Annotated in this window: 93 protein-coding genes, 3 tRNA genes and 7 pseudogenes (2 of these 103 cut by a window edge); 50 read left to right on the top strand and 53 right to left on the bottom strand. The window is 70.0% G+C overall.

The window, feature by feature from the left end; translation table 11 throughout:
• On the bottom strand, positions 1–696 hold the 5' end (the start) of the coding sequence (locus BEN78_12365; protein ASR45115.1) for a murein biosynthesis integral membrane protein MurJ. Its footprint begins 819 nt before the window's first position; 696 of the gene's 1,515 nt are visible here — the first part of the coding sequence; the start codon lies at positions 694–696; its stop codon lies off the left edge, out of view.
• A 202-nt stretch (positions 697–898) separates the two neighbouring features.
• Here BEN78_12365 and BEN78_12360 point away from each other — a divergent pair, with 202 nt between their 5' ends.
• The gene (locus tag BEN78_12360; GenBank protein ASR44046.1) at positions 899–1,171 is read left to right on the top strand and encodes a 30S ribosomal protein S20; all 273 of its coding nucleotides are present in this window, start codon (positions 899–901) and stop codon (positions 1,169–1,171) included.
• 422 nt (positions 1,172–1,593) lie between these two features.
• Here the strand turns inward: BEN78_12360 and obgE are convergent, their stop codons facing one another.
• The 3 genes from obgE to BEN78_12345 all read right to left on the bottom strand — a co-directional run bounded on the left by obgE (position 1,594) and on the right by BEN78_12345 (position 3,432).
• Positions 1,594–2,634 carry a GTPase ObgE gene (gene obgE, locus BEN78_12355; protein ID ASR44045.1) on the bottom strand — a complete coding sequence of 347 codons (1,041 nt, stop codon included), beginning with the start codon at positions 2,632–2,634 and terminating at the stop codon, positions 1,594–1,596.
• A gap of 204 nt (positions 2,635–2,838) precedes the next feature.
• Positions 2,839–3,099 carry a 50S ribosomal protein L27 gene (locus tag BEN78_12350; GenBank protein ASR44044.1) on the bottom strand — a complete coding sequence of 87 codons (261 nt, stop codon included), beginning with the start codon at positions 3,097–3,099 and terminating at the stop codon, positions 2,839–2,841.
• Between the two features lie 12 nt (positions 3,100–3,111).
• Positions 3,112–3,432 carry a 50S ribosomal protein L21 gene (locus BEN78_12345; GenBank protein ID ASR44043.1) on the bottom strand — a complete coding sequence of 107 codons (321 nt, stop codon included), beginning with the start codon at positions 3,430–3,432 and terminating at the stop codon, positions 3,112–3,114.
• A gap of 313 nt (positions 3,433–3,745) precedes the next feature.
• On the opposite strand from BEN78_12345, the gene BEN78_12340 reads away from it, so the two are divergent.
• From BEN78_12340 to BEN78_12330, 3 genes are all read left to right on the top strand, one after another.
• Positions 3,746–6,796: an excinuclease ABC subunit A gene (locus tag BEN78_12340; protein ID ASR44042.1), complete on the top strand. Its 3,051-nt coding sequence runs from the start codon at positions 3,746–3,748 to the stop codon at positions 6,794–6,796.
• Positions 6,793–7,197, top strand: coding sequence for a thioesterase (locus BEN78_12335; GenBank protein ID ASR44041.1), 405 nt, complete (start codon positions 6,793–6,795; stop codon positions 7,195–7,197). The genes BEN78_12340 and BEN78_12335 overlap by 4 nt, the downstream gene beginning before the upstream one ends.
• A gap of 160 nt (positions 7,198–7,357) precedes the next feature.
• Entirely contained in the window at positions 7,358–8,113 is a 756-nt protein-coding gene (locus BEN78_12330; GenBank protein ASR44040.1) for an enoyl-CoA hydratase, read from the top strand.
• A 43-nt stretch (positions 8,114–8,156) separates the two neighbouring features.
• On the opposite strand, the pseudogene BEN78_12325 reads toward BEN78_12330, so the two are convergent.
• From BEN78_12325 to BEN78_12315, 3 genes and pseudogenes are all read right to left on the bottom strand, one after another.
• Positions 8,157–9,019: pseudogene (locus tag BEN78_12325) on the bottom strand (hypothetical protein).
• Positions 9,016–9,824: pseudogene (locus BEN78_12320) on the bottom strand (coenzyme A pyrophosphatase). Before BEN78_12320 ends, BEN78_12325 begins: the two co-directional pseudogenes overlap by 4 nt.
• A 119-nt stretch (positions 9,825–9,943) precedes the next feature.
• Entirely contained in the window at positions 9,944–10,639 is a 696-nt protein-coding gene (locus BEN78_12315; GenBank protein ID ASR44039.1) for a hypothetical protein, read from the bottom strand.
• A gap of 180 nt (positions 10,640–10,819) precedes the next feature.
• Between BEN78_12315 and BEN78_12310 the strand changes: the two genes are divergently transcribed.
• Genes BEN78_12310 through BEN78_12300 form a run of 3 tightly spaced genes read left to right on the top strand, consistent with a single transcriptional unit; the run spans position 10,820 to position 12,674 of the window.
• Positions 10,820–11,602: an enoyl-CoA hydratase gene (locus BEN78_12310; GenBank protein ASR44038.1), complete on the top strand. Its 783-nt coding sequence runs from the start codon at positions 10,820–10,822 to the stop codon at positions 11,600–11,602.
• Positions 11,602–11,985, top strand: coding sequence for a hypothetical protein (locus tag BEN78_12305; GenBank protein ASR44037.1), 384 nt, complete (start codon positions 11,602–11,604; stop codon positions 11,983–11,985). The genes BEN78_12310 and BEN78_12305 overlap by 1 nt, the downstream gene beginning before the upstream one ends.
• A complete protein-coding gene (locus BEN78_12300; protein ID ASR44036.1) occupies positions 11,982–12,674 on the top strand; it encodes an endonuclease III in 693 nt (230 codons plus the stop codon). Before BEN78_12305 ends, BEN78_12300 begins: the two co-directional genes overlap by 4 nt.
• 150 nt (positions 12,675–12,824) lie before the next feature.
• Here the strand turns inward: BEN78_12300 and BEN78_12295 are convergent.
• Together BEN78_12295 and BEN78_12290 are read right to left on the bottom strand one after the other, a co-directional pair.
• Positions 12,825–14,422 (bottom strand): annotated as a pseudogene (locus BEN78_12295) (peptidase).
• A gap of 261 nt (positions 14,423–14,683) precedes the next feature.
• Positions 14,684–15,985 carry a hypothetical protein gene (locus BEN78_12290; GenBank protein ASR44035.1) on the bottom strand — a complete coding sequence of 434 codons (1,302 nt, stop codon included), beginning with the start codon at positions 15,983–15,985 and terminating at the stop codon, positions 14,684–14,686.
• Between the two features lie 296 nt (positions 15,986–16,281).
• On the opposite strand from BEN78_12290, the gene BEN78_12285 reads away from it, so the two are divergent.
• The 7 genes from BEN78_12285 to BEN78_12255 all read left to right on the top strand — a co-directional run bounded on the left by BEN78_12285 (position 16,282) and on the right by BEN78_12255 (position 23,470).
• Complete coding sequence (locus BEN78_12285) at positions 16,282–17,316, top strand: phosphate ABC transporter substrate-binding protein PstS (GenBank protein ASR44034.1); 1,035 nt, start codon at positions 16,282–16,284, stop codon at positions 17,314–17,316.
• Between the two features lie 493 nt (positions 17,317–17,809).
• Positions 17,810–18,898: a phosphate ABC transporter substrate-binding protein PstS gene (locus BEN78_12280; protein ID ASR44033.1), complete on the top strand. Its 1,089-nt coding sequence runs from the start codon at positions 17,810–17,812 to the stop codon at positions 18,896–18,898.
• 200 nt (positions 18,899–19,098) lie between these two features.
• Positions 19,099–20,073 (top strand): phosphate ABC transporter permease subunit PstC, encoded by a 975-nt coding sequence (locus tag BEN78_12275; protein ID ASR44032.1) that lies wholly within the window; start codon positions 19,099–19,101, stop codon positions 20,071–20,073.
• Positions 20,073–20,966, top strand: coding sequence for a phosphate ABC transporter, permease protein PstA (locus tag BEN78_12270; protein ASR44031.1), 894 nt, complete (start codon positions 20,073–20,075; stop codon positions 20,964–20,966). The genes BEN78_12275 and BEN78_12270 overlap by 1 nt, the downstream gene beginning before the upstream one ends.
• 52 nt (positions 20,967–21,018) lie before the next feature.
• A complete protein-coding gene (locus BEN78_12265; GenBank protein ASR44030.1) occupies positions 21,019–21,846 on the top strand; it encodes a phosphate ABC transporter ATP-binding protein in 828 nt (275 codons plus the stop codon).
• 159 nt (positions 21,847–22,005) lie between these two features.
• Entirely contained in the window at positions 22,006–22,710 is a 705-nt protein-coding gene (locus tag BEN78_12260) for a phosphate transport system regulatory protein PhoU (protein ID ASR44029.1), read from the top strand.
• A gap of 64 nt (positions 22,711–22,774) precedes the next feature.
• Positions 22,775–23,470 (top strand): ribonuclease T, encoded by a 696-nt coding sequence (locus BEN78_12255; GenBank protein ID ASR44028.1) that lies wholly within the window; start codon positions 22,775–22,777, stop codon positions 23,468–23,470.
• On the opposite strand, the gene BEN78_12250 is transcribed toward BEN78_12255, so the two are convergent.
• The 8 genes and pseudogenes from BEN78_12250 to BEN78_12215 all read right to left on the bottom strand — a co-directional run bounded on the left by BEN78_12250 (position 23,445) and on the right by BEN78_12215 (position 31,402).
• Positions 23,445–24,575 (bottom strand): metallophosphoesterase, encoded by a 1,131-nt coding sequence (locus tag BEN78_12250; protein ASR44027.1) that lies wholly within the window; start codon positions 24,573–24,575, stop codon positions 23,445–23,447. The genes BEN78_12255 and BEN78_12250 overlap by 26 nt on opposite strands.
• Positions 24,576–25,119: 544 nt before the next feature.
• Positions 25,120–25,434, bottom strand: a complete 315-nt coding sequence (locus BEN78_12245; GenBank protein ASR44026.1) for a molecular chaperone — start codon at positions 25,432–25,434, stop codon at positions 25,120–25,122.
• A gap of 166 nt (positions 25,435–25,600) precedes the next feature.
• Entirely contained in the window at positions 25,601–25,867 is a 267-nt protein-coding gene (locus BEN78_12240) for a hypothetical protein (protein ASR44025.1), read from the bottom strand.
• A 66-nt stretch (positions 25,868–25,933) separates the two neighbouring features.
• A complete protein-coding gene (locus BEN78_12235) occupies positions 25,934–26,698 on the bottom strand; it encodes a 23S rRNA (guanosine(2251)-2'-O)-methyltransferase RlmB (GenBank protein ID ASR44024.1) in 765 nt (254 codons plus the stop codon).
• Positions 26,699–26,776: 78 nt separating this feature from the next.
• Positions 26,777–29,265: pseudogene (locus BEN78_12230) on the bottom strand (ribonuclease R).
• A 406-nt stretch (positions 29,266–29,671) separates the two neighbouring features.
• Positions 29,672–29,758: transfer RNA gene (locus BEN78_12225), tRNA-Leu, on the bottom strand.
• Between the two features lie 72 nt (positions 29,759–29,830).
• Positions 29,831–31,123, bottom strand: a complete 1,293-nt coding sequence (locus BEN78_12220) for an MFS transporter (protein ID ASR44023.1) — start codon at positions 31,121–31,123, stop codon at positions 29,831–29,833.
• Between the two features lie 192 nt (positions 31,124–31,315).
• Positions 31,316–31,402: transfer RNA gene (locus BEN78_12215), tRNA-Leu, on the bottom strand.
• Positions 31,403–31,673: 271 nt separating this feature from the next.
• Here BEN78_12215 and BEN78_12210 point away from each other — a divergent pair.
• A complete protein-coding gene (locus BEN78_12210) occupies positions 31,674–31,886 on the top strand; it encodes a hypothetical protein (GenBank protein ASR44022.1) in 213 nt (70 codons plus the stop codon).
• Between the two features lie 32 nt (positions 31,887–31,918).
• On the opposite strand, the gene BEN78_12205 is transcribed toward BEN78_12210, so the two are convergent.
• The 3 genes from BEN78_12205 to BEN78_12195 all read right to left on the bottom strand — a co-directional run bounded on the left by BEN78_12205 (position 31,919) and on the right by BEN78_12195 (position 37,239).
• The gene (locus BEN78_12205; protein ASR44021.1) at positions 31,919–32,134 is read right to left on the bottom strand and encodes a hypothetical protein; all 216 of its coding nucleotides are present in this window, start codon (positions 32,132–32,134) and stop codon (positions 31,919–31,921) included.
• A gap of 104 nt (positions 32,135–32,238) precedes the next feature.
• On the bottom strand, positions 32,239–36,348 hold the full coding sequence (locus tag BEN78_12200; protein ID ASR44020.1) for a hypothetical protein: 4,110 nt from the start codon (positions 36,346–36,348) through the stop codon (positions 32,239–32,241).
• 117 nt (positions 36,349–36,465) lie between these two features.
• On the bottom strand, positions 36,466–37,239 hold the full coding sequence (locus tag BEN78_12195; protein ASR44019.1) for a hypothetical protein: 774 nt from the start codon (positions 37,237–37,239) through the stop codon (positions 36,466–36,468).
• 129 nt (positions 37,240–37,368) lie between these two features.
• On the opposite strand from BEN78_12195, the gene BEN78_12190 reads away from it, so the two are divergent.
• Together BEN78_12190 and BEN78_12185 are read left to right on the top strand one after the other, a co-directional pair.
• Positions 37,369–39,612: a DNA topoisomerase IV subunit A gene (locus tag BEN78_12190; protein ID ASR44018.1), complete on the top strand. Its 2,244-nt coding sequence runs from the start codon at positions 37,369–37,371 to the stop codon at positions 39,610–39,612.
• Positions 39,613–39,658: 46 nt separating this feature from the next.
• Entirely contained in the window at positions 39,659–40,309 is a 651-nt protein-coding gene (locus BEN78_12185; protein ID ASR44017.1) for a thiopurine S-methyltransferase, read from the top strand.
• 28 nt (positions 40,310–40,337) lie between these two features.
• On the opposite strand, the gene BEN78_12180 is transcribed toward BEN78_12185, so the two are convergent.
• Entirely contained in the window at positions 40,338–40,835 is a 498-nt protein-coding gene (locus tag BEN78_12180) for a bacterioferritin (protein ASR44016.1), read from the bottom strand.
• Positions 40,836–40,973: 138 nt separating this feature from the next.
• On the opposite strand from BEN78_12180, the gene BEN78_12175 reads away from it, so the two are divergent.
• Both BEN78_12175 and BEN78_12170 read left to right on the top strand, forming a co-directional pair.
• Positions 40,974–42,347, top strand: a complete 1,374-nt coding sequence (locus tag BEN78_12175) for a heat-shock protein Hsp70 (protein ID ASR44015.1) — start codon at positions 40,974–40,976, stop codon at positions 42,345–42,347.
• A gap of 83 nt (positions 42,348–42,430) precedes the next feature.
• Complete coding sequence (locus tag BEN78_12170) at positions 42,431–45,022, top strand: penicillin acylase (GenBank protein ASR44014.1); 2,592 nt, start codon at positions 42,431–42,433, stop codon at positions 45,020–45,022.
• Here the strand turns inward: BEN78_12170 and BEN78_12165 are convergent.
• A complete protein-coding gene (locus tag BEN78_12165; GenBank protein ASR44013.1) occupies positions 45,019–45,645 on the bottom strand; it encodes a DNA-3-methyladenine glycosylase in 627 nt (208 codons plus the stop codon). The two genes, BEN78_12170 and BEN78_12165, sit on opposite strands and share 4 nt — an antisense overlap.
• Before the next feature lie 435 nt (positions 45,646–46,080).
• Here BEN78_12165 and BEN78_12160 point away from each other — a divergent pair, with 435 nt between their 5' ends.
• Together BEN78_12160 and BEN78_12155 are read left to right on the top strand one after the other, a co-directional pair.
• A complete protein-coding gene (locus BEN78_12160; protein ASR44012.1) occupies positions 46,081–46,674 on the top strand; it encodes a cytochrome C biogenesis protein in 594 nt (197 codons plus the stop codon).
• A 1-nt stretch (position 46,675) separates the two neighbouring features.
• Entirely contained in the window at positions 46,676–46,891 is a 216-nt protein-coding gene (locus tag BEN78_12155; protein ASR44011.1) for a hypothetical protein, read from the top strand.
• Between the two features lie 61 nt (positions 46,892–46,952).
• On the opposite strand, the gene BEN78_12150 is transcribed toward BEN78_12155, so the two are convergent.
• Positions 46,953–48,164 (bottom strand): trans-2-enoyl-CoA reductase, encoded by a 1,212-nt coding sequence (locus tag BEN78_12150; GenBank protein ASR44010.1) that lies wholly within the window; start codon positions 48,162–48,164, stop codon positions 46,953–46,955.
• Positions 48,165–48,354: 190 nt separating this feature from the next.
• Between BEN78_12150 and BEN78_12145 the strand changes: the two genes are divergently transcribed.
• A complete protein-coding gene (locus BEN78_12145; GenBank protein ID ASR44009.1) occupies positions 48,355–48,903 on the top strand; it encodes a cytochrome B in 549 nt (182 codons plus the stop codon).
• A gap of 92 nt (positions 48,904–48,995) precedes the next feature.
• Here the strand turns inward: BEN78_12145 and asnB are convergent, their stop codons facing one another.
• Positions 48,996–50,702, bottom strand: coding sequence for an asparagine synthase B (gene asnB / locus BEN78_12140; GenBank protein ID ASR44008.1), 1,707 nt, complete (start codon positions 50,700–50,702; stop codon positions 48,996–48,998).
• A 261-nt stretch (positions 50,703–50,963) separates the two neighbouring features.
• Positions 50,964–52,376: a sodium:dicarboxylate symporter gene (locus BEN78_12135; protein ASR45114.1), complete on the bottom strand. Its 1,413-nt coding sequence runs from the start codon at positions 52,374–52,376 to the stop codon at positions 50,964–50,966.
• Positions 52,377–52,581: 205 nt separating this feature from the next.
• On the opposite strand from BEN78_12135, the pseudogene BEN78_12130 reads away from it, so the two are divergent.
• Positions 52,582–52,947 (top strand): annotated as a pseudogene (locus tag BEN78_12130) (electron transporter RnfB).
• A gap of 56 nt (positions 52,948–53,003) precedes the next feature.
• On the opposite strand, the gene BEN78_12125 reads toward BEN78_12130, so the two are convergent.
• From BEN78_12125 to BEN78_12105, 5 genes are all read right to left on the bottom strand, one after another.
• Entirely contained in the window at positions 53,004–54,182 is a 1,179-nt protein-coding gene (locus BEN78_12125) for a hypothetical protein (GenBank protein ID ASR44007.1), read from the bottom strand.
• Positions 54,183–54,277: 95 nt separating this feature from the next.
• Positions 54,278–56,176 (bottom strand): DNA mismatch repair protein MutL, encoded by a 1,899-nt coding sequence (locus BEN78_12120; GenBank protein ID ASR44006.1) that lies wholly within the window; start codon positions 56,174–56,176, stop codon positions 54,278–54,280.
• Between the two features lie 89 nt (positions 56,177–56,265).
• Complete coding sequence (locus BEN78_12115) at positions 56,266–57,756, bottom strand: hypothetical protein (GenBank protein ID ASR44005.1); 1,491 nt, start codon at positions 57,754–57,756, stop codon at positions 56,266–56,268.
• A 74-nt stretch (positions 57,757–57,830) separates the two neighbouring features.
• Entirely contained in the window at positions 57,831–58,316 is a 486-nt protein-coding gene (locus BEN78_12110; GenBank protein ASR44004.1) for a tRNA (N6-adenosine(37)-N6)-threonylcarbamoyltransferase complex ATPase TsaE, read from the bottom strand.
• Positions 58,313–59,815 (bottom strand): bifunctional ADP-dependent (S)-NAD(P)H-hydrate dehydratase/NAD(P)H-hydrate epimerase, encoded by a 1,503-nt coding sequence (locus BEN78_12105; GenBank protein ASR44003.1) that lies wholly within the window; start codon positions 59,813–59,815, stop codon positions 58,313–58,315. The genes BEN78_12110 and BEN78_12105 overlap by 4 nt, the downstream gene beginning before the upstream one ends.
• A 59-nt stretch (positions 59,816–59,874) precedes the next feature.
• On the opposite strand from BEN78_12105, the gene BEN78_12100 reads away from it, so the two are divergent.
• A complete protein-coding gene (locus BEN78_12100; protein ASR44002.1) occupies positions 59,875–60,975 on the top strand; it encodes a tRNA epoxyqueuosine(34) reductase QueG in 1,101 nt (366 codons plus the stop codon).
• 431 nt (positions 60,976–61,406) lie between these two features.
• Here BEN78_12100 and BEN78_12095 read toward each other — a convergent pair whose 3' ends face one another.
• The 6 genes from BEN78_12095 to BEN78_12070 all read right to left on the bottom strand — a co-directional run bounded on the left by BEN78_12095 (position 61,407) and on the right by BEN78_12070 (position 66,998).
• Positions 61,407–62,936, bottom strand: coding sequence for a glucose-6-phosphate isomerase (locus BEN78_12095; GenBank protein ID ASR44001.1), 1,530 nt, complete (start codon positions 62,934–62,936; stop codon positions 61,407–61,409).
• Positions 62,936–63,316 (bottom strand): aspartate 1-decarboxylase, encoded by a 381-nt coding sequence (locus BEN78_12090; GenBank protein ID ASR44000.1) that lies wholly within the window; start codon positions 63,314–63,316, stop codon positions 62,936–62,938. The genes BEN78_12095 and BEN78_12090 overlap by 1 nt, the downstream gene beginning before the upstream one ends.
• A 110-nt stretch (positions 63,317–63,426) precedes the next feature.
• A complete protein-coding gene (locus tag BEN78_12085; protein ASR43999.1) occupies positions 63,427–64,293 on the bottom strand; it encodes a pantoate--beta-alanine ligase in 867 nt (288 codons plus the stop codon).
• Between the two features lie 44 nt (positions 64,294–64,337).
• A complete protein-coding gene (locus tag BEN78_12080) occupies positions 64,338–65,156 on the bottom strand; it encodes a 3-methyl-2-oxobutanoate hydroxymethyltransferase (protein ID ASR43998.1) in 819 nt (272 codons plus the stop codon).
• A 4-nt stretch (positions 65,157–65,160) separates the two neighbouring features.
• A complete protein-coding gene (locus BEN78_12075) occupies positions 65,161–65,679 on the bottom strand; it encodes a 2-amino-4-hydroxy-6-hydroxymethyldihydropteridine diphosphokinase (protein ASR43997.1) in 519 nt (172 codons plus the stop codon).
• Complete coding sequence (locus BEN78_12070; protein ASR43996.1) at positions 65,676–66,998, bottom strand: polynucleotide adenylyltransferase; 1,323 nt, start codon at positions 66,996–66,998, stop codon at positions 65,676–65,678. The genes BEN78_12075 and BEN78_12070 overlap by 4 nt, the downstream gene beginning before the upstream one ends.
• A 129-nt stretch (positions 66,999–67,127) precedes the next feature.
• On the opposite strand from BEN78_12070, the gene BEN78_12065 reads away from it, so the two are divergent.
• Both BEN78_12065 and BEN78_12060 read left to right on the top strand, forming a co-directional pair.
• Positions 67,128–67,203 (top strand) — tRNA-Glu (locus tag BEN78_12065).
• Positions 67,204–67,703: 500 nt separating this feature from the next.
• Entirely contained in the window at positions 67,704–68,027 is a 324-nt protein-coding gene (locus tag BEN78_12060; protein ASR43995.1) for a ferredoxin, read from the top strand.
• A gap of 94 nt (positions 68,028–68,121) precedes the next feature.
• On the opposite strand, the gene BEN78_12055 is transcribed toward BEN78_12060, so the two are convergent.
• Positions 68,122–68,631: a hypothetical protein gene (locus tag BEN78_12055; protein ASR43994.1), complete on the bottom strand. Its 510-nt coding sequence runs from the start codon at positions 68,629–68,631 to the stop codon at positions 68,122–68,124.
• A gap of 21 nt (positions 68,632–68,652) precedes the next feature.
• Positions 68,653–69,555 carry a 4-hydroxy-tetrahydrodipicolinate synthase gene (locus BEN78_12050; protein ID ASR43993.1) on the bottom strand — a complete coding sequence of 301 codons (903 nt, stop codon included), beginning with the start codon at positions 69,553–69,555 and terminating at the stop codon, positions 68,653–68,655.
• Between the two features lie 206 nt (positions 69,556–69,761).
• Here BEN78_12050 and BEN78_12045 point away from each other — a divergent pair, with 206 nt between their 5' ends.
• The 8 genes from BEN78_12045 (at position 69,762) to BEN78_12010 (ending at position 76,715) form a co-directional block, all read left to right on the top strand.
• Entirely contained in the window at positions 69,762–70,349 is a 588-nt protein-coding gene (locus BEN78_12045; GenBank protein ASR45113.1) for a transcriptional regulator, read from the top strand.
• Between the two features lie 85 nt (positions 70,350–70,434).
• On the top strand, positions 70,435–70,911 hold the full coding sequence (locus BEN78_12040) for a thiol peroxidase (protein ASR43992.1): 477 nt from the start codon (positions 70,435–70,437) through the stop codon (positions 70,909–70,911).
• Between the two features lie 175 nt (positions 70,912–71,086).
• Complete coding sequence (locus tag BEN78_12035) at positions 71,087–72,487, top strand: phosphate starvation-inducible protein PhoH (GenBank protein ID ASR45112.1); 1,401 nt, start codon at positions 71,087–71,089, stop codon at positions 72,485–72,487.
• A gap of 222 nt (positions 72,488–72,709) precedes the next feature.
• Complete coding sequence (locus tag BEN78_12030; GenBank protein ASR45111.1) at positions 72,710–72,961, top strand: transcriptional regulator; 252 nt, start codon at positions 72,710–72,712, stop codon at positions 72,959–72,961.
• A gap of 36 nt (positions 72,962–72,997) precedes the next feature.
• Positions 72,998–73,681 carry a hypothetical protein gene (locus BEN78_12025; protein ASR43991.1) on the top strand — a complete coding sequence of 228 codons (684 nt, stop codon included), beginning with the start codon at positions 72,998–73,000 and terminating at the stop codon, positions 73,679–73,681.
• Between the two features lie 76 nt (positions 73,682–73,757).
• Entirely contained in the window at positions 73,758–74,531 is a 774-nt protein-coding gene (locus BEN78_12020; protein ASR43990.1) for a bifunctional hydroxymethylpyrimidine kinase/phosphomethylpyrimidine kinase, read from the top strand.
• Positions 74,528–75,364: a hypothetical protein gene (locus BEN78_12015; protein ID ASR43989.1), complete on the top strand. Its 837-nt coding sequence runs from the start codon at positions 74,528–74,530 to the stop codon at positions 75,362–75,364. The genes BEN78_12020 and BEN78_12015 overlap by 4 nt, the downstream gene beginning before the upstream one ends.
• 61 nt (positions 75,365–75,425) lie before the next feature.
• A complete protein-coding gene (locus tag BEN78_12010) occupies positions 75,426–76,715 on the top strand; it encodes a Vi polysaccharide biosynthesis protein VipA/TviB (protein ID ASR43988.1) in 1,290 nt (429 codons plus the stop codon).
• 55 nt (positions 76,716–76,770) lie between these two features.
• Here BEN78_12010 and BEN78_12005 read toward each other — a convergent pair whose 3' ends face one another.
• From BEN78_12005 to BEN78_11980, 6 genes are all read right to left on the bottom strand, one after another.
• Positions 76,771–77,241, bottom strand: coding sequence for a 23S rRNA (pseudouridine(1915)-N(3))-methyltransferase RlmH (locus tag BEN78_12005; GenBank protein ID ASR43987.1), 471 nt, complete (start codon positions 77,239–77,241; stop codon positions 76,771–76,773).
• A gap of 46 nt (positions 77,242–77,287) precedes the next feature.
• Positions 77,288–77,698 carry a ribosome silencing factor gene (locus tag BEN78_12000; protein ASR43986.1) on the bottom strand — a complete coding sequence of 137 codons (411 nt, stop codon included), beginning with the start codon at positions 77,696–77,698 and terminating at the stop codon, positions 77,288–77,290.
• Positions 77,699–77,728: 30 nt separating this feature from the next.
• Positions 77,729–78,385 (bottom strand): nicotinic acid mononucleotide adenylyltransferase, encoded by a 657-nt coding sequence (locus BEN78_11995; GenBank protein ASR43985.1) that lies wholly within the window; start codon positions 78,383–78,385, stop codon positions 77,729–77,731.
• Between the two features lie 8 nt (positions 78,386–78,393).
• Positions 78,394–79,440 carry a DNA polymerase III subunit delta gene (locus BEN78_11990; GenBank protein ID ASR43984.1) on the bottom strand — a complete coding sequence of 349 codons (1,047 nt, stop codon included), beginning with the start codon at positions 79,438–79,440 and terminating at the stop codon, positions 78,394–78,396.
• Positions 79,441–79,474: 34 nt separating this feature from the next.
• Complete coding sequence (locus BEN78_11985) at positions 79,475–80,011, bottom strand: hypothetical protein (GenBank protein ASR43983.1); 537 nt, start codon at positions 80,009–80,011, stop codon at positions 79,475–79,477.
• A 65-nt stretch (positions 80,012–80,076) separates the two neighbouring features.
• Positions 80,077–82,830: a leucine--tRNA ligase gene (locus tag BEN78_11980; GenBank protein ID ASR43982.1), complete on the bottom strand. Its 2,754-nt coding sequence runs from the start codon at positions 82,828–82,830 to the stop codon at positions 80,077–80,079.
• Between the two features lie 176 nt (positions 82,831–83,006).
• Between BEN78_11980 and BEN78_11975 the strand changes: the two genes are divergently transcribed.
• Both BEN78_11975 and BEN78_11970 read left to right on the top strand, forming a co-directional pair.
• A complete protein-coding gene (locus BEN78_11975; protein ID ASR43981.1) occupies positions 83,007–84,626 on the top strand; it encodes a hypothetical protein in 1,620 nt (539 codons plus the stop codon).
• Between the two features lie 73 nt (positions 84,627–84,699).
• Positions 84,700–85,882, top strand: a pseudogene (locus BEN78_11970) (hypothetical protein).
• A gap of 1 nt (position 85,883) precedes the next feature.
• On the opposite strand, the gene BEN78_11965 reads toward BEN78_11970, so the two are convergent.
• Positions 85,884–86,486 (bottom strand): hypothetical protein, encoded by a 603-nt coding sequence (locus BEN78_11965; GenBank protein ID ASR43980.1) that lies wholly within the window; start codon positions 86,484–86,486, stop codon positions 85,884–85,886.
• Between the two features lie 153 nt (positions 86,487–86,639).
• Here BEN78_11965 and BEN78_11960 point away from each other — a divergent pair, with 153 nt between their 5' ends.
• The 5 genes from BEN78_11960 to BEN78_11940 all read left to right on the top strand — a co-directional run bounded on the left by BEN78_11960 (position 86,640) and on the right by BEN78_11940 (position 91,458).
• Complete coding sequence (locus tag BEN78_11960) at positions 86,640–87,524, top strand: thioredoxin (GenBank protein ID ASR43979.1); 885 nt, start codon at positions 86,640–86,642, stop codon at positions 87,522–87,524.
• Between the two features lie 106 nt (positions 87,525–87,630).
• Entirely contained in the window at positions 87,631–88,101 is a 471-nt protein-coding gene (locus BEN78_11955) for a tetrameric acyl-CoA thioesterase (GenBank protein ASR43978.1), read from the top strand.
• Positions 88,102–88,165: 64 nt separating this feature from the next.
• The gene (locus BEN78_11950) at positions 88,166–90,235 is read left to right on the top strand and encodes a hypothetical protein (protein ID ASR43977.1); all 2,070 of its coding nucleotides are present in this window, start codon (positions 88,166–88,168) and stop codon (positions 90,233–90,235) included.
• A gap of 44 nt (positions 90,236–90,279) precedes the next feature.
• The gene (locus BEN78_11945; GenBank protein ASR43976.1) at positions 90,280–90,957 is read left to right on the top strand and encodes a hypothetical protein; all 678 of its coding nucleotides are present in this window, start codon (positions 90,280–90,282) and stop codon (positions 90,955–90,957) included.
• A 96-nt stretch (positions 90,958–91,053) separates the two neighbouring features.
• Positions 91,054–91,458 carry a hypothetical protein gene (locus tag BEN78_11940; protein ASR43975.1) on the top strand — a complete coding sequence of 135 codons (405 nt, stop codon included), beginning with the start codon at positions 91,054–91,056 and terminating at the stop codon, positions 91,456–91,458.
• 164 nt (positions 91,459–91,622) lie between these two features.
• Here BEN78_11940 and BEN78_11935 read toward each other — a convergent pair whose 3' ends face one another.
• From BEN78_11935 to BEN78_11915, 5 genes are all read right to left on the bottom strand, one after another.
• Positions 91,623–92,933 carry a hypothetical protein gene (locus BEN78_11935; GenBank protein ASR43974.1) on the bottom strand — a complete coding sequence of 437 codons (1,311 nt, stop codon included), beginning with the start codon at positions 92,931–92,933 and terminating at the stop codon, positions 91,623–91,625.
• A 40-nt stretch (positions 92,934–92,973) separates the two neighbouring features.
• Positions 92,974–94,347, bottom strand: coding sequence for a peptidase M16 (locus BEN78_11930; GenBank protein ASR45110.1), 1,374 nt, complete (start codon positions 94,345–94,347; stop codon positions 92,974–92,976).
• A gap of 289 nt (positions 94,348–94,636) precedes the next feature.
• Positions 94,637–95,923, bottom strand: coding sequence for an amino acid:proton symporter (locus tag BEN78_11925; protein ID ASR43973.1), 1,287 nt, complete (start codon positions 95,921–95,923; stop codon positions 94,637–94,639).
• Positions 95,924–96,056: 133 nt separating this feature from the next.
• Positions 96,057–97,937, bottom strand: a complete 1,881-nt coding sequence (locus BEN78_11920; GenBank protein ASR43972.1) for a protease — start codon at positions 97,935–97,937, stop codon at positions 96,057–96,059.
• A gap of 97 nt (positions 97,938–98,034) precedes the next feature.
• Positions 98,035–101,460, bottom strand: a complete 3,426-nt coding sequence (locus BEN78_11915) for a hypothetical protein (protein ASR43971.1) — start codon at positions 101,458–101,460, stop codon at positions 98,035–98,037.
• A gap of 238 nt (positions 101,461–101,698) precedes the next feature.
• On the opposite strand from BEN78_11915, the gene BEN78_11910 reads away from it, so the two are divergent.
• Entirely contained in the window at positions 101,699–103,108 is a 1,410-nt protein-coding gene (locus BEN78_11910) for a hypothetical protein (GenBank protein ASR43970.1), read from the top strand.
• Here the strand turns inward: BEN78_11910 and BEN78_11905 are convergent.
• Entirely contained in the window at positions 103,084–103,773 is a 690-nt protein-coding gene (locus BEN78_11905; protein ID ASR43969.1) for a two-component response regulator, read from the bottom strand. The genes BEN78_11910 and BEN78_11905 overlap by 25 nt on opposite strands.
• Before the next feature lie 140 nt (positions 103,774–103,913).
• On the opposite strand from BEN78_11905, the gene BEN78_11900 reads away from it, so the two are divergent.
• The 3 genes and pseudogenes from BEN78_11900 (at position 103,914) to BEN78_11890 (ending at position 108,254) form a co-directional block, all read left to right on the top strand.
• Positions 103,914–105,602, top strand: coding sequence for an alkaline phosphatase (locus BEN78_11900; GenBank protein ASR43968.1), 1,689 nt, complete (start codon positions 103,914–103,916; stop codon positions 105,600–105,602).
• A 58-nt stretch (positions 105,603–105,660) separates the two neighbouring features.
• A pseudogene (locus tag BEN78_11895) lies at positions 105,661–106,445 on the top strand (3-hydroxybutyrate dehydrogenase).
• A gap of 135 nt (positions 106,446–106,580) precedes the next feature.
• On the top strand, positions 106,581–108,254 hold the full coding sequence (locus BEN78_11890; protein ID ASR43967.1) for a hypothetical protein: 1,674 nt from the start codon (positions 106,581–106,583) through the stop codon (positions 108,252–108,254).
• A 57-nt stretch (positions 108,255–108,311) separates the two neighbouring features.
• Here the strand turns inward: BEN78_11890 and BEN78_11885 are convergent, their stop codons facing one another.
• Positions 108,312–108,761 (bottom strand): hypothetical protein, encoded by a 450-nt coding sequence (locus BEN78_11885; protein ASR43966.1) that lies wholly within the window; start codon positions 108,759–108,761, stop codon positions 108,312–108,314.
• Positions 108,762–108,870: 109 nt separating this feature from the next.
• Here BEN78_11885 and BEN78_11880 point away from each other — a divergent pair, with 109 nt between their 5' ends.
• On the top strand, positions 108,871–109,473 hold the full coding sequence (locus BEN78_11880) for a methyltransferase (protein ASR45109.1): 603 nt from the start codon (positions 108,871–108,873) through the stop codon (positions 109,471–109,473).
• 82 nt (positions 109,474–109,555) lie between these two features.
• A complete protein-coding gene (locus BEN78_11875; GenBank protein ID ASR45108.1) occupies positions 109,556–110,872 on the top strand; it encodes an esterase in 1,317 nt (438 codons plus the stop codon).
• Between the two features lie 251 nt (positions 110,873–111,123).
• Here the strand turns inward: BEN78_11875 and BEN78_11870 are convergent, their stop codons facing one another.
• Complete coding sequence (locus BEN78_11870; GenBank protein ID ASR43965.1) at positions 111,124–112,506, bottom strand: RNA helicase; 1,383 nt, start codon at positions 112,504–112,506, stop codon at positions 111,124–111,126.
• Between the two features lie 336 nt (positions 112,507–112,842).
• On the opposite strand from BEN78_11870, the gene BEN78_11865 reads away from it, so the two are divergent.
• From BEN78_11865 to BEN78_11855, 3 genes are all read left to right on the top strand, one after another.
• The gene (locus tag BEN78_11865; GenBank protein ASR43964.1) at positions 112,843–113,244 is read left to right on the top strand and encodes a hypothetical protein; all 402 of its coding nucleotides are present in this window, start codon (positions 112,843–112,845) and stop codon (positions 113,242–113,244) included.
• Positions 113,245–113,247: 3 nt separating this feature from the next.
• Complete coding sequence (locus tag BEN78_11860) at positions 113,248–115,092, top strand: potassium transporter (GenBank protein ASR43963.1); 1,845 nt, start codon at positions 113,248–113,250, stop codon at positions 115,090–115,092.
• 157 nt (positions 115,093–115,249) lie between these two features.
• Positions 115,250–115,343, top strand: partial view of a peptidase gene (locus BEN78_11855; GenBank protein ID ASR43962.1) — the beginning only. The gene runs 2,012 nt beyond the window's last position; only the first 94 of its 2,106 coding nucleotides appear in the window; it begins with the start codon at positions 115,250–115,252; its stop codon lies beyond the right edge, outside the window.

Genomic DNA, 115,343 nt, shown 5'->3' with positions numbered 1-115,343 from the left:
CTGGGCGACCGACGAGGAGAACAGCGTCGGCAGCATCAGCCGGCCGACCTTGCGCACCTCGGCATGGCCGAAGCCCGGCCGCAGCCGCGGCCGCAGGCCCAGCCGGCCCAGCGCCGGCCACAGCAGCGCCAACTGCAGGAAACCGGCGATCAGCACGCCCCAGGCCAGCCCCTGCGGCGGGAGCGCAAAGCGCGGCGCCAGCCACAGCATCGCGGCGATCATCGTCAGGTTGTGCAGCACCGGCGTGAACGCCGGCAAGCCGAAGCGGCCGTGGCTGTTGAGGATCGACGCCGCCAGCGACATCAGCGAGATGAACAACAGGTACGGGAACGTGATCCGCAGCATCTGCGCGGTCTGCGCCAGCAGCTCGGGCTGATCGGCCCAGCCGGGCGCGAACAACCGCGCGACCAGCGGCGCCAGCAGCATGCCCACCGCGCAGACCACCAGCACCACCGCGCACAGCGCGCCAGCCATGTGGTCGACGAAGGACTTGAGCGCCGCGCGGTCGCCCCGCTCCTTGATCTCGTTGAGCACCGGCACGAAGGCCATCGCCATCGAGCCCTCGGCGAACACCCGGCGCAGGAAATTGGGGATGCGATAGGCGACAATGAAGGCGCTCATCGCCCCGCCGGTCCCGAACAGGGTCGCCTGCAGCATGTCGCGGGCGAAGCCGGCGATGCGCGACAGCAGGGTCATCGCGCTGAACACTGCGCTCGAGCGCAGCAGGCCGCCTCGGGCCTTGGGCGCAGCGGCCGCCGGATCGGGCGCGGTCACCGCCGCAGCCCGTTCAGGCCGGGCCTGTTGACGCAAGTATATGAAAGCACCATAATTTCCTGCTCAAATTTCCATTGGTCCGGCCAAGCCGGATTTTCACACGTCCAGCTTCCAGGAATCCATCGTGGCAAACATCAAGTCCGCCAAGAAGCGCGCCAAGCAGACCGTCGTGCGCAATGCGCGCAACTCCGCCCAGCGCTCGCAGCTCCGCACCGCCGTCAAGAAGGTGCTCAAGGCGCTCGACGCCAACGACGCCGCCGGCGCGCAGGAGGCATTCAATGTCGCCCAGCCGATCCTCGACCGTTTCAGCTCGCGCGGCCTGATCCACAAGAACAAGGCCGCCCGCCACAAGAGCCGCCTGTCGGCCCGCATCAAGGCGCTCAAGGCCGCTGCCTGAGCCCTGCCCGGTCGCCTCGGCGGCCGATGCGAAAAGAACCCGGCTCCGGCCGGGTTTTTTTGTTGGTCTTCGCTGAGACCAGGGACCCCCGACTCCCGTTGGCTCGATTGCAGCGCTCTTCCCCGAAGCGCGCAACGACAGCGCGCGACGCCTCCCTGCGGGCAACACCGCTTCGCCCCCAAAGCCGAACGCAACCAATGCCTGCGGCAGAGCACCGGCCGTCCGGGCCGCGTGCAGCACGCCATGGGCGAGCCCGCTCTGCTTGCTTGCTCGCAAAACCAAAACCGGGGTCAGAGCAAAACCGGGGTCAGAGTGTAATTTCGCAAGGCGAAATTGCACTCTGACCCCGGTTTTCCCTGTTAATGCACGAAGAAAAGCCCGGCCATAGGCCGGGCTTCGAAGGGGCGACTGCGGGCAGACGCCTAGACCGCGTCGGCCGCCTCGCGCGCCTGCCGATCGAGCTCGTCGAGCGCGGCCTGCACCTTGAGCATCACCTCGCGCGTGCCCTCGTGGGCCAGACCCGAGATCAGGAACCACGGGCCCGTCCACGCCAGCGCCTCGATGATCCGCGCCGCCTCGGCCTGCGCCTCTTCGGGCAGCAGCGTGTCGGCCTTGTTGATCAGCAGCCAGCGCGGCTTGTCGAGCAGCGCCGCATCGAACTTGCCGAGCTCGTGCTCGATCGCGCGCACCTGATCGACCGCATCGCTGCCATCGAGCGGCGCGATCTCCACCAGATGCAGCAACAGCCGGGTGCGCTGGATATGGCGCAGGAACAGTGCCCCCAGCCCCGCACCGTCGGCCGCACCCTCGATCAGGCCCGGGATATCGGCGATCACGAAGCTGCGCGCCGGCTCGACACTGACCACACCGAGGTTCGGATACAACGTGGTGAACGGATAGTCGGCGACCTTCGGCGTCGCCGCCGAGACCGCGCGGATCAGCGTGCTCTTGCCGGCGTTCGGAAAGCCCAGCAGCCCGACATCGGCCAGCAGCTTGAGCTCGAGCCGGAGCGTACGCTCCTCGCCGCCCTCGCCCGGGGTCGACTGGCGCGGCGAGCGGTTGGTCGAGCTCTTGAAGTGCATGTTGCCCAGGCCACCCTTGCCGCCACGTGCGACCAGCAGCCGCTGGCCATGCGCGGTCAGATCGCCGATGACCTCGTCGGTGGTGACGTTGTGCACGACGGTGCCGACCGGCACCACGATCACCAGATCGTCGCCGCCCTTGCCGTACATCTGCCGGCCCATGCCGTTCTCGCCGCGCTGCGCGCGGTACATCGTCTGGTGGCGGAAATCGACCAGGGTGTTGAGGTTTTCGTCGGCGACCAGCCAGACGCTGCCACCGTCACCGCCATCGCCCCCGTCCGGGCCGCCGAGCGGAATGAATTTCTCACGCCGGAACCCGACGCAGCCATTGCCGCCGTTGCCGGCAGTGACGGTGATTTCGACTTCGTCGACTAACTTCATGATGGGGAATTCGAAAGTGGGATTGGGAAAGCGGGACAACGGCAGTCTACCTGCCCCATCCTCGTGGACCGGCTCTGGCCATGCGGTGCGCGCATGCGACGCCCGCATCCCATTTCCGAATCCCGTCTTGCCTGCGGGCTGCCCCGCCAGAAAAGACGAAACCCCGCCGGAGCGGGGCTTCGTGCCGGACGAACGTCGCGCGGATTACTGCGCGGCGACGACGTTGACGGTGCGGCGGTTCTTCGGACCCTTGGTCGTGAACTCGACCTTGCCGTCGACCAGCGCGTACAGCGTGTGGTCGCGACCCAGGCCGACGCCGCTGCCCGGATGGAACTGGGTGCCGCGCTGACGCACGATGATGTTGCCCGCTTCGATGGCCTGGCCACCGTAGATCTTGACGCCGAGGTACTTCGGGTTGGAGTCGCGGCCGTTGCGCGAGGAACCTACGCCCTTTTTATGTGCCATGCCTGCTGCTCCTTACTTGCTGCCACCGGCGATGCCGGTGATCTCGATTTCGGTGTAGTGCTGACGGTGCCCCTGCCGCTTCATGTGGTGCTTGCGGCGGCGGAACTTGATGATGCGGATCTTCTCGGCGCGGCCGTGCGACTTGATCGTCGCGCTGACGCTGGCGCCGGCGAGCGCATCGCCGAGCTTCACGCCGTCGGCATCGCCGAGCAGCAGCACGTTGTCGAACTTGATCTCGCTGCCGACGTCGCCGTCGAGCTTCTCGACGCGCAGCGTCTCGCCCGCCATCACGCGGTACTGCTTGCCGCCCGTCACCAGGACTGCATAACTCATGACCAGACTTCCTCTGTAGTTATTGTGGTCGCTGCCGCCATCGAGGGCGGACAGAAGCGGAATTGTAATGCGATCAGCGGCTTGCGGTCAAACCACCCCAGACCGGACGACCGTGGGCGCCCTGGGCGGGCCATCCATCGGCCAGGGGCACCTGAACCGCCTCGTCTCATGGTCTGCGACCAGCCCCCGTCACACTGGCGTTCGGCCGATTTGCCCCCAAATGACCGGCTCGGTAGTCTGACCGATTGCCCGTTCCCGCGCCCCGCAAGGGCGCGCGCGTGCCTCCCCCGCCCTCCAACCGGACCTGACGTCGATGGCGATGGACACCATCCGCATTCGCGGTGCCCGTACCCACAATCTCAAGAACATCGATCTCGACCTGCCGCGCGACCAGCTGATCGTCATTACCGGCCTGTCGGGCTCGGGCAAGTCGTCGCTGGCATTCGACACGATCTACGCCGAAGGCCAGCGCCGCTACGTCGAGTCGCTGTCGTCCTACGCGCGGCAGTTCCTCAGCGTGATGGAGAAGCCCGATCTCGACCACATCGAGGGCCTGAGCCCGGCGATCTCGATCGAGCAGAAGTCGACCTCGCACAACCCGCGCTCGACCGTCGGCACGATCACCGAGATCTACGACTACCTGCGTCTGCTCTATGCGCGCGTCGGCAGCCCACGCTGCCCCGACCACGGCTACCCGCTCGAGGCGCAGACCGTCAGCCAGATGGTCGACCAGGTGCTGGGCCTGGACCCGGAGCAGCGCTGGATGCTGCTGGCGCCGGTCGTGCGCGATCGCAAGGGCGAACATGCACAGGTGTTCGAACAGCTGCGCGCCCAGGGCTATGTGCGCGTGCGCGTGGATGGCGAGCTGTACGAGATCGATGCGCTGCCGACGCTGGCGCTGCGTCAGAAGCACACCATCGAAGCGGTCATCGACCGCTTCAAGGTGCGCGAGGACATGAAGCAGCGGCTGGCCGAATCCTTCGAGACCGCGCTCAAGCTCGGTGAGGGCATGGCCTCGGTACAGGCGATCGACGATGCGTCGATCCCGCCGCAGCTGTTCTCGTCCAAGTACAGCTGCCCGGTCTGCGACTACGCGCTGCCCGAGCTCGAGCCGCGGCTGTTCTCGTTCAACGCGCCGATGGGCGCCTGCCAGACCTGCGACGGGCTGGGCATGAGCGAGTTCTTCGATCCCGACCGCGTGGTCGTGCATCCCGAATTGTCGCTGGCGGCGGGCGCGGTGCGCGGCTGGGACCGCCGCAACGCCTACTACTTCCAACTGATCCAGTCGCTGGCCCGCCATTACAAGTTCGACGTCGACGCGCCATGGCAGGACCTGCCGCAGGCCTCGCGCGATGCGGTGCTGCTGGGCAGCGGCGAAGAGACGATCACCTTCACCTACATCACCGACTCGGGCGCGCGTACCCAGCGCAAGCACCGGTTCGAGGGCATCGTGCCGAACCTGGAGCGGCGCTATCGCGAGACCGAGTCGGCCGCGGTGCGCGAGGAGCTGGCCAAGTTCATCAGCGAACGTCCATGCCCGGACTGCGGCGGCGCGCGGCTCAACCGCTCGGCGCGTAACGTGTTCGTCGCCGACCGGCCGCTGCAGTCGCTGGTGGTGCTGCCGATCGACGAGGCGCTGGCGTTCTTCGAAGGCCTGGAGCTGCCGGGCTGGCGCGGCGAGATCGCCGCCAAGATCGTCAAGGAGATCGGCGAGCGGCTGAGCTTCCTGGTCGACGTCGGCCTGGACTACCTGACCCTCGAGCGCAAGGCCGACACGCTGTCGGGCGGCGAGGCGCAGCGCATCCGGCTGGCCTCGCAGATCGGCGCCGGCCTGGTCGGGGTGATGTATGTGCTCGACGAGCCGTCGATCGGCCTGCACCAGCGCGACAACGAGCGCCTGCTCGGCACGCTGACCCGCCTGCGCGACCTGGGAAATACGGTGATCGTCGTCGAGCACGACGAGGACGCGATCCGCCTGGCCGACCACATCGTCGACATCGGCCCGGGCGCTGGTGTGCATGGCGGCGAGGTCGTCGCGCAGGGCAACTACGACGACGTGCTCAAGGCCCCGCGCTCGCTGACCGGCCAGTACCTGTCGGGCAAGCGCCGGATCGAGATCCCGGCCAAGCGCCACACGCCCAACCCGAAGATGCAGCTGCGGCTGCTGGGCGCATCGGGCAACAACCTCAAGAACGTCGACCTGACGATCCACTCGGGGCTGTTCACCGCGATCACCGGCGTCTCGGGCTCGGGCAAGTCGACGCTGATCAACGACACCCTGCACTCGCTGGCCGCCAACGAGATCAACGGCGCCTCGCACAAGGCCGCGCCCTATCGCGAGATCGAGGGCCTGGACCTGTTCGACAAGGTTGTCGATATCGACCAGTCGCCGATCGGACGCACGCCGCGGTCCAATCCGGCGACCTACACCGGCCTGTTCACGCCGCTGCGCGAGCTGTTCGCGCAGGTACCCGAGGCGCGCGCGCGCGGTTACTCGCCGGGCCGCTTCAGCTTCAACGTGCGCGGCGGTCGCTGCGAGGCCTGCCAGGGCGACGGCCTGCTGAAGGTCGAGATGCACTTCCTGCCCGACGTCTACGTACCCTGCGACGTGTGCCAGGGCAAGCGCTACAATCGCGAGACGCTGGAGATCCTCTACAAGGGCCACAGCATCCACGACGTGCTGGAGATGACGGTCGAGGACGCGCTGGCGCTGTTCGAGCACCTGCCGCCGATCGCGCGCAAGCTCGAAACGCTGGTCGATGTCGGCCTGAGCTACGTCAAGCTCGGGCAGAGCGCGACCACGCTGTCGGGCGGCGAGGCGCAGCGCGTCAAGCTGTCGAAGGAACTCTCGCGCCGCGACACCGGGCGCACGCTCTACATCCTCGACGAGCCCACGACCGGCCTGCACTTCCACGACATCGAGCATCTGCTCAGCGTGCTGCACAAGCTGCGCGATGACGGCAACACGGTGGTGGTGATCGAACACAACCTCGACGTCATCAAGACCGCCGATTGGGTCGTCGACCTCGGTCCGGAGGGCGGCCACCGCGGCGGGCAGATCATCGCCGAAGGCACGCCCGAGCAGGTCGCCGCGATGCCGCAGTCGCATACCGGCCAGTTCCTCGCGCGCCTGCTGCAGACCGTGCCGGCCGAGGCCGCCGAGCCGCGGGCGGCGCGCAAGCTGGCCCGCAAGTCGACCGCGCACCTGCCCAAGCCGCTGCCGCGCAAGGGGGCCTCGACCAAGGCCGCCGAGGCGGACGCTGCGGTCCGCGCGGAACTGCGCAAGACCGACACCAAGCCCAAGGCGAAGCCGGCGGCCAAGCGGGCCGGCAAGACGACCAAGGCCAAGGGAGCCAAGGCATGAATGAAGCGAAGGTGCTGATCCGCGTGCCGATCGAGTTGCGCTGGCGCGACCTCGACGCGTTCGACCACGTCAACAACGCCACCTTCATGACTTACCTGGAGGAAGCGCGCATCCGCTGGTTCGACTCGGTCGGTGAACCCTGGGTCACCGACGCCACTGCGCCGTTGCTGGCGGCGGTGCAGATGAACTACCGGCTGCCGATCCCCTATCCGTCGCGCATCGTCGTCGAGTTGTCGGCGCAGCGTGTGGGCACGACCAGTGTCACCGTCGGCCACCGCATCGTGTCCGAGGACGACGCCACGCTGCATGCCGATGGCCATGTGGTCGTGGTCTGGATCGACCGCGCGACCGGGCGGCCAACGGCGCTGCCCGAGTCGGTGCGGGCCAAGGCGCTGGCCTGAGTCGAAGGCTGCGCGCACTGGCGGATCGGGACCGCCGCGGTGGCGCGCCCGGCCCGGAAGGCACACGCGCGGGCTGACGTGCCGCATGCGGCCGGCCGGCCGGTCGGTCGCGCCGGCGGCATCGGCTACCATCGCCGCTCCATCTGCCGGAAGGTCCGCGATGCCGTCCCCGATCGAGATCCTCGTCCATGGGCCGATCCGCGAGCTGCGGCTCGCACGCGCGCCGGTCAATGCGCTCGACCCGACGCTGTGCCGGGCGCTGCGCGAGGCCGTCGAGGCGGCGGCTGACGACGGCGTCGCCGGTCTGGTGCTGTCGGGCCAGCCGCGGTTCTTCTCCGCGGGGCTCGACGTGCCCTACCTGCTGACGCTCGACGCGCCCGCGCTGCGCGCGGCCTGGGACAGTTTCTTCGATGCCGTACGGGCGATCGCGGCTTCGCCGGTCCCGGTCGCGGCGGCGATCACCGGACACGCACCGGCCGGCGGCTGCGTGCTCGCGCTGGCCTGCGACTACCGGGTGATGACGCGCGGCGAGTTCGGGATTGGTCTCAACGAAACCCAGGTCGGGCTGGTCGCGCCGATCGGCATCCAGCAACTGATGCGGCGCACCGTGGGCCAGCGCCAGGCCGAGCGCCTGCTCGTCGGCGGCCTGCAGGTCGATCCGGACGAGGCCTTGCGGCTCGGGCTGGTCGACGCCTTGGCCGAGCCGGAGGAGACGGTATCTATTGCCTGTGGCTGGCTGCGGTCGCTGCTGGCCCTGCCGCAGGCGCCGATGCGCGAAACGCGCCGAATCGCACGCGCCGATCTTATCGACGCGCTGCTGCCCGACCGGCTCGATCTCGACCGCCAACTCGCCGCCTGGCAGGCGCCCGACACCCAGACCGGGCTGCGTGCCCTGGTGGCGCGACTGGGGCGCTGACGCGTCGCGCACCCCCACTGTGCGCGTCGCACGAGCGCAGGGTCTACGGCCCGGTTGCCACCGGACGCGCGGGATCGTCGATCCAGCCGCTCCATGACCCGGTGTAGAGCCGCGCGCCGTCGAGCCCGGCATGCGCCATTGCCAAGAGATGATGGCAGGCGGTCACGCCCGAGCCGCACATCGCGACCAGCGCCGAGGGGGGATGGCCGTCGAGCAGCGCACCGAACTCGCGCGCCAGTGCATCGGGAGGCTTGAACCGGCCGTCGAGCAGGTTGTCCATATACGGCCGGTTGGTCGCGCCGGGCACGTGACCGGCGCGTGGATCGATCGGTTCGACCTCGCCGCGGAACCGGGGCGCCGCGCGGGCATCGACCAGCAATCCGCCACCGGCGACATGGCGCTGCACGTCATCGGCCGCGTGCAACAGCGCGCCCGGGTCGAAGGCGCCGGCGACCTCGCGCGGCACGGGCACGCGCACCGGGGCCTCGACCGGCAGCCCCAGCGCAGTCCAGCGTGCCCAACCGCCATCGAGCACCGCGACCCGGCGATGGTCGAAGCTGCGCAGCAGCCACCACAGCCGCGCGGCGAATGCGCCGTCGCCGTCGTCATAGGCCACGACCTCGGTGGCGGCATCGAGCCCCAGCGCCCCAGCACCTGCGCGAATGCGGCTGCCGTCGGCCAGGGATGACGGCCGCGGCCCGGACCGTGCGGCCCCGACAGGTCGCGATCGAGATGCGCGTACACCGCGCCGGGCACGTGCGCAGCGCGCCAAGCGCGTTCGCCGGCATCGACGGCCCCGGCCGAGGCCGCGAGCGAGAACCGGCAATCGACCACCAGCAGATTCTCGCGTCCGAGCGCTACGGCCAGCGCCTCGGCGGACACCAGCGTGCCCCAGTCCGTGCTCATGCGCGCTCCAGATGACGACGCAGGTTCAACAGGATCGATGCGGTCACGCCCCAGATGCGGTGGGTCGGCGCATCGGGCAGCGTCTCGTACTCGAGCACATGGCGCGTGCGCCCAGCGAAGACGATGTCGACCTGGCGCAGCTTCGCTGGCGACATCAGGAATTCCAACGGCACCTCGAACACCTCGGCGACCTCGCCCGGATCGGGCACGGGCGCAAAATCGGGATCGAGCATCGCCACCACCGGCACCACGCGGTAGCCGGTGACAGTTGCCAGCGGATCGAGAAAGCCCAGCGGCGCGGCCTGAGTGGGCGCAAGCCCGATTTCCTCGTTCGCCTCGCGCAATGCGGCCTGCAGCGGGCCGCCATCCTCGGGCTCGAGCCGGCCGCCGGGGAAACTGACTTGGCCGGCGTGATGGCGCAGCGTGTCGGTTCGCCGTGTCAGCAGCGCCTGCAAGCCGTGCTCGCGCTCGACCAGTCCGACCAGCACCGCGGCCTCGCGCAGGGTCGCCTGCGGCCCAAGCAGGCCCTCGAGCTCGTCGGCATTCCAGCCGCGCGCGGTCGGCGCGCCGTCGAGGGGATGCAACACCCGGCGCAGGCGTGCTGCGAGGACAGGTGGCGTCATGCGCGCGCGGCCTGGCGGGCGGGCAAGACCACCTCCATCAGGTGCCGGCGCTGGGCGTCGCTCATCTGCAGCCAGCGCCCGATCTCCTCGGTGCTGCGCAGGCAGCCGTGGCAACGGCCCTGGTCGTCGAGCGTGCACACGCCGGTGCACGGCGTCGGCACGGCGCGGTAGGAAGCATCCATCGCGCCATTCTAGCGACGCGACGCACGCTCCGTCTGCGCTTGGCGATGCGGGGCCCGGACACGACAACGCCGACGTGCGGGGCACGTCGGCGTCGTGGGACACACTTGCGAAACCGTGATCAGCGAACGCTGAGCAGCTTCACCATCACACCGACCGGCTGCTTGGCGATCTCCTGCGCGTTCTGCCCGGTGACGAACTTGCCCGGCGGCAGCACGATCTCGTAGACCGCGTTGAGCGGCATCAGCGGCAGCACTTCGCGCAGACCGGTGATCTGGGCCTCCGACACGCGGAACGGCGCAGTCTTGTCCTCGGCGCTGACGCCGATGCCGACCGGCACGATCAGCGCCTGGTAGGCGATCTCGACCTGGCTCGACGCGGTCGGCTTGGCGCCCGAACCGGCCTCGACGACGCGGTACATCACGCCGCTGGGCAGCGACACCACGCCTTCGCGCGCCTTGTACTCGGCCAGGAACGCCGAGGCCTTGCCTTCGTTCTCGGTCAGCGCCGCGCGACGCTCGGCGACGATCTTCTGCTGCATGCGCTGCTGGAAGCCGTTGTAGGCCGCGCCCATCTGCTCGGGGGTGTAGGTCGGCTGGCGCTTGCCGTGACCGTCCTGCAGGCCCTTGATGATCGTGTTGACGTCGACCGACTCACCGGTCTCGGCCAGGCGATTGCCCAGATCGAACCCCAGCGCATAGCTCAGCGTGGTCCTGTCGGTCGCCGATGCCGCGGGAGCTGCGGCCTGCTGCTGTGCGAACGCGGAACCGCTGAACGTGATGGCCGCCACGGCGGCCGCAATAAAACGCAACTTCATTCCCTGGTTCTCCGCTAGGTCAGATTTTTCGATATCGCCTGTACGAGAAAGGGCGGTCGAACCGCCCTCTTGACGCGCTAGGATAGCGGTCGCAGGGCTTAACCGCCACTGACGACCTCCCTATCCGACCGCGCGCGGTCCGGCGAGTTCCAGGCGCCGGGTTCCGCGCCAGGAGCCCGCATGTCCGACTCCCCGCTGCTGATAGACGATCGCGACGGCATCCGCGTCGTCACCGTCCACCGCCCGGAAAAACTGAATGCGCTGAACTCGGCGACGCTCGACGCCCTGTTCGAGGCCTTCGAGGCCGCCGCGCAGGCACCCGGGGTGCGTGTGGTGGTATTGACTGGCGCCGGCCCGAAGGCCTTCGTCGCGGGCGCGGACATCGCCGAAATGGCCGATCTGCGTCCGGTCGAGGGGCGCGATTTCGCGTTGCGCGGCCAGCGCACGATGCGCCGCATCGAGACGATGCCCAAGCCGGTGATCGCAATGGTCAATGGCTTCGCGCTCGGCGGCGGGCTGGAACTGGCGATGGCCTGTCACCTGCGTATCGCTGCCGATACCGCCAAACTCGGCCAGCCGGAAATCAATCTCGGCCTGATTCCGGGCTTTGGCGGCAGCCAGCGCCTGCTGCGTCTGGCCGGCCGGGCGGCGACCCTCGAACTGTGCCTGACCGGCACGCCGATCGACGCGGCGCGCGCGCAGGCGTTGGGCCTCGTCAACCGCGTGGTGCCGGCCGATGCGCTGGAGACCGAGACGATGGCGCTGGCCACACAACTGGCGCAGGCGGCGCCACTGGCGCTGCGCGGCATTCTGGACTGCGTCCTCGTCGGCGGCGAGACCGCGCTCGATGAGGGCCTGGCCTACGAGGCCGCGCAGTTCGGACTGGCGTTCTCGACGCAGGACATGCGCGAAGGGACACGCGCGTTCCTGGAGCGGCGCAAGCCCAGCTTCGGAAACCATTGATGCCCGGCCAGCCCACTGCCAGCCCTGCCCCTGCGCACCACCTGGTCGCCCTGCTGCGTCGCGACGATGTCGACGGCGCGATCGAGGCCGGCCTGATGGCCGCCTGGCCGGACACGGCGTTGGCTGCACTCGACGACGAGGCGCGCCGGCTGCTGATCGATACGCGCGCCCGTCTGCAGACGGCCTGGGACGCGCGCACGCGCTATCGCGAACGCGAGGCGCGGCGTGCACGGCGCGCGGTTGCGCGCGAGGCGGCACGCGCGCCGGCACCCGTCGCCACGCCTGCCACTGAAACGGAAGCCGCCCCGTCGCGGCCGGCGCTGCCCGCCAGCGCCGCGGCGATTCTGGCCCGCGCCAAGGCGCGCGCAGGCGGCGGCGCATGAGCGCCGACGCCCAGCCCACCCCGCCGCGGCGCCGCGGCCCGACGCTGACCCGCGCCGAGATCCACGAGCTATTCTCGCGCCTGCGCGCGCTCGATCCCGAACCGAAGACCGAGCTCGAATACACCACCCCGTTCGAGCTGCTGATCGCGGTGATCCTGTCGGCGCAGGCCACCGATGTCGGCGTCAACAAGGCCACGCGACGACTGTATCCGGTGGCCAACACGCCCCAGGCGATCCTCGACCTGGGCGAAGACGGCCTCAAGCGCCACATTGCGACGATTGGGCTGTTCAACGCCAAGGCCAAGAACGTCATCGCGGCTTGCCGGATTCTCGTCGAGCAGCACGGCAGCGAGGTCCCGCACGATCGCGCCGCACTCGAGGCCTTACCTGGCGTCGGCCGCAAGACCGCGAACGTCGTGCTCAACACCGTGTTCGGCGAGCCGGCGATTGCCGTCGACACGCACATCTTCCGCGTGTCCAACCGCACCGGACTGGCGCCGGGCAAGGACGTGCGCGCGGTCGAGGACCGGCTGCTGCGCGTGGTGCCCGAGGAATTTCTGCTCGGTGCGCACCACTGGCTGATCCTGCACGGCCGCTACACCTGCAAGGCGCGCAAGCCCGACTGTCCGAAGTGCGTGATCCGCGATCTGTGCCGGTTCAAGGACAAGACACCGGGCACACCGGACTGACCACGCCGCCGTCTCGCCCGCGCCCGCCCGCCCGAGCGCTCACGGTGTCCGCCTGGGCGGAGAAGATGGTGGGCCAAACGACGGAGAGATCGGGCGCGCGATCGACCGAAAACACGCGGGCCGGCGCATGGGCCGGCCCGCGTTGTCGCATCACTCGTCGCGTTCGACAAACGGCTTGCGCGGCAACCGCTGCTCGCGCATCGCGGCGTGATAAGCGAACGAGGCGATGATCGCCGCCGCCTGCTTCAGGTCGTCGGGCACCACGTGGTCGTAGGTATCGAGATGGGTGTGGTGGACATGGCTGAAGTAGTCGGCCGGGTCCTGCACGAACTGGAAGCCCGGCAGGCCGACGCGATCGAACGAGATGTGGTCGGTGCTGCCGGTGTTGCGCGTGGTGACGATGCTCGCGCCCAGGTCGGCGAACGGCGCCAGCCACGCCTGGAAGATCGGCACCGCAGCGTGGTTCTCCTGCGCATAGATGCCACGGATGCGACCGGTGCCGTTGTCGAAATTGAAGTACGTGGAGAAGCGGTCGTAGCCGCGCTGGCGCTGCAGCGGCCCGGTGCCACGCTGGAACGACTGCGGCAGCGCCCGCTGCTCGGGATCGGTCGGCTCGGGATAGGCTGCCAAGTGCCTGGAGACGTAGCCGGCCGAGCCATGCAGGCCCTGCTCCTCGCCCCCCACAGCGCAATGCGGATGGTGCGCTTGGGGCGCGCGTCGATCGCTTTGAGGATGCGCATCGCCTCCATCATCACGACCACGCCGGCGCCGTTGTCGGCCGCGCCGGTCCCGGTGTGCCAGGAGTCGAGATGCGCCCCAATGATCACCAGCTCATCGGTCTTCGAGCTACCGGGCAGGTCCGCGAAGGTGTTGCTGGCCGGCAGGTCGCCATCGCTGGTGAAGCGCGCATCGACATCAATCCGCAGCCGCGGCGCCTGTCCGCGCTCGACCGCACGCACCAACTGGTTGTAGTGCTCGGCAGCGACGACCAGATCCGGCACGCCGACCGGCTCACCAGCCTTGCGCGCGCCGCCGCCCATCACCCGGACGATGCCGTTGTCCCAGGAGCTGATCGACAGCGTCGCCAGCACGCCTTCCTCGGCGAAGAACGTATTGAGCGCCCGGCTGAGCGCCTGGCGCTTGCGGTACTCCTCCAGGCGCTTGTCCTGCGCGTCGCCGGCCGGGTCCTGCGGCACCGGGAAGGTCTGCAGCTCGCCGAGGTCTTCCTCGGTGTAGCGGCGGAAGTCGGGCTTGTCGGCCGGCTTGTAGGCGCGCGCCTCATCCAGCAACACGATCTTGCCGGCGAGCTTGCCGCGCTGCTTGTCGATGTCCTCGAGGGTCTTGAACGTCGCCAGCACCACCTCGCCTTCGACCGGACCATCGGTGCCCGGCGTCCAGGCCTTGGGCAGCGCATGGATCGGCAGCGCGCGCGGCGCGAGCAGTTCCACCCGCGATGCGCGGAACTCCCAGCCACGGCCGAACGCCGGGTCGTAGACCTCGTCGTGCACGTTCGACAGGCCCCAGCCTTCCAACTTGCCGCGCGCCCATTCGCTCGACCGCACATAGGCCGGCGAATTGGTGAGCCGCGGCCCGACGGTCTCGGTGAGTTCCTTGAGATTGGCGGCCGCCTGCGAGCGATGGAAGGCTTCATGGCGGATCCGGGCCACGACATCGAGGTCGACCGGCTCGACGGCTTGGGCGAATACCAGCGTCGGTAACAGGACAACGGCGGCCAGTGCCGCCTGCAACGGGCGGAAGCGGTTGAATTGCGTACTCACGAGACTCCCCGGGACTGCGGAAACGAGGCCCGCGCAGGGACGGGCCGGCGACGGCACCGCCCCCTGCGGCGCCGGACTGTCATGCTAACCGCAGCCGCGGGCCGCCGCGCATCCCGCACGCCCCCGCTCCCTGTCGCCACGCCGCGTGCATGCTGCCGATTGCAGTCGCCCGGAACGCAAGAGGCCCGCGGCGTTCGCCGCGGGCCTCTTGCATGGCGCAGCGCGCGTGGATCAGAACGCGAACTGCGTGCGCAGCGCGTACTGCCCGGTCTCATCACCGGTGAGCGTGTTGTCGCCCTTGGTGTAGTTGAACATGAAGCGCAGGTTCGGATTGACGTAGTAGTTCATGCCGACGATCCAGCTGCTGACGTCCATGTTGCGCACGTCCTTGTTCTCGATCGTGTCGTAGCGCGCGGTCAGCTCCCACAGCCCGCGGTCGGCGACCTTGGGCGAGGCGAAGATGCCGTTGCCCGGCTTGTAGGCCTTATGGCCGCCGTTGAGCAGCCAGCTGCCCTGCACATACCAGGTCGCGACGTCCTGGTCGGGGCCGACCGGCTGGCCGAACGTGGCATTGGCGTACTCGCCCTGGAAGAACAGCGGCCCGAACGAGCCTGCGGCCTCGACACCGACCGCGGTGACCTGGTTGCGGCTGGCGCCGGTGGTGGTGGCGATGGTCTGCGACGGGCCGCGACGACCGGCGTAGTTGGCCGACGCCGAGAAGTCCGCCGAGCCCTGGTTGAGATTCTCCTGGCTGACCCAGCCGCCGAAGTGCAGCGTGCTGTCGGCGGTGTTGATCGGCGCGAAGGTCACGCGCCCGGCGGCGCCCACGCCTTCGTTGCGGCTGCCCGAGGCGCTGCGCAGGTTGAACACCGACAGGCCGGCGGTGTAGTTGCCATCGGCGCGCAGATAGCCCACACCCTGCTGGAACTGACGGCCGTTGAACAGGCCGGTGGCCGAGGCGAACGGCCGCTCCATCATCAGGATCTCGTTGGAGCTGGTGAGCTCTTCCATCGAGCGGTACGGCTTGAAGTGGCCGATGGTGAACTTTCCGCCCAACGCCGACTTGGCGATGTAGACGTCGCGGAAGCCATCCAGGCCGCTGCCGGCCGCGAAGTCCTGCTCGAACTTGTAGTCCCAGCCATAGGCCTTGCCCTGCAGGGTGATGCGCGCGCGGCGGAACTCGGTGGTGCCGGTGGTCGAGGCCTGGTCGCGATCGAAGACGTAGGCGTCGAAATGCAGGCGGCCGCCAGCGGAGAACTCGAACTGTTTGTCTGCCGAGGTGACCTTCAGCCCGCCCTTGGTGTCGACGACCGGCATCGTGGTCGCCATCTTGTCCAGGCTCTCCTGGGTGCCGATGTTGATGTCCGACTGCGCGTCGGTGCGCACTTCCAGCGCGTCGACCTTGGCCTGCAGTTCGGCCAACTGCGCGCGCAGCGCGGCGACCTCCGCATCGCGCGGGGACTGTGCGGCAGCAGCGAAGGAAACGGACGCGACGGCGAGGGCGACAGACGCGGCCAGGATGGAATGACGCATTGGTGGATTCCCGTGGACAGAGTGAGAGGTGTCGAAGCGCCATTCCGTGCGTCACGCCCCGCGTGACCCGCTCCGGCGTTAAGCGCCCGTTAGCGACGCTGCGCAGACTGCGCGGGCTCGCTGACAGGCCGATGGCAACCCGATGACAGTCCGATGACAGCGCCCCCTCAGAGCGCGCCGCGCCCGCTCCCGGTCGCCGTCATCGCACGGTCACGGGATTGAAGCCGGAGCGTCATGCGGCATGCGTGAAATACGCCGCACGGCGCTGTGGGCCGTCCATCACTCCAGGGAACCTCATGTACGCACTGCTCAAGAACCGGGTCGCGACCTTCGCGCTGTCGACCACCCTGCTGGCAAGCGCATTCGCCGCGCCCGCATTGGCCAACGATGTCACCGGCGCCGGCGCCTCGTTCGTCTATCCGGCAATGACCAAGTGGTCGGCCGATTACCGCGCCGCGTCCGGCAAGCAGGTCAACTACCAGTCGATCGGCTCGGGTGGCGGCATCGCCCAGATCAAGGCGGGCACCGTGGACTTCGGCTCCTCGGACGCACCGCTCTCGCCCGAGGACCTGGCGAAGTCCGGCCTGGTGCAGTTCCCGTCGGTGATTGGCGGCGTGGTACCGATCGTCAACGTCGAAGGCATCGCCGCCGGTGCGATGAAGCTCGACGGCGACACGCTGGCCAACATCTTCCTGGGCAAGATCACCCGCTGGAACGACCCAGCGATCGTCGCGCTCAACGGCGGCCTGGCGCTGCCCGATGCGCGCATCACCGTTGTCCATCGCTCCGACGGTTCGGGCACCACCTTCAACTTCGTCAACTACCTGTCCAAGGTCAGCCCGGAGTGGAAGAACGGCGTGGGCGAAGGCACGACGGTCAAGTGGCCGGTCGGCATCGGCGGCAAGGGCAACGAGGGCGTCGCGGCGTACGTCAAGCAGATCAAGGGCGGCATCGGCTACGTCGAACTGTCGTATGCGGTGCAGAACCGCTTGGCGTATTCGCGCCTGAAGAATGCCGCGGGCAACTTCGTCAATCCGAGCGAAGAGACCTTCTCGGCCGCGGCCGCCAGCGCCGACTGGGCCTCGACCCGCGACTTCCACCTGGTCATGACCAACGCCCCGGGCGAGAACGCCTGGCCGATCACGGCGACCAACTTCATCCTGATGCACCGCGAACCGAGGAACCGTGCCGGCGCCAAGAATGCGCAGGACTTCTTCCGCTGGGTCTACGCCAACGGCGGCCCGCAAGCCCGTCAGCTCGGCTATGTGCCGCTGCCGGCCTCACTGGTGCAGCAGATTGAGCGCTACTGGACCCAGAACGCGCGGTACTGACGCCTTCGACGCATCGCGCTGGCTACACCGCGAGCCGGTTGCCCTCTCCCAGCCGGCCCGGGTGGCTCCGCGCTGCGTCCTTTCTTCCACGACGGGCCTTCGGGCCCGTTTTCCATTGTGCCGGCGAGTGCCCCCACCCAACCCTCCCCCGCATGCGGGGGAGGGCTTCCAGGACCGCAACCAACCGCTCACCTCCCCCGCGCGCGGGGAGGGCTTCAAGGGCCGCAACCAACTGCTCACCCCCCACCTGCGGCGAGGGCTTCAAGGGCCGCAACCAACTGCTCACCTCCCCCGCGCGCGGGGAGGTCGACGCGCGCAGCGCGTTGGGTGGGGGCAAACCGCGGGCGCGCCACCGCTTGGACCGACACCCGACGCGACACATCCAAGCGTGCACCCGCGTCCGCCCCGACGTCATACGCCTGTAACAAAAACATCATTTCATGAGCGCACCCCGGCGGCGCGCTGCGTCGCCTCCCTCACCTGGAGCTTGCGCATGTCCCGTCACCCGGCCCGCATCGGCGCACTCGCGCTGTCTTCCCTGCTCTTCCTCGCCGCCTGCGGCGGCAACGACACCTCGGCGGGCCAGACCGCCGATGGCGCGCCTGCCGCACAGCAGGGCGCGCGCGATCGCGTTGCCGCCGAGATCTCGGGCGCCGGCGCGTCCTTTATCTACCCGCTGGTGTCCAAGTGGTCGGCCGACTACAACGCCGCCACCGGCAACAAGGTCAACTACCAGTCGATCGGCTCGGGCGGCGGCATCGCCCAGATCAAGGCCGGCACCGTCGACTTCGGTTCGTCCGACAAGCCGCTCGACAGCGCCGAACTGCAGGCCGCGGGCCTGGGCCAGTTCCCGTCGGCGATCGGCGGCGTGGTGCCCGTGCTCAACGTCGAGGGCCTGGCCCCCGGCCAGCTCAAGCTCACCGGCGCTGTGCTCGCCGACATCTTCCTGGGCAAGGTCGCGACCTGGAACGATCCGGCGATCGCCGCGCTCAACCCCGGCGTGACACTGCCGACCGGCAAGATCAGCATCGTCCACCGCTCCGACGGCTCGGGCACGACGTTCAACTTCTCCAACTACCTGTCCAAGGTCAGCCCCGACTGGAAGAACAGCGTCGGCGAGGGCACCTCGGTGCAGTGGCCGACCGGCGTGGGCGGCAAGGGCAACGAGGGCGTGGCCTCGTACGTGCAGCAGATCAAGGGCGCGATCGGTTATGTCGAGCTGGCCTACGCGCTGCAGAACGGCATGCCCTACGCCTCGCTGCAGAACGCAGCCGGCAACTGGGTGCAGCCGAGCGAAGCGAGCTTCGCCGCGGCCGCCGCGACCGCCGACTGGGCCAGCGCGCAGGACTTCAATCTGGTGATCACCAACGCGCCCGGCGCCGACGCCTGGCCGATCACCGCGACCAACTTCATGCTGATGCACAAGCAGCCCAAGGATGCGGCGCGCAGCCAGGCGACGCGCGACTTCTTCAAGTGGGCATTCGAGTCGGGCCAGGCACAGGCCAGCGAACTGCACTACGTGCCGCTGCCGCCAGAACTGGTGCAGCAGATCGAGGCCTACTGGGCCGCCGAGTTCAAGTGATGGCCCATCCGCGCCCGTGCCAGCGGGCGCGGACACCCCGCGTCATCGTGGCGATGCGGGTTGCGCGGTGTCGATACCACCCGGGCCGGTCGCGACGATCCCCAAGTCCCTGGATGACCAGCCCTTGACGCGCGTTTCCCGCATTGCGCGGGCATGACGGCACCCGCCACCTGCGGCCCCACCTGCTTTCGGACCTCCCCATGAACGCCGCCACTGTTTCTGCCGCGCTTCCTGCTCCGAGCGACCGCGACCTGCGCGACGCGCGTGCCGATCGCCTGTTCCGCTTCGTCCTGACCACGACCGTGGTGCTGGTGATGCTCGCGCTCGCCGGCGCTGCACTGTCGATGCTCTGGGGTGGCCGCGATGCGCTCGCCTCGCAGGGCCTGTCGTTCTTCACCAGCGCCGACTGGAATCCGGTCGAGAACCGCTACGGCGCGCTCGCACCGATCGCCGGCACCATCGTCACCGCGCTGATCGCGATGATCATCGCGGTGCCGGTCAGCTTCGGCATTGCGTTCTTCCTGACCGAGGTCGCGCCGCGCTGGCTGCGCGGCCCGGTCGGCACGGCGATCGAACTGCTCGCCGGTATCCCCTCGATCATCTACGGCATGTGGGGCCTGTTCGTGCTGGTGCCGGTGATGACCACCTGGGTGACGCCCTGGCTCAACGACCACCTGGGCACGCTGCCGGGCATCGGCCTGCTGTTCCAGGGCCCGCCGCTGGGCATCGGCACGCTGACTGCCGGCTTCGTGCTCGCGATCATGGTGATCCCCTTCATCTCGGCGGTGATGCGCGAAGTCTTTCTGACCGTGCCGACACGCCTGAAGGAATCGGCCTACGCACTGGGCGCGACCAAGTGGGAGGTCAGCTGGGACATCGTGCTGCCCTACACCCGCTCGGCGGTCATCGGCGGCATCTTCCTCGGACTGGGCCGCGCGCTCGGCGAGACGATGGCGGTGGCCTTCGTGATCGGCAACTCGGTGCGGCTGACGCCGTCGCTGCTGGAACCGGGCACGACGATCGCCGCACTGATCGCCAACGACTTCGGCGAAGCCACCGAGACCTATCGCTCGGCGCTGCTGCTGCTGGGCTTCGTGCTGTTCATCGTCACCTTCGTGGTGCTCGCGATCGCCCGCCTGATGCTGATGCAACTCGCCCGCCGGGAGGGCAAGTGATGACCGCTGTCGCTACCGTCACCGAGCGCGAACGCCAGGTCGCCGACCGCCTGTATGCGCGCCGCCGCTTGCGCAACGGCATCGCGATTGTGATGGGCTGCCTGACCGCCGCGTTCGGCCTGTTCTTCCTGGGTTGGATCCTGTGGACGCTGGTCAGCAAGGCCGCCGGCGGCATCAACCTGCAGTTGTTCACGCAGATGACGCCGCCGCCGATGCAGGACGGCGGCCTGCTCAACGCGTTCTTCGGCAGCGCAGTGATGTGCGCACTGGCGATCGCGATCGGCACACCGCTGGGCGTGGCCGCCGGCACCTGGCTGTCGGAGTACGGCCGGGCACGCAAGGCCGGCGTGGTCGTGCGCTTCATCAACGACATCCTGCTCTCTGCGCCGTCGATCGTGCTCGGCCTGTTCGTCTACACGCTGTTCGTGATGCAGACCGGCGGCCGCTTCTCGGCGTTGGCCGGCGCGATCGCGCTGGCGTTCATCGTGCTGCCGGTCGTGGTGCGCACCACCGACGAGATGTTGCAGCTGGTGCCCACGCAAATGCGCGAAGCCGCGCTGTCGCTGGGTGTGCCGCACTGGAAGGTCGTGGTGCAGGTGCTCTACCGCAGCGCGTCGGCCGGCATCGTCACCGGCGTGCTGTTGGCGCTGGCGCGCATCAGCGGCGAAACCGCACCGTTGCTGTTCACCGCGTTCGGCAATCAGTACTGGAACAGCGACGTGCTGCGCCCGATGGCGAGCGTACCGGTGGTGATGTACCAGTACGCCGGCAGCCCCTACGAATCCTGGCAGCAGCTGGCCTGGGCCGGCGCGCTGGTGCTGACCTGCTTTGTGCTGCTGGTGAGCCTGGGCGCCCGCGCGATCCTGCTGCGCAACCGGGTGGCGCATGACTGACGCCGCGCCCCGCCTTCCCGACCCCACTCCCTCCTTTACACCGGATCCGGCCATGAACGACCTGCATACCGCGCCGTCGCAACGCATCCAGCTGGCGACCCATGCCCGCGAAGCGCTGGCCCCGCGGCCGGTCAAGATCGCCGCGCGCGGCCTGGACTTCCACTACGGCGACTTCCACGCGCTCAAGGGCATCGATCTTGAGATTCCCGAAAAGCGCGTGACCGCGCTGATCGGGCCTTCGGGCTGCGGCAAGTCGACCCTGCTGCGCATCTTCAACCGCATCTATGCGCTGTACCCCAAGCTGGTGGCCAGCGGCGAAGTGCTGCTCGACGGCGAGAACATCCTATCGCCGCGCTACCCGATGAACCGGCTGCGCTCCAAGGTTGGCATGGTGTTTCAGAAGCCGGTGCCGTTTCCGATGACGATCTTCGAGAACGTCGCCTATGCGATCCGCCACCACGAAAAGCTCTCCAAGGGCCAGCTTGCCGACCGCGTCGAGCAGGCCCTGACCCAGGCCGCGCTGTGGGGCGAGGTCAAGGACAAGCTCGGCCAGAACGCGCTGGGCCTGTCGGGCGGCCAGCAGCAGCGCCTGTGCATCGCACGCGCGGTGGCGCTGCGCCCCGACGTACTGCTGCTCGACGAGCCGACGTCGGCGCTCGACCCGATCTCCACCAGCCGCATCGAGCAGTTGGTCGAAGAGCTGAAGGTCGATTACACGATCGTCATCGTCACCCACAACATGCAGCAGGCCGCGCGCGTGTCCGACTACACCGCCTTCATGTACCTGGGCGATCTGATCGAACACGACACCACCGAGACGATCTTCTCCAACCCCTCCAAGCGGCAGACCGAGGACTACATCACTGGCCGGTTTGGGTGAGGGGCGCGCGTGGTCGAGGCCATCCGGCCTCGACCACGCGCCCCGAACGCCCGGCCAGGGATGGCTGGGCCGGTCGATCCGAGGTCGGCAACACCCGCCATGGATGGCGACGCCCTTCCCACGACGACGCTTCTGCGCCTTCCCTTCCAGGTAACCACCATGCCCACCCAACCGCACGACCACATCGTCAAGAGCTACGACGAAGAACGCAGCCGGCTGACCGGCGAGATCCTGCGCATGGGCGAGATGGCGGCCGCGCAGCTCGAGTCGGCGCTGGACGTCGTCGAGCGGCGCGACGACCGCGCCGCCGACCGGATCGTCGCCAACGACGATGCAATCGACATCCTCGAGCGCGAGATCAGCCAGGACGTGATGAAACTCGCACTGCGCGGGCCGATGGCGCGCGACCTGCGCGAAATCCTGGCCGCCCTGCGCATTGCCGCCGACATCGAGCGCATCGGTGACTACGCGGCAAACGTGGCCAAGCGCTCGACCGCGCTCAATCTCGCCCCGCCGCTGCCGCATACCCGCGGCCTGGCCGTGCTGGGCGAACTGGCCGTGCGCCAGGTGCGCGAAGTGCTGGCGGCGTTCCGCGACACCAATGCCGAGGCGGCGCAGCGCGTGCGCGCCCAGGACGTGGAGATCGACACGGTCTACACCAGCCTGTTCCGCGAACTGCTGACCTACATGATGGAAGATCCGCGCGCGATCACGCCGAGCACGCATCTGCTGTTCATGGCCAAGAACATCGAGCGCATCGGCGACCACGCGACCAACATCGCCGAGAACATCTGGTTCCTGGAGCACGGCGATGATGGCCTGCCGCCGCGCGAGAAGCGCGACGGGACCAACACGGTCGTCTGAACGGCGGGCGGCTCGACCGCCGCCGCGGCCGAACCGCGGGCGGCGCTCTGCTAGGCTTGCGCGCATGCTCGAGATCGATGCGCCGGCCGCTGCCGCCCCCACTGCCCTTGTGCCGATGGCCCGCCGCTTCCGTGGCTTTCTGCCCGTCGTGGTCGATGTGGAGACCGGCGGCTTCGACGCGCGTCGGCACGCGCTGCTGGAGATCGCCGCGATCCCGCTCGACCTCGATGCCGAGGGACGCCTGTTTCCGGGCGAATCGGCGCATGCGCACGTCGAGCCGGCGCCGGGCATGACGATCGATCCCAAGTCGCTGGAAGTGACCGGGATCGACATTCATCACCCATTCCGCTTTGCCAAGCCCGAACGCGATGCGCTCGAGCACGTGTTCGCCCACGTGCGTGCAGCGGTGCGACGGCACCAGTGCCAGCGCGCGATCCTGGTCGGTCACAACGCGCATTTCGATCTGGGCTTCATCAACGCTGCGGTCGAGCGCAGCGGCCACAAGCGCAACCCGTTCCATCCTTTCAGTGTGTTCGACACCGTGACCTTGGCCGGCGTTGCCTACGGCCAGACGGTGCTGGCGCGCGCGGTGCAGGCCGCCGGCCTGACCTGGGACCAGTCGCAGGCGCACTCGGCGTTGTACGACACGACACTGACCGCGCAGCTGTTCTGCCGCATCGCCAATGCCTGGCCGGCAATGGCCGCGCCCGCCGACACCGCCGCGCCGGCAGCGCTCAGTCCGCCGCCCGACGCAGCGTGATCAGCGTGATCTCGGACGGTACGCCGATCCGGGTCGCAAAGCCCGGCCACAGCCCGGCACCATTGCTGACGTACAACTGCATGCCATCGACTGGATAGAGGCCGGACACGAAGCCACCATTGGCGCGCGCGATCACACGATCCATGCCGATGATGTGGCCGCCATGCGTGTGACCAGAGAGCTGCAGCGCGACTCCGCGCGCGGCATGTGCGCGGGCCTCGCGCGGACGGTGATCGAGCAGAATCACCGGCGCATCCGGATCGACGCCAGCCAGTGCAGCCGCAGCATCGGGCTTGGGCATGCCATAGCGCTCGGCGACCGGATCGGTGACGCCGGCGATGGTCAGCGCGGCATCCCCGCGCGCGATGCGCAGGTGCGCGTTCTCGAGCACCGTCATGCCCAGCGCAGCAAACGCATCCATCCATTCGCGATACTGACCGTAGTACTCGTGATTGCCGGTGATCGCGATGACCCCGTCGGGGGCGCGCAAGTCGGCCAGCGGACGCACATCGTCCCTGCGCGCACGCACGCTGCCGTCGACCAGATCGCCGGTGATGACGATCAGGTCCGGGCGTTGCGCATTCGCACGCGCGACGACCTCGGCGACCCAGTCGCCGGTCAGCAAGCGGCTGGTGTGAATATCGGTCAGCTGCAGCAGACGATAGCCCTCGAAGGCCGGCGGCAGGTCGGCGATCGCGATCTCGACCTGGCGCACCTGCGGCACCACCATCGCCTGCCAGGTGCCGTACAGCGACAGCAGCAACGCCAGCGCCGCCGCACCCGGCCGCAGCCAGCGTGCGCGCAATGCCGACAACGCACCGCGACGGCGCAATGTCCAGCTCGCGAGCGTCGCGAGGTCGAGCAGCAGCACCAGCAGCGCGGTGAGCAGCAGCGCCACGAAACCGGTGCCGAGCGCGGCGATGACCAGCTTCGGCAGTTCGGGCGAGGCCATGCTGCCGGCGAAGCGCGCGACGATGCGGTGATGCAGCGCCAACCCGTAGATCAGCGCCGCCAATACGACGCGCAGCGGCCAAGCACAGCGCAAGGGCAGTACCAGCCGCAGAGCAAGATAGGACGCGAGCAGGAGGGCGACGACACTGAGCACGACGGATTCCAGGCAGCGGTGGGCCGGCGCGTGCGCAACGTGCCGACGTGGGGGTGGCTATGGTCTTCGATGCGCGCCGCCGGTGCCAGGGGCGCTTTAGGGTAGAACCGGGGTCAGAGTGCAATTTCGCCTTGCGAAATTGCACTCTGACCCCGGTTTTGGATGGCCTGCATGCGGTGCTGCGTCTATCCGAAGTCAAGCTGTACACGTCTGCTGCAGCGGACTGACGGCCGGTGGCTGCGTCGAGCGCGCCATGAGTGAGCCAGCTCTGCTTGCGCGGCATGCCGCGCGAGCGGGCGAACGCCCGGCGCGCTGCGCCGGGCCGGACCGATCCGCAAAGCGGAGCGGGAGCGCGCCCGAGTCAAGGCAGGGTGAGCATGGATGGCGTGCGCGGCACTGCCGCGCGTCCATGCGAACGCCACGCGTGCTTCGCGTGGCCGGACCGCGAAGCGGCCTTGACCGAGGGGAGAGCAGCTTCCGGCCGGCGGGCCGCTGCCCATCTAACGTTCGCCAGAAGAAACCGGCCCAAAATAAGCCGCGCAGATCAGCTGGCGAGCTTGAGCCCGATGATGCCGGCGACGATCAGCGCCAGGCTGATCAGGCGCCCGGGACTCGCGGCATCGCCCATCAGTACGATGCCCAGGATGACGGTGCCGACCGCGCCGATGCCGACCCAGATCGCATACGCGGTGCCGACAGGCAATGCGCGCATCGCGATGCCGAGCAGGCCGACGCTGATCACCATCGATGCCACCGTGCCGAGCGTGGGCCACAACCGAGTGAAGCCGTCGGTGTACTTCAGGCCGATCGCCCAGGCGATCTCGAACAGACCGGCCAGCACGAGAATGATCCAGGACATGACGCACCTCCATCGTGGCGATGGGGCCGTCCCCGGATGTGGATGGAGCGGCGGGGTCGTCCCCGCTTCCTGCGCAACATTCTGGCGCAGGCGCTGCCGCGACGGATGACCGCGGCCTGACCCGCCGCCGCCGCGATCGGGCGCGCCGTGATCCGACGCGTCGCCGTCAGTGCGGACCAGTCGCCCGGCTGCGGGCGCTGAGCGTGCGGACGATGCCGAACAGGCTGATTGCGATCCACGCCAGCTGCATCGCCAGCACGGTGACATCGAAGCCGCCGTAGAGCGAAAGCACCACACCGATGGCGCCGAACAGATTCAGCAGCAGATACGGCAGGCCGGCGCCCGACAGCCGCGTGACCTGCAGCAGGAAGTACGCCAGCACGATCAGCGACGCACCGACGATGCCGCACCATTGGTGCCAGAGCAGGTCCATGCCGTTCTCCTCTACGCGGAAACCGATCGCATCATCCGCCCGCCTGCCCCGGCGGGCAAGCACGGCTCAACCCAGGCGCTGACGCACCGCTTCGAACAGCACCACGCCCGAGGCGACCGACACGTTCAGGCTCTCCACGCCGCCCGCGGCATCGGCGCCGGGCATCGGAATGGTCACCAACTGGTCGCAATGCTCGCGGGTGAGCCGGCGCAGACCATCGGCCTCGCCGCCGAGTACCAACGCGACGTTGCCGCGCAGGTCCAGGCCATACAACGAGGCGCTCGCCTCACCGGCCAGACCGTAGATCCACACGCCAAGCTTCTGCAGGTCGCGCAGGCTGCGCGAGAGATTGGTCACGCGCACGACCGGAACATGGTCGGCGGCGCCGGCCGAGGTCTTGCGCACCGTCGCGTTGACCTGGACCGCCTTGTCCTTGGGGATCAGCACCGCGGTGACCCCGGCCGCCGCGGCACTGCGCAGGCAAGCGCCCAGGTTGTGCGGGTCCTGCACGCCGTCGAGCACCAGCAGCAGCGCGCGGCCTTCGGCCGCTTCCACCAGGCTCTCGAGTTCGTTCTCGTCCCAGGTCCGGGCCGCCGCATAGCGCGCGACCGCGCCCTGATGGCGCAGGCCGCCGGCGACGCCGTCGAGCGCCTGCTGCGCGACCCGGCGCACGTCGATGTCGCGCCGGCGCGCGGTGGTCTCGATCTCCACGATCCGCGGGTTCTTGGCGCCCGCCTCGAGCAGCACTTCGCGTACGTTCTCGGCGTCGTGTTCGACGGCCGCGGCGACGGCATTGATGCCGACGATCCACTGGTTCTGTTTGCTGCTCATGCGTCGGGCTTCGGGCTCAGGAGGGCTCAAACGTTTCGGGGCCGAGGCGTGGGCCCCGGCCCCGAAGGGGCGTCCATTCTACCGGTAGGGCGCCTTCTCGCGCTTCGCCGGCTTGCCGCGCGGCGGCGGCGGTTTCGGCTCGCCGGGCTGCGGCGCCCCGTCCTCGACCAGACGGAAGTCGATCTTGCGGTCTTCCAGGCTGGCCTTGAGCACGAGGATGCGCACGCGGTCGCCGAGCCGAAACTCCCGACCGGCGCGCTCGCCGATCAGCATCCGGCGGATGGGGTCGAAGCGGTAGAAATCGTTCGGCAGCTGGGTCACGTGCACCAGGCCGTTGACTTTCGACTGGTCGAGCTCGACAAACAGCCCGAAGCTGGTCACGCCGCTGATGACGCCGTCGAACTGGCCGCCGACATGCTTTTCCATCCACGCCGCGCGGTAACGCTCGTCGACCTCGCGCTCGGCCTCGTCGGCGCGGCGCTCGCGCTCGGAGCATTGCAGCGCCAGGCTTTCCATCATCCGCGGGTGTAGTCGAACTTCGCCAGCGGCTTGCCCGAGAGCACGTGCTTGATCGCGCGATGGACCAGCAGGTCCGGGTAGCGGCGGATCGGCGAGGTGAAGTGGGCGTAGGCCGCGAGCGCCAGGCCGAAGTGGCCCAGATTCTCGGTCGAGTAGACCGCCTGGCTCTGGCTGCGCAGCAGCACCGACTCGAGCAGCGTCGCATCGCTGCGATCGCGGATCTTCTTGAGCAGATTGGTGAAGTCCTTGGGCTGCACCTTTGCCCACGGCGGCATGCGCAGCGCGAACTCCTTCAGGAACTCAAGCAGGTCGGTGTACTTGGACTCCGGCGGCTTGTCGTGCACGCGATACGGCGCCGGGATGCCCGCCTCGAGCAGGAAGCGCGCGGCCTCCACGTTCGCGGCGATCATGCATTCCTCGATCAGCTTGTGCGCGTCGTTGCGCACCAGCATGCCGGCCTGGGTGACCTCGCCGCGGTTGTCGAGCACGAAGCGCACTTCCGAGCTCTCGAACTCGATCGCGCCACGCTTGGCCCGCGCCTTGGCCAGCACACGGAACAACTGATGCAGGTGCTCGATCTGCGGCAGCAGCAGCGCGCCGATCGACGCGCGCGCGTCCTCGTCCTGCTCGCCCACCGCCTTCCACACCTGGTTGTAGGTCAGGCGGGCGTGCGAGTTCATCACCGCCTCGTAGAACTTCGCGCCGCTCACCTCGCCGTCGCGACCGACCTGCATATCGCAGACGAAGCACATCCGATCGACCCGCGGCATCAGCGAGCAGATGCCGTTGGACAGGGTCTCGGGCAGCATCGGCACGACGAAACCGGGGAAGTACACGCTGGTCGCGCGCAGCTGTGCTTCATCGTCGAGCGGCGTGCCCGGCCGTACATAGTTCGAGACATCGGCGATCGCCACCACCAGACGGAAGCCGTCGCGGTTGGGCTCGCAGTACACCGCGTCGTCGAAGTCCTTGGCGTCCTCGCCGTCGATCGTCACCAGCGGCAATGCGCGCAGATCGACGCGGTCGCCAAGCATGCGTTCCTCGACGGTCAGCGGTACCTCGGCGGCTTCGTCGAGCACCGGCTGCGGGAACTCGTGCGGCAGATGGTGGCCGTGAATCGCGGCCTCGACCACCAACGACGGAGTCAGCGCATCGCCCAGCACCGCGAGCACCTTGCCGATCGGCGGTCGGCGCGCGTCGCCGGGGGCGACGATCTCGCAGACGACCAGTTGGCCGTCCTGCGCATCGAGTCGCGCGTCCTGCGGGATCTGCACGTTGCGCTGGATCCGGCGGTCGTCGGGCACCACGAAACTGATGCCCGACTCCATCGAAAACCGGCCGATCAGCCGGGTCGTGCGACGTTCAAGCACTTCGACGATAACGCCGGCGCGGCGGCCGCGCGCATCGACGTTGGTCAGGCTGGCCATCGCGCGATCGCCATGCATGACCTTGCGCATCTCGGCCGGTGGCAGGAACAGGTCGTCGCCGCTTCCGCTGTCGGGGCGCAGGAAGCCGAAGCCTTCCGGGTTGGCGATCACCGTGCCGGGGATCAGGTCCAGCCGCTTGGCCGGCACCAGCCCGCCGCGGCGGTTCTGCAGCAACTGGCCCTCGCGCAGCATCGCGGCGAGCCGCTTGCCGAGCGCGTCGAAGCGCTCCGGATCGGTCAGATCGAGCGCCTGCGCCAGTTCGGTCGCGGTCTGCGGCCCGGGGGCGTCGGCGAGCAGTTGCAGGATCGCCTCGCGGCTGGCGATCGGATTGGCGTAGCGGGCCGCTTCGCGGTTGGCGTGCGGATCGTCGATCCGGCCGTCACGCGGCGCGGGCGAGCGTGGCGCAGGCGAAGCGGATGCGGCAGGCGCGGCGGACGGGCGCGCACCGGAGCGCGCACCGGAGCGCAGCGCACGCTGCAGACCGGGATCGGGCATCCAGGGCGGCAGTGGGGCTGCCGGCTTGCCGCTGCGGGAGGAGCCGCCGGCCTCGCCGCGCTTGGCGGCCGGGGCGGGACGTTCGGAATCGCGGCGACTGCCGCGCTTGCTGGGAGGTTTTGCCATTACCGGCATGGTACACCCGGCGCTGCGAGGCCCGTGTCGAGAGCGGTTGGCGCACCCTGCAGGTCGCCGCCCTCCTATCGCAATTCAGGGCCAGGACGACGTACCGAGCCCCAAAGCGTGCCCCTTGTTCCAGCGGGCCACTGTGCCCACCCGAAGTCGGGTTGCGAAGATCCGCACAGCGGACTGACGGCCGGTGACCGCGTCGCGCGCCGCTCGCAAAACCAGGGGCAGAGTGCAATTCGCGAGGCGAAATTGCACTCTGACCCCGGTTTTGGACCCCGGTTTTGCGAGGGCTCGCGCCCGAGTCAAGCCGAGGCGAGCATGGCATTGCGCATTTGGAAAATGCGCCCACAAAAAAACCCGCGCTTGGCGGGTTCGTTGTCGCAGTCGGTAAGGCTGCGTGACCTGGTGCCCAGGAGAGGACTCGAACCTCCACGGAGTTGCCCCCGCTAGCACCTGAAGCTAGTGCGTCTACCAATTCCGCCACCTGGGCAGGTCAGACGCGCATTTTGCGGTGCGCGTGCGCGGCTGTCAACGCGCCGTGTCGACCTGTTCGCCAAGGGCATCAGGCGCGCGGTGCATCGTCGGCGTGCAACGCATCCTCTTCCTGCTGCTCGCGATCGAGTGAGGCCTGCACCATCGCCTCGCTGACCCGGAACTCGGCACCGATAGGCGAGACCTGCACCACCGGCTCGAACGGCGCGGCCGGCAGCGGTGCCGGCGACGTGCTGCGTCGCCACAGAAACACGCAGGCCAACAACAGATTGAGCACCAGGAACGACCAGAACAGCCCCTGCGCGCCGACCCGGTTCATGACCGGCGCGATGACCAGCGGGCTGAGTGCGGCGCCGACGGAGTTGACCAGCAGCAGGCCCTGGATCAGCCGCACCAACTCGTCGGACGCGGCGCGGTCGGCCGAATGGCTGACCGCGACCGGATAGATCGCAAACACCCCGCCGCCGAGCAGGAACAGCAAGGCCGCCAGCAACCAGCGCGCGTCGGGTAGCCACAGGATCGCCAGCGCCAGTACCGCGCACGCCAGGCTGAGCACCAGCAACACCACCTGCCGGTTCTGCCGGTCCGACCAGCGGCCGACCGGGTACTGCAGCACCATCGCGCCGAGGATCGTGCAGGCCATCAACTGGCCGACTTCGGCCACGTCCATGCCCACGCGCTGCAAGTAGATCGGCAGCAGGGTGTAGATCGCCGCGATCGCCACGCCCGAGCCGAAACAGCCGAGCACGCCCGAGGGCGTCACCCGCAGCAGATCGCGCGGCGTCAGTGGTTCGATCGCCCCGGTTTCGGGCGAAACCCGCGGCAGGATCACCACCGGCAACACCGACAGCGAGCCGAGCATGCCGGCGACCATGAACGGCGCCATCGCCCCCCAGCCGTCGATGATCCCCAACTGCAACTGGCCGAGCATGCCCGAGCCGTACAGCGCGATCATGTAGATCGCGAGCAGGCGCCCGCGCATGCGCGAATCGCCCGCGAGCAGCAACCAGCTCTCGACCACCAGGAAGATGCCGACGATCGCCCAGCCGTTGATCAGCCGGAACACGAACCAGGCCCAGGGATCGAACACCAGCCCCTGCAGCAGGAATGTCACCGCCGTCAGCGAGGCAAAGCTGCTGTAGGCCCGGATGTGCCCGATCCGTGCGATCAGCCGATCGCTGAACATCGCGCCCAGCGCCAGACCGACGAAGTACGACGAGGACACGATGCCGATCATCGTGTCCGACACGCCCGCTGCGTCCAGCCGCAACGCCGTCAGCGACGAGACGAAGCCGTTGCCCAAGCAGACGATGAACAGTCCCAGCAGGGGGCCCAGCACCAGCTTCAGCAAATCTCGGGACACGACGCGCGCGCTCCTGTCCGCGGGCGCCGGGACCGTGCGGACCGGTCGGCAGAACGATCGCCGTCGGACACGCCCGGCGCGTGTCGCGACGCCATTCCCGGCCATGGCCGCTGGCGCGGGTCAGGAACGGCAGGGACAAAAAAACCCGCACTTGGCGGGTTCGTTGTCGCAGTCGGTAAGGCTGCGATGACCTGGTGCCCAGGAGAGGACTCGAACCTCCACGGAGTTGCCCCCGCTAGCACCTGAAGCTAGTGCGTCTACCAATTCCGCCACCTGGGCAGGTCAGGGCGCGTATGTTGTCGATCCGCGCACGGCTTGTCAACGCGTTTGCGAGCGGCGTTCGAGCGCGATCGCGCAGCCCCGGGGCGAGGCGCACGCGGAAGGTCGGCTTGCAACGGCTTCCGGCAGTCATCGTGCACGCGAACGGCGCTGCACGCACCGGCGACATGGCCGCCGCTACACCACGGTTGTGGAGGTGCCGTCGCGCGCCGCCGGCCACGCGCCCTCCCCCCGGCCACAGGACTACCCGATGGCGCCGCGACAGCCACCGATGGATGCCCAAGCCAGGCACGCCGCCTGGCTGCACGACCTGCGCAATGCGGCCAATGGCGTCGGCATCGCGCTGGAGATGATCGAGCTGTTGCTCCAACACGACGATCGCCCGGCCGTCGTCCGCAGTCTTGCGCGCGCGCAGCGTGGCTGCGCGCACCTGCTCGCCCTGGTGCGCGCGCCGATCGAAGACGAATCAGACGCGTCGTTGTAGCCGTCGCAGCGCTGCCGGGCCGGCGTGACGGCTCAGCCGGCGTCGCGTGTGGACTTGCGCAGGCCACGTGCAGCGCCCACATCGCCCCGCGGCGGGGCGCCGTCGACCGCACCGGGCTGCACCGCCGGATCGTTGTGGTCGTCCTGGTCGCGCTTGGCGGGCGACTCGCCGGGCGCGCGCGGCCCGTCCGGCGCGCGGTCGCGCTCGAGCGGCCCGCGCCGGCCATCATTCGATTCGTCACGGCCCATGATTGGCCTCCGTCGGCAGGAGCCGCCATCGTCGGGCAGGTGGTGCGATGGCAGGTGACATACGCGCCCCCGACGCCGCCGCAGGCTGCAATTGCTGCGCAGGCTCAGGCCTGCGGTTGGCGCTTGGCGAGGACGTCGCGCATCGCCGCCGCCAGCGCATCCATCGACAGCGGCTTGCTCAGGTGCGCGTCGAACCCCGAGGCGCTCGCCTCCTGGATGTCGCTGGGTCGGGCATAGCCGCTCAGCGCCACCAGCGCGAGCCGGTCGGCGCCGGCCAGCGCGCGCGCCTTGCGGGCGAAGGCGTAGCCGTCCATGCCATCCATGCCGATGTCCGACAGCACGACATCGAAGGCCTGCGCCCCCAGCCGTTCGAGCGCCTGGGCGGCATCGTGGCAGACCACGATCGAGGCGCCCTGCAGTTCCAGCAACTGCGCTAGCCCGTCGGCTGTGCCGACATCGTCGTCGACGACCAGGATCCGCAGTCCGTCCCAGCGCATCGCATCATGTCGACCGTCCGATTCCCCCGGCCCGAACAGCGGATAGGTGAAACGCGGCAGCCACAAGGTGAACGTGGCGCCACGTCCGGGGCCGTCGGAATGGGCTTCGATCCGGCCGCCGTGCAGGTCCACGAGCTGGCGTACCAACGACAGCCCGATGCCCAGGCCGCCGCGCCGACCGACTGCGCGACCGGTACCCTGCCCGAACAGGTCGAAGATCCGCGGCAGCGACTGCGCATCGATGCCCTGCCCGGTGTCCTGCACGCACAGGCGCACGTAGTTTTCCTCGACCCCGACCACCAGCGAGATCCGCCCGCCCTGCGGGGTGAACTTGATCGCGTTGCTGAGCAGGTTCCAGACGATCTGCTCGATCCGCGACGCATCGCCGCGCACCATGATCGGCGCGTCGGGGATCTGCATCCGGAACTCGATGCCCACCGACGCCGAATCGAGCCGCGCGACCTCCACCAGTTCGGTGACGACCATGCCCACGTCGACCGGCTCGGGCTTGAGTGCGAGCTTGCCGGTGCGGATGCGCGACATGTCGAGCAGATCGTCGATGATCTTGGTCTGGCTGCGGATGGCACGCCGCACGGTCTCGATCGAGGCGATCGCGCTCGACGACTCGCGCACGCCCGGCAGCCGGGCCATCAATTCGGTGTTGACGCTGATCAGGTTCAGCGGATTCTTCAGCTCGTGCGACATCACCGCCAGGAACTCGTCGCGCAAGGTGACCGAGGCCTCGGCCTCGTAGCGCCCCGCCCAGGACCGCGCGCCCCCCTTGCGCCTGGCGCCGAGCAGCAACACGTAGGCGACGACCTCGTCCTGCGCGCGGATCGCCGAGAGCGCAAGCCGGCATTGGGTGCGGTCGCCGCGGCGGTTGCGGTACCAGCGCAAGCCCTCGACCGCCATGCCGGCGCCGGCCTGCGCGAAGTCATGCTCGGGCTGCCCGCTATCGCGTTCCTCCTCGCCGTAGAGCGCGTCGACCCGCATGCCCAGCAGTTCGCGCTCGCCGTAACCCAGCAGATCGACGACGCCGCCACTGGCGGAGATCACCTGCCGCTGGCCGTCGGCGACCAGGACCGCGACATCGGTCGGCGCCAGGACACTGGCGTCGGCCTGGCCGCGACGTTCGCCGGACGGGCGCAGGCTGGTGGTGTCGACGAAGGTCAGCACCGCGCCATCGATCCGGTTCTCGGCCGTACGGTACGGCACCACGCGCGCGACGAACCACTTGCCGTCGGTGCTGCGGATCTCGCGTTCGATCAGTTGCAGGGTCTCGAATGCGTTGCCGGCATCGTCGGCCAGTTCGGGATACTCCAGCCGATGGGTGATGTCGAGCAGACAGCGGCCGACATCGCCGGGGATGATGTTGAAGATCAATTCGGCCTTGGGCGTGTAGCGCTTGATGCGCAGCCCGGCATCGACGAACACGGTAGCGATGTCGGTGGAACTGATGAAGTTCTGCAGGTCGTCGTTGATCTTCGCCGTTTCCTCGACCTTGGACTTCAGTTCGTGGTTGACGGTGATCAGTTCCTCGTTGACCGACTGCAACTCCTCCTTGCTGGTCTCCAGTTCCTCGGTCGCCGAGCGCAGTTCTTCGTTGATCGATTGCAGTTCCTCGTTGGAGGCCTTGAGCTCCTCGTTGGAGGCCTCGGATTGTTCGATCGTGGCCTGCAGCCGGTCGCGGGTGCGCTGCAGTTCCTGCTCCAGGTGCAGCAAAGCCCCACCGTCGTCGGCCCGCCGATCGTCTACGGGCGACGGCGCCTGGGCCGCATCGCGTTCGTCGAACATGACCAGCAGGAAATCCGCGCCGGCGGTCTGGTCGCGGAACGGTTGCGCGGACAGACACAGCTGCCGCGCCGGCGAATCGCCTGTCTCGCCCGCGTCGAGCCGCACCATCGTCTCGGCCCGGCCGTTGCTGTGCAGGGCCTGGTAGAAGGTCGTACGCAGGTCCAGGCGCAGCGCCGGGTCGATCACCGCCATCAAGTTGCTGCTGGGCTCGCCGCCCGCAAATCGCAGGTAGCGGCCCGCGCCGGGCGACATGTGCAGGATATTGGAGTCGGCATCGACGATCAGGCTCGGCGGCGCATAGGCCTCGAGCACACGCTGATGCACGTCGGCGAACGAGAACTCCTTGCGGCGGGTCCGTGGCGGCGCTTCCTGCAACGGGCCGGCCTCGACCACCCGCGAGGGCGGCATCGCCAACGGACGCGTGCCACGGGCCTGGGCCCGCGCGCGGAAGATCCGGTTGCGCTTGTCCACGACCTCGAAGTACTGCGCCGCCGCGTCTGCCGATTCGGAACTGCCCAGAAACAGCAGCCCACCAGGACGCAGCGCGAAGTGGAACATCTCCAGAAGACGCATCTGGATGTCGCGATCGAGATAGATCAGCAGATTGCGGCAGCTGATCAGATCCACGCGCGAGAACGGCGGATCGCGCAGCGCGTTGTGCAGCGCGAACAGCACCCGGTCGCGAATCGCCTTGTTGACCCGGTAGCGGTTCTGTTCCTTGGAGAAGAACTGCCGCAACCGCGCCGGCGGCACGTCGGTCAGGATCGCCTCGGGGTAGAGACCCGTCCGGCCGGTCGCGATCGCGTGTTCGTCGATATCGCTGGCAAAGACCTGGAAGCCGCGCGGCGATACCAGGCTGTCGGCATGGTCGGCCAGCAGGATCGCGATCGAGTAGGCCTCCTCGCCGGTGGCACAGCCGGGCACCCAGACCCGTGGCCCGCTTTCGCGATCGTCGAACAGGCCGGGCACCACGTCGCGCTCGAGCGCTTCGAAGGCCTCGCGATCGCGGAAGAAGTTGGTCACGCCGATCAGCATGTCGTCGAGCAGCGCCCGCGGCTCGTCGATGTCCCGGCGCAGGTGCTCGCAATAGGCCGACAGGTCGCTCAGCAGGCTGACCTGCATGCGCCGCTCGATCCGACGCAGCACGGTGGCGCGCTTGTAGTGGCGGAAATCGTGCCCGGTGCGGCTGTGCAGGATCTCCAGAATGTCGCGGATCGCCCGCTCGGGCGCCTCGCCGGTGGCCGGCGCCGTCTCCAGAATGTGCTCGGCCTGCGGCTCGGGCCGCGGCAATTGGATCCGGCTGGCATTGCGCCACAGTTCCACCAGCTTGCCCGGGATCTCGACCGCCGGCAGCACGAAATCCACCCGGCCGCTGGCGATCGCGCTGCGCGGCATGTCCTCGTACTCGGCGTCCTCTGGCAGTTGTGCGATCGCCACCCCACCCTGCTCCTTAAGGCGGGCCAGGCCAACGGTGCCGTCGCTGCCGGTGCCCGAGAGCACGATGCCGACCGCCCGGTCCATGTGCGCATCGGCCAGGGTGCGGAAGAACCGGTCGATCGCGATATGCCGCCCGGGCGGCCGGTCGACGTCGCTTACCCGCAAGTAGCCGTCGTTCATCGTCAGCGACTTGGCCGGCGAGATCACATAGACGTGGTTGGGCTCGATCGGGGTCGGCGCGTTGACCTGGATCACCGGCATCCGCGTGCAACGCTGCAGCACCTGATCGGCCTGGCTCTCGTGCCGCGGCGATAGATGCAGGATGACCACGTAGGCCATGCCACCGGTCGCCGGCGCCTGCTCGAACAGGCGGCGCAACGCGACCAGGCCGCCGGCCGAGGCGCCGATGCCCACCACCGGAAAGCTCAAGTGGCTGCGCAATGCCGCGTCCTGCCCGTACGGCACGCCGGTGTAGCGGTCGGTCATCGTGAATCACGCGGGGTCGTCATGACCGGCATCATGCGCTGCCACAGCGGTCAAAATCCAACACACGGCCGCGACGCGGCCATCGCCATGCGGCGCCTGTGAGGCGCCTGCGGACCGTTACAGCCCGGCGGTGGCGCGCAGCGTCGCCAAGTCGACCAGATCGATACGACGCGGATCGTCGAAGGCGAGCGCGCCGGCTTGGCGCAGTTTGGTGAAGCTGCGGCTGACGGTCTCGATCGTCAGTCCGAGGTGGTCGGCGATGTCGGCGCGGGTCATCGGCAAATCGACACGATCGACGCGGCCGCCGCGGCGCTGCTGGCGCTCGGCCATGTCGACCAGGAAGCCTGCCAGCCGTTCGCTCGGGCCCAACCGGCCCAGCAGCATCAGGCTGGCGCGGGTCGCGTCGAGCTCGGTGCAGGCCTGCGCGAGCATGCCGGCCTCGAGCTCGGGATAGCGTTCGCACAGCCGGCGCATGTTCTGCATGGGGAACACGCACAGCACGCACTCGGTGATCGCCTCGATCGTGTGCTTGTAGTGCGCGGCGCTGCTGAAGCCGATGAAATCGCCTTCCATCAGGAACCCGGCGACCAGCCGGCGGCCGTCGGGCAGCAGCCGGACCCGGCGCAGCATGCCGCGGGTCACGGTGTAGACGTCCCGACGCGGGCCGCCCTCGTGGACCAGCGTGGCGCCGGCTGGGAGCACGACTTCGCCGGCCGCGGCCTCCAGGGCATGGGTCTCGGAGGCCGGCAGTGCGGCGCAGACCGCCAGATGCCGGCTCAGGCAGGCTTCGCAGCCCGAGTGGGAGGCGCGTCGGGGCGAGCCCGACAGCGGATGGCGGGCGCCAGAGGAGGCGGGGTCGGAGACTCCGCGCGCGCGCAGCTTGGTATCCATGGGACCGCATCATAGCGCGACCGGGCGCAATTCCTGTATCTGGCCCCGTTCGGCCCAGGCAACGGGGCGGCTCGTCCCCTGCGACCGGCACCCGCTAGAATCGCCGGCTCCCCCGCAGCCGCAGTTCCGATGACCGAGTCCGTCCGCCCCGCCTTCCATGGCTTCGAGCAGCTGCCGCTGCGCGAGTTCGCCGAGCGTGCCTATCTCGACTACTCGATGTACGTGGTGCTCGACCGTGCGCTGCCGTTCATCGGCGATGGTCTCAAGCCGGTGCAGCGCCGCATCGTCTACGCGATGAGCGAGCTGGGCCTGGGCGCGGCCGCCAAGCCCAAGAAATCCGCGCGCACCGTCGGCGATGTGATCGGCAAGTACCACCCGCATGGCGACAGCGCCTGCTACGAGGCGCTGGTGCTGATGGCCCAGCCGTTCTCGTACCGCTACCCGCTGATCGACGGCCAGGGCAACTTCGGCTCCAGCGACGATCCCAAATCGTTCGCGGCAATGCGCTACACCGAGTCCAAGCTGACCCCGATCGCCGAGATGCTGCTCTCCGAGCTCGGCCACGGCACGGTCGACTGGGCGGACAATTTCGACGGCACACTCGAAGAGCCCTCCTGGCTGCCCGCGCGGCTGCCACATCTGCTGCTCAACGGCACCACCGGCATCGCGGTCGGCATGGCCACCGATGTGCCGCCGCACAACCTGGGCGAGATCGTCAGCGCCTGCGTGCGCCTGATCGACGACCCCGATGCCAGCGTGCGCGACCTGTGCGAGCACGTGCGCGGGCCCGACTATCCGACCAGCGCCGAGATCATCACCCCGGCGTCCGACCTGCTGCAGATGTACGAGACCGGCCACGGCAGCGTGCGTGCCCGCGCGACGTTCGAGAAGGAACACGCGAACATCGTCATCACCGCCCTGCCTTACCAGGTCTCGCCGTCGAAGGTGATCGAGCAGATCGCAGCCCAGATGCGCGCCAAGAAGCTGCCGTGGCTGGAGGACATCCGCGACGAGTCCGACCACGCCAACCCGGTGCGCGTGGTGCTGGTGCCGCGGTCGAACCGGGTCGATGCCGAGCAGCTGATGGGCCACCTGTTCGCGACCACGGACCTGGAAAAGAGCTACCGGGTCAACCTCAACGTCATCGGGCTCGACGGCAAGCCGCAGGTCAAGAACCTCAAGGCGCTGCTGAGCGAATGGCTGCAGTTCCGCACCGACACCGTCACCCGCCGGCTGACCCACCGGCTGGAGAAGGTGGAGCGCCGCCTGCACCTGCTCGATGGCCTGTTGATCGCGTTCCTGAACCTCGACGAGGTGATCCGCATCATCCGCACCGAGGATGAGCCGCGCCCGGTGCTGCAGGCGCGCTTTGGCCTGAGCGACGAGCAGGTCGACTACATCCTCGAGACCCGTCTGCGCCAGTTGGCGCGGCTGGAAGAAATGAAGATCCGCGGCGAACAGGCCGAGCTGGAGGCCGAACGCGATCGCCTGATCGCCACGCTCGACAGCAAGGCCAAGCTGCGCAAGCTGATCAAGGACGAGTTGCTGGCCGACGCCAAGAAGTTCGGCGACGCCCGCCGCTCGCCGCTGGTCGTGCGCGGCAGCGCGCAGGCACTGGCCGAGACCGACCTGGTGCCCAGCGAGCCAGTGACGATCGTCGTCAGCGAGAAGGGGTGGGTGCGCGCGGCCAAGGGGCACGATGTCGACCCGGCCGGGCTGTCGTACCGCGAGGGAGACCGCCTGCTGGCGTTCGCACGCGGACGCAGCACGCAGCAGGTCGCCTTCCTCGACTCGAACGGCCGCAGCTATTCGACGATCGCCCACTCGCTGCCGTCGGCGCGCGGCAACGGCGAGCCGTTGACCGGCCGTTTCTCGCCGGCCGCGGGCGCCGCGTTCCAGACGATCGCTACCGGCGACAACGACAGCCGCTTCGTCGTTGCGTCCTCGCACGGTTACGGCTTCGTGACCCGGTTCGAAAACCTCACCGGCCGCAACAAGGCCGGCAAGGCGATGCTCTCGCTCTCGCCGGGCGCGGCCGTGCTGCAGCCGGCGGCAGTCCGCGACGCCCAGGCCGACCGGCTGGTGGTGGTCACCAGCGCCGGCCACCTGCTCGCGTTCCCGGTCGCCGAGCTGCCGGAACTCGACAAGGGCAAAGGCAACAAGATCATCGAGATTCCCAAGGCCAAGCGCGGGACCGAGCAGGTCGTGGCGCTGGCCGTGGTGTCGCCGGGCGGCGCATTGCTGGTGCAGTCGGGCGCGCGCACGATGACCCTGGCGTTCAAGGACCTCGACGCCTACATCGGCGCGCGTGCCAGCCGCGGCGGCCTGCTGCCGCGCGGCTGGCAGAAGGTCGAGGGCCTGTCGGTGGAGTGACGGCCTGCGCCGTCGCCCCTGCCGTCGATTTTTCTCGGAGATCGGCATGCATCCGGAGTTCTGGCACGAGCGCTGGCGCACGCAGCGCATCGGTTTCCACCGCGACGCTCCGCTGCCGCTGCTGATCGCGCACTGGCCGGCCCTGCGCCTGCCGGCCGGCGCCCGCGTCTTCGTGCCGTTGTGCGGCAAGTCGCTGGACATGGTCTGGCTGGCCGAACAGGGCCATCGCGTGCTCGGAGTCGAGCTCTCCGAACTGGCCGTGCGTGCGTTCTTCGACGGGTGCGGGCTGACGCCGCAGGTCCACGAGTCCGCTGCAGGCCGGCACTACACCGCCGGCCCGTACGAGCTGATCGTCGGCGATGCCTTCGCACTCGATGCGGCCATCCTGGCCGATTGCGCGGCGGTCTACGACCGGGCAGCGATGATCGCGCTGCCGTCCGACCTGCGCGCGACCTACGCCGCGACCGCGTGGCACCGGTTGCCGGCCGGTTGCCGCGGGCTGCTGGTCACGCTGACGTACCCGCAGCATGAGAAAGCCGGCCCCCCCTTCTCGGTCGACGCCGATGCGGTGCATGCGCTGCTCGATACCGATTGGCACGTGGGCCTGGTCGAGCACCGCGACATCCTCGCCAGCGAGCCGGATTTCGGCACGACCGCGCTGTCGACCGCGGTCTGGCAGGTCGCGCGCCGCGACTGACGCGCAGCGCCGCGCGCATGCGTGAGCTTCAGCCCGCGCCGGCGTGCGTGCCTTCCGCGTCGCCCATGCGGCTTTGCTGGTAGTTCTGCAGGCCGATCATCTCGATCAGGCGCAGCTGCTTCTCCAGCCAGTAGGTGTGGTCTTCCTCGGTGTCGGAGAGCTGGGTCACCAGCACCTGGCGGCTGACGAAATCTCCATGGCGCTCGCACAGCGCGATGCCCTGGGCGAGGTGGTCGCGCACCGCGTACTCGAGCGCGAGGTCCTTGCGCAGCATCTCCTCGACCGTGCGGCCAGGCTCGAACGCCTCGGGCCGCATGTCCGGATCGCCCTCCAGGAACAGGATGCGGCGCAGCAGCGCATCGGCGTGCTGGGTCTCCTCCTCCATCTCGTGATTGATCCGCGCATAGAGCTGGTGCAGGCCCAGGTCCTCGTAGCGGCGCGAATGGATGAAGTACTGGTCGCGTGCGGCAAGCTCGCCGCGCAGCAGGAACTTCAGGTAGTCGACGACTTCGGGATGGCCTTTCATCGGGGGGCTCGCAGGTCCGGGAATGGGCGCAGTATGCCCAGTCGGCCGCGACGATGATCGGATGCAAATGCATGCATTTCGCATTCTCAGGGCCAGCCACGTAGACTCGCCCGCCCCTCCGCCTCCCGACCCGCGCAGATGAAGATCGGTATCGACTTCGGCACCAGCTACTCGGCCGCCGCCGCGCGCATCGGCGACCGCCTCGAACACATCCGCTTCGGCGGGCAGGCGCAGTTCCGCACCGCGGTGTATTTCCCGCGCGCCGTGCCCGACGTGGCCGACTTCGCACTGACCGACGCGATGGAGGCGCAGGTCGCCGAGATCGTGCGCGACCTCAAGGCCGCGCAGACCCGCGCCGGCACCGCGGCACGCAGTGAGGCGCAGCTGCGCGGCGACGCGGTGCGCATCGTGCGCAGGCAATGGATGGAACAGCAGATGCGCGAAGCCGAGACCTCGGTCGCCGATCTGCAGGACGCGGTGTTCGGCGAAGAAGCGATCGAACGCTACCTCGAGGACGGCACCGGCAACCTGGTGCAGTCGCCCAAGTCGATGCTCGGCTTCAATCTGCATCCGCGCGCCCGCGCCACCATCGCCGGCATCGCCGCGCACATCCTCGAGCACATCCGGCTCACCGCGAGCCGGCAGCTGGGCACCGTCGTGCGCGAGGCGACACTGGGCCGGCCGGTGCGCTTCCGCAGCTCGATGGGCGAGGCCGGCGGCGAGCAGGCGATTGCGATCCTGCGCGAGGCCGCCGGCATCGCCGGCTTCGACACCGTGCACTTCCTCGAAGAACCGGCCGCGGCCGCACTGCATCACCACGCGATCAGCCCACAGCGCCAGACCACGCTGGTCGTCGACATCGGCGGCGGCACCACCGACATCGCGCTGGCGAGCATCGGCGGCCACGATGCGCCGCAGGTGCACCGCGCCTGGGGCATCGCCAATGGCGGCACCGACGTCGACATCGCGCTGAGCCTGGCCCGCGCGATGCCGCTGTTCGGCAAGGGCGTCACGCGTACGCCGGTGCACCACTTCGTCGAGGCCGCGACCGTGCAGGACCTGCCGCGCCAGCGCGAGTTCCACCGCCACGATTACCGCGACGTCGTGGCGCCGTACGGCCCGCGCCTGCAGGCGCTGCAGGACGAGGGCGGCACCACCCGGCTCTACCGCGGCATCGAGGCCATGAAGGTCCGGCTCAGCGACGACGCCACGGCCGTGCAGCCGCTCGACTTCATCGAGCCGGGCCTGTCGGTGGACGCCGCCCGCGCCGATCTCGAGGCCGCCGCCGCGCGCTTCCTCGACCAGATCGGCGGACTGCTCGACGAGGTCCGCAACGACCTGCCGCAACCGCCCGACACGCTGTTCCTGACCGGCGGCATGTCCGGCGCGCCCTATGTGCAGGCCGCCGCGCGGGCGCGGTTCCCGCAGGCCCGGGTCGTCCGCGGCGACCCGTCGCTGGGCGTGGTCTCGGGTCTGGCCGAGCACGCGTCCAACACGCCCGCCGCGGGCTGAGCGCCGCGGCGCGCCCGCCCCTCACGCGCGGAACCTGAAACAATCGGGCGGCGGCAGGCGGCCGCGACGGGGGGAGCTCGGCAATGCGCAACCGGTGGCGCGCTTGGAGCCTGCGGGCGCTGCTGGCACTGGCAGTCGTTGCGCTGGCGATCGCCACGATGCTGTGGTGGCAGCTGCGCGGCAGCCTGCCGGACCTGGCGGGCACGCGGACGCTGCCCGGGCTTGAGGCGCGGGCGACGATCCAGCGCGACGCCTTGGGCACGGTGACGATCACCGCCGACAGCGAGACCGACGCGATGCGCGCGCTGGGCTGGGTGCATGCCCAGGAGCGTTACTTCGAGATGGATCTGATGCGGCGCCTGCCCGCGGGCGAACTCTCGGCGCTGTTCGGCGAGCGCGCGCTCGACACCGATCGTCGCCATCGCCTGCACCGCATGCGTGCCCGCGTCAACGCCACACTGACCGAGGCCGCCGGCGAGCGTATGCCGCAGCTGCGCGCCTACGCCGAGGGCGCGAACGCTGGACTGGCCGCATTGCGGGCCCGACCGTGGCCGTATCTGCTGCTGCGCCAGCAGCCGGCGCCCTGGACGCCGGCCGATTCGGCGCTGGTCGGCTTCTCGATGTACTTCGACTTGCAGGATTCCAGCAACGCACGCGAACTGGCGATGCATCGGCTCCGCCCGCACCTACCACCCGCGTTGCTTGCACTGGTGGCCCACGACGGCAGCCGCTGGGATGCCCCACTGGAGGGCGCAGCGCGCGGCGATGCGCCCTTGCCGGACGCCGACGTGGTGGATCTGCGCCGCTTGGACGTGACGGATGGGGGCGCCGCCGGCGCGCGATCCGCGGCGATGTCCTCGCAGGCCCCCACTCCACCGCTTGCGCCGCAAGCGGTTCCCCGCTCCCCCACGGTGCGGGGGAGAGACGATGGCGGGCCGCCTGCGGCGGCCGATCTTGCCGTGGGAAGCAACAACTTCGCGGTCGGCAGTGCACTGACCGCCGACGGCCGCGCATTGGTCGCCGACGACATGCATCTAGGCCTGCGCGCGCCCAACCTGTGGTTCCGTGCGCGGTTGCGCTATCCCGATGCCCGCGCGCCGGGCGGCCGCGTCGACATCACCGGTTTCACGCTGCCGGGCCTGCCTGCCGTCATCGTCGGCAGCAACGGACACATCGCCTGGGGCTTCACCAACAGCTACGTCGACACGCTGGACTGGCAACGCATCGTGCCCTGCGACGCGTCTGCTTCACCGGCGCCCGGCTGCACGCCGCTGCGGCGCCATGCCGAAACCATCGCCATCGCCGGTCGCGCGGCTGAGGTGCTGACCGTGGACGACAGCGACTGGGGACCGGTCGTCCATCGCAAGGCCGACGGCAGCGCGCTGGCGCTGCGCTGGACCGCGCACCTGCCCGGCGCCCTGAACTTCGGCCTGGCGGACTTCGCTCATGCACGCGATCTCGATGACGCACTCGCGATCGCCGACCGCACCGCGACCCCGACCCAGAACCTGGTGATCGGCGATCTGCACGGCGCGGTGGCCTGGCGCCTGCTCGGACCGGTCCCGGTGCGTGCGTCCGGCTGCGATGGCGCGACGGTCTCCCGTTCCCCGGATCTCGACGGTACAGCAAGCGACACTGGCAACATCTGTGCACCGTGGCCGATCGCCACCGATGTGTCACCGCGCGTCCGCTCGCCCGACGCGATGCGGCTGTGGACCGCGAACAGCTGCGTCGTCGACGGCGCGGACTTCGCCCGGCTCGGCGATGGCGGTGCGGCCCTGGGCATCCGCGCCTGGCAGATCCGCCAAGGGCTCGATACCCGCAACCGCTTCAGCGAGCGCGACCTGCTCGCGATCCAGCTCGACGACCGCGCACTGCTGCTGACGCAGTGGCAGGCCCTGCTCGTCCGCGCAGCCGACGCGGCCGGTGCCGACGCCACCGCGCTGCGCGCCCTTGCCGACGCAAGCCGTGACTGGCGCGGCCGCGCCGCCATCGATTCGGTCGCGTACCGCATCGTCCGCGCATGGCGGCTGGCGGTCCATGCACGCATCGCCGACGGCCTGGTCGCACCCGCACGCGCAACCGCCGGCGACGCGATCGCCTGGCCGGACCCGCCGAACTTCGAAGGCGTGGTCTGGCCGCTGGTGTCCCAGCGCCCCGAGCACCTGCTGCCGCGCCGTTTCGCCTGCACGCCGCAGACCCAGCAGGGGCGCTGCGCGCCGGTCGCCGATGGCTGGACCGCGTTGCTGGAGGATGCCGCGCGCGAGGTCCGCGACACGCTGCAGGCCGAGGGACCCTTGGCGCAACGGACCTGGGGCGAGCACAACACCGCGGCGATCTGTCACCCGCTCGCGGCCGCGATCCCGCTCATCGGCCGGCGCGCGCTGTGCATGCCGGCACAGCCACTGCCCGGCGACGGCACCGTGCCGCGCGTGCAGGCCCCGGCGTTCGGTGCCTCGCAGCGCATGGTGGTCGCGCCCGGGCACGAAGCCGACGGCATCGCGCACATGCCCGGCGGCCAGAGCGGCCATCCCCTGTCACCGTTCTGGGGCGCCGGCCATGACGACTGGGTGCAGGGCCGCGCCTCGCCGTTCCTGCCGGGCCCGGCCACGCACGTGCTGCAGTTGCAGCCCGCACACCGCGCGGCGCCATCCGACGCGGCGCGCCGCGACTAGCGGTCCAGCGCCCCCTGCCAATGGGTGCCGTAGAGCCCGGCGGCCATCTTCTCCGCCGGGCGCGCACGGAACACTGCGCTGATCCGCGGTCCGACCGGACGCGTCGTCTTCGCGATCCCGTGCTCGTGGGTCAGCTGCGAGGCATGGCTCATCGCCAGCACGCTGCCGGGCGCGAGTTCGATCGCGATCGCCTTGCCACGCCCGGCCTTCGTGCGGATCGACATCCGCCGCGCGGCGCCCAGGGACAGCAACGCAATCGGCTGGCCGGGGACCAGCGTATGCAACTTATCGTGGTGCATGGCCACGCTGTCGCGGCCGTCGCGGTAGAAATTGAGCCCGACCGCGGTGTACGGCGCAGGCACCAAGCTCTGCACCAAACGGCCCATCTCCGGCAGCGGCAACCCGGGCGGCAGGGCATCGAGCCGGTAGGACGCCAGCAATCGCGGGACCGCGACCACGCGGTCATACATCGGCCGATGCTGGGTCTCCCAGTGCGCCCCGTCACGCAGCGCCTCGAACCACGCCGCCGCGGTCGCCGGATCGACCGCATCGGCCCAGTAGCGGATGCCGCCCTCGTCGTCGTCGACGAGGATCCGCGGCGCGGCGCTCGGGAACAGGTCCATCGCACCCAGATGGGGCCGCCGGACTTGCCGGGCAAGCCGTCTCCGACCACCCGGCCGACGATCGCACCGGATCCAGCGCCATGCGACATCGCATCCGCCCGATCCCCGACGCCGTGCCGGCGCGCCATCGTCGATGCACCGGGTCCAAGCGCATCCCGCCGATAGGCGAGCAGGCGCCCCCACCGGTCCCATCGACCCGGAGCATCGCCATGCCAGCCATCGTCACCTGGAACACGGGCAACCCCCGCCGTGGCCGAGCGCCAGGTCCGTGACGCACTGCCGCACCCGTGTCGCAAGGCCGCCAACGCCATTGCATCGGAACTGTGACTGCCTGTGCAGTTCGGCCATTTCGATGGCCAATCGCTCCGCCACCGATTGACCCGGGCCCGACGCGTGCGCAGGGTCTAGGCACGATCGAACGCAGGAGGCGGTCGCATGCCACGTCGCATGCCATGGATCTGGTTGGGCTTGCTGGGCGCCTGCGCGCTGGTGGCGGTGCTTGCCTGGCAGAACCGCGAACTGCGTGAGGAGCGGCGCTGGTTCGTGACGCGCACCACCGAACCTTATCTGGGCATGTACGTGCCGCAGGTCGAAGCGACCACGCTCGACGGCGCTGCGCACGTGCTCGGCGCGCCGTCCGGCGCGTTCCAGGTGCTGTACTTCTTCACCCCGACCTGCCCCTACTCGCGGCGCTCGCTGCCGCGCGTGGCCGAGGCCGCGCGGCGCATCGCCCAGGCGCACGGTCCGGACGTCGAGGTACTGGGCGTGTGCCACTGCACGCAGGCGCAGGCGCGCGCCTATGCGGACACCCATCGCCTGCCGTTTGCGGTGACCACGCTGACCGACCGGCGCCACGTGATGCTGTTCCGCGCGCGCAACGTGCCCGCGCTGCTCGCGCTCGATCGCGACGGCCGGGTGCGTTACGCGCGCGTGGGCACCTTCGATACCAAGGAGCGGATGCAGGACCTTCTGGCCGCGCTGCAACGCAGGGATGCGTCGCCAGCCCTGGCCACTGTCGAGGAGCGATGACATGACACGGTATTGGAAGACGATGCGCAACGCCGCGGCTGCTGCCCTGTTCGTGGGCTGCATGGGCTTCGGTGCGATGCAGGCAATGGCCGACGACGGCGAGGACCGCGAGGCCTCGTGTAGCGCATGGGCCTGCGCGCAGGAATGCGCGCCGTTCGGCGGGCAGCTCGGGCCCGGCGGCCCCGGCCAGCCGCTGCAGTGCTACTGCTGCGGCTGAGTGCGGACACGCCCGGTGCCGGCCAACGCCGGCGCCGGGCACGCGCTGCGGTCGCGCGCGCTCAGTCGCGCAGTTCGATCACGTCGAAATCGACCACCGGATCGACATCCGCGTCGTAGTCGACGTCGTCGTGCTCGAAGCCGAACAGCTTCAGGAACTCGTGCTTGTAGCCCGCGTAATCGGTCAGCGCGGTCAGGTTCTCGGTCGTGACCTGCGGCCACAACGCTTTGCACTGCGCCTGCACGTCGTCGCGCAGCTCCCAGTCGTCCAGACGCAGACGGTGTTCGTCGTCGAGCTCGGCCGGCGCGCCATCGGCGCGGTACATGCGCTCGCGGAACAGACGGTCGAGCTGGTCGAGCGTGCCTTCGTGCAGGCCGAGTTCCTTCATGACCTTGAAGACGATCGCGATGTACAGCGGCAGCACCGGAATCGCAGCACTGGCCTGCGTGACCACCGACTTGAGCACGGCGACGTTGGCGCTGCCGCCGGTGGGCTTGAGCTGGGCATCGAGCCGGCGCGCCGTCGCATCGAGATCGGCCTTGGCCCGGCCCAGCGCCCCATGCCAGTAGATCGGCCAGGTGATCTCGGTGCCGATGTAGCTGAAGGCGACCGTCTTCGCGCCATCGGCGAGCACCCCGGCATCGCGCAGCGCGTCGATCCACAACTGCCAGTCCTGACCGCCCATGACAGTCACCGTGTCCTCGATCTCCTGCTCGGTCGCCGGTTCGACGGTCGCCTGGATCACCTGGTCCTTGTTGGTGTCGATCGCGGTCGAGGTGTAGGCCTCGCCGATCGGCTTGAGCGCCGAGCGCTTGAGCTCGCCGGTGTCGGGCAGCTTGCGCACCGGCGAGGCCAGCGAATAGACCACCAGGTCCACCTGACCGCCCATCTCGTCGCGGATCAGCGCGATCGCCTGTTCGCGCGCGGCGTCGGAGAACGCGTCGCCGTTGATCGAGCGGCTATAGAGACCGGCCTGCTTGGCGGCCTGGTCGAACGCCGCGGCGTTGTACCAGCCGGCGGTGCCGGGCTTCTTCTCGGTGCCGGGCTTTTCGAAGAATACGCCCAGCGTGTCGGCGCCGAAGCCGAAGGCCGCGCTGATGCGCGCCGCCAGTCCGTAACCGCTCGATGCACCGATCACCAGCACCTTCTTCGGGCCGTCGTCGCGCACACCGCGCGCTTGCGTCGCCTCGATCTGGTCGCGCACGTTGTTGGCGCATCCGGTGGGGTGCGTGGTGGTGCAGATGAAGCCGCGGACCTTGGGATGGATGATCACTGTGCTGCCCGGTTGTCGTGGAAATCGGGCGTCAGTTTAAGGCGTGGCGCGGTCCCGGTCCCGTACGGGGGGCAATGGTCTGCGGCGGCGCGCACGCCTGCATCGTGGCAATGCGATTGACAGCACGCCGGTCGCCAGCTGAACTGGGCGCCCCGGGCGCAACTGCGCTCTGCTGCGGACCCCACTCCCGATGTCTTCGCGCTGGCTCGACTCCCCTACCCGATATGGCCTGATCACCCGTCTGCTGCACTGGGGCATGGCAGCGCTGTTTGCGTGGCAGTTCCTCGGCATGGGCGTGAAGCTGGCGCTCGGGCGCCATGCCCTGACCGCGTTCCTGGTCGGCACCCACAAGCCGGTCGGCACGCTGCTGATGCTGCTGATTCTCGCGCGCGGCGTCTGGGGGCTGTCGCAATGGCGGCGCCGGCCGCCGCACCCGCCGACCTGGGTCGGCCGCGCGGCGCTGGCCGGGCATGCGGCACTGTACGCACTGATGGCCTGGGTGCCGACGGTCGCGTTGCTGCGCGAATACGGCTCGGGCAAGGGCTTTGCGCCCTGGGGCATCCCGCTGTTCCCGGCCACCGGCGTGGAACAGGCCACGTTGATGGCACCTGCGAACCTGTCCCACGGCGTACTCGCCTGGACGCTGCTCGTCCTGGTCGTCGGCCACGTGCTGATGGTCGCGCTGCACCACCTGCTCTGGCGCGACACCACGCTCGCACGGATGGCCGGGCGGCTGTAGCGGGGGCGGCGCTGCCCATCTGCCCCCCGGTCCGCGGTGCGGACCGACCTCCCCCGCGTTGCGGGGGAGGTGATCCATGCGGTGACGTGGCGTCAGGCCACTGCAGCGTGGTGGACGCCGGCAACTGCGCGGCCCGAGGGGTCGGCCGCAGTCGCGAACGCAGCGTCCCAGGCGATCGCCGCGGGCGACGAACACGCGATCGACTTGCCGCCTGGCACGGTCGCCGCCGCGGCCGGCGTCGGGAATGCCTGTTCGAACAGGCTGCGATACAGATACGCCTCCTTGGTCTGCGGCGGCGCGTGCGGGAAGCGACTCGCCGCGGCGGCCAGTTCGCGATCGCTGACCTGGGCCTCGGCGTGCGCCTTGAGCCCGTCGATCCAGCCGTAGCCCACGCCGTCGCTGAACTGCTCCTTCTGCCGCCACAGAATCTGGTCGGGCAATGCGCCGTCGAATGCGGCGCGCAGCAGGCCTTTCTCCATGCGTTGATACCCTTCGCTGCCGCGATCGATCATCTTGTATGCGGCGTCGATGTTCATCGCCACGTCGAGGAATTCACGGTCGAGGAACGGCACGCGCGGCTCGACGCCCCAGGCCATCATCGCCTTGTTCGCACGCAGGCAGTCGTAGCCGTGCAGCGCATCGAGCTTGCGCACCAGTTCCTCGTGGAATTGGCGTGCGTCAGGCGCCTTGTGGAAGTACAGGTAGCCGCCGAAGATCTCGTCGCTGCCCTCGCCCGACAGCACCATTTTCACGCCCATCGCCTTGATCCGCCGCGCGAGCAGGAACATCGGCGTGGACGCCCGGATCGTGGTCACGTCGAAGGTCTCGATGTGCCGGATCACGTCCGGCAATGCGTCGAGGCCCTCCTCGAACGTGTACTCGAAACCGTGGTGCACGGTGCCCAGGGCCTCGGCCGCGACCGCCGCGGCGGCGAGATCCGGCGAGCCGGCCAGGCCGATCGCGAACGAATGCAGCCGCGGCCACCAGGCCTCGCTGCGGTCGCCGTCCTCGATGCGATGACGCGCGTAGCGCGCCGCGACCGCGGCGACCAGCGAGGAATCCAGTCCACCCGACAGCAGCACGCCGTACGGCACGTCGGTCATCAGCTGCCGGTGCACCGCGGCCTCGAAGGCCTCGCGCAGCGCCGGCAACGACGGCGCGTGTCCGGCCACCGCGTCGTGCTCGCGCCAGGGCCGCGCGTAATAGCGCGTCAGCGTGTCGGTCGCGCTGTCGTACCAGTGGCCGGGCGGGAACTGCGCGACATCGGCACAGCTGTCGACCAGCGCCTTCATCTCCGAGGCCACGCGCAGCCGGCCTTCGCGGTCGTGGCCCCAGTACAGCGGCACCACGCCGATCGGGTCGCGGGCGATGATCGCGCGGCCCAACGTGCGATCCCACAGTGCGAACGCGAAGATGCCGTTGAGCTGCTCCAGCCATGCCGACGGGCCCGCGGGGTCGTCTGCATGCTCGCGGTACAGCGCATTGATCACTTCGCAGTCGGACGCGGTCGTGAATGCATAGGGCGCACGCAGGTCCGCCCGTAGCGCCTGGTGGTTGTAGATCTCGCCGTTGACCGCCAGCACAAGCGCCCCGTCGGCCGAGCGCAGCGGCTGGGCACCACCGGCCGGATCGACGATCGCCAGGCGCTCGTGCACGAGGATCGCGCGGTCGTCGGCGTGGACACCGCTCCAGTCGGGACCGCGGTGACGCTGGCGTTGCGAACAGGCGAGCGCCTGGCGGCGCAGGGAGGCGATGTCGTCTCCAGACTGCAAGCCGAAGATGCCGAAGATCGAACACATGGTGGGGCTCCTTGGGGGGTGAGGAGCCGCGCGCGGGCACAAAAAACCCGCATCGCGGCCGATGCGGGTTGTGTGTCTGGTGCCTTGCGCTTGTTGCCTTATCCTCGCGCCCGCTCCCACACCCGCCTCGGCCGCGCACGATTATTCGTGCGCGGGGCGTTGCGGTTGGTATTGTGGGCGGACAAGCGCGACATGGGATCGACCCTAACCGGTGCGCGCGCACTGCGCAACGGTTGCGTACGCAACCGCCCGCCCCGGGGGTCAGGCCGGGCGGGCCGGCGCCGCGTCGACCGGCGGCTGCGCATCGCGCGCGGCCTGCTCGGCCAGCACGCGATCGGGATCGACCAGTTGCGGATTGTCGAGCACCGTCGCCAGCCGCTCGCGGTCGAGTTGCCCGGTCCAGCGCGCGATCACCAAGGTGCCGATGCCGTTGCCGGTCAGGTTGGTCAGCGCGCGGCCTTCGGACATGAAGCGGTCGATGCCGACGATCAGCGCGATGCCAGCCAGCGGGATCACGCTCTCGAACGCGGCCAGCGACGCGGCGAGCGTCACCAGCCCGGCGCCCGATACGCCCGCCGCGCCGTTGGAGGAAATCAGCATGAACACCAGCAGCGCGATCTGGGTGCCGATCGGCACCTCGATCCCGAACGCCTGCGCGATGAAGATCGCGCCCATCGCCATGTAGATCGCGGTGCCGTCGAGGTTGAAGGAGTATCCGGTGGGAATCGTCAGGCCGACCACCGACTTGGGGACGCCAGCCGCCTCGAGCTTGGCCAGCATGCGCGGCAGCACGGTTTCCGACGACGAGGTGCCAAGCACGATCAGCAATTCGTCGCGGATCATGCGGATGTACTTGAACACGCTGAAGCCTGACCACCAGCAGATCGGTCCGAGCACCAGCAACAGGAACAGCAGGCAGGTCAGCCAGAAGCTGAGCATGAAGTAGCCGAGCGAACCGAGGATCGCACCGCCGTACTCGCCGATCGTGAACGCCATGCCGCCCATCGCGCCCAACGGCGCGAACCACATCACGATCTTGATCACGCCGAACATGACCTGGGCGATCGTGTCGAGCGCGGCGACCGCCGGCTTGCCGCGCTCGCCGAGCATCGTGATCGCACAGGCGACCAGGATCGCCATCACCAGCACCTGGATCAGCTGGCCTTCGACGAAGGCGGCGAAAAACGAACTGGGCACCAGATGCAGCAGGAAGCCGGTGATGCCATCGCCGGCTGCAGCCCCTGCGCTGGCGAGCGTGCCCTGCGCCGCCGAGGCGTCGAAGGTCTCGATGTCCAACCCAAGGTTGCGGCCGGGCCCGAGCAGGTTGACCACCACCAGGCCGATGCCCAGCGCGAACACCGTGGTGACGTTGAAATAGACGACGGTCTTGAGCGCCAGGCCGCCGGCCTTGGCGAGATTGCCCAGACCGGCGATGCCGACGGCGACGGTGGCGAAGATCGTCGGCGCGATGACGACCTTGACCAGCTTGATGAACAGGTCGGCCAGCCATTTCATCTGCGCGCCGACCTGCGGTGCGGCCAGGCCGATGACGATGCCGGCGGCAATCCCCAGCAAGACCCAGAAGTAGAGGTGGTGCCACAGCGGCTTGCGGGGGCGGACGGGGGTGCGGAGCGCCGCGTCAGGCGCGATCGGAGGCGTGGTATCGGTCGGCATGGGTCGAGCCTGCCAGAGCGCGGCGCCCCGCGCGGTCATACATTCGAACTAGACCGCGCAGTCAGGAACGGCCTGCGCGCGTATGTCGGGCCCGCCATCGACGACGCGGCGCAGCGCCTGCGGGCGCAGCGCGCTACCCTGTGCGCCGCCCGTCTTCGCCCCGCCGCATGTCCCCCGCCCCGCCCTCGTCGAACGCCTCGATCGCCTGCTGCCGCAGACCCAGTGCGGCCAGTGCGGTTTCGATGGTTGCCGCCCCTATGCCGAGGCGATGGCGCGCGGCGAGGCCGACATCGACCGGTGCCCGCCGGGCGGCGATGCCGGCGCGCGAGCGCTGGCAACCCTGCTCGGCGTGCCGGCGCAGCCGTTCGATCGCAGCCGCGGCCCGCACCATCCGCGCCCGCCGGTCGCGCTGGTGATCGAGGCGGACTGCATCGGCTGCACCAAGTGCATCCAGGCCTGCCCGGTCGATGCGATCGTCGGGGCGTCCAAGCTGATGCACACGGTGGTCGAGCCGCTGTGCACCGGCTGCGCCCTGTGCGTGCCGGCCTGCCCGGTCGACTGCATCGTCATGGTCGAGGCGGCCTGAGGCCCGATCGCGATGGTTGGGGCGGCCTCAGGCCGCCAGGTTCACGGTTCCTGCGTGGCCGGGTCGCGCGCAGGCGGGTCGGGCTGCGGCGGCGGCGCGTCGTCCGCATCGATTGACGGCAGCGGCGCTTCGTCCTTCGGCACCGTCACCGGCGATGTCGCAGGCGTGCGCTCCTCGGGCACTGGCGCGGTGCCGTCGCCGATCTCGATCGCCGGCGGTGGCGCGCAGGCACTGCAGATGCGCTCGACCTCGTAGCCCTTGGCGGCCAGTTTCTCGACCACGCCGTCCTCGCCCAGCAAGTGCAGCGTGCCGACGACGACCAGGATCTCGCCGTCCTGCTGCAGCATCTGCTCGAGCTTGGGCAACCAGGCATCGTTGCGCTCGGTGTTGATCCGCCGATACAACGCGGGAAAGCGCGCGCGCATATCCAGCGCCATGCCGTTCCAGAGCTGCGCCGCATCGCCCGCGCGCCAGGCGCCATGCAGCGCCTCGATCGAGGCTTGTCCGCCCTGCGCCTGGTCCAGCGCCTCGCGCAGCATTTCCACCTGCTCGAGCTGACCCAGGCCATCGAGAAAGCCGATCTGCTCGGACGCAGTTTCCAGCCCCGCGGTCGCCTTACCTGCCTCGCGCGCCTGCCGCGCCAGATACGCGTCCATCCCCAGTTGCGCCTGCAGGCCATAGCGGCCCAGTTCGGTCGTGGTCACCAGCAGCGAGGCGAACCACGGCTTGAACAATTGCAGGCTCTGCGCGCTCATGCCGCCGATCGGTTGCGCGGCGAGGTTCGCCTCGCCCCAGGCCGCAAGGTCGGCGGCGAGCACTGGCGGCAGATCGTCGTCGAGGCGACTGCCATCGCTGCGCAGACCCGCTTGCATCATCTGCATCGCCAGCGTCGGCGATTCCAGTTCCTCGGGCGACAGCTCGAAGACCACTTCGCCTGCCGCCGCCAGCGTCCGGGCGACGTCCTCGGACAGCGGATAGTCCGCCGGCTGCAGGAAATGGAACGAGCCCAGCAGATAGAGCGCACCGTGATCGCCCGAGACCTTCCATAGCAGCGGGACCGGCGGTGCTGGCGCGGGCACGTCGGCGATGTGGGGCACAGCGGACGGCGCGACCTCGCCCGTCGCGGCGGGCGACTGCGCCCATGCCGTCGGCGCCAGACCCAGGAACACGAACGCGAGCGCAATGACACGGGCGGCGCGCAACACAGGGAGCAAACGCATGCGGACTCCAGAATGAAAACGGTTCGGGATGCGGCCAGTCGCCGTCGTGCGGGCGCCTTCGGACAGGCGCCCCGGTGCAGCGAGCGGATCCGCGCTCAACGCCCGCGCAGGAACCAACGGTCGATCTCCGCGAGCGGGAAATGCGCCCAGGTCGGGCGGCCGTGATTGCACTGCCCCGAGCGCTCGGTCGCTTCCATCTGCCGCAGCAGGGCATTCATTTCGGGCACCGTCAGCCGTCGGTTCGCGCGCACCGCGCCATGACAGGCCATCGTCGACAGCAACTCGTCGCGTGCCGCACGCACGCGACGGCTCTCGCCGTGCTCGCGCAGGTCGGCCAGCACATCGCGCAACAGCGCCTCGGTGTCGCCATCGACCAGCAGCGCCGGCACGCCGCGCAGCAGCAGCGACTGCGGCCCGGTGCGCGTGACCTCGAAGCCCAGGTCGGCGAGCGTGCCCGCTTCCTGCTCGGCGACATCGGCTTCGCGTTCGGAGACCGCGACGGTCTGCGGCACCAACAGCGGCTGCATGCGCACGCCCTCGCCGTCGTGCGCGGTCTTGAGCCGCTCGTAGCCGATGCGCTCATGGGCGGCGTGCATGTCGACGACGATCATGCCGTCGGCCGCCTGGCTGAGGATGTAGATGCCGTGCAACTGTGCGACTGCGTAGCCGAGCGGCGGGACGAAGGCGGCGCTGTCGGCGGCGGTACTGCTGTCCGCGGCCATGCCGTGAGCGCTCGCGCCGTCTTCGCCCGTCCACGCATCGCCGACCGCGGGCCCCGGCGCGAACGTCGCGTCCGTCCCTGTGGGGGTCCCGGTATCGCCGCCGCCCATGCCGCCGCCGTAGAGGCTGGCATAGGCTGCACGCGCTTCGCCCACGCGCAGCGCCAGGTGCGTCTGCGGCATCGGCCGCGACCAGGCAGCGGCGGTGCCGGTCGCCGGGCCGGCGGCGAACGTCGCGCCGGGCAACGGCGCCTCGGCCACCACGTCACCTGTCTGCCCGGCCCGGGTGTCGGCCAGCGCTTCGTGCAAGGTGCGATAGACGAAGTCGTGCACCAGCCGCGCGTCGCGGAACCGAACCTCATGCTTGGCCGGATGCACATTGACGTCGACCCGGGTCGGATCGAGCTCGAGGAACAGCACATAGGCCGGCTGCCGCCCGTGGTACATCACATCGGCGAAGGCCTGCTTGACCGCGTGCGCGACGCTGCGATCGCGGATCGAGCGGCCGTTGACGTACAGATACTGCTGATCGGCGCTCGCGCGCGAGTACGCCGGGCGCGCGATCCAGCCCGACAGCCGCAGGCCCGCCGCGGCATGGTCGATGCGCAGCGCGGCATCGGCGAATTCGCGGCCCAGCGTCTCGACCAGGCGCGCGCCCGAGAACAGGTCTTCATCGCCCTTGTAGCGGCGCGCGGGCTTGCCGTTATGGCTCACGCGCAGTTCGACATCCGGCCGCACCAGCGCCAGCGCACGCAGCCATTCTTCGATGTGGCCCAGCTCAGTGCGCTCGGCGCGCATGAACTTGCGCCGCGCCGGCACGTTGAAGAACAGGTCACGGACCTCGACGGTCGTGCCGCGCGGATGCGGTTTGGGAGCCAGATCACCGACGCGCCCGCCATCGACCTGCAGCACGCTACCGTGCGCATCGTCCTCGCGGCGCGAAGCCAGCGAGAAGCGGCTGACCGAGGCGATCGACGGCAGCGCCTCGCCACGGAAGCCGAGGGTGGCGACCGATTCGAGATCGTCGAGCGAGCCGATCTTGCTGGTCGCGTGCCGCGACACCGCCAGCGGCAGTTCCTCGGGCGCGATCCCGCCGCCATCGTCGCGGACGCGAATCAAACGGACCCCGCCTTCCTCGAGCTCGATGTCAACCCGGCGCGCACCGGCATCGAGCGCGTTCTCGACCAGTTCCTTGACCACCGAGGCCGGTCGCTCCACGACCTCGCCGGCGGCGATCTGGTTGATCAAGATATCGGGCAGTTGACGAATGGGCACGGCACGGCGGCGCCAAGGCGCTTTCACAGGGGGGGACGGGGATGATAGCCGGCGCCGGGCGTGACTGCCGGACGGGTCGCCCCCTGGAGTCAGGGGCTGCCGCCGCCGCTGGCACCGGCCGCAGCCGCGGCGGCGCGCGCCGCGTAGAGCGTGCCCGGAGGCGGCTGGCTGGTGAAGAAGGCATTGATCCCCTGCAGTACGGCGGCAGCGACACGACGCTGGTGCCCGGGATCGAGCAGGCGCTTTTCTTCGTCCGGATTGGAGATGAAGCCGGTCTCGACCAGCATGGCCGGCATGTCGGCGTTGCGCAGCACCGAGAAGTTCGCGTACTCGACATTCGACTTGTGGGTCTTGCCGACATCGCGCAGGCCGGTCAGCACGTGCGTCGCGGCCTCCTGCGATGCGCGCATGTGCCCGCTTTGCGCCATTTCGAGCAGGACGTTGGACAGCGTGTCCTTCTCCAGGCGCACGCCGCCGACCAGGTCGGCACTGTTCTCGCGGTCGGCCAGCCAGCGCGCCTGCTGCGAGGACGCGCCGCGCAGCGACAGGGTGTAGACCGAGGAGCCGTAGGCGGCACGGTTGAGCGCGGCGTCGGCATGGATCGACACGAACATGTCGGCCCTGGCCTGACGCGCGCGCCGCGCGCGCTGCGGTAACTCGACATAGCTGTCGTTGTCGCGGATCAGATGTGCGCGCATGCCGGGCGTGGCGTTGATCTGGCGCGCGAGTTCGCGCGAGATCGCCAGCACCACGTGCTTTTCATAGGTGCCGCTGGGTCCGATCGCGCCGGGATCCTGGCCGCCATGGCCCGGGTCGATCGCGATCACCAGCGGTCGCATGCCAGGCCCGACCGTGGTCGGCAACGGCGGGGCCGCACTGCGCGGCGCCGGCGCTGCGGCCTCGGGTGTCGGCGCGGGCGCCTGCGCAACAGGCGCGGCCGCAGACGCTGCCGGCACCGGAGTCGGCGCGGCGGGCTGCGGTGCCGGCGTGGCCGGTGCACGGGCGCGGGCCATCTCGGCAATCAGCCGCGAAGTGGCATCGTTGGACGCGAGTGCAGGATCGGGCGGCGGGGTGCGGGTGGCCGGGATGCTGGCGGCAGGCGCGGCAGTGCCACTGGCCGCGGTAGCCGGCGGTGTCGAGGCCTGAGCAGCGACGCGCGCGATCGGGTCCGCATCGCCGTCGCCCGGCCACTCGACGACCAGGCGGGCGCCGTCGCCGCCTTCTTCCAGACGTGGCGCCATCGCCACGATCGGGCTGGCGAGATCGAACACGATCCGGGTGGTGCCGGCCACTGGCTGACCGGTCCGGACACTGCGCACGACGCCCCGCGCGGGCGGGAGCGCCAGGCCGCCGCGGAGCTTGGTGCCAGGCAGGTCGACCACAAGGCGGTCGGGGTTGGCGAGGGAGATCACCGAGAACTCGGCCTTGCTGTCCAGCCGCAGTTCGGCCCGCGTGCCGGTCGCACCGGTCTGCAGGTCGACGCCACGCAATTCGGCGCCGTAGGCCAGGTTCCAGCACAGCGCCGCGAGCAGCGCGAGCGCCAGCAAGGCCTGAGACAGATTGATCCCCCGGATACGCATGCGGCTAGTCAATCATCGCCGCCAGGACAATGCAAGCCGTTTTCCCTTGCAAATCCGCAGCCTGCGTATCCTTCCTACGGTTTCGGTTCAGCAACAGTTGGCAAACGGACCGACGCTGCGACCGCCTCGCACCAGCGCCGGCCGGCGTCCGAGAGCGCATCGAGGCGAACGCTGCGCCCCTGGCCCGACAAGGCCAGACAGATCCGCAGATCCGGCTGTGGCAAGGCGTCGGCGCCGCGCTCGGGCCACTCGATCAACCACAGCCGCGCGGCGATGTCATCGAGGCCGAGAAACTCCAGCTCGCCGATGTCGCCGATGCGGTACAGATCCAGGTGTAACGCTTCGCCCCCCGCCACCGGGTAGCGCTCGACCAGCGTGTAGGTCGGGCTGCGGACGGTGCCGGTCACGCCCAGGGCACGCAGCCAGGCGCGGGCCAGCGTCGACTTGCCCGCTCCCAGGTCGCCTTGCAGATGCACCACCGCCGGCGTGGGGGCGGTGGCGGCGAGCGCCTGCGCGAAGGCCTGGGTCGCGGCCTCGCCGTCGAGTTGCCACAGGCTCATCGCCACGTCTCCATCGGCGCCGGATTGGCCAGCGGACGCAGCGCGGCGACCAGGTCGACCGGCAACAGGCCGCGCTCGCCGCCATTACACGCCGCGAGATCGCCGGCGGCGGCATGCAGCAGCGCGCCGCAGGCCGCGGCGGATTCGGGATCGAGCCCCTGGGCGCGCAGCGCCGCGATCACGCCGGTCAGCGCATCGCCCATGCCGCCGGTCGCCATGCCCGGGTTGCCGGCGGCGACCAGCCACGGCGTGCCGCCCGGCGCACAGACCAATGTGCCCGCGCCCTTGAGCACGACGACCGCGCCGGTCTGGGCGGCCAGCCGGCGCACCGCGGCGGGCCGGTCGCGCTGGATGTCGGCGGTTGCAACGCCGAGCAGGCGCCCGGCTTCGCCCGGATGTGGGGTCAGCACGGTCCCGGACGGGAGCGCACGGGGCATGGTGGCCAGCAGACTCAGCGCGTCGGCATCGAGCACCAGCGGGCGGCCGCTGCCCAGCACCTCGTCGTACAGCCCGTGGCCCCAGGCGCCGCGTCCCAGCCCCGGGCCGAGCGCGACCACATCGGCGGTCGCGAGCAGATGCGCGAGCGTGGACGTGTTGTCGATGCGGCGGGCCATCGCCTCCGGACAGCGCACCAGCAGCGGGGCGACATGCGCCGCCTGGGTCGCGACCGACACCAGCCCGGCCCCGGCGCGCAGCGCAGCCTCGGTGGCCAGCATCACCGCCCCGCCCATGCCGTGGTCGCCGCCGACGACCAGCACGCGGCCGGAGGTCCCCTTGTGGCTGTTGCGCAGACGCGGGCGCAGCCAGTGCGCCAGGTCATTGGCCTCGATCCGGCGCGCGCCGCCGGGCCCGGCGGCGGCCATCAGGGCCGGATCGACGCCGAGCGGATCGAGTGTCAGGTCGCCGGCATGGTCGGGGCCGTCACCGGTCTGCAGGCCGATATGCGCGGCGAGGAACTGCAGCGTGGCCTCGGCATGCACCGCGACACCCGGCACGCTGCCGCGATCGCCGTCTAGGCCGCTGGGCACGTCGAGCGCCAGCACCGGCGCGGGCGCGGCATCGATCGCGGCGATCAAGGTCGCAGCGTCGGCGTCGGGCGCACGCGACAGGCCGATGCCGAACACGGCATCGACGACCAACCCGGCCGATGGGAGCGGGCCGCCATCGAATGTCACGATGTGGCCGCCGGCCTCCACGAAGGCCGCGCACGCAGCGCGCGACAGCTCGGTCCGTGGCGCATGCGTGTCGAGGCGGACCACCTGCACCTCGCAGCCGGCCGACTGCGCGTGGCGCGCGAGCACGTAGCCGTCGCCGCCGTTGTTGCCCGGTCCGCAGACCACGACGAGCGTCGCCACCTGCGGCCAGCGGCTCTGCACCAGACGCCACGCGGCCTGCCCGGCGCGCGCCATCAGCACACCGGCATCGCCGCCCTCGGCTGCGATCGCCGCGGTCTCGAGCGCGCGCAAGGCCGCCGCGTCGTACAGCAGGGTTCCCGGCATGGACGCCGCGTTCGAGGCACAGGGTGGGCTCATCGCGCCGATTCTATACTTCACGCATCGTGAGTCCCCGCCCCGACACCCCCGATGCCGCGCCACCGGCCCGCTCCCCGCCCGAGCCGCAGCATGTGGCTGCGCGCATCCGCGCGATCGCGGCCGAGATGGGCTTCCAGCGCTGTGGCATTGCCGGGATCGAACTCGCCGAAGACGAGGCACACCTGCGCGATTGGCTGGCCCAGGGGCTGTACGGCACGATGGACTGGATGGCGCGCCACGGCACGCTGCGCGCACGTCCCGCCGAACTGCTGCCGGGCACCGTGCGGGTGATTTCGGTGGGGCTCGACTACGGTCGCAACGACGACGACAGCGCCTGGGACACGCTGGCCGACGGCCGCCGCGCCTACGTCGCGCGCTATGCGCTCGGTCGCGACTACCACAAGCTCATGCGCAACCGGCTGCAGAAGTTCGCGCACCGTATCGCCGAGGAGATCGGCCCGTTCGGCCATCGGGTGTTCGTCGATTCGGCGCCGGTGCTCGAACGCGCGCTTGCGCGCAACGCCGGCCTGGGCTGGATCGGCAAGCACACCTGCCTGATCGACAAGCGCGGCGGCTCGTGGTTCTTCCTGGGCGAGATCTACGTCGATGTGCCGCTGCCGATCGATCCGCCAGCGAGCGCGCATTGCGGTACCTGCACGCGCTGCATCGACGTCTGCCCGACGCAGGCGATCGTCGCACCGTACCGGCTCGATGCGCGCCGCTGCATCTCGTACCTGACGATCGAACACGACGGCGCGATCCCCGAACCACTGCGCACGCCGATCGGCAACCGCATCTTCGGCTGCGACGACTGCCAACTGGTCTGCCCGTGGAACAAGTTCGCCAAGCGCCACGACGAACCCGACTTCCGCGCCCGCAACGGCCTGGACACCGCGACTCTGGCCGAGCTGTTCGCCTGGGAAGAGGACGAATTCCTGCAGCGCACCGAAGGCTCGCCGCTGCGCCGCAGTGGCCATCGTCGCTGGCTGCGCAATATCGCCGTCGCGCTGGGCAACGCGCCGACCGCCCCCGACACCATTGCCGCCTTGCGCACGCGCCGGCATTCGGGCGATGCGCTGGTCGACGAGCATGTCGAATGGGCGCTGGCGCAGCACGACGCGCGGTGACGAAGCGGCACGTCGCGTACGGCGTTCGGTCGATCGCGGCGTCGCGCGAACGCCGGTTGTCCGGCGGCAGGTCAGCGTTGGCGGGATGACAGGGCCGTAAGGGCCCGCCCCCGCCCCCACCCAGCGCGCTGCGCGCGCTGACCTCCCCCGCACGCGGGGGAGGTGACTTCAGCCTGCGGCGCGCGGCCGACTCCCACACGCACGGATACGCCTGCGCTCCTTCCCGCACGCGGGGAACGCTGGCTTATGCTCATTTCCCCGCACGCGGGGAAGGCTGGCTTGTGCTCCTCCCCGCACGCGGGGAAGGCCGGCTTATGCTCCTTCCCCCGCACGCGGGGAAGGTTGGGATGGGGGCGCTTTGTGCGACAAGCCCATCCCCCACCTGACGCGCTGCGCGTGTCGACCCCGCGCGCGCGGGAGGTCGACGCGGATCAGGCGTTGCGGCGTGCGCGCAGTTCGTCGAGCAGGGCGCGGGTGACCGGATCGGCGATCTCGGCGTCCTGACCCTGCACCGCGGGCAGCAGTTCGCCGGCGATGCGCTTGCCCAGTTCGACGCCCCACTGATCGAACGCGTTGATGCCCCACAGCACCGACTGCGCGTAGACGCTGTGCTCGTAAAGCGCGATCAGCGCGCCGAGGCTGTGCGGGTCGAGCCGGTCGAGCAGCAACAAGGTCGACGGGCGGTTGCCGGGATAGGACTTCTGCGGATCGTCAGCGGAAAACCCGTTGGCCAGCGCTTCGGTCTGCGCGAGCAGGTTCGACAGCAGCGCGGCGTGGTTGTCTGCATGCGGGTGCGCCGGATTCACCACGCCGATGAAATCGGCCGGCACCGTCTGCGTGCCCTGGTGCAGCGCCTGGAAGAAACTGTGCTGCGAGTTGGTGCCCGGTCCGCCCCACAGCACCGGCACGGTGTCGAGCCCGACCGGCTCGCCCTCGGGCGTGACCGACTTGCCCAGGCTCTCCATCACCAACTGCTGCAGGTAGGCCGGCAGCAACGCCAGCCGCTCGTCGTAGGGCAACACGGCGTGCGTGGCCAGGCCCAGCGCATTGCGGTTCCAGATGGCGGTCAGCGCGTGCAGCAGCGGCAGGTTGCCGGCCAGCGGCGTCTGCAGGGCGTGCGCGTCCATCTCGGCCGCGCCGTCGAGCAAGGCATCGAAGCCGTCGGCGCCGATCGCCAGCGCGATCGAGAACCCGACCGCCGACCACAGCGAATAGCGGCCACCGACCCAGTCCCACATCGGCAGCACGCGCTCGGGCGCGACGCCGAAGGCCTGCGCCCGCGGCACGTTGGCGCTGACCGCGTACAGCCGCTCGCTGCCACCCAGCCAGTCGCGCACGACCGCACCGTTGAGCAGGGTCTCCTGTGTGCCGAAGGTCTTGGAGACCAGGATCGCCGCGGTCTTTGCCGGATCCAGCTTCGCCAGGCGGTGCTGGGCGTCGCTGCCGTCCACGTTGGTCAGAAAATGCACCCGGAAACGACCGGTGCCGAAGTCCTTGAGCGCGTCGACCACCAGCCGTGGGCCGAGATCGGAGCCGCCGATGCCGACATTGACGATATCGGTGACCTCGGAGGCCTCGAGCTGCGCGACCAGCGCGCGCATGCGCGTGCGTGCAGCGAGCGCCTGCTCGCGTGCGTCGCGCGCAGCCGGCGCCTGCGACAGTGCCGAGCGCAATGCGACGTGCAGCGCTGGGCGCTGCTCGGAGGTGTTGACGATGGCGCCGTCGAACAGCGCGCGCATCGCGGCCGCCAGGTCGGCCGACGCGCCAAGCGCGAGCAGCGCATCGCGCGCCTCGCGGTCGAAGCGCTGGCGCGCGAAGCTGGCGTAAAGCCCACCGACGCGCAGCGCGAAGTCGCGCGGGCGCGCGGCATCGGCGGCAACGAGGTCGGCGATGTGCGCCGCGTCCAGGCGCCGGGCGTGCGGCGCCAGCGTGTCGCGGATCAATCGCACCGCCATCGTCATCAGGCGGCCTGCGCCGGGATCGAATCGTTGGTGTGCGTCATCCGATTCTGCCGGTCGACGTAGACCAGGGTCGGCTTGAACTTGGCCGCCTGCGCCTCGTCGAGCACACCATAGGCGCAGATGATCACCAGATCGCCGACGCCGGCCTTGTGCGCGGCGGCGCCGTTGACCGAGATGATGCCGCTGCCGGCCTCGGCGCGGATCGCGTAGGTCGCGAACCGCTCACCGTTGTTGATGTTGTAGATCTCGATGCGCTCGTACTCACGAATGCCCGACAGGTCGAGCAGATGGCCGTCGATCGCGCACGAGCCTTCGTAATGCAGCTCGGCGTGGGTTACGGACGCGCGGTGGATCTTGGCTTTGAGCAGGGTCAGTTGCATGGCGGCGGCCGGGTGCGGCCTTTGGCAGACGCGGGCGTTCCGCAGGAGTGGGCAAGTATAGGCGCCGCGTGCGGCATCGCAACATGCGCCCCGGGCGCGCGAGCGGCGATTCAGCCGGCTGCGGACGCCGGCGCCAGGCTGAATTCGAGGTTGTCGATCAAGCGGGTCGAGCCCAGCCGGGCGGCGAGCAGTGCGACCGCCTCGACGTCGCCGGGCGCCAGCGATCCGAGCGCGGGCGTGCGCACGACCGCGTAGTCGACCGCGAACCCCTGCGCGCTGAGCTGCGCCTGCGCGTCGGCCTCGACCTCGGCCGGCGCGCGACCGGCACGCAGGCCCTCGCGCATTGCCTGCAGCGTGCGATACAGCTGCGGCGCCAGTGCGCGCTGGTCGGCGTCCAGATACTGGTTGCGCGAACTCAGTGCCAGCCCGTCGGCATCACGCGCGATCGCGACCGGCAGCACCTGCACCGGGAACGCGAGCTCGGTGACCAAGTGCGCGATCACCGCCAGTTGCTGGTAGTCCTTGCGTCCGAACGCGGCGACATCGGGCTGCACCTGGTTGAACAGGCGCGCGACGACGGTCGCCACACCATCGAAGTGCCCCGGCCGATGCGCGCCGTCGAGCACTTCGGTGATTCCGGGCACGCGCACGGTGACCGTGTTCGCCAGCCCCAGCGGATACATCGTCTCCACCGACGGCTGCCACAGCAGGTCGCAGCCCGCAGCGGCCAGTCCCTGCGCGTCCTGCTCGGGCGTACGCGGATAGCGCGCGAAATCCTCGTTGGGCCCGAACTGGGTGGGATTGACGAACACGCTGGCGACGACACGGTCGACCTGCGTGCGCAAGGCCGCGACCAGCGAAAAGTGCCCCGCGTGCAGGTTGCCCATCGTCGGCACCAGACCCACGCGCAGGCCCGCACGCTTCCAATCCGCGATACGCGCGCGCAGGACGGTCAGGCTGTCGACGGTTTCGATCATGGCAGGGCGTACGGATTGGAAGGCGAAAGCCGGCTGTGCTGCGCTCAGCTGTAGGAATGCTCGGGGCCGGGGAAGCTGCCGTCGCGCACCGCCGCGACGTACGCACGTGCCGCGCCGGCGACCGAGCCGCCATCGGCCAGGAAGTCGCGGACGAACTTCGGCCGGCGATGGCCGCTGTCCAGACCGAGCATGTCGTGCAGCACCAGCACCTGGCCGTCGCAGTGGGGGCCTGCGCCGATGCCGATCGTCGGCACTGGCGAAGCGGCGGTGATCTCGGCGGCCAGCGCAGCCGGCACGCCCTCGAGCACGATCAACGAGGCACCGGCCTCGGCGATCGCGAGCGCGTCCTCGCGCAGTGCCTGCGCGGCGGCCTCGTCGCGGCCCTGCACCTTGAACCCGCCGAAGCGCAGCACCGACTGTGGTGTGAGCCCCAAGTGCGCGCAGACCGGGATCTCGCGTTCGACCAGGAAGCGCACGACCTCGCGCTTGTTCGCCGTCGCCCCTTCGAGCTTGACCATGCCGGCACCGGCCTGCAGCAACCGGGTGGCGGCGTCGAGCGCACGCTCGGGCGTCGCATCGGCCTGGAACGACAGGTCGGAGACGATGAGCGCGCGCCGGGCCGCCCGTGCCACGCAGGCGGTGTGATAGACCATGTCGTCGGTGGTGACCGGCAACGTCGAGCCGTGCCCCTGCACCACCATGCCCAGCGAATCGCCGACCAGCAGCAGTTCGACCCCGGCCGCATCGAAGGTGCGCGCGAACCCGGCGTCGTAGGCGGTAAGCATCGAGAGCCGGTGACCCGCGGCGCGGGCCTCGAACAGCGCGGGCACGGTCACCGGCGCGGAAGTGTTGGGCGTGGTCATCGCCCTAGGGTATCGCTTCGATGCCGCTTCGATCCATGCCCGCGAGCACGTCGGCAGCTTTGCCGACACCAGGAATGTGCGCATCGGGCGCGACATCGAGCAGCGGCACCAGCGCGAATGCGCGCGCATGCAGATGCGGATGCGGAACGATCAGTCCCGACAATGCGAGCACCGCATCGCCGTACAGCAGCAGATCGAGGTCGAGTGTGCGCGGCCCCCAGCGGTCGCTGCCATCGGCCGCGCGGCGTCGCCCCAGCGCGGTTTCGATCGACAACAGCGTCTCGAGCAGTGCGGTTGCCGGCAAGCCGGTCTCAAACGCTGCCGCGGCGTTGATGAAATCCGGCTGCTCGGTCACGCCCCACGCGGGCGTGCGATAAAAGCGCGACAGCGCAAACCCCGAGATGCCGGGCAAGGCTGCCAGCGCGCGCGCCGCGTCATGCAACGTCGCGACGGCGTCGCCGAGATTGGCGCCCAGCCCGACGCAGGCGCGCACGCGCGGCGCCTCCGCCGGCCCGAAACTCATCCGGCTGCGGGGGCGCGCCGACGGCGGCGCTTGCGACGCGGGGCCTGCCCCTCGCCATCGCCTCCCTCGTCACCCGGGAACAACGCGATCGCATGGTCGGGATCGCGCTGGGCTTCCTGCCAGAACGCGACATCGGCGGCATGGGCCTCGGACGCGGCGCTGCGCAACACCAGGAAATCGAAGGCGGCGCGAAAGCGCGGGTGCGACAGCATCCGGGTCACCCGCTTGCGCTGGCGCTGCGGGAAGCGCGCCTGCAACAGCCAGATCTCCTGCATCGGCAACGAGAACCGGCGCGGCAGCGCGACCGTCGACAACTGGTGCAACGTCACCCGGTCCGCGGCCCGGCGCTGCGCATCCACCGGCTGTACGCCCTCGGCCTGCAACTTCATCAACGTGCGGCAGTACGCCGGCCACAGCAGGGTCGCAAACAGGAAGGCCGGCGACACCGGATCGCCGGCGGCGACGCGGGCATCGGTCGAGCGCAGGCCCGCGACGACCATCGTGCGCAATGCGCCGCTGCGGTTGCTCGCCAATGCCTTGGCAGTCTCGGGGAACAGCGCGCCCAGCAGGCCATGCCGCTCCAAGCCCTCGAAGCTCGCCACCGCGTGCCCCGACAGGAACAGCTTCAGGCATTCCTCGAACAGCCGCGCCGGCGCCGCTTCGGACAACAACCCGGCAAGTTGCGGGATCGGCGCTGCGGTCTCGGGCGCGATCGAAAAGCCCAGCTTGGCCGCCAGCCGTACGGCGCGCAGCATCCGCACCGGGTCCTCGCGGTAGCGCGTCTCCGGATCGCCGATCAGCCGCAGCACGCGATTCTCGACATCCTCGAAGCCGCCGACGTAGTCGCGTACCGAGAAGTCGGCGATCGCGTAATAGAGTGCGTTGGCAGTGAAGTCGCGCCGGACTGCGTCGTCCTCGATCGTGCCGTAGACGTTGTCGCGCAGCAGGCGGCCGTCGTCGTGCACCTCGCGATCGCCGCTGCCGTCGTCGACGTTGGCGCGGAAGGTGGCGACCTCGATGATCTCGCGGCCGAACACCACGTGCGCCAACCGGAACCGCCGCCCGATCAGTCGGCAGTTGCGAAACAGTGCCTTGACCTGCTCGGGCGTCGCGTCGGTCGCGACGTCGAAATCCTTGGGCGCCAGGCCGACAAGAATGTCGCGGACCGCGCCGCCGACCAGATAGGCGGCATGCCCGGCCTCATGCAGCCGGTACAGCACACGCAGCGCGCTCTGGCTGATCTGCCGGCGCGAGATGATGTGCTGGTCGCGGGGGATGGTCCGCAACGCGGAGCCCGGAGTCGAAGTGTCGTCGTGCATCAAATGAAAATTTTCCGTGGGCGACCCGTTGCGGGGCCCGCAAGCCTGCTATACTAGCAAGCTGCACACGTCTTTCCGATGTTCTGCAGACCGGTCGTCCAACCGGTCGCCGCTTCGGCGGTACACCCAGCTCCCTTCGTCTAGAGGCCTAGGACGTGGCCCTCTCAAGGCTAAAACACGGGTTCGAATCCCGTAGGGAGCGCCATATTCAAGAATAAGGCCCGCGCAAGCGGGCCTTTTTCGTTGAGACGTCCGGCGAGTGCGCTTCGCAGCGCAGGGCTACCCCCACCCGGCGCGCGGGCGCGCCGACCTCCCCCGCATGCGGGGGAGGTGACCGAACCGGTTACAAACGTCCGCATCAGCGGACGGCCGGCCGGTGGCCGCGTCGAGCGCGCCAAGGGTGAGCCCGCGTTGCTTGCGCGGCATGCCGCGCAAGCGAGTGAACGCCCGGCGTGCTTCGCCGGGCCGGACCGACCCGCGAAGCGGAACGGGCGCGCGCCCGAGTCAGGACAGGGTGTCCTGACCGAGGGAAGAGCGGCTTCCGGCGGGTCGGCCGCCCGTCCGAAGACGCCGCGCCGTCGTGTCAGTCAAGCGCCTCTTCGCTCGTCCAACATCACGTCCTGGACGCGCAAATGCGAATCCTTTCCACCGCAGCGCGGAGCGCTGCCTTAAACTTGACGCATTGCCGCGTGCTCGAAGATCTCCATGCCTTTCGTCGTCACCGAAAACTGCATCAAGTGCAAATACACCGACTGCGTCGAAGTCTGCCCGGTGGACTGCTTCCATGAGGGCCCGAACTTCCTGGTCATCGACCCGGACGAGTGCATCGACTGCACCCTGTGCGAGCCTGAGTGCCCGATCAACGCGATCTACCCCGAGGACGATGTCCCCGCCGGCCAGGAACAGTACGTCGCGCTGAACGCCGAACTGGCCCAGGCCTGGCCGGTGATCACCACGCGCAAGGACCCGCTGCCCGACGCCAAGGCGTGGGAGGGCAAGCCGGGCAAGCTGCCGCTGCTCGAGCGCTGAGGCCACGTCGGGCATCGCAACGAAAACGGGCGCCGCGAGGCGCCCGTTCTGCGTTAGCGGGCCGACGCCGGTCGACCCGATCGGCGCCCTGGCCTCAGTTGGCCAGCGCCGCGCGCAGCGCCGCGATCACGCGCTCGGGGCCTGCGCCGCTCGCCGCGACACCACGCGGATCAACCGCCGACACCGTCGCCCCGCCCTGCCCGGCGCCCACGCGCACCAGGAACTGGCTGCCCGCATAGCTGACCTCGTAGGTGCCCAGCGCCTGCGACTGGCTGTTCACGGTCACGCCCTCGATCCCGGCCAGCACCTGACCGACGCGGGCGAACACGGCGTCGCGCTCGCCGGCTACGGTGAACGCGACATTCGACGAGGCGGCCGCAACCGTCGCCGACTGGGTCGCCGAGCCGCCGGTCTGCGGCAGCGCCATCGCGCCGTCGGTGCGCGGCTGGTCGAGGTCGGGCGGCACTTCCAGCGGCCGGCTCTCGGGACTCTGCGCATACAGCGCGTTGTCCTTCTTGAACCAGCGGCAGCCGCTGGCGCCCACGACCGCGACGGCCAGGACGGCGATGGCGACGTAACGGATGGGGGAATGGGATCGACGCATGGGTGGAGTTCTCCTGGGAAATCAGGCGGCGCGCGCGCGGCAGGACCCTTCCAGGTCCGCCGCCAGTCGCGTCGCGTCGTCGGCCTGCGCGCGATGCGCCTCGGCCAGTGAGGTCAACGGCAGGCGCAGCCCGTGGCCGAAGCCCTGGCGCGCCAGTACCGCCTTGACCGGGATCGGATTGGATTCGATGCCCGAAAACGCATGGATCGGTTGCAACTGCGCATCCCAGGCCATGGCCTCGTCCGCACGTCCGGCGCGCGCCAGATCGCACAGGCGACGGAATGCGGCGGGCACGATATTGGAGACCACCGAGATCGTGCCATCGGCACCGGCCAGCATGGCGCGCGCGGCCGTGGGATCGTCGCCGCTGAGCACCGCGAACGTGTCGCGCTGCAGCGCCAGCAGCGCCTGCATGCGCGCCTGTCCGTTGTGCGCCTCCTTGATGCCGACGATGCGCGGATGCGGCGCGAGCGCGGCGACGGTCTCGGGCAGCAGGTCGGTGCCGGTCCGCCCCGGCACGTTGTAGAGCACCACCGGCACGTCGCCGTCATCGGCGACCGCGCGGAAGTGGGCGTCCAGCCCTGCCTGGGTCGGGCGCACGTAGGCCGGCATCACGACCAGCGCAGCATCGATGCCGAGCGCCGCCGCGCGACGGGTCAGCGCGATCGTCTTCGCCGTGCCCGGCTGCCCGGTCCCGGCCAGCACCGGCACACGGCCGGCAACCCGCGCGACGGTGTCGGCGATCAGCCAGTCGTACTCCTCATCGTCCAGCGTCGCCGCCTCGCCGGTCGAACCGGCAACCACCAGCCCCTGGGTCCCCGCCGCCAGTTGCGCATCCACCAGACGTTTCCACGCCGACCGGTCGAGCGCGCCGGAGGGCGAGAACGGGGTGGCCAGAGCGGTGATGCTGCCGGAGAGTCGCAAGATGAGGCATCCAAGGCGTGAGGACGGGACGGGCGTGCTCGCCGGAACGCGCCCGATGGGCGCACGAGTGGCGGAAACACGGGGAAAATGCCGGCCGATGTTACTTGCGGCCGCGAAGCGCGGGCAAGTATGCTGACCGCAGCGCCGGCCCCGGCCGGATCGCCGTTCACCCTCCAGTCGCCCCCGACGCGCTTGCCGTCGACCAGATTCCCGCCGCGGACGCCGCCTTGACTGATTCCGATACCGCTTCACGGCCTGCGCCGAACGAGAACTACCTGCTCATCAACGCCTACACCACGCATCCGGCCTCGCCGCTGCTGTCGGTGTCGCGCCGGATCGCAGACAGCGGCTGCAACCTCGTCGACACCCGCCTGTCCACCGTGGGCCGCGATGTGTCGGTCACCGCACTGGCCAATGGCCCCTGGGACGCCGTCGCCAAGCTCGAGGCGATGCTCACGCGCCTGGAGCGCGAGGAAGGCCTGAAGCTGATCTGGTACCGCACCGGCCCCAAGCCGGTGCAGTCGAACCTGCTGCCCTACGTGGTGGAAGTCGTCGCAGCCGACAAGCCGGGCATCCTGTACCAGTTGGCGGACTTCTTCGACCGCCAGGGCATCACGATCGAGAGCCTGCACTCCTCGCGCTATCGCGCGATGCAGACCGGTGCGGACATGTTCTCGGCCCAAGTCACCATCGGCATTCCGTCGAACATGCACATCGCCGCATTGCGCGACGATTTCCTCGAGTTCTGCGACCACCTCAATCTCGACGCCATCATGGACCCGATGAAGTTCTGATGCCGATGGCGCACCGCTTGCCTCCCGCATCGGCTTGCCGCATCGTGATGCGCAACGCCACCGGCATGGAACGGCCGACTGTTCGATGAGCGCCACGCCCCTCGCCGCCTCGACGTTGCAGCTGCCGCTGGCCCTGTCCGGCGGCACGACCACCACGCTTGCCGCCTACGCGGGTCGCTGGCTGGTGTTGTACTTCTACCCCAAGGACGCCACGCCCGGCTGCACGACCGAGGGCCTGGATTTCAATGCGCTGCTGCCGCGCCTGCGCGCGCTGGGCGCCGACGTGCTCGGAGTGTCGCGCGATTCGGTACGCGCGCACGACAACTTCTGCGCCAAGCAGGGCTTCGCCTTCCCGCTGGTCAGCGATGCCGACGAGGCGCTGTGCCGCGCGTTCGATGTCATCCGCGAAAAGACCATGTACGGCCGCAAGGTGCTGGGCATCGAGCGCAGCACGTTCTTGATCGACCCGTCGGGCTGCATCGCAGCCCAGTGGCGCAAGGTCCGCGTCGCCGGCCACGCCCAGGCGGTGTTCGACGCGCTGCAGGCCGCGCAGTCCCGGTGATCGCCCTCGCCCGCCCCGGCGGCCGCCATCCCGGATTCCGGGCCATGGCAGCGCGGCCGTGCGCGCTCGACACCGGCCGGATGGTCGGCCTCACCCGTTCTCGACCGCCGGCGCGGATGCTGGCCTCGATCTTGTCTCCCTCACCGCCCCGCCACGGAGCGCCGCGACCACGATGATGACCCAAGGCAAGCGTGTCTACGTCCTCGATACCAACGTGCTGATGCACGACCCCACGGCGCTGTTCAAGTTCGAGGAGCACGATGTCTACCTGCCGATGCAGGTGATCGAGGAGCTCGACAACGCCAAGAAGGGCACCAGCGAATCGAGCCGCAATGCCCGGCAGGTCAGCCGGTTCATCAACGAACTGATCGAAGCTTCGGGCAGCGAGCGCATCGCCTCGGGCTTGCCGCTCGCCCGCCCGCAGGGCCTGCAACTGCGCGGCGCCGCCAGTGTCGGCCACCTGCGCTTCCAGACCACGGTGCCCAAGGAGGACAAGACCTCGTTCGGTGCGGTCGCCCCCGACAACCGCATTCTCGGCGCGATCCTCGCGCTCCAGCGCGACGAGCCCGACGGCACGGTGGTGTTCATTTCCAAGGACATCAATCTGCGGATCAAGGCCGCGATCGCCGGCATCGCCAACGAGGATTACGAAAACGATCGCGCGCTCGACGATTTCAGTCTGCTCTACACCGGCGCGACCGCATTGCCGGAGGACTTCTGGACCCGGCACGGCAAGGACCTGCGCTCGTGGACCGACAAGGGCCGCACGTTCTACGAGCTCGCCGCCGACGAAGAGGACGGCTGGTATCCCAACCAGTTCCTCTACCTGCCCGGCGACGAGGAGTCGGAGTTCCGGGTCGTGGCGGTCGAGAACGGCCGCGCGACGCTGCAGATCGTCGACGATTTCCGCCACAACCAGCATGCGGTCTGGGGCATCCTGGCGCGCAATCGCGAGCAGAACTTCGCGCTCAATGCGTTGATGGATCCGGACGTCGACTTCGTCACCCTGCTGGGTACCGCCGGCACCGGCAAGACCCTGCTGGCGCTGGCGGCGGGACTGGCGCAGACGATGGATCAACAGCGCTATCGCGAGATCATCATGACCCGCGCGACGGTCAGCGTCGGCGAGGACATCGGCTTTCTGCCCGGCACCGAGGAGGAGAAGATGACGCCATGGATGGGCGCGCTCACCGACAACCTCGAGGTGCTGACGCACAACCAGGACGGCGGCAGTTGGGGGCGCGCGGCCACCAACGACCTGCTGGCGTCGCGGATCAAGATCCGCTCGCTGAACTTCATGCGCGGACGCACCTTCCTCAGTCGCTATCTGATTCTGGACGAGGCGCAGAACCTCACGCCCAAGCAGATGAAAACGCTGATCACCCGCGCCGGCCCGGGGACCAAGATCGTGTGTCTGGGCAACGTCGAGCAGATCGATACGCCCTACCTGACCGAGACGACCTCGGGCCTGACCTACGCGGTGGACCGTTTCAAGCAGTGGGCGCACAGCGCGCACATCACCCTGCGCCGTGGCGAGCGCTCGCGTCTGGCCGACTTCGCGTCCGAGGTGCTCTGAGCCCGGTGCAGGCCGTCATCTGCTGATCGACCGCAGCCGGCACGACGCCGGCACCCGCGCATGCGGGTGTCGGCCGGCGCGGCAGCGCGGCTCGCCGCACTGGCGCGTCGCCTAAGGCTGTGCCGGCCAAAATGATGCATCAGCCATCGATTTGAACTGCTCCGACTTGCATCGGCATTCGCTGCGATGCAACATGCACCGCATGTGCGCAGGGCCGTCCCCGTGATCTCCGCCACCCAGTTGCGCGCCGCACGCGCGTTGCTCGGGCTCGACCAGCGCGCGCTGGCGGCGCTGTCGGGGGTCTCGCTGCCGACGATCCAGCGCATGGAGGCCAGCGCCGGTGACGTGCGCGGCTCGATCGCGACGCTGACCAAGATCGTCGACGCGCTGGAGGCGGCAGGCGTCGAGTTGATCGGCAACGACCGTCCCAGCCATGGACGTGGCCGCGGCGTGCGGCTCAAGGATCCGGCATGAGCACGGCGCGGCGACTGCGGGCGGTGCGCTGAGGCGATGGGGATGCAACTGCCACGCTGGGTCTGGGTGGGTGCGGTGACGCTGGCGTGCATTGCCGGCATGGTCAATGTGACCGGCTACCTGGGCTTCGAGCATCTGGCGGTCAGCCACCTGACCGGCACCACCAGCCTGCTCGGCGCCGCGCTTGCCGACGGCGACTGGCGCTCGGTGCGCCATCTGTGGGCGATCCTGATCGCCTTCAGCCTTGGCGCGATGCTCAGTGGCCTGATCATCCAGGACAGCGCGCTGCGCCTGGGCCGGCGCTACGGCGCGGCGCTCGCGCTCGAATCGGCGCTGCTGCTGGCCGCGGTCCCGCTGTTTTCGTCCCAGCCGCTCAACGGCGCACTGCTGGCGGCGATGGCCTGCGGCCTGCAGAACGCGATGGTGACCACCTACAGCGGCGCGATCGTGCGCACGACCCACCTCAGCGGCATGTTCACCGACTTAGGGATCGGCCTGGGCCATCTGATCCGCGGCAAGCCGCTGCCGATGCGTCGGCTCACGCTCAGCGGCCTGATCATCACCGGGTTCCTCGGCGGCGGCGTGCTCGGCACCTGGCTGTTCCGGGCGCTGCATTACCACGCGCTGTTGATCCCGGCCGCGCTGACCGGCCTGACCGGCCTGGGCTATGCGGGCTATCGGCACTGGACGCTGGTACGCGAGGCACGCCGCGTTCCCTGACGCCGGCACGTGGGCGGCGGGCGTTGCGGCAGAATAGCGCCATGTCCGACACCCCTCGCCCCCTTCCGCACTCACCATCGCCGGCTCCGACTCGGGCGGCGGTGCGGGTATCCAGGCCGACCTGAAGACCTTCGCCGCGCATCGTGTGCACGGCCTGTCGGCGATCGCCGCACTGACCGCGCAGCACACCCGCGGGGTGAGTGCGGTGCACGCACCACCGGTGGCGTTCCTGCAGGCGCAGATCGACGCCTGCTTCGACGACTTCGACGTGCGTGCGGTCAAGATCGGCATGCTCGCGACCGCGTCGATCGTGGTCGCGGTGGCCGACGCGCTCGCCGCGCATCCGCACGTGCCGGTGGTGCTCGATCCGGTGATGATCGCGACCTCCGGCGCGAAGCTGCTCGACGACGATGCGCTCGAAGCGCTGCGCACCCGGCTGCTGCCGCGTGCGACCGTGCTCACCCCCAACATCCCCGAAGCGGAACTGCTGCTCGGCACCCCGATCGTCGATGCCGGCCGCGCCCGTACCGCGCTGGGCGAGCTGCGCGCGCTCGGTGCGCGCGGTGTGCTGCTCAAGGGCGGCCACCTCGACGAAGGCGACCGCGTGGTGGACCGCTACGCCGATGCGCAGGTGCAGTTCGAACACGACGCGCCGCGGCTGGCGATCGACGGCCACGGCACCGGCTGCACGCTGTCGTCAGCGATCGCCGCGCAGCTGGCGTTGGGCGCATCGCCGGCGGATGCCTGCCGCCAGGGCATCGACTACGTGCACGCAACGATGCGCGACGCCTACCGGCCAGGACGCAGTGCGGTCAGCGTGCTTGGCCACCTGGGGCCGATCGCCCGATGAGCACGCCGTCGCCGCCACTGGCCCTGGTCGCAGGCGACGGTCACCGCTACGAACTGATCGCGCGCGTGCCGACGGCGCCACGGCGCAGCCTGCTCTGGCTGCCCGCGCTGGGCGTGGCGGCGCGGCACTACCTGCCGTTCGCCGAACGCCTGGCCAGTCAGGGCATCGCCGTGTTCCTGCACGAATGGCGCGGCATCGGCTCGAGCGCGCTGCGCGCCGGGCGCCATGTCGATTGGGGGTATCGCGAGCTGCTCGGCGACATCGCCTGCAGCGAGGCAGCGATGCGCACGGCCGTGCCCGACGCCGACCGCATCGTCGGCGGCCACAGCCTCGGCGGCCAACTCGCTTGCTGCCATCTGGCCTGCCGCCCCGAGGCGGCGCAGGCGCTGTGGCTGGTCGCCAGCGGCGCGCCGTACTGGCGCGCGTTTTCCGGGCCGCGCGCGCTCGCACTGCCGGTGCTGTACCGGTTCATGGCCTGGCTGTCGCGGGTCAACGGCGCACTGCCCGGTCGCCGGCTCGGCTTCGGCGGCAACGAAGCCCGTGGCGTCGTCGCCGACTGGACGCGCAGCGGGCTGTCGGGCCGTTATCGCGCCGCCGGCCTCGATCTGGACCTGGACACCGCACTGCACCGGGTCGACGTCCCGGTCGCGGCCGCCGTGCTCGCCGACGACTGGATGGCGCCGGCCTCCTCGCTGCGCTACCTGCTCGGCAAGCTCGCCACGCCGGCGCCGACGATCGCGAGCTTCGATGCCCAAGCCCTGGGCATTGCCGCCGACCATTTCGCCTGGATGCGGCAGCCCGACACGATCGCCGACTGGCTCGCGCAGCGCTGACCCGGTTGCCCCGGAGCGCTGCGCTAAACTGCGCCGTCCTCTTGTCCGAACGCCTTCCCCCATGAGCGCAACGCTGCCCGCACGCGACGACATCCGCATTTCCGTCGTCGGCCTGGGATACGTCGGCCTGCCGCTCGCGGTCGCGTTCGGGCGACGCCACCCCACGCTGGGCTTCGATATCGACCAGGCACGCATCGAGCAGTTGCAGGCCGGCCATGACCATACCCGCGAGCTGTCGGAAGACGAACTGCGCGCGGCGACCCATCTGCACTACAGCGCCGACCCGGCAGCGCTCGCGCGCTGCAATGTGCACGTGATCACGGTGCCGACACCGGTCGACGACTACCGCCGCCCGGATCTGTCGGCGCTGGAGCGCGCGAGCCGCGCGGTCGGCGCCACGCTCGCGGCCGGCGATGTGGTGATCTACGAATCCACGGTGTATCCGGGCGCGACCGAGGAGGTCTGCGTGCCGATCCTCGAACAGGCCTCGGGCCTGCGCTACCGCGACGATTTCCATGTCGGCTACAGCCCCGAGCGGATCAACCCGGGCGACAAGCTGCACCGCCTGGAGAACACGCTGAAGGTCACTGCCGGCTCCTCCCCGGCCGCGGCCGACTTCGTCGATGCGCTCTACCGCGACATCGTCGCGGCCGGCACGCACCGGGTCTCGAGCATCCGCGTGGCCGAGGCCGCGAAGGTCATCGAGAACACCCAGCGCGACGTCAACATCGCACTGGTCAACGAACTGGCGCTGATCTTCGAACGGCTCGGCATCGACACCCACGAGGTGCTCGAAGCGGCCGGTACGAAGTGGAACTTCCTGCCGTTCCGGCCCGGCCTGGTCGGCGGCCACTGCATCGGCGTCGATCCCTACTACCTCACCCACAAGGCCCAGCAGATCGGCTACCACCCGGAGGTCATCCTGGCCGGGCGCCGCATCAACGACAGCATGGGTCTGCACGTGGCCCAGCGGCTGGTGAAGCTGATGCAGCAGCGCGGTATCCAGACCGCCGGCGCACGCGTGCTGGTGCTGGGCCTGGCGTTCAAGGAGAACTGCCCGGACCTGCGCAACACACGCGTCGTCGACGTGGTCGCCGAGCTGCGCAGCTACGGCGTCGAGGTGGACGTGCACGATCCCTGGGTGGCGCCGGCCTACGCCGAGCACGAATACGGGCTGCGCCCGGTCGCGACCCCCGAAGCGGGCGCCTACGACGCCATCGTGCTGGCGGTCGCCCACACCCAGTTCCGCGAGCTCGGCAGCGCCGGGATCCGCGCCTACGGCAAGCCCGGCGCGGTGCTGTTCGACGTCAAGGCGATCCTGCCGGCCGACGAGGTCGACGCGCGGCTGTAGCGCGTGTAGCGCGGCCGCCCACGCACGCGAGCGCCCGCCGTCGCGGGCCCCTGCCTCAGGCGCGGTGGTAGGGATGATTGGCCAGCATCGCCGCGGCCCGATAGAGCTGTTCGGCCAGCACCAGCCGCACCAGCATGTGCGGCAGCGTCAGCGGGCCGAGCGACCAGCGCTCATCGGCGCGCGCCAGCACCGTGTCGGCGTGGCCTTCGGGTCCGCCGATCAGGAACGCCAGATCCCGCCCCTGCGCGCGCCAGTGTTCCAGCCGCTGCGCGAGATCCTCGGACGAATGCATGCGGCCGCGGCCATCGAGTGCCACCACCAGGGCATTGCGTGGCAGCGCGGCGAGCACGCGCGCGCCCTCGTCGGCCATTGCACGCGCGGTGTCGCGTCCCTTGCCACGCAGGCCCGGCTCGACCTCCACCAGGTCCAGCGGCAACCAGTGCGACAGGCGCTTGCGGTACTCGCCGAAGCCATCGGCCACCCAGGCGGGGGCGCGCTCGCCGACCGCGACCAGCCGGGCCTTCATGCGGTCACGCGCGGCGGACGGGCATCGGCCGGGGCCGGCTGCCGCTTCACCCGTCGCTGCGCGGCTCGCCGGCGCCCGGCGGCTGGTCGCCGACCGTCCACAGGCGTTCGAGCGCGTAGAACTCGCGCACGCGCGGCAGCATGACGTGCACGACCACGTCGCCCAGGTCCACGAGTACCCACTCGGCCTCGCGCTCGCCCTCGACGCCGAGCGGCTGGCAGTCGAGCTGCTTGGCGCGTTTGACGACCTCGTCGGCGATCGACTTCACGTGGCGGCTGGAGGTCCCGGAGGCAACGACCATGAAGTCGCAGACGCTGCTGCGGCCGCGCACGTCGATATCGACGACGTCGACGGCCTTGAGATGATCGACCGCGTCGAGCGCGGTCCGGAGCAGGACATCTGCCGGCGGCGGCGGCTCGGGCAGACGGGTCTTGATGACGTGGGCGGTATCGGACAAGGGATCGGGACTCGAAAAGTGCGGCAGCGATTATAGCGGAGCGCCCGCCCGCGGCCGGTACAGCCCCTTCTCCTCGATGAATGCGGCCACCGCGTCCGGCACCAGCCCTGCCAGCGGCGCGCCGGCGGCCGCCTGCGCACGGACCTGCGTGGCCGAGACCGGATGCAGCGGCTGGCGCAAGCGCAGCACGCGCCCGGCCGGGGTCGCCGACAGCGCGGCCGGCGCGTCGGTCCAGCGATCGGCCAGACAGGCGGCCAGCGCCGGGGCCAGTGCGCCGTCCAGGCCGCTGCCCGGACGCTCGGCGACCACCAGATGCGCCAGCTCGAACAGTGCCTGCCAGCGATGCCAGAGCGGCAGGCCGAGCAGGCTGTCGGCGCCGACCAGCCACGCCAGCGGGCGGGCCTCGCCGAGGCGTGCGCGTAGCGCCGCGAGCGTGTCGACGGTGTAACTGCGGCCGCCACGCCGCAGCTCCTCGCGATCGAGCAGCAGGCCCGGCTCGCCGTCGATCGCCAACGCAATCATCGCCGCGCGCTGCTCGGCATCGGCGCCGGGCGGGGCGCGATGCGGCGGGTCGGCAGCGGGCATCAGCCGGACGGTGCAGCCCAGCGCATCGCGTGCGGCCCGCGCGATCGCCAGATGGCCGCAATGCAGTGGATCGAAGGTGCCGCCGTAGACCAGATAGAGCATCGCCGGGATCAGGCCGCCAGCAGCGCGCCGGCCCGGGCGTCGGCAACCGCGATCAGCAGCCGCTCCAGCGCAAGCCAGGCGTCGGCCGGGTCGATCCCCGGCCGGCCGCGCCCCTTGGCGATCCGGTCGATCCGGCCGGCCTCGGCGACGAAGCGGTCCCAGCGCGAGGCCGGGTGCCGCTGCAGCGCACGCCGGTAGCCGGCCTGGCGCGCGTCCCAGATGCGCTGGGCCTTGAATTCGGCGGCCATGTTGCCGCCGCGCGCCTGGACCTGCGCCAGGCTGGCCGCGCGCGTGAGTTCCATGACGATCATGCCCATCAGCGCAGGAATCGCCGCACCCTCGGCGCGCAGACCCGCCAGCATCCGGGCCGCCTGCGCCGGCTGACCGTTCATCGTCGCATCGAGCAGCCGGAACACGTCGTAGCGCGCGGCATCGGCGACCAGCGCCTGCATCCGCGCCGCATCCAGCGGCTGACCGTCGGCCAGCAGCGCGAGCTTGTCGACCTCTTGCGCTGCGGCCAGCAGATTGCCGTCGACGCGCTCGGCCAGCAGTTGCACCGCGGCGCGCTCGGCAGGCACGCCGCGACTGCGCAGGCGCGCCTCCATCCAGCCTTCGAGTTCGTGCGGCTTGACCTGCCAGGCGACCACTAGGTGCCCGACCGCGGCCACCGCCTCACTCCATTTGCCGCCGTGCTGGCGGCTCCACTCGCCGCCGGTGATCAGCAAGGTGACATCGGCCGGCGGGTCGGCGCAGAAGCCGGCGATGACCTGCGCGCCCTCCTTGCCGGGCTTGGTCGTGGGCAGGCGCAACTCGATCAGCCGTCGGCTGGCGAACAGGCTGGGCGCGCGGAACGTCGCCTCGAGCGCGTTCCAGTCCACATCGCGGCCTTCAGGCTCGAATACCTCGCGCTCGGACACGCCCTGGGCCCGCGCCGCAGCCCGCACCGCGTCGGCGGCCTCGAGCACGCGCAGCGGCTCGGGCCCGGCAATCAGATAGGCCGGCCGCAGCGGTTCGCGCGCCAATTGCGCAGGCAGGCGCTCGGGGGTCAGCTCCACGGCGAGGACGCACCGCTGGCCGGGACTGTCGCCATCAACCGCGCTCGCGTTCCTGCGGGTTGCGGAACACCGCATCGATACGGCGGATGATCGAGGCGGTCATTTCGCGCTCGAGCTCGCGCGACAGCAGCTCGCGCTCGGAATCGGCACCGATCGAATCGGTCGGCAGCGCCAGGTAGTCGCGCGCCAGCTCGATCGCCTGCTGGGGCACGATGTCGCGGCCGTCGGCATCGCGCATCGAGAACACCACCGCATAGCGCAGCGTGTACTCCTGCGCGCGGCCCTGGGCATCGAGGCTCGCCGGCAGCGAGGCCCAGCGCTCGGAGCGGATGTCGAGCACGGCGACATCGACCGCGTCCTGCTCGGCGATCTGCGCCCCGGCCGCGGCCAGCGCGCGCTCGACCGAGCGCGCGAGCCGGCTGTAGGGATCGGACGAGACGATATCCACCGGCCCCAGCTCCGCCGGCAGCGTCAGCGCGTTGCGCAGATGGAAGCCGCAGGCCGACAGGGTCAGCGCAAGGACCGTGGCGGCAGCGGCCAGACGGAGGGAAACCGGGCGGAGGATGCTCATGGACGGAGTCTGGACGAGGCGGTGTTGGCCGGCAAGCGGCGCGCGGACGCGCCGCCCCGGCAGGTTCAGGCGGCGACGATATTGACGATCTTGCCGGGCACCACGATGACCTTGCGTACGGTCATCTGGGCCAGGAACCGCGCCACGTTCGGCTCGGCCAGGGCCAGGGCCTCGACCGCGTCCTTGGCGGCGTCGGCGGCGACCTCGATCGTGCCGCGCAACTTGCCGTTGACCTGGACGGCCAGCGTCAGCGCATCGCGCGCCAGCGCGGCAGGGTCGGCACGCGGGAACGGCTGGTCCTCGAGCAGGGTCTCGGGATGGCCCAGCAGCTGCCACAGCGCGTGCGCGATGTGCGGAGTGATCGGGTTGAGCAACAGCACGATCGTCGAGAGCGTCTCCTGCAGCAACGCACGTGCGTTGGCGTCGTCGGCCTCGAACTTCTGCACATGGTTGAACAGCTCCATCACCGCGGCGATCGCGGTGTTGAAGCTGTGGCGGCGGCCGTAGTCGTCACTGACCTTCTGGATCGCCTCGTGCAGCTGACGACGCAGCGTCCGCTGCGCTGGGGTCGCGGCGGCGACGTCGAAGGCGCCGACCGGGCCGGCCTCGACATGCCGCTGGACCTGCGTCCACAGCCGGCGCAGGAACCGCGCCATGCCTTCGACACCGGCCTCGTTCCATTCCAGCGACTGCTCGGGCGGGGCGGCGAACATCGAGAACAGACGCACGGTGTCGGCGCCGTACTTGTCGATCATCGACTGCGGATCGATGCCGTTGTTCTTGGACTTGGACATCTTCTCCACGCCACCCACCCGCACCGGCGCGCCGTCGCGCTTGGACACCGCGCCCACGATGCGCCCCTTGTCGTCGCGGGTGACCTCGACCTCGGCCGGATGGATCCAGTCCTTGCCGCCGTTGTCCTGTTCCCGATAGAACGTCTCGGCGATCACCATGCCCTGGGTCAGCAGGTTGCGCACCGGCTCGTCGCCCTGCACCAGGCCCGCGTCGCGCATCAGACGATGGTAGAAGCGGAAGTACAGCAGGTGCAGGATCGCGTGCTCAATGCCACCGATGTACTGGTCGACCGGCATCCAGTAATTGGCGCGCTCGTCGACCATGTCCGCCGCCCCGGGCGAGGTGTAGCGCGCGGTGTACCAGCTCGATTCCATGAACGTGTCGAAGGTGTCGGTCTCGCGTTCGGCCGCGCCGCCGCAGTTCGGGCAGGTGGTCTTGCGCCACTGCGGGTCGGACTTGATCGGTGACTGCACCACGCCCGGGTTGGCGAATGCGTCTTCGACATCCTCGGGCAGCAGGACCGGCAACTGGTCCTCGGGCACCGGCACCGCGCCGCAGGCCTCGCAGTAGATCACCGGAATCGGGCAGCCCCAGTAGCGCTGGCGGCTCACGCCCCAGTCGCGCAGCCGGAAGTTGACCTTGCGTGCGCCCTGCCCCTGCGCGCCCAGGTACGCGGTCAGCGCGTCGAACGCGCCGTCGAAGTCCAGGCCGTCGTAGGTTCCGGAATTGATCAGCACGCCGCGCTCGGTGTAGGCGCCGCGCTGCTCGATCCCGTCGAGATAATCGCGGACCACCGCGACGGCCGCCGAGGTGTCGTAGGCATCGACCGAACCGCCCGACAGCGCCGCCTGGAACGGGTCGGCGTCGTGCGCGACATCGCCGATCACCTCGCGCAGCGCATCGCGCACCGCCAGCGGCACGATCACCGGCCGCACCGGCAGGCCATAGGCCTTGGCGAACTCCCAGTCGCGCTGGTCGTGCGCGGGCACTGCCATCACCGCGCCGGTGCCGTAGCCCATCAGCACGAAGTTGGCGACGTAGATCGGCACGTCCTCGCCGGTGACCGGATGGATCGCCCACAGGCCGGTCGCCATGCCGCGCTTGTCCTGAGCCTCGAGCTCGGCCTCCGACACGCCGCCCTGGCGCAGATCGGCGAGAAACGCGGCCAGTTCGGGGTTGTCCTGCGCGGCCTTGAGCGCCAGCGGATGCTCGCCGGCGATGCTGAGGAAGGTCACGCCCATCAGCGTGTCGGGACGCGTGGTGTAGACGGTCAGCGGGGTCGCTTCGCCGTCGACCGCGAACGTGATCTCCAGGCCCTCGCTGCGGCCGATCCAGTTGCGCTGCATGGTCTTGACCGAGTCCGGCCAGCCCTCGAGCGTGTCCAGGCCGTCGAGCAGTTCCTGCGCGTAGTCGGTGATCTTGAGGAACCACTGCGGGATTTCGCGCTTCTCCACGACCGCGCCCGAGCGCCAGCCGCGCCCGTCGATGACCTGCTCGTTAGCGAGCACGGTCTGATCGATCGGGTCCCAGTTGACGACTGCGTTGCGGCGGTAGGCCAGGCCCTTCTTCATCAGCCGCACGAACATGCGCTGTTCGTGGACGTAGTAATCCGGGCTGCAGGTGGCGAACTCGCGGCTCCAGTCGATCGCATAACCCAGCGCCTGCAGCTGGCCGCGCATGTGGTCGATGTTGGCGTAGGTCCACTTCGCCGGCGCCGTCGCGTTCTTGATCGCCGCGTTCTCGGCCGGCAGGCCGAACGCGTCCCAGGCCATCGGCTGCAGCACGTTCTTGCCGGTCATGCGCTGGTAGCGGCTGATGACGTCGCTGAGCGTGTAGTTGCGCACATGGCCCATATGCAGCGCGCCGGAGGGGTACGGCAGCATCGACAGGCAGTAATACTTGGGCCGGTCGCTGCGCTCGACGACCTCGAAGGCGCGGGTGTCGGTCCAGAACCGCTGGGCGTCGGCCTCGACGCGGGTGGGCTGATAGGCGTTGACGGACGGAGCGGCAGGATCGCTGGACACGGACAGTTCTGGCGGCAGAGGACAGCCGGCAAGCCTACCCCAGCGCCCCCGCGTCCGCCACGCGAGCCCGGTACGGCCGAACGGGCTGCTAGACTCGTCTGATGTCTCGGACATCACCTCTCTCCCGCTCCCGAGCCCTGCGCCTGCCGGCGATCCTGCTGGCGTTCTCGCTGCTGGTGGGCGCCGCCGCCGCGGCGATCGTGGGTGTGCGCAGCCTGGAGCGGGCGAACGGGTCGCTGGAGCACAGTTATCTGGTGATCAACCTGCTTGTCGCCTCGGAGGCGGCGCTGCACGAGGCCGAGTCCAAGGCGCGCGGCTACCGCCTGACCGGCCGCGAGAGTTTCCGGCCCGAGTACGGCGACGCGGTGGCGCGCGCCGGCCAGTACAGCCGCAGGCTGATCGAACTGACCGCCGACAACCCCTCCCAGCAGGCGTTGGCGCGCACCTTCGACGCGGACATGCAGCGGCATCTGAGCACGATGGAGATCCTGCTCGATCCGGTGCAGATGGCCGCGCTGCCCGACGACGAGCGCCAGCGACGGATCAGCGACAACGTCCGCCGCGCCACGGCGATGTCGGCATTGCGCCAGCAGCTGATGGAAGAGGAAGCCCGGCTGCTGGCCGAACGCCAGGTCACCAGCCAGCAGCGCGCGACCTTGCTGGTGGTGTTCATCGTGCTGGCGTTCGTCGTCGCATTGGGCCTGCTGATCTTCATGCTGTGGAGCCTGTCGCGCGAGAACCGGCGCAGCCGCCGGCTCGAGCGCGACGCGCGCAATGCGATGCGCGACCTGCATGCGCTGTCGGAACAGCGGCATACCCAGAGCGAGTACGCGGGCATGCTGCAGAGCTGCCAGAGCCGTGAAGAGATCGTGGCGCTGACCACGCGCGCGGTCGTCGAGCTGGTGCCCGGCGCCAGCGGTCGCTGCTACCTGGCACGCCCGTCGCAGAACTTCCTCGAAAGCGCCGGCACCTTCGGCGAGCACCCGATCAGCCACGAAGACACCGTCACCCAGGACGATTGCTGGGCGCTGCGTCGTGGCCAGCCGCACTATCTGCGCGGCCGCAGCGGCGGGCTGCGCTGCGCGCACATCGACCGGGATGTGCCGCTGGACGGTGTGTCGACGCTGTGCGTACCGCTGATCGCGCAGGGCCAGTCGCTGGGCATGCTGCACGTCAGCGCAGCCAGCGATCCGTCGGGCAGCGACAACGACGCCTCGATCCTGGCCTCGCTGTCCGAGCAGATGGCGTTGGCGCTGGCCAACCTGCAATTGCGCGAGACCCTGCGCACGCAGTCGCTGCGCGATCCGCTGACCTCGCTGTTCAATCGCCGCTATCTCGAGGTGAGCCTGGCGCGCGAGCTCCAACGTTGCGAGCGCCGTCAGCTGCCGCTGTCGCTGATGATGCTCGACGTCGATCACTTCAAGCGCTTCAACGACACCCACGGCCATGCCGCCGGCGACGCCGTGCTCAGCCAGGTCGGCCGGCTGATCCAGGCCGGCGTGCGGACCGAGGACATCGCCTGCCGCTACGGCGGCGAGGAGTTCACGGTGGTCCTGCCCGAGCTCGACGCGGCGAATGCGCGCCTGCGCGCCGAGCAGATCCGCCGCGCGGTCGAGATCTCCAGCGTGCAGCACATGGGCCAGACCCTCGGCCCGGTGACGCTGTCGATCGGCATCGCGACCTTCCCCGCCAACGGCACCACGCCCGAACTGCTGCTGCAGGTCGCCGACGCCACGCTCTATCGCGCCAAGGCCGAAGGCCGCAATCGGGTGCTGCACGCCTCGCAGACCGACTGAGCGCCGCGCGGGCGCACGCCCTGCAGCCGTGCTTCAATCCGGCTTCCTGTCCTGGCCGCCCGGAGCCCGCCGCATGACCAGCCGCTTCCGCCTCACCGCACCGTCGCCGGTGCTCGCCCTGCTCGCCGTCGCCCTGCTCGCACCCGCCGCGCAGGCGCAAGACCGCACAGCCCTGCAGTGCGAGCGGTTGTTCGACGCGCGCAGCGGCCGCGTGCTCGGCGCGCATACGATCGTGGTCGCCGATGGCCGGATCGAATCGGTCGCCGCCGGTCACGCGGCGCCGGCGGGCCAGGCGCGCACGATCGCGCTCGCCGGGCGCACCTGCATGCCCGGCTGGACCGACCTGCACGTGCACCTGGGCTCGCAGTCCGGCCCGCAGAGCTATTCGGAAGGCTTCCGCCTCGACCCGGTCGATTTCGCCTACCGCTCGGTCGGCTACGCGGAAAAGACCCTGTTCGCCGGCTTCACCACGGTGCGCGATCTCGGCGGCGAAGTCGCACCGCATCTGCGCGATGCGATCGAACAGGGTCTGGTGCGCGGCCCGCGGATCTTCGCGGCCGGCAAGTCGATCGCCACCACCGGCGGCCATGCCGATCCCAGCAACGGCTACAACTCGATGCTCTCGCATCTGCTCGGCCCGCCGGGCCCGACCGAAGGCGTGATCAATTCGATCGACGATGCCCGCCAAGCCGTGCGCCAGCGCTACAAGGACGGCAGCGACGTGATCAAGATCACCGCGACCGGTGGCGTGCTCAGCTACGCCAGATCGGGCGATGCGCCGCAGTTCACCGTCGACGAAGTCCAGGCGGTCGTCGACACCGCCAAGGACTACGGCTACCGCGTCGCCGCGCATGCCCACGGCACCGAGGGCATGAAACGCGCGGTGCTGGCCGGCGTGACCAGCATCGAGCACGGCACCCATATGGACGAGGAGGTCATGCGGCTGATGAAGCAGCGCGGCACCTGGTACGTGCCGACGATCTACGCTGGGCGCTTCGTCGCCGACAGCGCGTGAATTCATCTACATGGTCGAGGCCGGGATCCCGGCGGCGTACGCATTGCAGTCGGCGACGCTGCACGCCGCGACCGTGCTCGGTGTCGACGACCAGGGCATCGTCGAGCCCGGGCGGCGCGCCGACATCATCGCAATGCCGGGCGACCCGGTCGCCGACATCAATGCGGTGCTGGCGGTCGACTTCGTGATGAAGGCCGGCCGCGTGTATCGTGCGCCGGAGGCATCGGCCACGCTCGACTGAGTCAGCCGACCCGGCGCGGCAACCGCCACGTCAGCCAGGCCGTCCAGCCGCACCAGGCCAGCAGCAACACGCGGTCGGCCGCACCGGCGGCCGCGACCGCCGGCGATGCCAGTGCCGCCACGACCGCGAGCGCCGCCAACAGCGAGACGAGCCGCACGCCCGGCATGGCGATGGCGGCCAGAGCCGCCCCGGCACCGAAGGCCAGGGCCCACAACATCCACGCGCTGGCGTGCGCCCGGCTGCCGCCGCCGTCGAGGTCGCCGGCATCGAGCGGCAGTGCGCCCTGCAGCGCGAACAGCAGCGCCGCCAGCAGCCACAGCCGCAGGGCGATGCCGATGGCCAGGCCCGCGTCCGGCCACCAGCGAACGCGCGCGCGCCACGCCACAACCGCCAGCACGAGGCCGGGCAGCACGAACGCGAGCAGATTGAACGCAGCCGCATGCGGCAGGCCGTGCGCGCCCGGCAACGCCAGCGGCACACCTGCCGGCAGGTCCGCAACCCGCGCGAAGCCGACCATCGCCAGCCAGGTCGCGGCATGCGCCACGAGCACCGGCCCCAACGACCGCCACCGCATCGATGTTTCCATCCACCCCACTCCAGCCATGTCCGGGCCGGATGATAGGCGCCCGGCGTGCCACCGCACCGATGTCGCTGGGGATCCACAGATCGCGCGCGGTCTGCGCTTGTATCCTGCGCAACCGTCGCCACCTCTAGTCGGGCCGCTCCGGCGGCTCCCGACCGCAACTGGAACTTCCGCATGCTGCTCAACGGCCAGGCCCCCACTCCCGAACGCTCGCCCCATATCGTCGATGTCACCACCGAGACCTTCGAGTCGGCGGTGCTGCAGGCCTCGCTCGATGTGCCGGTTCTGGTGGACTTCTGGGCGGAATGGTGCGGCCCGTGCAAGACCCTGGGCCCGGTACTCGAAAAGCTGGCGGCCGAGTACAACGGCGCCTTCATCCTCGCCAAGGTCGACGTCGACAAGGAATCGCAGATCGCCGCGGCGTTCCAGATCCGCTCGGTGCCCACGGTCTTCCTGATCGCCGGTGGCCAGCCGGTGGATGGCTTTCCGGGCGCACTGCCCGAGGGCCAGTTGCGCGAGTTCCTGCAGCGCCACGGCATCGTGCCGGCGCAAGGCGATGGCGCCTCGCCCGACGACGCCGCCCCGCTCGATCCGCAGGCCGAGGTCGCGCGGCTGCGCGAGGCGGTGGCCGCCGAACCCGACAAGGCGGAGCTGCGGCTCGACCTGGCGCTGGCGCTGCTGCAGACCGGCGCCGCGCAGGAAGTCGAAGGCCTGCTCGACGGCCTGCCAGCCAACCTCGCCACCGACGATCGCGCGGTGAAGGCGCGGGCGCGCCTGGATTTTGCCGCGCTGCTGGCCGACGCGCCGCCCATCGAAGCCTTGCAGGCGGCGATCGAACGCGAACCTGCGGACCTGCGCGCCCGCCACCTGCTGGGCGTGCGTCAGATCGTCGCCGGCGATGCACCAGCCGGCCTGGAACAGTTCATCGAGATGCTGCGCCGCGACCGCGATTTCGAGGACGGCCTGCCGCGCAAGGCACTGATCGATGCGTTCCGCATCGTCGACGACGCCGAGCTCGTCGGCCGCTACCGCAGGAAGATGGCCTCGCTGCTGTTCTGACGCGCCGATGCGCCCGTCGCCTGCATCGGCCCTGCCGGTGCGGGCAACGCTAAAACATACAGGTGCGTATGGTAATGTCCCAACGCCCTGGTCATGCCCGCCCGCCATGTCGCCGCGCCTCGCCCGTCTGCTGTTCAATCTCTGGCCGCCGTTCCTGTTCACCGGGATCCGCGTCACCGCGCTGACGCCCGGGTTTTCGCATGCCCGGGTCGAGCTGCGCCGGCGCTGGTACAACCGCAACTACGTCGGCACCCACTTCGGCGGCAGCCTGTTCGCGATGACCGACCCGTTCTGGATGGTGATGACGCTGCGCGCGCTCGGCGACGACTACGTGGTCTGGGACAAGGCCGCCGAGATCGAATTCATCCGTCCCGGGCGCGGCACTGTGCATGCCACGTTCGATCTCGATGCGGCCACCGTCGACGCGATCCGCGAAGCGACCGCGCACGGCGACAAGCACCTGCGCTGGTTCACCACCGAGGTCGTCGATGCGGCCGGCGAACCGGTCGCCCGCGTGCGCAAGCAGATCTACGTGCGCCGCAAGCGCGACCGCGGCAGCGCCCCAACGCCCGCCTGAGCCGCGCGCACGACGCCCCAAGCCGTCAGCCGGTCGGTATGCTGTAGCGCTACGGGGAACACGCATGTCGCAGACCACAAGCGGATACGAGTCGCCTGCGCTGCCGCAGATCGCGGGCTATCGCCTGCTGCGCGTCATCGGCCATGGCGGCATGGCCACGGTGTACCTCGGCACGCAGCTGTCGCTGGGACGCGACGTCGCCATCAAGGTCATGCGCCCCGAGACGCTGGCCGACGAGGTCAGCCGACGCCGGTTCGAGAACGAGACGCGGACGATCGCACGCCTCGAGCATCCCCACATCGTCGGCATCCACGATGTCGGTCGCACCGCCGACGGGCTGCCCTGGTACGCGATGCCCCACTTGCCGCATGGCCACCTCGGCCAGCGCGACCTGCGCGGCGACCAGGCCCGGGTCCGCGCGATCCTGCAGGCCCTGCTGTCGGCGCTGGCCTATGCGCATGCACGCGGGGTGATCCACCGCGACGTCAAGGCCGAAAACGTGCTGTTCGACGAGACCGACCGGCCGCTGCTGGCGGATTTCGGCATTGCGCTGCGCCGCGGCTACGGCACCCGGATGACGATGGTCGGGCTGGCGGTCGGCAGCACCGCGTACATGGCGCCCGAGCAGGCCCGTGGGCAACAGGTCGACTTCCGCGCCGACCTCTACAGCGTCGGCGTGCTGGCCTGGGAGATGCTCACCGGCGCGCTGCCGTTCGCGGGCGAGGACGCGCTGTCGATGGCGCTGGCGCACGTGCAGAACCCGGTGCCGCGCCTGCCGCCCGAGTTGCGCCACTGGCAGCGATTCCTGGACCAGGCGCTGGCGAAGTCGCCCAAGCGGCGGTTCGCCGATGCCGGACAGATGCTGCGGGCACTCGAGCAGGTGCCCCAGCGCGATGGCGAGGCCCGGATCACCGGGCAGATCCGCCGGATCGGCCGCGGCGGGCGCCGTCTGTTGCCGTGGCTGGCGCTGCCGGTCGTGCTGCTGGCCGGCGTCGGCGTGTGGCGCGCTTGGGAGCGCCCCTCGGCCACGCCGGTAGCGGCCGACGAGGCCGCGCCGGCCGCATCGATCGCGAGCGCGCCACCGGTCGCAGACCAGGACACCGCCGACGGCGACGCCGATGCCGATCTCGCACCGCAGACCGATCCCGACGCGGTGGCGGCCGCTGCCGGCATCGAAGCCTCGCAGGCTGCGCCCGTGTCGGAGGCCGACCGCCACCTCGCCGCCGCCGAGCGCCTGCTGCGGGCCGGACGGCTGGCGGCGCCGCACGACGACAACGCGCTCGAGCGCCTGCGCCGTGCACGCGCAGCCGATGCCCAACACCTGGGGTTGCCGTCGCTGACCACGCGTGTCTTCGCCGCAGTCGGCAACCGCGCCACCACGCTGATCGCAGGCCGCGACGACGGCGCGGCCACCGAACTGCTGCAGGCCGCACGCGCGCATGCCGGCAGCGCCGAGGAAGCCGCAGCGCTGCAGCCGGTGCGCGTGCAGGTGGCCGATGCAGTCGAGGCGCGCATCGCCGACGCCGTGACCGCGGTCGATCGCGACGACGCGATCGCCAGCCTCGCCGCCGCCGACGCCGTCGGACTCGACGCCGCGACCAAGGCGCGCCTGCGCCGCGAGGCCCAGGCCATTCCCGACCTCAATGCGCTCGCGGCCAAGATCCCCGGTGGCGCGCGGGTGGTCCGCAGCGGCGACACGAGTTTCGCGATCGCCAACGCGCCGGTCAGCCGCGGCGATTACGCGGCCTTCGTCGCCGCGACCGGCCGCAAGTCGTCGCCGTGCCGCGCGCGCGGCTCGGTTCTGCGGGCGCTGGCGCCGCGCGACTGGGAGTCGCCGGGCTTCGACCAGAGCCCGGGCGATCCGGTGGTATGCGTGTCCTGGCATGACGCGGTCGACTACGCACGCTGGCGCAGCGAACGCGAGGGCCGCAGCATCGTCGTGGCCTCCACCACGCAAGGCGCAGCCGCCCCGGCGTCCGCCGATGGGCCGGCGGAATGGCGCAGCGACTGCGCGGCGGCATGCAAGGATCGCATCGCCGCCGGCCGCAGCCGGCGCGACGCACTCGACAGCCGCGCGCTCGATCCCAAGCGCGGCTACGACGACGTCGGCTTCCGGCTCGTGCATCTGCCATGACTTCCCGGGCATGATGACGCCCCCTTTCGCCTCGCGGATCTTTCATGAGTGCCCACTCCCTGGGCGGACGCCTGCAGCGCCTGTTCCTCACCGGCCTGCTGACGCTGCTGCCGATCTGGCTGACCTGGATCGTCGTCAAGTTCGTCTTCGTGCTGCTGTCGGATATCAGCACGCCCTGGGTGGTGCCGCTGGCGCACGGCATCTCCGCCGCGTTCCCGGCGCTGGGATGGATCAATGTCGCCTCGGTCCAGGCGACGGTCGCGATGATCGCAACGATCGTGCTGATCCTCGCCGTCGGCTGGCTGACCCGCCGCGTCGTCGGCCAGCGCATGCTCGGCTGGGTCGACGCGCTGGTGCGCCGCATCCCGCTGGCCAACATCATCTATTCGAGCGCACGCAAGCTGCTCGACATCCTGCAGACCAAGCCCGACGGCACCCAGCGCGTGGTGCTGATCGATTTCCCGCACAGCCAGATGAAATCGGTCGGCTTCGTCACCCGGGTGATCCGCGAACAGGGCACCGGCCGGGAGCTCGCCGCGGTCTACGTGCCGACCACGCCCAACCCGACCTCGGGCTATCTGGAGATCGTGCCGCTGGACAAGGTCACGCCGACCGACTGGACCGTCGACCAGGCGATGAGCTTCATCATCTCCGGCGGCGCGGTGGCGCCCGACACGATTCCCTTCGAGCCGCCGCCGCCCGCGTCGGCGCCCGCCCGTTAACGTCCGGTGCCGGCACGTCGCCCACGCCAGCGCAGGCCGCCCGCAGAGACGCGCGTGCGCGACTCTGCCAACGCCGGCCCAGCGCCGGCGGGCCAGATGATCCGCACGCTGTCCTCGCTGATGCTCGGCATGCTGGCCGCCACGACGGTCGCGCTGGGTTTCGAGTTCCTCGGCAAGCGGCTGTTCCCGCTGCCGGCCGGTGCGCTGCCCACGGATGCCGGCCCGTCCGGTCTGTTCGCGATCGCCCCGACCGGCATGTTGCTGCTGGTCGCACTCGGCTGGCTGGCCGGCGCCCTGTGCGGCGGCTGGGTCGCCGCCCGCATCGCGCACCGTCGGCCGATGCGCATGGCACTGACGGTCGGCGCGCTGATCCTGATCGCCGTACTGCTCAACGCCTGGCTGTTGCCGCAGCCAGTGTGGATGACCGTGCTCGACGCGATCGGCGCATTGCCGATGGCCTGGTGCGGCGGGCGCTTGGCTGGCGCCGCGCCGCGCCGTTGAACGACGCCGGCACATGCCGGCGCCCACGCCTCAAGGCGCGTCGTCCGCCCGGAACGCACCAAACGCCGTCAATTGCCCGGCGACCGCCGCGTCGCCGACGACCACGATGCTCTGGCGCGCGGGATCGAAGAACTCGCGCGCGACCGCCTGTACCTCGGACGCCGTCACCGCGTTGGCCTGGTCGACGTAGCGGCTGAGGTAATCGGCTGGCCGGCCCAGCAGCCAGTTCGACGCCAGCGCCGAGGCCACCGCCCCTGCAGCTGGTTCTGGAACAGGTAGGTGCCGGCGGTGAAGCGCTTGGCGCGCTGCAATTCATCCTCCGGCACGGGTCGGGCGCGCATCCGCTCGAACTCGGCCAGGAACTCGCCGATCGCCGCACCGGTGACCTCGTTGCGCACGTCGGCCTGGGCCTGGAACGCCCCGCCCCGTGCGCGCAGGCCGAAGCTGCTGCCGGCGCCATAGGTATAGCCTTTGTCCTCGCGCAGATTGCGCATCAGGCGGCTGTCGAAGCCACCGCCGAGGATGGTGCTGGCGAGCGCGGCGGGAATCGCCCGCGCGTCGTCGGCCGCGAACGCCGGGCGACCGATTCGCACCGCCGACTGCACACTGCCCGCGCGCGGCACCAGGACGAACTGCGGCCGGTCGGCGGCCGCGGGCGCGGGCGCCTCGGCGATGGCATCGCCGCGGCCCGCCCAATCGCCGAACGCATCACGCGCGAGCGCCAGCGCCGCGTCGTCCGACAGCGGGCCGGCAATCACCAGCAACGCCTGGTCTGGCCGGAAGCGCGCGGTATGCGCGGCCTGCAGAGCCGCGACGTCGGTGCCGGCGATGCTGGCCTCGGTCGGCAGCGTGTTGCCGTAGGGGTGGTCGCCGAACAGCACGCGCCCCATCGCACGGTTGGCCTGGTAGGCCGGCTGCGCCTGCATCGCCTTGAGGCTCTGCAGCGCGTTGGTCTTGGCCAATTGCACTTCGCTGGCCGGGAACGCCGGGTGGCGCACCACGTCGGCGAACAGTGCCGCCAGTGGCTGCGCCGACGACGACAGACCGGATGCGGCGATGACGAGCCCGTCGCTGCTCGCACTGGCCGAGATCGATGCCCCCAGACGTTCGAGCGTCTCGGCAATCTGCACCGAAGTGCGCGTCGCGGTCCCTTCCTGCAGCAGGCCGGCGAGCAGGTTCGACATGCCCGGCAGCGCAGTCGGGTCGCTTGCCAGACCGCCGCGCACGGCCAGCACATAGTCGACCTTCGGCAGGCCGCCCGCGCGCGGCACGATCCAGACCGTCAGGCCATTGTCGAGCCGGCGCTCGACCAGGCCCAGTTCGGGCAGCGGCCGGTCGGCGCCGTAGGCCGGCAAGTCGGCGGGCAATACGGTCGGCGGCGCCTCGGCCGGTGGCGCACCGGGCGCAGCTTGCGACTGCGCCTGCGCGGCGGCGGCCATCAGGCAGGCGCCGAGCGCCAGAACGAGCGGACGCACTGCGCGTGTACGGCGATACGGAATGTCCATGGCGGTCTCCTCAGTCCTGCGCGGGGGCGGCGGGGGCCGGTGCGGCCGGCGGGGCGATCCCGCGCGCCGGGGCCATCGCGGCCGGCACGCGGTCGATGACGGTGCGGTTGCCGTCGGTCAGGTAGGTTTTGGCGACACGCTGGATGTCAGCCACGGTCACCGACCGCACCCAGCCGGGCACTGCGTTGAGCGTTTTCGCATCGCCCCACAGCAACTGCGCCTTGGCCAATTCGTCGGCACGCGAGATGAACGGCTCGAGGCCGTCGACGTAATCGGCCAGCAGCTTGGTCTTGGCCGCAGCCAGCGTCTGCGCCGGCACGCCCTCGGCCACGATCCGCGCGATCTCCTCGTCCATCGCGGCGAGCACGGCGTCGGGCGAGACATCGGGCTTGTAGAGGGCGAACAGTGTCATCAACGTCGGGCCGTCGTAGTCCCAGGCGTGCCCCAGCGGCCAGCCCACTCCGCCGTCGATGTTGAGGAGTTGTTCGCGCCCCTTGACCAGTCCCTGGTACAGCCGCGACGCGTCGCCGCCGGCGAGCAACTGCGCCAGTACCGCCATCGGCGCCTGGTCGGCGCTGCCGCGCGGCGGCATCTTCCAGCCCACCGCCAGCGCGGGCACCTGCGCCAGCGCATCGCTCTGCGCTTCGCGCCTTTCGCGCGTGTTCAGGGGCTCGGACACGTCCGGCCGCGCGGGCGTCGCACGTGCGGGGATGTCGCCGAAGTACTGTTCGACCAGCGCGAATGCCTCGTCCGGTGCGATGTCGCCGACGATGCCCACCACTGCGTTGTTGGGCCCGTAGTAATCGCGATGGAAGGCCTGGACGTCGGCCAGCGTCGCGCCCTCGAGATCCTTGAAGCTGCCGTAACCGTCATGTGCGTTGGCCCACTTGTCGAACGCCAGACGGTTGATGTCGAACACGAAGAACAGCCCATAGGGCTGGTTCTGCACATTGACGCGGATCTCCTCCTTGACCACGTCCTGCTGGTTCCTCAGGTTCTGGGCAGAGAAGTCGAGCGTCTTCATCCGGTCCGCTTCCAGCCACAGGATCGGCGCGAGCGCCGACACCGGCGCGGTTTCGATGTAGTTCGTGTAGTCGGGCCGCGTCGAGCCGTTGAGCCGGCCGCCGCCGCCCTGGATCACGCGGTCGAACACGCCCTTGGGTGCGATCGGCGTGCCCTGGAACATCAGATGCTCGAACAGATGGGCGAAGCCCGTGCGGTTCTCGGGCTCGAGCCGCATGCCCACGTGATAGACCACGCTGACGCCGACAGTGGGCGAGCTGCGGTCCTGCGACACCACGACGGTCAGGCCGTTGTCCAGGCGCCGGGTCTCGATCGGCAGTTGCCAGTCGGCGGGCTGTGCGGCCGCCGGCGCGGCCAGCATCGCGAGCAGCACGCATGCACCGCCCAATCCTGCGAGTCGTCTCATCTCGATCCCCTTGCCGCCCCGCTCCCGGGGGCGCGAAGCCCGACTATAGGCCGCATCGCCGGCGTCGCGGTGTGCCGCAGGTCATGCGCCGGTCTGCACGCGCCGCTAACACTTGCGGCCCATCGGCACGCGACGATCGCGGCCCGCTCTACCAGGATCCGCCGATGTTCAAGCCGCGACCGAACGCGCCGCGCCACCACGCCTGCAGCGCTGAACCAGGTGGCGCCCGGCGACGCCGCCTGCGTCAGCGCGGCGCGTCGGCGCCGGTGTCGTCGATCCCGACGTTGCTGCTCGCCGCCTCATAGACCCCGCGGTCGAGCAAGCCGGTCTCGCGCGCGACCAGCACCGGCACCAGCATCTGCCCGGTGACGTTGGTCATCGTGCGCATCATGTCCAAGATCCGGTCGATCGCCAGCAACAGGCCCAGGCCTTCGAGCGGCAGACCGGCCGCCGACAGCACGACCGTCGCCATCACCACCGCCGTGCCCGGCACGCCAGCGGTGCCGAAGCTGCCGAGCACCGAGGCCAGCAGGATCGCCGCGTACTGCGCGAAACTCAGCTCGATGCCGAAATACTGCGCGATGAATACCGAGGCCAGCGTCGGATAGATCGCGCCGCAGCCGTCCATCTTGATCGTCGCACCCAGCGGCACCGCGAACGCGGCGTAGTCGCGGTTCACGCCCAGGTTGTGGGTGACCGCGCGCAGCGCGACCGGCATCGCCGCCAGGCTCGACGAACTGACGAACGCGACCTGCATGCCGGGCGCGGCGCCGCGGAAGAACTTCAGCGGATTGAGCCCGTGCACCAGCAGCAGGCCGCTGTAGACGATGACGATGTGGGCGGCGCACGCGACGTACAGCGCGATCACGAAACTGCCCAGCGGCAGCAGCTTCTCGAAGCCATAGGTGCCCACGAGGGCGGCGATCAGGCCGAAGGTGCCGAGCGGGGTCATCTCGAGCACGAAGCGCGTGACCTGGATCATCGCATCCGACGCCTGGCCGACCAGCGTGCGCAGGGCAGCGACGCGCTCGCCGAGCTTGACCAGCGCGAAGCCGAGCAGGCCGGCGAAGAAGATGACCTGCAGGATCCGTCCTTCCGACAGCGCTGCGAACGGGTTGGTCGGCACCACACTCAGCAGCACCTCGACCGGGGTCGGCACCTCGCGCGGGGTGTAATCGGCGGCCACGGTCAGCGAGCCCGGCGCCACGCCGAGCCCGGGATTGAAGGTGTAGGCGACGGCGAAGCCGACGCCCACCGCGAGCACCGCGGTCGCGGCGAACCAGCCGAAGGTGCGCCCGCCGAGCGCGGCGATCGATTGCTGCCCGTGCAGGGCGGCGACCGCGTTGATGACCGCGAAGAACACCAGCGGCACCGCGATCATCCGGATCAGGTTGACGTACAGCGTGCCCAGCGGTTGCAGCCAGGTGCCGGCTGCCGGCCCGAGCAGCCAGCCGGCCAGCGCGCCGAGCACGAAGGCGCCGAGCACGCGCTGCCAGAACGGAATCCTGAACCACCATGCCACTGCGTTCATTGCGGCCTGCCCGAAACGTCGAACTGCGACGATACGTGAGCGCATGGGGGTTGGCGATGCCCCTGCCGCGACGCCAGCGTCCCACCAGTGCAACGCCCGGCGACATCAACGGCCGCCGGGCGCGCGGATGTGGCTACTGACGGGCGACGACAGTCAGGCCTGTGTAGCTGCCGCTCAACTGCAGGTAGTACGTGCCGGCCTTGGGCGCGGTGATGCGGATCGTCTCGATGTTGCTGCCCGCACGCGCCGAGCGGAACTCGTAGTCGGTCGAGGTCGGCGGTGCGCCATAGCGCGCGTGCAGGGTGACGTCGCCGCGGCCGGCCAGCGTCATCAGCGTCAACGTGCGACCGGCCTGGGCCTCGAAGCGGAACAGCGCGCCCTCGCCGTTCGAGGCCAGGCCAGTGACGTCGGCGCCATTGAACAGCTGGGTGCCGAGCTCGCAGGTCTCGGTGGCCGGATCGCAGGGGGTCTCCAGCGCCTTCTCCAGCGCGCGGGTCGCATCGACGATGCCCACGCCGATCGGCGTATTGGCCGGCGGCGGCACATTGAACGGACGCGCGGTGCGCTTGAGCAGGAGCTCCATCTCGGCCGGCGTCAGCGGCGGACGGTCCTGGGCGACCAGCGCGCTCTGCACCAGCGCAGCGATGCCCGACACATGCGGGGCCGCCATCGAGGTGCCCATCAGCCCGGTGTAGAGGTACTGCCCGGAGGTCGGCGTGGTCTTGCCGTCGTAGCCGGTCTGCAGCACGTAACCGTTCCAGCCGCCGTTGCCGGTGTCGAACTCGCCGCCACCGCCGGGGCCGGAGACGTCGACCACCGCACCGAAGTTGGAGTAGTACGCGCGCCCGCTGTTGATGCGGTTGGCGCCGACCGTGATCACATTCTTGCAGTTGGCTGGCGAATAGCGCTGGGCATCGTCGTTGTAGTTGCCGGCCGCGACCACGACCACGCTGCCGCGCGCGACCGCACTGTCGATCGCCGCCTGGGTCATCGCCTCGCACGTGCCTTGTCCGCCGAGGCTGAGATTGATGACCTCGGCCGGGTGCACGTTTTCCGGCACGCCCTCGACCGCGCCGCCCGAGGCCCAGACTATCGCATCGGCGATGTCGGAGTCATAGCCCCCGCAGCGGCCGAGCACGCGCACCGGCAACACCTGCGCGTCGTAGGCGACGCCAGCACCACCGATGCCGTTGTGGGTCGCCTCGGCGACCGTGCCGGCCACATGGGTGCCATGCCAGGTGCTGTCGATCACCGGCGAGCCGCTGTAGCACTCGCCCGCCACCGGGTTCCAGTCGCCGTGGTCCAGCGCGCCGGGCACGCGGTCGGCGGTCTCGCGCCGGGACACGAAGGGATCGGTGATGAAGTCGTAGCCGGGCAGGATGTTATCGGCAAAGTCCGGATGCTCGGCCAGGATGCCGGTGTCGAGCACTGCGACCACCACGCCGGCACCGGTCGAGCGGTCCCAGGCGTTGGCGACGTTGATCGCGCCGGCCGAGCCCTGCAGGTGCCACTGGTGGCTGGCGAAGAATTCGTCGTTGGGGGTGAGCTGCGGCGTGACGGTGCGCTTGTCCACGCCGGTCGCGCGCATGCGCCGGTCCACGTGCACTGAGGCCACCGCCGGATCGGCGGCCAGTTCGGTCACCAGCGCCTGCAAGTCGCGCGCGGACAGCGGCCGCGACAGCCGGAGCACGTCGTAGCCGACCGCGGTCGTGCGCAGATGGCCGACCTGCAGCGCCGGCAGCGCCTTGGCCGCGCGGCCGGTGGCGACCGGACGCTCGAGCCCGGCGCGGCGGATCGCGGCGGTCGCGACCTGCAGCTTGCCGGTGCGATCGGTGCTGGCGATGCGCGCTTGCGCGTAGCGCACGACGATACGGTCGGACGCGGCCTCGGCCGGCGGCGCCACATCGATGCGCGGCACGATCTTGGTGGGGGTACGGGCAGCATCGGCGACCTGCGCGCCGAGCGCGCCGGCCAGAACCGCGGCCAGGGCCACGCTGATGGATGTCTTGTTCATGGTCGAACTCCTCGATTGGGTCGGGATCCGGCGCTTGCGCGTCGCGCCGCCGGACCGGGCACAGAGAAACGGCCGGCGGCGTCCGCCGGCCGGAAGATCACAGATCGATGCCGAAGCCGATGCCGGCCGAGGCCTCATCGCCGCTGAACGCGCCGCCGAGGCTGAAGGAGCCGCGGTCGCCGAGCTTGCGGGCATAGCCGACCGACAACGCGCGCTCGCCGCTCTGGAAGCCGGCGCCGACCGCCACGCGCCCGCGCGGGCTCTGCGTGCCGGCGGCGTTGGTCGCCATGTTGAGCATCGCCGCGCTCATCGCGCCCTGCTTGTCGAGCCTGCGGTCGACGTCGCTGAAGCGACGCTCGACATCGCCGCGGTAGGCCGCGAAGTCATCGTTCCAGGCGGCGAAGCGCTGGTCGGTGTAGGCATTCGCCGACGACAGCGTCTTGGTCGCGGTGGTGTCGGTATAGGCCTTGGCCTCGGTCACGCCGGCCTGGACCTGCGCGACGTTGGCCGCGTCGGTCGCGGCAGTGCCGGCGGCGACATGGGTGATCTGCCGCGCGTTGCCGGTGCTGCCGACCGACACGGTATTCGCCCGGTCGGCCACCGAACCCTGGCCCAGCGCGACCGCGTTCTCGGCGGTGACCGACGCGCCCTGCCCGATCGCCGTGCCCGAGGCCGCGGACACCGATGCGCCCTCACCGACGGCCACCGCGTTGGTGGCGCCGGCCGAGATCGACGTGTTGGCGCCGAGCGCGGTGCTGCCGTCGGCATGCACCTGCGCATTGCCGCCGACCGCGGTGTCATTGGGCCCATGCGCGTACGCACCGCCGCCCACGGCAACCCCGTTCTCGCCGTTGGCGGCCGCGCCGCTGCCGACCGCGACGCCGTTCGGGCTGTCGGGACCGACGCTGGCCTCGCCGTCGCCGCCGATTGCGACCCCTCGGCCGCCGGCTTCCACCGCGCCGATGTGCGCGTCGATCCGACTGATGTGCGCATCGATCGCGCCCAGCGCCTGGCCGATCGAGCTGTACTGCACGCCCTGCAGCACATAGGCCGGCGCCGACACCGTGCCGAAGGCAGTGACCGTCGCCCCGCCGCCCAGAACATCGGCGACGCTGCGCAGCGCCCCGTGCACCTGGCCGCCGTTGACCGCCTCGCGGCTGTCGCCGGCGATCCGGCCTGCGGCAACATGGTCCAGCACTGTGCCGTCGGCGCCGCCGAACGACACGCGTCCCTTGTCCGCACCGTCGTAGCGCACCACGCCTTCGGCCAGTTCACCGAGGTTGCCGGACACCGCCTTGAGCTGGGCGAGGTTCACCGCGTCGGTATCCTCGGTGCCGGCCGCGACATTGATGATCTGCCGGGTGAAGGCCTGGTTGACCGTGCCGTCGTTGCCGTTCGTCCACGACTGCGACGCGCCGACCGACACGGCGTTACCGCGGTCTGCCAGCGAGCCTGCGCCCAGCGCCACCGAATTCTCCTCCAGGGTCAGCGACTGGAAGCCCAGCGCCAGCGCATTGCGTCCCAGGGCGGTGCTGAAGCCGCCGAGCGCGACCGCGTACGGCGCCGCCTCGCGACCGCCGGGGCCGCCGCCCAGTTCCCACGGCCGGAAACCACCGGCATTGGCCCAGGTCCCGAGCGCGAGCGACCCGTCGCCCTCGGCAATCGCCTGGTAGCCGGCCGCAATCGAGGCATCGCTGTTGGCATAGGCGCCGTTGCCCAGGCTCACCGACTGGGCACCGTTCGCGAAGCTGAAGTTGCCGACCGCGGTCGAATAGCCGCCGCGTGCGAGCGCACCGGCACCCAGCGCCGTCGCGCCTTCCTCGTCGGCGAACGCACTGCCGCCGACCGCCGTGGCGTTGTAGCCGCTGGCCCAAGCGCCGGCGCCCAGCGCGTGCGCCATCTCGCCGGTCGCGCTGGCGTTGTAGCCGTAGGCCGTGGCCCACATGCCTTCGACGCTGCTGTGCGCACCGACCGCCATGCTCGCCGGGCCATCGCTGTAGGCGCCAAGGCCGATCGCCAGACTCTGGTCGCCCAGCGCGGTCGCCTCGGTGCCGATCGCGATGGTGTTGAGATTGGCCGCTTCGGCGCCCGTACCCAGCGCCAATGCGTTCTCGGCCAGCGCCAGCGCGTTGTGGCCGACCGCGACCGTGCCATTGGCGTAGGCGGTGGCGCCGGCGCCGTAGGCTGAAGCCCCGTAGCCGATCGCAGTCGCAGTCTCGCCGGCCGCCGTGGCCTCCTCACCGGCCGCGAATGCGCCGGCGTCTTCGCTCGAATCTTCGCGACCGACCGCGGCGAAGTACCGGCTCGAGGCCGTCGCGTCCTTGAGCTGGCCAAGATTCACCGCGTCGGTGTCCTCGGTCCCGGCGGCAACGTTGATGATCTGCCGGGTGAAGGGCGCCGTCGTGTGGCCATCGTTCTGGTTGACCCACTGCTGCGACGCGCCGACCGACACTGCATTGCCGCGGTCGGCCAGCGAGCCGGTGCCCAGCGCGACCGAGTCGTCATCGAGCGTCATCGTCTGCGCGCCCAGCGCCAGTGCCCGCTGGCCCAGGGCGGTCGAGTTCGCACCCAATGCAACCGAGAACGGCGCGGCCTCGCGGCCGCCCGTGCCACCGAATTCCCACGGACGGAAGCCGCCCGCGTTCGCCCAGGTGCCGAGCGCCAGAGATCCCTCTCCTTCGGCGATCGCCTGGAAGCCAGCCGCGATCGAGGCGTCGCTGTTGGCATAGGCACCGTTGCCCAGCGTGACCGATCGATAGCCGGACGCGAAGCTGAAGTTGCCGACTGCGGTCGAATAGCCACCGCGCGCAAGCGCACCGGCGCCCAGCGCCGTCGCGCCCTCTTCGTAGGCGAAGGCGCTGCCGCCAACCGCCGTGGCGTTGTAGCCGCTGGCCCCGGCGCCGGTGCCCAGCGCATGCGCCATCTCGCCGGTCGCACTGGCGTTGTAACCGTAGGCCGTGGCCCACAGCCCCTCGGCGCTGCTGTGCGCGCCGACCGCCATGCTCGCCGGGCCATCGCTGTAGGCACCCAGGCCGATCGCCAGGCTCTGGTCGCCCAGCGCGGTCGCCTCGGTGCCGATCGCGATGGTGTTGAGGTTGCCCGCTTCGGCACCGTTGCCCAGTGCCAACGCGTTCTCGGCCAGGGCCAGCGCGTTATGGCCGACCGCGACCGTGCCATTGGCATAGGCGGTCGCGCCAGCGCCGTAGGCCGAAGCCCCATACCCGATCGCAGTCGCGGTCTCGCCGGCCGCCGTGGCCTCTTCGCCCGCCGCGAATGCGCCGGCGTCTTCGCTCGGATCTTCGCGACCGACCGCGGCGAAGTACGGCACGGCGGCGACATCGTCGGCACGCGGCGCGACCGTGTCCGCGTCGACGGCGAACGCCGCGGCCGGTACGGCGCCCAGCGCCGCTGCCAGTGCCAATCCCCGCACCGTGCGTGCGCGGCCGCTGCGGCGCGCCAATTCGGACGCGACGACGAGCCGCCCGGTGGCCCGATGCCTGACCAGCCTGTAGATCCTGTTCATTACGCTAACCCCTGGAATGAGACGAAGACGATGGGCACGTCCGCGCACGCAGCCCCCTGCCGCGTCCGCCGTGCCGTTGCTGTGTGTCGAGTCCCGTCGACGGGCCCCACCTGCTGCGGGGCCTGACGGCCATTGCGGCCGAGGTCCGACACTAAATTTCAGTCGCGTGACTTGTCACACTCTGAATCTGGCCGGATCATCACGACTCCTCACATTCCGTCCGCCGACGGCCACCAACATGCCGTCGAGTCTGCTTCCCCGCCTGCGTCGCCGGGCCGTCTCCGGGCTCCAGCGGATCTCGGACTGGCTGCAGCGCGTGCCGCTCGACGAGCCGATGGATCGGCGCAATGCCGCGACGTTGCAGGTGCTGTTCGTGTTCCTGGGCGTCACCGTGCCGCTGAACTGGTGGCGCCATCTGACCGCCGGCATGCTCGCGCCGCAGTTCCGTCCCTTCATCACCGCCGACATCGTCGCCGCACTGCTGTGCTGGCTGTGCCTGTGGCTGATCCGCCGCGGTGCGCTGCGCGGTGCGATCGCCCTGTTTGTGACCGCGCAACTAGGTGCGGCCAGCGTGGGTTACGCGACCACCGGCGTGCTGATCGACCAGACCGCGCAAATGCTCACGCTGGTGATCGCCGGCCTGATCTTGGGCCGGCGCGCGCTGTGGATGGTGTTCCTGGCGGTGCTGGGCGTGGTCCTGATCGGCGTGGGCGTGGCGCTCATCCCCAATGCGGACGCCGAGCAGGCGCTCACCCGTGCGGCGGTGCTGCTGCCCTCGTTCTTCATGAGCTATCTGGTGATCACACTGGTGCTCGATCGCAGCATCGCGGCGCTGCGCGAGGCCTTGGCCGAATCGAAGGCGCGCGGTGCCCGGCTGGAGAACGAGATGCGCGAGCGCGAGCGCACGCAGGCGCAGTTGATCGAGGCGCAGAAGCTCGAGGCCACCGGCCGCCTGGCCAGCGGCGTGGCGCACGACTTCGACAACATTCTGGCGCTGATGGCGGCGTTCTCCAGCGAGCGCCACCGGGTCGACCCGGGCGCCGATGCGCACGCGCGTGCCGACGCGCTGGCGCAGGCGCTCGAAGGCGTCGAGCAGGCGTCCCAGCGCGGCATGGCGCTGACCCGCAAGTTGCTGACGTTCGCCCGGCCGCAGCCGACGACGCTGGACACGGTCGACGTCGGCCGCGCGCTGACCGAGCTCGCCCCGATGCTGCGGCAGAGCTTCGGCCCGGACGTGCGCGTGCGCGTGCCGCGCGCCGAGGCCGCACTGCCGATCCGCATCGACCGCCACCAGTTCGACCTGGCGCTGCTCAACCTCGCCTCCAACGCCCGCGACGCGATGCCCGACGGCGGCACCTTCGAGGCGAGCGCGGGGGATGCGGCCGATGGCCGCGTCGAGATCGTCCTGCGCGACAACGGCCACGGCATGGGCGAAGCCGTACGCCAACGGATCTTCGAGCCGTTCTTCAGCACCAAGGCGACCGGCAGCGGCACCGGGCTGGGCCTGGCAGTGGTGCACAGCCTGGTGACCGGCGCCGGCGGCACGATCGAGGTCGAGAGCGCGCCCGGTGCGGGCACCACCTTCCGCATCCGCCTGCCGCGCGCACCCGAGGCGCTGCACGATCAGCGCAGCGAGGTCAGCACGTAACCTTCGCCGTGCACCGCCGACAACGGCAGGACGTCGCCGCAGGCCTCGGCAACTTTTCGGCGCAGGCGGTAAATCAGCGTGTCGAGCCGATGCGGGTCGAAATCGTGGACGTTGTCGGAGACCGCGGCGATCAGGCGGTCGCGCGCGACCGTCTCGCCCTCGGCTTCGACCAGGCACTGCAGCATCCGCCGCTCGGATTTGGTCAGCGCCGCGCCGTGGCCGCTGGGCCCGACCAGACGCCAGCCGTTGTCGGCCAGTCGCCAGCCATCGGCCGGTGCCGGCGACGGCGCATCGCCGTGCAGGCGACGGGCGAGGCTGTGCAGGGTCGCCGCCAGCAGGTCGATCTCCACCGGCTTGGCCAGATAGGCATCAGCGCCTTCGTTGAGCCCGCGCACCCGGTCGGGCGTATCGCGCCGGGCGGTCAGCATCACGATGCCCATCCGCGGATGGCGCATGCGCAAGCTCCGCGCGACGTCGTAGCCGCTGGCGTCGGGCAGGCCGACATCCAGTACCACGATGTCCGGCACGCCGCGACGCAGGCGCATCTCGAGTTCGGCGGCGCTGGCCATGCCTTCGATCTGAAAGCCAAAGTCGGCCAGGCGCGGCAGCAGGATGCGCTCGCGCAGCATGTCGTCGTCTTCGAGCAGCGCAATGGTCAGCGTCATGGTCGTCGTTCCGCGCCGGCAGGCGTGGGGGAGTCGCCTCGCCGGCGCTACGATGGTAGCGCGCCGCGCGACCGACACGAGCCTGCCATGCGGGGCGGGCATAATGGAGGCGCATCTTTTCGTTTCCGGGCCGACTCTCCATGCGCGTTTTCTCCGCGGGCATCGCCTGCACCTTGACCCTGCTCTGCGCCGCCTGCGCCTCCATCGACGCCCCCGCGCCGCCCCAGGCCGGCACCGCACTGCACGTCGACGTCCCCGTCGCCGCCCGTCCCGCCGACGAGACCGCGCAATGGTGGTACCGCAGTGGCGCTGCGCGTGCGGCGGGCAATGGCGCGATGGCCGGGAACGCGAAGAACGTCATCGTCTTCCTCGGCGACGGCATGAGCCTGACCACGGTCGCCGCGGCCCGCATTCTCGAAGGCCAGCGCAACGGCGGCACCGGCGAGGAACACCAGTTGAGCTGGGAGCACTTCCCGCACACCGGGTTGAGCAAGACCTACAACACCGATTCGCAGACGCCCGACTCGGCCGGCACCATGACCGCGGTCGCCACCGGTGTGAAGTCGCACATGGGCGCGATCGGCGTCTCGGCCGGCGACCGCACCGACTGCGCCGACAGCCAGGGCCGGCACCTGCAGTCGTGGCTGCGCCTGGCCGCCGAGGCCGGTCTTGCGACCGGCATCGTCACGACCGCGCGGCTGACCCATGCCACCCCCGCCGCGACCTACGCCCACGTACCGGACCGCAACTGGGAAAGCGATGTCGACATGCCCGAGGCCGCACGCGCGGCCGGCTGCCGCGACATCGCCAGCCAGTTCGTCGACGCGGCGCGCGATGGCTACGGCCCGCGCGTCGCCCTGGGCGGCGGTGCGCGTCCGTTCCTGCCCGATGCTGAGGTGATGCCCGGCATCCGCGGCCAACGCCGTGATGGACGCAACCTCGTCGAAGAGTGGCAGGCGGCCCGGCCCGATGGCGCATTCGTCTGGACCACGCGGCAGCTGCAAGCGGCGCGTGCATCGTCGTCGGTGCTGGGGCTGTTCGGCCTCAGCCACATGGACTACGAGCACGACCGCGACACCGGGCCTGATGGCCAGCCCGACCTGGAAACGATGACGCGCTTCGCGATCGACGCCCTCTCGCGCGACGGCAAGGGCTATGTGCTGCTGGTCGAGGGCGGCCGCATCGATCACGCCAACCACGCCGGCAACGCGTTCCGCGCCCTGGACGAGACCGTTTCGATGTCGCGCGCGGTGCAGGCCGCAGCCGAGCTGACGTCTGCCGAGGACACCCTGATCCTGGTCACCGCCGACCACTCGCATACGCTGAACTTCGTCGGCTACCCGGCGCGCGGCAACCCGATTCTGGGCAAGGTCCGCGGCCGCACCGGCGAGGACGGCGATCCCAATGCCTACGCGCTCGATGCCACCGGCCTGCCCTACACCACGCTGTCCTACGCCAACGGCCCGGGCTACACCGGCGCCAGCGACCAGCAACCGGCCGGCCCCAAGACCCATCCGCATGCCCCCCGCAGCGTCGAGCCTGCGCAGGGACGGCCGGACCTGCGCGCAGTCGACACCGAGCATCCCGATTACATGCAGGAGGCGCTGGTACCGATGAAGAGCGAATCGCACGGCGGCGACGACGTCGGCATCTGGGCGCGCGGTCCGGGCAGCGACGCAGTGCGTGGGACGATGGAGCAGAACGCGATCTACCACATCATCGTGCAGGCCACGCCGGCCTTGCGTGCGCAGCTGTGCGCGAACGGCCACTGCAACGCCGACGGCGTGCCGGTCGAACTGCCGAAGCCCGCGCCGGCGCGTACGCACTGACGCACACGCCCGCGCTCGGGCTAAGCTGCGCGGCATCGTCCCCATCGCGAACGCGCGCATGAATCGTCTCGACGGCAAGATCTGCGTGGTCACCGGCGCGGCCAGCGGCATCGGCCGGCGCATCGCCGAGGTCTATGCCGCGGCCGGCGGCCGGGTGGTCGTCGCCGACCTTGCGGCCGAGGCCGCCGAGACGGTCGCCTCCCAGATCCGCAGTGCCGGAGGCGATGCGCTGGCATTGGCGATGGATGTCGCCGACGAGGCGCAGGTCGTGGACGGGATCGCCCGCGCGATCGCGCATTACGGCAGGATCGACGTACTGGTCGCCAACGCCGGCATCCAGATCGTCAGCCCGATCGTCGACTTCGACTTCGCCGACTGGAAACGGTTGCTCGCGATCCATCTCGACGGTGCGTTCCTGACAACCCGCGAGTGCCTGCGCGACATGGCCAAGCGCCGCGCAGGCGGCGCCATCGTCTACATGGGCTCGGTGCATTCCCACCTCGCCTCCAAGCTCAAGGCCCCTACGTCACCGCCAAACACGGCTTGCTCGGCCTGGCCCGCGCGGTGGCCAAGGAAGGCGCCGAATACGGCGTGCGCGCGAACGTCGTCTGCCCCGGCTTCGTCAGGACGCCGCTGGTGGAGAAGCAGATCCCCGAGCAGGCGCAGGCGCTGGGGCTGAGCGAGGACGAGGTCGTGCGCCAGGTCATGCTCAAGGACACCGTGGACGGCGAATTCACCACGCTCGACGATGTCGCCAACGTCGCCTTGATGCTGGCCGCGTTCGAGACGAACGCGCTGACCGGGCAGAGCCTCAACGTCAGCCATGGCTGGTCGATGCAGTAGCCGCCGTAGCGGTGAGCGCATCGCTGAATCGAGACTGGCCGAGCGGGTGTCGTGCGCCTCGACCTCGGGAAAACCCTAGCTGCCGTGCGCAGGCCCGACTTTTATCCTGAATAGGATTTCCCAGTCAGGTTCCGCATGAGCATTCAGCCCGCCGCATCGCACGCACCGTCGTCGCTTCCCGCATCGCCGTCCACCGAGCCCACACGGCACACCGTGCAGCCGGCCGAGAGCCTGGTCCAGATCGCGAACCAGTACGGTGTTTCGCCGCAGGACCTGCTCAAGGCCAACCCACAGGTCGTGAACCCGGAGATGATCTATCCCAGCGACGAGCTGGTGATCCCCACGCGCACATCGCACAGCGACAGCCAGGGAGTCTCGATCTCCAACTCCGGCGGCATCAGCGCCAACCAGAGCACGCGCACCGACACCCGCACCACCTACACCAGCGATGCCGGCACCGTGCACCAGTCCACCACGTCGAGCAGCGGCAACGTCAGCGTCAATCCTGAGGCCGGCTCGGTCACCGCCTCGGGCGGCGTATCCTTCAGCGAGTCGGTGAAGTCGGCCAAGGGCTATGGCGTGAGCTTCGGCGCGGGCGCGAATGCATCGGTGTCAGGCGGTGTGAACACCGCCAATGGCGTGACGACCTACAAAGCCTCGAGCGATGTCTCGGTGTTTCTCAAGGGCGGCGTGAACACGCCGCAGGCCGGCGTCGAGCTCGGCCGGACCGACGGCATCCGCGCCAGCTACCAAGTCGCGATGCCGGCCGATGCCGGCGTCGACCCGCTGTCGGTCAACCCGTTCTCGCCGCGCTCGATGCCGGTGGGGTCCACGGTCACGATGAACGGTTCGGACTACACCACCAACGAATTCAAGGCGACGTTCCGCAATCTCGCCACCCAGACCAAGGTCACCGACGAGACCGGCGTCAGCACGGTGATCGCCCGGACCGGCGAGGACACGGTCCGCGTGACCGCGGGGCCGACCGAAGCGGTCAAGGCCTACAACGGCGTCGGCGTGGAGTTCGGGATCGGCAACGTCATGCTGGGCCGCAACGACAGCCTGGCGGGTGCGACATTGCGCACCGCCGAGTTCGACCTGTCCACCGAAGCCGGCCAGGCCGCCTACAACGACTTCCTGGCCGCCGGCCGCATGCCTGAAACGAACGGCGCCGGCGTCGCGGACGTCGCCACCATCGAGCGCCTGGACTACAGCTCGCAGACCAACCTCAGCGCCAAGCTCGGGCCGGTGAACCTGTCGCTCGACGGTGCCCGCAACACCGGCAACATGGTCGTGACCACGCGTCCGGACGGCAGCATCGAGCGTAACGTCGACCTGCAATACGCGGGCAACGTGCCGATGAACGTGACCCAGCGCTGGGACGCGAACGGCAACGAGATCGCCAGCGCCCGCGTCTACAGCTACGACATCAAGGTCGACCAGAGCAACGTGCAGATGCTCAACACCGCACTGAGCGGCGACCTCGACGGCACCCCGGTGCAGGAAGGCCAGACCGTGACGCTGAGCTTCAGCGAGCAGCAGATGGCGGCGCTGGCCGGCAAGACCGCCACCGCGGTCGGCAACGGCGCCCATATGAGTCTGGGCCATCTGCTGGGCTACCAGAACCGCGACGGTAGCTACCCCACGCCCGATGCCTGGGACTTCGCGCTGTCGTTGGGTCGCAACCTGGGTAACAGCGATTACGGCCTGTCGGAGCGGCTGTTCTCGATCTCCGACGGCAGCACGGCCGGCGGCTTCGGCGACCGCAGCTACGCGCGCATCGACGCCGGCGTCACTGCGCACGAGTGATCGACAGGAACGCCCCGGTCGGTCCACGCCGGCCGGGGCGTTGTGCTGTACGGAGCTTCAGAACGGCTTGGCGATCACCAGGTACACCACGCCCACCAGCAACAGCACCGGCACTTCGTTGAACCAGCGCAGTGCGCGCGTCGAAGGCAGCGCGCGGCCGCGTCCAGCGCCCTTGAGCCAGCGCCCGCCGACCACGAAATGCGCGAACAGCAGCACCACCAGCAGCAGCTTGGCGTGCATCCAGCCCGCACCGCCGACCATCGTCGGGAAGTCCGGCAGCACCCGATAGCCCAGCCACAGCACCAAGCCCAGCGCGACCGCCAGACCCGCCATCACATGCCCGAAGCGGTACAGCCGTCGCCCCATCAGCACCAGCCGCTGGTGCACCTCGACGCGGCCCTGCGCCTCGACCAGGTTGATCAGGATCCGCGGCAGGTAGAACGCGGCGGCAATCCAGGCCATCACGAACACCAGGTGAAAGGTCTTGACCCACAGATAGGCTTGCATCGCGCGCTGGCTCCTCTGACTGGTGCATAGGATCGCATGTCGCTTCGCGTCCGGTCGCGCGGCGCTGCCGCTTAGAATGGCCGCCCTTCCGTTCGCGCCCGCATTTTCGATGGCCAAGCAGTACGACCGTGCCTACTTCGACCGCTGGTACCGCGCCGGCGACATCGGCGGGCCGGCGCGCCTGGCGCGCAAGGTCGCGCTCGCGGTCGCGACCGCCGAATACCATCTCGAACGTCCGCTGCGCAGCGTGCTCGATATCGGCTGCGGCGAAGGCGCCTGGCGCGCGCCGTTGCTGAAATTGCGCCCCAAGGCGCAGTACCTGGGCTTCGATGCCAGCACCTACGCGGTCGGTCGGCACGGACGCAGGCGCAACCTGCACCTTGCTCGGTTCGGCGATTTCGCGATGCTCCGGCCCTGCCCCCCGGTCGATCTGCTGGTGTGCAGCGACGTCATGCACTACCTGGACACGCGCGAACTCGATCGCGGCCTGCCCGGACTGGCCGAGCTGTGCGGCGGTGTCGCGTTCCTGGAGACATTCGCCCGAGAGGACGGCGCCGAAGGCGACGACGACGGCTTCCGGCAGCGTCCGGCCCGCTTCTACCGCACCCGGTTCGCAGGCGTTGGATTTCGCCCGCTTGGCTCGCATTGCTGGCTCTCGCCGGCCCTGGCCGACGCCGCCACGGCGCTCGAACTGGCGCCGAAGAGCAGCTGAATCCGGCCGCAATCCCGCAGGACGGGTTCACGCGGCCTAGAATATGTTGCAACGCACAACCCGCTCCCGGATACCCGCCATGCTGTTCTACCAAATGCACGAACTCGGCCGCGCGTGGATGAAGCCATGGACGTTGCTGGCCGACGCCACCGCGCGCGCCTACGCGCCCGGCGGTACCTGGCTGTCGCAACTGGCGGGCGCGGACCAGGTCGCCGCGGCCAATGAACTGCTTTACCGGATCGGCAAGGACTACGAGAAACCGGCCTTCGACATCCATTCGGTCGAGCACAACGACCGCACCTATCCGGTCGTGCAGCTCGACGAACTGGAGCTGCCGTTCTGCAAGCTGCTGCGCTTCAAGCGCTACACCGACGATCCGGCGCACCTGGAGGTGATCCGCGCCCAGCCGCGCGTGCTCGTGGTCGCGCCGCTGTCGGGCCACCACGCCACACTGTTGCGCGACACGGTGCGCACGCTGCTGCGCGACCACAAGGTCTATATCACCGACTGGGTAGACGCGCGGATGGTGCCCACCGAGTCCGGCGGGTTCTCGCTCGACGACTACGTCGCCTACATCGAGACCTTCATCCGTCACATCGGCGCCGAGGATCTGCATGTGATCAGCGTCTGCCAGCCCACCGTGCCGGTGCTCGCGGCGGTGTCGCTGATGGCCGCGCGTGGCGAGCCGACGCCGCGCTCGCTGGTGATGATGGGCGGGCCGATCGACACCCGGCAGTCGCCGACCGCGGTCAACAACCTGGCGACCGAAAAGCCGCTGTCGTGGTTCCAGCACAACGTCATCCACCCGGTGCCGATGAACTATCCCGGGCGCGGGCGCCTGGTGTATCCGGGCTTCCTGCAGCACATGGGCTTCATGGCGATGAACCCCGAACGCCACCTGGAATCGCACCGGGCGTTCTACGAAAACCTGATCAAGGGCGACCTCGAGGACGCGCAGGCGCACCGCCGGTTCTACGACGAGTACAACGCGGTGCTCGACATGCCGGCCGAGTACTACCTCGACACGATCCGCGTGGTGTTCCAGCAGCACCTGCTGCCACGCGGACGCTGGGTCGTGGCCGGCGAGCCGGTCGATCCGTCGCGCATCGCCGGCACTGCGCTGCTGACGGTCGAGGGCGAGCTCGACGACATCTCCGGTGAAGGCCAGACACGCGCGGCGCACACGCTGTGCACCGGCATCGCCGAGGCCGACCGCGCTCACCTCACCGTCGAGGGCGCGGGCCACTACGGCATCTTCAGCGGCCGCCGCTGGCGCAACCAGGTCTACCCGCAGGTCCGCGACTTCATCGCCGCGCATGGCGGGTCGGCCGCAACGCCGCGGCGCGCTGCATCAAAGAAGCCATCGGCCCCGCGCAAGAGCAAGCGCAAAAACGGCTGACGGCACCGCCGCAGAACCGGGGTCAAAAAACCGGGGTCAGAGTGCAATTTCGCGACGCGAAATTGCACTCTGACCCCGGTTTTGTTTTTGCAGAGCCGGGACGCGATCCCCGGCCCGCGCGATGCGCTCCCCGAGGACGAACGCACTGCGCGAGCGGGCAGACGCAAGCGTCCTTCCGACCTGGCGAGAAACCAAAAAAAACCCCCGCTTCCGGCAAGCGGAAGCGGGGTTGGATACCGCGCGCCGATGGCTCAGGCGCGGGTGTCTTGGCGGGCGCCCTGCGGCCTGCCGGCGCCCTGGCGGTGCGGCCTGGGACCGGCGTGCGCATGCGCGCCGCGTTCCTGCGGCTTGCCGTGGCCACGTGCGGCCGGCTTGCGCGGCGGACGCTGACCACCGGGCTTCTGCTCGCCCATGCGCGCGCCCGGACGACCGCCGGCCGGCTGACGACGCTGACCGCCGCCGTTCTTCGGGATCGGCGTATCCAGCCGGACCGGCTGGCTCGGCTCATAACCTTCGACCGCACTCATGTCGATCTCGGCCTTGAGCATGCGCTGGATCTGGCGCAGCAGCCCGCCCTCCTCCGGCGACACCAGCGACAGTGCCTCGCCCGACGCGCCGTTGCGGCCGGTGCGGCCAATGCGGTGCACGTAATCCTCGGCAACCATCGGCAGATCGTGGTTGATCACCAGCGGCAGGTTCGGGATATCGAGCCCGCGCGCGGCAACGTCGGTCGCGACCAGAATGCGGGCGCGGCCGGACTTGAACGCGTCGAGTGCCTTCTGCCGCTGCGCCTGGCTCTTGTTGCCATGGATCGCGACCGACGGCAGGCCGGACTCGGCCAACTGCTCGGCCAGACGGTTGCAGCCGTGCTTGGTCTTGCCGAACACCAGCACCTGGTCGGTGTGGCGCTTGGACAGCAGATCGACCAGCAGATCGCGCTTGCGGCTGTTGTCGACCGGGTGGGCGCGGTGGGCGATGGTGTCGGCGATCGTGCTGTTGGCCGCAACCTGCACCTGCTTGGGATCGCGCATGAACTCCAGCGCCAGCGCCTTGATCCGCGGCTCGAACGTGGCCGAGAACAGCAGCGTCTGGCGCGCCTTGGGCACCCGGCCCAGGATGCGCTTCATCTGCGGCAAAAAGCCCATGTCGAGCATGCGGTCGGCTTCGTCGAGCACCAGCAGCTCGACCGCGTCGAGCTTGGCGTGGCCCGAATCCATATGGTCGAGCAACCGGCCCGGGCAGGCGACGAGGATGTCGACGCCACGGCGCAGGTTGTCGATCTGCGGCTGCATGCCCGCGCCGCCGAAGATCGTCGTGACGTTCATGCGCAGGTGGCGGCCATAGGCCTTGAGATTGTCGGACACCTGCACCGCGAGCTCGCGGGTCGGCACCAGGATCAGCGCGCGCGGCTTGCGCGGCCCCTTGGGCGGGGTCTCCTTGGCCAGGCGCTGCAGCAGCGGCAGGCCGAACGCGGCGGTCTTGCCGGTGCCGGTCTGGGCACCGCCCAGCACGTCATGGCCGCCCAGCACCAGCGGGATGGCTTCGGCCTGGATCGGGGTGGGGGTGGTGTAACCGGTTTCGGTCAGCGCGCGCAGCAGCGCGGGCGACAGCCCGAGGGTTTCGAACGTGGTCATGCAAGGACTCCTGTGGGCCAGTCCACGTCCCGGCGGCCCGCGCGTGCGGGCAACAGCCGATGGCCGTGACGATGGCGATGGACCCCGGAGCTATCCGTAAACCGCGCTGCGAGATCCGATGTGACGGCACCGGGAACGCCCGGGCACCGTGTCTGCGCGACGAAAGACGTGCGGGATAAGGACCGAAAACGGCGCGACGCGCCGACGGCATACCAGGATCGTGACCGGGTCCAAGGACCTTGGGTGGGCGACCGCGCTGCAGGACCCGCCCATTCTAGGGCACCGCAGCCCGCGGCGCCATCGCCACCGGTCGGGTCTGTGCGTTGTGCGGCGCATATGGCACGCTCCGTCGGGTTCCCGTTCACGGAGTTCCCGATGGCTTCTGGTTCCGGCGCCCAGGGCGGCGCGGTCACGCTCGGTCGCTGGCTGCTGGCCGCGGTCTTCATCGTCGCCGGCGCACTGCGCCTGTGGGCGGCGCTGCGCGGCGTGCCGACCTCCGACACGACGCTGGCCTTCAGCCTGGCGCAGTTGCTGGTGGGCGTGCTGATCGTCGCCGGCTGGCAACTGCGCTGGACCGCGCTGGCGGCGGTGGCGCTGGTGCTCATCGATGCCGTGCTCTCGCATCCATTCTGGGCGGTGCGCGCCTCGGCCCGCACCGGCCAGATGCTGCAGTTCCTGCAGCAACTGGGACTGGCCGGGGGCTTTTTGTTGCTCTCGGCCATGGCCCCGAGACGCTGACCGATGGCCGCCGACGCCCACGACACCACCGGCCAGTTGGTGCAACTGGTCGCGTTGCTGGGCGCGGCGGTGGTCGCAGTCCCGCTGTTTCGCCGCTTCCGGCTGGGCTCGGTACTCGGCTATCTCGCCGCGGGCCTGGCGATCGGCCCGTTCGGCCTGGGCTGGTTCTCCGATCCCCAGGCGATCCTGCATGTGGCCGAACTGGGCGTGGTGATGTTCCTGTTCGTGATCGGGCTGGAGATGCGGCCCTCGCACCTGTGGGCGCTGCGCCGGCAGATCTTCGGACTGGGCGCCTTGCAGATCCTGCTCGCGACCACGGCCCTGACCCTGGTGGCCTACGCCTTCGGCTTCCCCTGGCCGGTGGCCTTCGTCGGCGCCGCGGGCTTCGTGATGACCTCGACCGCGGTGGTCATGCAACTGCTGTCGGAGCGCGGTGAGATCGCGCTGCCGCACGGCCGCAAGATCGTCTCGGTGCTGCTGTTCGAAGACCTGCTGATCGTGCCGCTGCTGGCCTCGATCGCGTTCCTGTCGCCAACGCCGGAGGCCGCGGCCGACGCGCCGTCGCGCTGGATGGCGATCGCGATCGGCATCGGTTCGCTGGCCGCACTGGTCGTGGCGGGCATCTACCTGCTCAATCCCCTGTTCCGGATCCTCGCCGCCGCCCGCGCACGCGAAGTGATGACCGCCGCCGCGCTGCTGGTGGTGCTCGGCGCGGCCTTGCTGATGCAACTGGGCGGGCTGTCGATGGCGATGGGCGCGTTCCTGGCCGGCGTGCTGCTGTCCGAATCTGCGTTCCGGCACCAGATCGAGGCCGACATCGAGCCGTTCCGCGGCCTGCTGCTGGGCCTGTTCTTCCTCGGCGTGGGCATGGCGCTGGACGTGGCGGTGGTGGTCGAGGACTGGCCGCTGATCGTCTCGGCGGTGCTGGCGCTGATGGCGACCAAGGCGCTGTGCATCTACGTCGTCGCACGCGTCACCCGCAGCGGCCATCGTGAAGCGCTCGAACGCGCGGTACTGATGGCCCAGGGCGGCGAGTTCGCGTTCGTGCTGTTCGCCGCCGCGGCCGCGAGCGGCCTGATCCAGGCCCGGGTCAACGCCACGCTGACCGCCGTGGTCGTGCTGTCGATGGCCCTCACCCCACTGGTCGTGCTGGCGACCGGGCGCTGGACCTCTCGGCGCGATCGCCCATCGCTCGACGGCGTGGAGGCCGTCGCCGACCAGACCGGCAGCGTGCTGATCATCGGCTTCGGCCGCTTCGGCCAGGTCATGAGCCAGTCGCTGCTGGCCCGGGATGTCGACGTGACGATCATCGATACCGACATCGAAATGATCCAGAGCGCCGCCGACTTCGGCTTCAAGGTCTACTACGGCGACGGCACCCGGCTCGACGTGCTGCACGCTTCGGGCGCGCACAGCGCCCGCGCGATCGCGGTCTGCGTCGACGATCGCGATGCCGCCGACCGCATCGTCGAGCTGGTCACCCACGAGTTTCCCCAGGCCCGGCTGCTGGTGCGCGCCTACGACCGCGAGCATGCGCTGAAGCTGGTCAATGCCGGCGTCGACGTGCAGGTGCGTGAGACCTTCGAATCGGCGGTACTGTTCGGCGCCGCTGCGCTGCGCGCACTCGGTGTCGACGACGACGAAGCCGATGCGATCGCCGCCCAGGTGCGCCGTCTTGACGCCGAACGCTTCGACCTGGAAACCGCGAGCAACGACACCCGCGCCGGCATCCCGCTGCTGATCAAGAACACCGACGCACCGGGGCCCAAGCCCGTGCCGTTCACCCGGCCTCGGCGCGAGGGGCGGTCATTGAACGACCCCACGCCCCCGCCTGCCGACGCGCACTGACAGCCTCTCCATGTCCGGCACGGGCAACGATCGGCCTCGTTGACCGTGCGGAATCTGGCGATTGCCGCATGACCTTCGACACCCCCGGGCGCCCGGGGGCAGGCGTAGAGTGCGCGCTCACAGGGCGCCGTCCGGCGCCACTCTCCCGGAGACTGTCTTGATTGCCATCGTTCCCAAGCGCCTGCTGCTGACCGGCGCCGTCGTGCTCGCGCTGTCCGCCTGCTCGGGCGGCCAGGACGCCGCGGCCCCCG

This window comes from Xanthomonas citri pv. mangiferaeindicae (assembly GCA_002240395.1).
Taxonomy (GTDB): Bacteria; Pseudomonadota; Gammaproteobacteria; order Xanthomonadales; family Xanthomonadaceae; genus Luteimonas; species Luteimonas citri_A.
This window is presented reverse-complemented; position numbering and strand designations above follow the sequence as displayed.

Excerpts from the sequence above, each read along its gene's own strand:
- obgE (ASR44045.1), bottom strand. The coding sequence starts at position 2,634 with ATGAAGTTAGTCGACGAAGTCGAAATCACCGTCACTGCCGGCAACGGC.
- BEN78_12350 (ASR44044.1), bottom strand. The coding sequence starts at position 3,099 with ATGGCACATAAAAAGGGCGTAGGTTCCTCGCGCAACGGCCGCGACTCC.
- BEN78_12345 (ASR44043.1), bottom strand. The coding sequence starts at position 3,432 with ATGAGTTATGCAGTCCTGGTGACGGGCGGCAAGCAGTACCGCGTGATG.
- BEN78_12340 (ASR44042.1), top strand. The coding sequence starts at position 3,746 with ATGGCGATGGACACCATCCGCATTCGCGGTGCCCGTACCCACAATCTC.
- BEN78_12335 (ASR44041.1), top strand. The coding sequence starts at position 6,793 with ATGAATGAAGCGAAGGTGCTGATCCGCGTGCCGATCGAGTTGCGCTGG.
- BEN78_12330 (ASR44040.1), top strand. The coding sequence starts at position 7,358 with ATGCCGTCCCCGATCGAGATCCTCGTCCATGGGCCGATCCGCGAGCTG.
- BEN78_12315 (ASR44039.1), bottom strand. The coding sequence starts at position 10,639 with ATGAAGTTGCGTTTTATTGCGGCCGCCGTGGCGGCCATCACGTTCAGC.
- BEN78_12310 (ASR44038.1), top strand. The coding sequence starts at position 10,820 with ATGTCCGACTCCCCGCTGCTGATAGACGATCGCGACGGCATCCGCGTC.
- BEN78_12305 (ASR44037.1), top strand. The coding sequence starts at position 11,602 with ATGCCCGGCCAGCCCACTGCCAGCCCTGCCCCTGCGCACCACCTGGTC.
- BEN78_12300 (ASR44036.1), top strand. The coding sequence starts at position 11,982 with ATGAGCGCCGACGCCCAGCCCACCCCGCCGCGGCGCCGCGGCCCGACG.
- BEN78_12290 (ASR44035.1), bottom strand. The coding sequence starts at position 15,985 with ATGCGTCATTCCATCCTGGCCGCGTCTGTCGCCCTCGCCGTCGCGTCC.
- BEN78_12285 (ASR44034.1), top strand. The coding sequence starts at position 16,282 with ATGTACGCACTGCTCAAGAACCGGGTCGCGACCTTCGCGCTGTCGACC.
- BEN78_12280 (ASR44033.1), top strand. The coding sequence starts at position 17,810 with ATGTCCCGTCACCCGGCCCGCATCGGCGCACTCGCGCTGTCTTCCCTG.
- BEN78_12275 (ASR44032.1), top strand. The coding sequence starts at position 19,099 with ATGAACGCCGCCACTGTTTCTGCCGCGCTTCCTGCTCCGAGCGACCGC.
- BEN78_12270 (ASR44031.1), top strand. The coding sequence starts at position 20,073 with ATGACCGCTGTCGCTACCGTCACCGAGCGCGAACGCCAGGTCGCCGAC.
- BEN78_12265 (ASR44030.1), top strand. The coding sequence starts at position 21,019 with ATGAACGACCTGCATACCGCGCCGTCGCAACGCATCCAGCTGGCGACC.
- BEN78_12260 (ASR44029.1), top strand. The coding sequence starts at position 22,006 with ATGCCCACCCAACCGCACGACCACATCGTCAAGAGCTACGACGAAGAA.
- BEN78_12255 (ASR44028.1), top strand. The coding sequence starts at position 22,775 with ATGCTCGAGATCGATGCGCCGGCCGCTGCCGCCCCCACTGCCCTTGTG.
- BEN78_12245 (ASR44026.1), bottom strand. The coding sequence starts at position 25,434 with ATGTCCTGGATCATTCTCGTGCTGGCCGGTCTGTTCGAGATCGCCTGG.
- BEN78_12240 (ASR44025.1), bottom strand. The coding sequence starts at position 25,867 with ATGGACCTGCTCTGGCACCAATGGTGCGGCATCGTCGGTGCGTCGCTG.
- BEN78_12235 (ASR44024.1), bottom strand. The coding sequence starts at position 26,698 with ATGAGCAGCAAACAGAACCAGTGGATCGTCGGCATCAATGCCGTCGCC.
- BEN78_12210 (ASR44022.1), top strand. The coding sequence starts at position 31,674 with ATGGATGCCCAAGCCAGGCACGCCGCCTGGCTGCACGACCTGCGCAAT.
- BEN78_12205 (ASR44021.1), bottom strand. The coding sequence starts at position 32,134 with ATGGGCCGTGACGAATCGAATGATGGCCGGCGCGGGCCGCTCGAGCGC.
- BEN78_12200 (ASR44020.1), bottom strand. The coding sequence starts at position 36,348 with ATGACCGACCGCTACACCGGCGTGCCGTACGGGCAGGACGCGGCATTG.
- BEN78_12195 (ASR44019.1), bottom strand. The coding sequence starts at position 37,239 with ATGGATACCAAGCTGCGCGCGCGCGGAGTCTCCGACCCCGCCTCCTCT.
- BEN78_12190 (ASR44018.1), top strand. The coding sequence starts at position 37,369 with ATGACCGAGTCCGTCCGCCCCGCCTTCCATGGCTTCGAGCAGCTGCCG.
- BEN78_12185 (ASR44017.1), top strand. The coding sequence starts at position 39,659 with ATGCATCCGGAGTTCTGGCACGAGCGCTGGCGCACGCAGCGCATCGGT.
- BEN78_12180 (ASR44016.1), bottom strand. The coding sequence starts at position 40,835 with ATGAAAGGCCATCCCGAAGTCGTCGACTACCTGAAGTTCCTGCTGCGC.
- BEN78_12175 (ASR44015.1), top strand. The coding sequence starts at position 40,974 with ATGAAGATCGGTATCGACTTCGGCACCAGCTACTCGGCCGCCGCCGCG.
- BEN78_12170 (ASR44014.1), top strand. The coding sequence starts at position 42,431 with ATGCGCAACCGGTGGCGCGCTTGGAGCCTGCGGGCGCTGCTGGCACTG.
- BEN78_12165 (ASR44013.1), bottom strand. The coding sequence starts at position 45,645 with ATGGACCTGTTCCCGAGCGCCGCGCCGCGGATCCTCGTCGACGACGAC.
- BEN78_12160 (ASR44012.1), top strand. The coding sequence starts at position 46,081 with ATGCCACGTCGCATGCCATGGATCTGGTTGGGCTTGCTGGGCGCCTGC.
- BEN78_12155 (ASR44011.1), top strand. The coding sequence starts at position 46,676 with ATGACACGGTATTGGAAGACGATGCGCAACGCCGCGGCTGCTGCCCTG.
- BEN78_12145 (ASR44009.1), top strand. The coding sequence starts at position 48,355 with ATGTCTTCGCGCTGGCTCGACTCCCCTACCCGATATGGCCTGATCACC.
- asnB (ASR44008.1), bottom strand. The coding sequence starts at position 50,702 with ATGTGTTCGATCTTCGGCATCTTCGGCTTGCAGTCTGGAGACGACATC.
- BEN78_12135 (ASR45114.1), bottom strand. The coding sequence starts at position 52,376 with ATGCCGACCGATACCACGCCTCCGATCGCGCCTGACGCGGCGCTCCGC.
- BEN78_12125 (ASR44007.1), bottom strand. The coding sequence starts at position 54,182 with ATGCGTTTGCTCCCTGTGTTGCGCGCCGCCCGTGTCATTGCGCTCGCG.
- BEN78_12115 (ASR44005.1), bottom strand. The coding sequence starts at position 57,756 with ATGCGTATCCGGGGGATCAATCTGTCTCAGGCCTTGCTGGCGCTCGCG.
- BEN78_12110 (ASR44004.1), bottom strand. The coding sequence starts at position 58,316 with ATGAGCCTGTGGCAACTCGACGGCGAGGCCGCGACCCAGGCCTTCGCG.
- BEN78_12105 (ASR44003.1), bottom strand. The coding sequence starts at position 59,815 with ATGCCGGGAACCCTGCTGTACGACGCGGCGGCCTTGCGCGCGCTCGAG.
- BEN78_12095 (ASR44001.1), bottom strand. The coding sequence starts at position 62,936 with ATGACGATGGCGGTGCGATTGATCCGCGACACGCTGGCGCCGCACGCC.
- BEN78_12090 (ASR44000.1), bottom strand. The coding sequence starts at position 63,316 with ATGCAACTGACCCTGCTCAAAGCCAAGATCCACCGCGCGTCCGTAACC.
- BEN78_12085 (ASR43999.1), bottom strand. The coding sequence starts at position 64,293 with ATGATCGAAACCGTCGACAGCCTGACCGTCCTGCGCGCGCGTATCGCG.
- BEN78_12080 (ASR43998.1), bottom strand. The coding sequence starts at position 65,156 with ATGACCACGCCCAACACTTCCGCGCCGGTGACCGTGCCCGCGCTGTTC.
- BEN78_12075 (ASR43997.1), bottom strand. The coding sequence starts at position 65,679 with ATGAGTTTCGGGCCGGCGGAGGCGCCGCGCGTGCGCGCCTGCGTCGGG.
- BEN78_12070 (ASR43996.1), bottom strand. The coding sequence starts at position 66,998 with ATGCACGACGACACTTCGACTCCGGGCTCCGCGTTGCGGACCATCCCC.
- BEN78_12060 (ASR43995.1), top strand. The coding sequence starts at position 67,704 with ATGCCTTTCGTCGTCACCGAAAACTGCATCAAGTGCAAATACACCGAC.
- BEN78_12055 (ASR43994.1), bottom strand. The coding sequence starts at position 68,631 with ATGCGTCGATCCCATTCCCCCATCCGTTACGTCGCCATCGCCGTCCTG.
- BEN78_12040 (ASR43992.1), top strand. The coding sequence starts at position 70,435 with ATGAGCGCCACGCCCCTCGCCGCCTCGACGTTGCAGCTGCCGCTGGCC.
- BEN78_12035 (ASR45112.1), top strand. The coding sequence starts at position 71,087 with ATGACCCAAGGCAAGCGTGTCTACGTCCTCGATACCAACGTGCTGATG.
- BEN78_12025 (ASR43991.1), top strand. The coding sequence starts at position 72,998 with ATGGGGATGCAACTGCCACGCTGGGTCTGGGTGGGTGCGGTGACGCTG.
- BEN78_12015 (ASR43989.1), top strand. The coding sequence starts at position 74,528 with ATGAGCACGCCGTCGCCGCCACTGGCCCTGGTCGCAGGCGACGGTCAC.
- BEN78_12010 (ASR43988.1), top strand. The coding sequence starts at position 75,426 with ATGAGCGCAACGCTGCCCGCACGCGACGACATCCGCATTTCCGTCGTC.
- BEN78_12005 (ASR43987.1), bottom strand. The coding sequence starts at position 77,241 with ATGAAGGCCCGGCTGGTCGCGGTCGGCGAGCGCGCCCCCGCCTGGGTG.
- BEN78_11995 (ASR43985.1), bottom strand. The coding sequence starts at position 78,385 with ATGCTCTATCTGGTCTACGGCGGCACCTTCGATCCACTGCATTGCGGC.
- BEN78_11985 (ASR43983.1), bottom strand. The coding sequence starts at position 80,011 with ATGAGCATCCTCCGCCCGGTTTCCCTCCGTCTGGCCGCTGCCGCCACG.
- BEN78_11965 (ASR43980.1), bottom strand. The coding sequence starts at position 86,486 with ATGGCTGGAGTGGGGTGGATGGAAACATCGATGCGGTGGCGGTCGTTG.
- BEN78_11960 (ASR43979.1), top strand. The coding sequence starts at position 86,640 with ATGCTGCTCAACGGCCAGGCCCCCACTCCCGAACGCTCGCCCCATATC.
- BEN78_11955 (ASR43978.1), top strand. The coding sequence starts at position 87,631 with ATGTCGCCGCGCCTCGCCCGTCTGCTGTTCAATCTCTGGCCGCCGTTC.
- BEN78_11950 (ASR43977.1), top strand. The coding sequence starts at position 88,166 with ATGTCGCAGACCACAAGCGGATACGAGTCGCCTGCGCTGCCGCAGATC.
- BEN78_11945 (ASR43976.1), top strand. The coding sequence starts at position 90,280 with ATGAGTGCCCACTCCCTGGGCGGACGCCTGCAGCGCCTGTTCCTCACC.
- BEN78_11940 (ASR43975.1), top strand. The coding sequence starts at position 91,054 with ATGATCCGCACGCTGTCCTCGCTGATGCTCGGCATGCTGGCCGCCACG.
- BEN78_11930 (ASR45110.1), bottom strand. The coding sequence starts at position 94,347 with ATGCTGGCCGCGCCGGCGGCCGCACAGCCCGCCGACTGGCAACTGCCG.
- BEN78_11925 (ASR43973.1), bottom strand. The coding sequence starts at position 95,923 with ATGAACGCAGTGGCATGGTGGTTCAGGATTCCGTTCTGGCAGCGCGTG.
- BEN78_11920 (ASR43972.1), bottom strand. The coding sequence starts at position 97,937 with ATGAACAAGACATCCATCAGCGTGGCCCTGGCCGCGGTTCTGGCCGGC.
- BEN78_11915 (ASR43971.1), bottom strand. The coding sequence starts at position 101,460 with ATGAACAGGATCTACAGGCTGGTCAGGCATCGGGCCACCGGGCGGCTC.
- BEN78_11910 (ASR43970.1), top strand. The coding sequence starts at position 101,699 with ATGCCGTCGAGTCTGCTTCCCCGCCTGCGTCGCCGGGCCGTCTCCGGG.
- BEN78_11905 (ASR43969.1), bottom strand. The coding sequence starts at position 103,773 with ATGACGCTGACCATTGCGCTGCTCGAAGACGACGACATGCTGCGCGAG.
- BEN78_11900 (ASR43968.1), top strand. The coding sequence starts at position 103,914 with ATGCGCGTTTTCTCCGCGGGCATCGCCTGCACCTTGACCCTGCTCTGC.
- BEN78_11890 (ASR43967.1), top strand. The coding sequence starts at position 106,581 with ATGAGCATTCAGCCCGCCGCATCGCACGCACCGTCGTCGCTTCCCGCA.
- BEN78_11885 (ASR43966.1), bottom strand. The coding sequence starts at position 108,761 with ATGCAAGCCTATCTGTGGGTCAAGACCTTTCACCTGGTGTTCGTGATG.
- BEN78_11880 (ASR45109.1), top strand. The coding sequence starts at position 108,871 with ATGGCCAAGCAGTACGACCGTGCCTACTTCGACCGCTGGTACCGCGCC.
- BEN78_11870 (ASR43965.1), bottom strand. The coding sequence starts at position 112,506 with ATGACCACGTTCGAAACCCTCGGGCTGTCGCCCGCGCTGCTGCGCGCG.
- BEN78_11865 (ASR43964.1), top strand. The coding sequence starts at position 112,843 with ATGGCACGCTCCGTCGGGTTCCCGTTCACGGAGTTCCCGATGGCTTCT.
- BEN78_11860 (ASR43963.1), top strand. The coding sequence starts at position 113,248 with ATGGCCGCCGACGCCCACGACACCACCGGCCAGTTGGTGCAACTGGTC.